This is a genomic window from Sphingomonas sp. SP1 (assembly GCF_058313395.1).
Genome location: NZ_JBZFLC010000001.1, coordinates 1,763,127 through 1,873,811, shown reverse-complemented (window position 1 = coordinate 1,873,811; position 110,685 = coordinate 1,763,127). Strand labels below are relative to the sequence as shown.

Sequence of the window (110,685 nt, the reverse complement as noted above, 5' to 3'; positions counted from 1 at the left end):
GCCCGGAAGAAGGCGAAGCGATCCCGGTCGTTGACATTGATTCCGTAGGACCAGCGTCCGACGTCTCGACGCGCCTCGAAACCCCATTCCCAATCCGGATAGAAATCGCTGAAGTTTCGAACGAGTCCCGAGATCGGATCGAGGACCCGGGTCCGCTGCAACTGGCCGTTGAGCTTCACCCGCACCCCCTTCAGGCCCAATCGGTCCAACGGCGCGTCGATTTGCAGCGAGACGAAGCGCCGTTTGCCGGTGCCGATATTCCCCGGGGCGCTGAAGCCTTCTTCGGTCAGTATGATGTCCTGCAGGTCGGAGATACGATCGAGTCCGGCGTCGAGCTTGATCAAGCCGTCGCCGAGAATCGGTTTCTCGATCGTGCCTCGAACTTCCCAAGCCCGTTGCGGCAGGAGGTTGGCATTACCACCGGTAACACGGTCGTTGGACAATTCGGCGACGCTGATGAAATCGAAGAAGTCGAGTTGGGCAACCGTGCGCCGGATGGAAATCTGCCCGCGCCAGTTGCCGCCCGGTTTCCAGTCGAGAGTGATGCTGGGCTTCAGAAACCTGAGCGAGCGCTCCGCCTGCGTGTCACCGGTGACAACCAGGTTCGAGAATTCATAATTGAGGCCGGCATCCACCCGCAGCCTGGGTGACAGGTTGCGGCCAAGATTCACGTAAACCTCGCCGCGCTTTTCCTTCACGCGCGCATCGTCGAGCGGAAGGTCCACGCGGATCTTGTCGCCGAATTCGTCAATCTCGAATAGCAGCAGCTTGTAATCGAGCGTATTCACAACCGCCTCGCCGCCGGCCTCGAACGAGAAGCCCAGAAGATCCGATCGTGACCAGCTAATCCGCCCGAGCGTTTCGTTCAGCTTGGCACGCTGCGTTTGTTCAAAGCCGCCGACGACATTCGGATCGTTGCGGAGCAAGCCGTCGCGTTGAACGGCCGCATCGAAATTGTCCCGTTTGCGCCGGTTGGCGAGTGCCACGAACTTGAGCGCTCCGCCGGCAAGGGGGCGGGTAATGTCGCCGCCCACCTCGATCACCGGCGTCCGATATTTCTGGAAAAGGCTGTCGTCGCGATTGGGACCGATCGCTGCGGGAGCGACACGATTCTCCTGCTCCAGATCGAAGCGGCTGGGCTGCCATCGCCCGTTCACCCGAACGGCGTTGTCCTGTGCCCGCTCCAGCGCCCAGCTCGCGGAAATATAGGGATCGTGGTTGAAGTAGATATTCGTCTTGCGGCGATATTCCTTGAGGTCGCCGGAGGGCAGGAAGGTCACCCGGTCGAACCCTTCCTCCACCTGCCGATTGCGGCCGGTCCCCGCCGACAGGTTGATGGTCGACGCGCCATGCTTGATCAGCGCGGAGCCGGAAAGGTCGGTATTGATGTAGCCCGTCCAGATGCGGCGCGCGGCGGCAGTGACATTGCCATCGATTCCGCCATCGGCCGACAGCACGACGTTCAACACCTGGCTCTTGCCGGTATATTCGGCGCCGTAGAGGTCACCCGGGCCAAGCTCGACCCGGACGACTCGGCTGGCGGGTATGCGGGCGAGGGTGGTTTCAAGCGATTCGGATTTCGAGCTGGGCCGTGCGCCGTTGATGACGACGTTTCCCGCGGCAGCCGCGAACCCGCGCACATCGCTGTTGCCGAGATCGAGGCTGAACCCGGGCACGCGGCGGGCCACATCCAGTGCGGACCGCGGAGCGAATCCGGAGAAGAAGGCTGCCTCATAGGTAGTGGTGCGGCTGGCCTGCGTCTGCGCGACGGCCGCGGTCGGTAGCAACGCCAACGCTGCTGCTCCCGACAAAAAGCGAGTGATGATGCCCTGCATGAGGGCAATCCTTTAGTCGGCGCTACAATTGTGGCGAGCGCTGCTCGACCAACCGACGAACGGTCCGATCGAACAGCGGACTATGTCGTTCAACGGCGGCGGTGAGCTCATTGCCCTGGCGGATGGGGTGGGATTCGAACCCACGGTACGGTTCCCCGCACGGCGGTTTTCAAGACCGCTGCCTTAAACCACTCGGCCACCCATCCTCTGGCAGGCTCCATTCAGCTTCCCCCGCCTAGTCGTTAGCGGGTGCCTCGTGCAAGGCGCGGGAGTGAACGCTGCGCATCGTGACGCGTTGTCGAGAGATGGATTGGGAGGGCGTGCGTAAGGTGGGGACCAAGTTGATGATCGGCGGCGCTTGTCTCGTGGCGCTTGCACTGACGCCTGCGAGCGCACAGCAAAATGATCCATTGGCCCCGCTGCCCGAGCGTCGAGTCGCTCCGTCGCAGCCGCAATACCAGCCGCCGGTCACCATTCGCTACGGCACGCCGCCGACTGCAGTCATCCAACGGGCCCCGCTGTCGGGTTTTGATGCATACAAGCTGCGGCTGGCGGCGTTGGCCCGAGCCGGTGGCGTTCGCGAAGCAACGGTTCAGTCGGTCATTCCCGCGCTCACCCTGAATAGCCGCGTTATCCAGCTCGATCGCTCACAACCGGGCGGGCTGCCCTCGGCCACGCCGACGCCGCCCCCTGCCTTCGAGCCCTATCGCCGCAAGCATGTCAGTGCGGACCTGATCAATCGCGGTGCGGCCCGTTTTTCGCGGTTGTGGCCCTACCTCTACCAGATCGAGCGGCGGTGGGGGGTCGAGCCGCAGATCATGATGGCGATCTATGGCCATGAGACGAGCTATGGACGGGTCGTCGGCACGTTCGACCTTGTGCAGGCACTGGGAACGCTGGCCTATGAAGGGCGGCGGCGACAATTTTTCGAAGACGAATTCGTGGCCTCGCTCAAACTGCTGGACCGTGGAACGCCGCGCTGGAAGCTGAAAGGAAGTTGGGCTGGGGCGACCGGCTACCCCCAATTCATGCCGTCCAACGTGTTGCGGCTGGCAACGGACGGGGATGGCAACGGAACAGCGGACATCTGGGCGAGCGAAATCGACGCGCTCGCCTCCATTGCCGCCTACCTGCGCGACGCCGGGTGGAAGCCCAATGTCCACTGGGGGGTACCGGCGCAGGTGCCGGCCGGTTTCAATCGACTGGCCGTGAGCAATCCGACGGTGGCCCCGCGCTGCCCCCAGGTCTATCGCCGGCATAGCCGGTGGCTCACGCTTCGTGAGTGGCGAGCGCTCGGTGTGCGCCCGCTTCGCGGCGGCATTCCCGATGGCGAGATGGCGAGCCTGCTGGAACCCGATGGGCCGGGCCAGACTGCCTATCTGCTGACGCAGAACTACCGGGCCATTCTCGATTACAATTGTTCGAACCTGTACGCCTTGTCGGTGGGGCTGCTCGGGGATGCGATCGCACGCCGATGAGCGGCACCAAATCGCTCGCCTGTCGGAAGGTGCGGCGCTAGGAAGGCGGCCTTACCCTCACGGAGCTGTCCACCACGCCATGACCCGCCGCCTGTTGCTTGCCGCATCCGCCCTCGGCCTGATCGCCTCCGCTGCGTCGGCGGCCGCCCCGCCATTCGAAACGCCGGCCCGCGTCGCCTATCTGCTCGATCTTTCGTCGGGGGCCGAACTGCTGGCGAAAGATGCGGAACGACGCATGCCGCCGGCGTCGATGGCCAAGATGATGACGACCGAGGTCGCGTTCGAACTCATCAAGGCGAACAAGCTGCCATTGAACAAGATGTGCACGGTTCAGCCCGCGACCTGGCAGAAGTGGCATGGTCCCCAGGCCGGATCGACCATGTTCCTCAGCCCGAATGAGCAGGTCAGCGTGGAAAACCTTCTGCACGGCATCGTGACCTTGTCGGGCAACGACGCGTCCGTGGTGCTCGCCGAATGCATCGCCGGAACCGAGCAAGCTTTCGCGGCGCAGATGAACACGCTCGCCCAGCGCCTCGGCATGCGCAACAGCCGGTTCTGCAACTCCACCGGATGGCCGGACGAGGGCTGCACCTACACCACCGCTCGCGACCTCGCGACCCTTGCCCGGGCGTCCATCGAAAACCATCCCAAGCTGTACAAGCAATTCTATGGCCAGCCGAGTTTCACCTGGGGCAAGACGCTGGGCTCCGGGCAGGCGATCACCCAGGGCAATCGCAATCCGATCCTGGGCAAGATCCCGGGTGCGGACGGCTTGAAGACCGGTCACACGGAGGAGGCGGGTTACGGCTTCACCGGTTCGGCCGAACAAAATGGGCGACGGCTGATCATGGTCGTGGCTGGATTGGACAGTTTCAACCAGCGTATCGACGAATCGACCAAGCTGATGAACTGGGGCTTCAACGCCTGGCAGACGCGGCCGCTTTATGCAGCGGGGGCACGGGTCGGGGAAGCGCAGGTGCAGCTGGGCTCGAAGACCGCCGTGCCGCTGGTCGCTCCCAAGGCGATCGCGCTCACCTTTCCGGCGGGTCTGACGGTCGGCGATCCGCGGGTGAAGATCGCATACAACGGTCCGCTCAAGGCCCCGATCAAGCAGGGGGCAGAGGTCGCTCAACTGGTTGTCACCATGCCCGACGGCACGGTGCAGCGCATGCCGCTCGCCGCCGGGGAAGCGGTCGAGGAGGCAGGTTTCTTCGGCCGCTTCTGGGTCGGGTTGAAGCAGCTGGTCGGCCTGGCCTGACGCCTTGAAGCGGGGCAGGTTCATCAGCCTGGAAGGCGGGGAGGGCGTCGGTAAATCGACGCAGGTCCGTGCACTGGCGACGGCATTGCGGTCACGGGGACTGGATGTCGTCGAAACCCGCGAGCCTGGCGGAAGTGAAGGCGGCGAGGCAATCCGCGGGCTGCTGCTTGGCGGCGAGGAAGATCGGTGGAGCGGTCCCGCCGAGGCGCTGTTGTTCGCGGCCGCGCGGACCGACCACGTCGACAAGGTGGTGCGTCCGGCGCTTCTTGCTGGCAGCTGGGTGCTGTCGGATCGCTTCATCGACAGCTCGCTTGCCTATCAGGGCGGTGCCGGCGGCCTTGGGATCGAAGATGTTCGTCGGATCAATGCTTTCGGGATCGGAGAATGGTTTCCGGATCGAACCCTCATCCTGCTCCACCCGGAAGGTGCCGAGCGGGCGCTCGCCCGGGACGTGGGCGTCGCGGACCGGATCGGAAGCCGGCCCGCCTCCTACCATAAGCAGGTGGAAGAGGCATTTCACCAGATTGCCGGGCTTGAACCCGGACGAGTGCGGTTGATCGACGCCTCGGGACCGCCGGAGGTCGTGACCGCAAGGCTGCTGGCCGCGATCGAGGATTTGTTGTGACATTGGTCGGTCAGGACAAGGCTGTGCACGCGTTTCGGCGCGCAATGGAGTCCGGCACGCTGCATCATGCATGGTTGCTCGCCGGCCCGCGCGGCGTGGGGAAGGCTACCTTCGCCCGGATGGCGGCGACCCGCCTGCTGGCGAACTCGGCAGGGCCAGCCGTTTGCCTCCCGGGACTGGAAACGCCCGCCGACCATCCAATCGCAAGGCTGATGGCGGCAGGCAGCCATCCCGACTTTCGCCTTGTCGAGCGGCAGCTGAACGACAAGGGGGATGCCTTGCGGCGGAGCATCACCGTCGATCAGGTCCGCAAGCTATCGGAGCTGTTCGCGGTCTCCCCGGCCATGTCGGACTGGCGAGCCGTCATCATCGACAGCATCGACGACCTGGAGCGAGGCGCGGCCAATGCGCTGCTGAAGATGCTGGAAGAGCCGCCAGGCCAATCGGTGTTCTTCCTCGTCAGCCATGCGCCTGGTCGACTGTTGCCAACAATCCGCTCACGCTGCCGGCGTTTGGCGTTCGATACATTGGACGATGACGCCATGACGTCCGCACTGGCTGAAGCGTTGCCGGACACTCCTTTACGGGAGCGCACGCGCCTCATTCAGCTTGCGGGGGGCAGCGTCGGGCAGGCGGCGAATTTCGCGGAACTCGACCTGGCGCCGCTGGAAGAGGAGGCTGTGGCGATCATGCGAGAGGGCGATCCGACCAACGCCCGCCGGATGAAACTCGCCTCCAGCCTGGCGCTCAAGGCGGCCGCGCCACGTTACCAAGCCTTTTTGCAATTGGCCCCCAGCCTGATTGCCCGCGAAGCGCTGTCGCTGTCAGGCAGTCGGCGGGAACGGGCCGTGTCCGCCTATGAACGCGCCAGGGAAACCGCGACGCTGGCGCCTCGACTGTCGCTTGATCCCTCGGCGACCATGTTTCAGATCGGCACCATCCTCGCCTCCGTTGCCGGAGAGCAAGCGCGCGGGTAGGGCGGGACCGATGTCCAAGCCATTCTACCTTACCACTGCCATCAGCTATCCCAACGGCCGTCCCCACATCGGTCATGCCTATGAAGCGATCGCTGCAGACGTCATCGCTCGCTTCCACCGCGCACAAGGGCGCGACGTACGGCTTGTGACCGGCACGGACGAGCATGGCCTGAAGATGGTCCAGACCGCGCGCAGCCAAAACCGGGACACGCTGGAATTCGCCAACGAAATGTCGGGCTATTTCCAACAGATGTGCGGCGATCTTAACATTAGTGTCGATGAGTTCGTCCGGACCACTGAGCCTCGGCACCATCGTGCGAGCATCGCCTTGTGGCAGGCGATGGAGGCCAGTGGCGACCTTTACCTCGACCGTTATGAAGGTTGGTACTCCGTTCGCGACGAAGCCTTTTACGATGAAAAGGAACTCGTAGCCGACGAGGCCGGCGGGAAAGTGTCGCCGCAGGGCACTCCGGTCGAATGGACCGTCGAGGAAACCTGGTTTTTCCGCCTGTCGCGCTATGCCGAACCATTGCTGAAGCTCTACGCCGAACAGCCCGGTTTCATCGCTCCCGAAAGCCGCCGGAACGAAGTGGTGCGCTTCGTCGAAGGTGGGCTGAAGGACCTCAGCGTATCGCGAACCAGTTTCGACTGGGGCGTTCCGGTGCCAGGCTCCGACGGGCACGTCATGTATGTTTGGGTCGACGCGCTGACTGCCTACATGACTGGGGTCGGCTTCCCCGATCGGGACGGTGATTATAAGCGATATTGGCCAGCCGACCTGCACCTGATCGGCAAGGACATCGTGCGCTTCCATGCGGTGTATTGGCCCGCCTTTTTGATGAGCGCGGGACTGCCCCTTCCAAAGAAGGTTTTCGGCCACGGCTTCCTGCTCGCGCGCGGCGAAAAAATGTCCAAGAGCATCGGCAACGTGGTCGATCCGATGGAATTGGCCAATCGCTTCGGGGTCGACGCGCTGCGCTATTTTCTGATGCGGGAGATCAGCTTCGGCCAGGACGGGAGCTATTCCGACGAGGCGATCGTCACCCGCACGAACGCGGAGCTGGCAAACAGCTTCGGCAATCTCGCCCAGCGAACTTTCTCGATGATCTTCAAGAATTTGGACGGGGTTGTTCCGGCCATCGGAGCAGCCAGCGATGATCGGCTGCTGCTCCAGCAAGTGACCGCGGCAATCGACATCATGACCAGCGAATTTGGCGAGCTGAACTTCTCTGCCGGGCTCGAGGCCTGGATGGGCGCGGTGTTTGCGTGCAATGCCTATGTCGACGCGCAGGCGCCCTGGGCACTGCGCAAGACGGACCCCGACCGCATGAGCGAGGTGCTGGGGACCTTGGCAGCCGCGGTGAAGCAACTGACAGCAGCCGTCGAACCTGTCGTGCCCGCTTCGGCACATAAGCTGCTGAGCTACATCGCGGAGGGAGAAAGACAGGGGAGGGTGGCTCAGCCGACGCCCGTCTTTCCGCGGCTGGAGCTGGCAGAAGCGAAATGAGGCTGATCGATAGCCATTGCCATCTGAATTACCCCGGCCTCAACGAGGATGAGGCTGGGGTGCTGGATCGCGCACGGCGGCGAGGCGTTGCCGGCTTTCTCAATATTTCGACCCGTCAGCGAGAGTGGGACGACGTCGTGGCGGCGGCGGAGCGAAATCCGGACGTTTGGGCATCCATCGGCGTTCACCCGCACGAGGCTGATCAGCATGCGGACCTTGGCGCGGATGCTCTGGTTGCCGCGGCGGCGCACCCCAGGGTGATCGGGATCGGTGAATGCGGGCTTGATTATTACTATGACAAATCGGACCGGGCGGCGCAGCGCGACCGCTTTCGCGCTCATATCGAAGCGGCCCAGAAAACCGGTCTGCCGCTGATCATTCATACGCGTGACGCCGAGGAGGACACGGCCGAGATCCTTCGGTCCGAACCGGGCGTCACGGGGGTACTCCATTGCTTCACAGGATCGCGATGGCTGGCGGAGCAAGGGCTAGAACTCGGATTCTATATTTCGCTGTCCGGTATCGTCACGTTCAAGAACGCGCGGGATTTGCAGGAAACCGCGAAAGTCGTTCCGGACGACAAATTGCTGGTGGAAACGGACGCGCCGTTCCTGGCCCCCGTGCCAAATCGCGGAAAAACCTGTGAGCCCGCCTTCGTCACGGATACGGCGGCGTTCTTGGCCGACCTGCGTGACGTCACGCCCGATGCGCTCGCGGCGCAAACCACAGCCAATTTCTTTCGTTTGTTTTCCAAGGCGAACGCGTGAAGTTACGCATTCTGGGTTGCGGTACCTCGTCGGGGGTACCGCGGATCGGCAATGATTGGGGTGCCTGCAATCCGGCCGACCCCCGCAACAAGCGCAGCCGTGCGGCCGCGCTGGTTGACATCGCCGGCATTCGCATTCTCATCGACTGCGGGCCCGACATGCGGGAGCAACTGAACGCCGCGAGCGCGGGGACCGTGGACCGGGTGATCATCACCCACGATCATGCGGACCATTGTCATGGCTTGGACGACCTGCGTCAGCTCGCCCATAACCGCCGCGACCAAATTCCAGTGTACGGGCGGGCTGATCTGTTGGAGCGGCTCGAAGGGCGCTTCCGCTATCTTTTCCATGGTACGGCGCTTTACCCCGCCGTCGCCCGCACCGAAGTGATCAACGGTGACTGGAGCTTCGACGAAGGGACCGCGCGCTTCTGCGATCAGCCCCATGGACAGATGACCTCCCTCGGGATGCGCTTCGATGAGGACGGCCGAAGCATCGCCTACGCAATCGACTTCCATGAGGTGAATGACGCCATGGCGGCGCTTTATGCGGGCGTTGACGTATGGATCGCCGATTGCCTCCGGCGCCGGCCGCATCCGACCCACGCGCATCTCGATGCCGTCCTGGGCTGGGCCAAGGAGCTACAAGTCGGGCAGTTGGTCCTCAGTCATCTTGATAATTCAATGGACTATGCCGACCTTGCCCATGAACTACCGGACTGGGCCGCGCCCGGGGTCGATGGTCAGGAGATTGCTTTTTAGTGACCGATACGGGCGTCGACGTTCTCTACCTTCTGCTTTGCCTCATATTGGTCGGCAGTGCGCTGATCGGCATGCGCTTGTCGCTCGGCAAGGCTTTGAAAATGGTTCTCGGCTGGGTTGCAGTCTTTGGGCTCGCCTTTGCGATCTTCGCCTTTCGTGGAGAATGGAGCGTCCTGGGGGCCCGGCTGAAAGAAGCCGCGATCGGCGCGCCGGCTGCTCCCGTTGAGGTGGCTGGCGGGGAACTGCGGATTCCGATGCGGGAGGATGGGCATTTCTGGGTCGAGGCGGAGGTGAATGGCGTCAGGACTCCGTTCCTGGTCGACAGCGGTGCATCCTATACCGTGATCAGCGCTGAAATCGCCCGGCGGGCCAACGTCGAGCCGGAGATACGCGTCGCCCAGGTGGCGACGGCCAACGGCACGATGACGATGCGCAGGGGTAGCGTGAGCAATCTCATCGTCGGCTCAGTCGCGCGAGACGACTTTCCGGTATTGATCGCCGAACAGCGCGGTCTGAATGTGATCGGTATGAATTTTCTGTCGTCGCTGAAAGGCTGGCGGGCGGAGGGGCGAACGTTGGTGTTGCAACCGTGACGCCAGTGCCCAAGTTTCGTCGGTGACGAACGATCTGCACCTTGGAAGCCTGTATCTCCTGATGGCCATGATGTTGGTCGCCGGCAGCCTGATTGGCCGGCGCGGCAAGATCGGCAATGCGCTGGCCATGGCCGTTGCGTGGCTAGCGATCTTCGGCGCAGGGTTCGTCGTCTTCACCTTTCGCGACGACCTTGGTTACGTCGCCCAGAGATTGCGCTCGGAAGCCACCGGTGCGCCGGTTTCGGTCGGACGGCAGATTCGCGTTCCGATGGCGATCGACGGGCATTTCTGGGTCGAAGGGCTGGTCAACGATGTGCCGGTCCGCTTCTTGATAGACAGCGGCGCGACGATGACCACGGTTGGGGCCACGACCGCCGCGCAAACCGGTCTGCGTGTCGATCCGAACCGTGGGCAGTTGGTTCGTACCGGCAACGGCTTGATAAAGGTCGCGATGGGGCGGGCCGATAACCTGGACGTCGAGGGCATCAGGCGCGACGACCTGACGATCTATGTCACTGACAACGACGACATCAACGTGTTGGGCATGAACTGGCTCTCATCGTTGACCCGTTGGGGTGTAGAAGGCCGTTGGCTGATTTTAGAGGTATGACCGCGATCCCGAGGGTCGAGAAGCCCGATCAAATACAATGCCATACTTTACATAATGCATATTATCATACTTGGGGGTTGATAGCGTGAGTGCGTCGGGAAATGATCGAGGTTCGGCGGCGGCGCCCTATGGCCAGTCTCCCCCGTCTGAAGGAGAGCGAGCGGATGCTGCGGCTGCCTTGAACCGGCTCGTCGCCATCATGGCGCGGCTTCGTGATCCGGTCCGTGGCTGTGAATGGGACAGCGCCCAGACCTTTGCCACAATCGCCCCTTACACGATCGAGGAAGCCTATGAGGTGGCCGACGCGATCGAGCGCAACGACATATCCGGTATTCGCGATGAGTTGGGCGACCTTGCGTTGCAGGTCGTCTTCCATTCGCAAATCGCGGCTGAAGCCGGTCTGTTTGACCTGCAGCAGGTGTTCGACGGTATCAGCGACAAGCTCGAGCGCAGGCATCCCCATATCTTTGGCGACGCCTCGGAAGGTGGTCATCATTTGTGGGAGCAGATCAAGGCCGTGGAGCGCGCGGAGGCCGACGACAAAAGTGCTCTCGCGGGGGTCGCACTGGCGCTGCCGGCACTCGAACGCGCAGCAAAGCTGCAGAAACGCGCGGCACGCACGGGATTCGATTGGCCGGACGCGGACGGCCCTCGCGCTAAGATCGCAGAGGAATTGCGTGAGCTCGATCAGGCTGGGACGCCGGAAGAGCAGGAAGAAGAGCTCGGTGACCTGCTATTCGCCGTGGTGAACCTCGCACGGTTCCTGAAGGTCGAGCCGGAACAAGCTTTGCGTAAAGCGAACTTGAAGTTCGAACGGCGGTTTCGGTCGATCGAGCATGCGCCAGGATTTGCGGAACTCGACCTTGATGGAAAAGAGGCGCTCTGGACGGCTGCGAAGCGTCAGATTGTTTGAAAGCGGGTCCAGTTTTCGGAGCTGATGCGCACGTCGATGTCGATGTTCTCCCCGTCCATCCGGGTGTCGAGAACTTCGCCACGGCTGTGCAGCCAAGCGAGCTTCGAGCCTTCCGACGCGGTCAAGCGGACGTGGTGAATCAAGGCACCCTCCTGCAAGCGGCCCGCGATCGCCTCCCGCAGCCGGTCGAGACCTTCGCCAGTCACGGCCGAGATGGGAATGACGTCAGAGCGACGTTCGGCCTCGGCGATCACCGCAGCGCGCTCGGCCGGATCGAGAAGGTCGACCTTGTTCCACAGTTCGAGGCGCGGCGGCCCCTCACCCTCCCCTAGCCCAAGCGCTGTCAGCACGGCTTCGACATCGGCCTTTTGCGCATCGCTGTCCGGATGAGCGATGTCGCGGACATGGAGGATGAGGTCTGCGGAGGACACCTCTTCCAGCGTCGCGCGGAACGCAGCCACGAGTTCGGTGGGCAGGTTGGAAACGAAACCGACGGTGTCTGACAAAATGGCCTTGTCGAAGCCTGGAATACGCACGTCCCGCATCGTGGGATCAAGCGTCGCAAACAGCAGGTCTTCGGCGAAGACCGTGGCGCGGGTCAGCCGATTGAACAAGGTCGACTTGCCCGCATTGGTATAGCCGACCAGCGCGATCACCGGCCAGGGAGCACGCTGCCGGCGGTCACGATGCAACCCGCGCGTACGGCGGACCTGCTCCAGTTCGCGGCGGATCTTGGCCATGCGATCACGGATAAGGCGGCGATCGGCTTCGATCTGCGTTTCACCCGGACCTCCGAGAAAGCCGAAACCACCGCGCTGCCGTTCCAGGTGGGTCCAGCTGCGGACCAGCCGTCCGGCCTGGTAATCGAGGTGTGCGAGCTCGACCTGCAGCCGACCTTCGGCTGTCGCCGCCCGCTCTCCGAATATCTCGAGGATCAGACCGGTGCGGTCGATCACCTTCGCTTTCGCACCATCCTCCAGATTCTTTTGCTGGGCGGGCGACAGGGCAGCGTCCACCACCAGCAGCGCGGCGTCGTGCTCGGCTGTCATTGCCGCGATTTCTTCGACCTGTCCCTTGCCGAACAGAGTGGACGGGCGGGGTTGTCGGATGCGGAAGGCCCGGCGTGCAGCGATGTCGATCCCGATCGCTTCCGCCAGGCCCTCGGCCTCGTCGAGCCGGGCGTCGGTAGTGCGGGCATTGGCGTCATTGCTTCGGTCGGGCAGCACCAGCACGGCGCGGGTGCCGCGCGTGATCCCCTCCTCTTCCGAGCGGTTGAACGTGCTCACTTGCCACCGCCCTCTTCGCCCTCACCCAACGGCAGAGACTTGCCGGGCTGCATGGTCGAAACGGCATGCTTGTAGACCAGCTGCACCTGACCGCGACGGCCAAGCAGCATGGAGAAGCGGTTGAACGCCATAACCTCGCCTTGCAGCATGACCCCATTCACCAGGAATACGGTCATGGGCTCGTTCTCGCGGATGGCTGCGGCCAGGAAACGGTCCTGCAGGGTCGCCCTGCCCGCCTGTACGGCAGCCCCTTGGAACAGTGCGAGGTCGAGATCGGCCGGCGCGTCGGCCGGCATGATCGTCGACATGGCATGTTTGTAGATCAACTGGCTTACCCCTTCGCGCCGAAGCAGCAGCGAAAAGGCATCGAACCATGTGATCACGCCCTGAAGCTTCACGCCCTTGACCAGAAAAATGGTCACCGGAGTGCGAGAGCGACGGAGGCTGTTTAAGAAATGATCCTGCAAACTCAGTGTTTTATCGGGCAATCTTGTCGTGCCTTCTTTTTATCATTCGTCGCCGGCCGGACCCTTTTCCCCAAGGCCGAGCGCCTTGAGCTTCCGATGCAGCGCCGATCGTTCCATCCCGATAAACGAAGCGGTGCGCGAGATGTTGCCCGAGAAACGGCGGATCTGCACCCGAAGGTATTCGCGCTCGAAACTTTCCCGCGCTTCCCGCAACGGTGAGCCCATGATCGAAAGGGTCGTGTTGTTGATCCCGCTCGACCCGCCGCTGTCGAGCACCTCCGGCGGCAACAGATCGACCTCGATGCGGGCAAGCCGCTCGGTCGGAGCAAGGATCATCGTCCGTTCCATGATGTTGCGCAGTTGACGGACGTTCCCGGGCCAGTCGTGTGCCTGCAGCGCGGCCAGCGCCTCGTCGGACAGGCCGGGTGCGGGCACTCGCCGTTCCGCGGCAAAGCGGGCGAGGAAATGGTTGGCGATCTCCGGAATGTCCTCCCGCCGCTCCCGCAACGGCGGAATGCGGACCGGAACCACGTTCAGGCGGTAGAACAGGTCTTCGCGGAAGCGCCCGTTGGCAATTTCCTCGCTGAGGTTCCGAGCGGTGGCGGACAGGACCCGAACATCGACCTTGACCGGACGGGCGCCGCCGACCCGCGTGAAGCTCTGGTCGGTGAGCACCCGCAGGATCTTGCCCTGCGTCGTGAGCGGCATGTCCGCGATTTCATCGAGAAAGAGCGTACCTCCATGGGCTTGTTCCAGTAGGCCGGGCCGGGCGACCCCATCCGTCTCGCTGCCGAACAATTCTTCTTCGACCCGCTCCGGCTCCATCATGGCGGCAGAGACGACGATGAAGGGACCGGAAGCGCGGGTGCTCCAGCCATGGATGGTGCGGGCGGCAATCTCCTTGCCCACCCCCGCCGGCCCGGTGATCAGGACGCGACTCCCGGTCGGCGCGACCCGCTTAAGCGTGGCCCGCACCGTGTTGATGGCGACGGAAGACCCGTTCAGCTGTTCGTCGTGCCCTGCCCGCTCCCGCAGGGTTGCGTTTTCCCGACGCAGCCGATCGGTTTCGGTCGAGCGGCCGACGAGATGCAACAGCCGTTCGGCCTGAAACGGCTTTTCGATGAAGTCGATGGCGCCCTCGCGAATCGCCGCGACCGCAGTGTCGAGATTCCCATGGCCCGAGATCATGAGCACCGGCAGCGTCGGATCCCGCCGCTTGACCTCCTCCAGCAGTTGCAGACCGTCGAGGCGGGAGCCCTGCAGCCATACGTCGAGCAGGACCAGGCTAGGCCGCCGCTCCTCGATCGCTTCCAGCGCGTCGGTGCTGTTGCCGGCTGCGCGAACGGCATAGCCTTCATCCTCCAGCACGCCAGCGACCAGCTCGCGGATGTCGGCTTCGTCGTCGACGACCAGCACTTCCAATGCCATTCGATCAGGCTCCTTGTTTCATCAGGTCAGGCATGTTCGGAATCATCCGGGCGCTTCGGAAGCACGGTGAGTTCATCGCCGGCTCCCTCCTCCTGCTCCATGCTCGCCGCCAGGGTGGCGAGGCGGCTCTTGTCGAACGCGATCCGCACATGAGTGCCCCCACCGGACCGATCGAGAAAAGCGATCTCGCCGCCATGCTCCTCGACGATCTTCTTGACGATCGCGAGGCCCAGCCCAGTCCCCCGCACCCGGGTGGTCATATAAGGCTCGGTCAGCCGGTCCCGCTCCTCCGGCAGGCCAATGCCGGTGTCGGTGACGTCGATTACCAGCTGCGTCTCGCTATCGCGGAGGGCGAGCCCGACCCGGTCCCCTTCAAAATTATGCTCGCCGCGATTGCGCCGCGCCTCGATCGCTTCGACCGCGTTCTTGACCACGTTCGTCAGCGCCTGGGACAGCTGCCGCCGGTCGCAAATCATCCGGATGTCACCGGTCGGTGGATCGAGACTGAAGCTGACTCCCGGATGGGCCACCTCGTGCAGGAACAGGGAGGTCCTTGCGATGTCGTGCACATTCTCCTCGCGGAAGACCGGCTTGGGCATGCGTGCGAAGTTGGAGAATTCATCGACCATCCGGCGCAGGTCGCCAACCTGGCGGACAATGGTTTCGGTCAGGCGGCCGAAGGTCTCCGGATCGCTTTGCACTTCCTTGCCGTAGCGGCGCTGAAGTCGTTCGGCGGCGAGCTGAATGGGGGTCAGCGGGTTTTTGATCTCATGCGCGATGCGGCGCGCGATGTCCGACCAGGCTGCACGGCGCTGGTCGGCCAGCTGGTCCGTGATATCGTCGAAGGTCAGCACATAACCGTCCGAGTATCGCACTCGCTTGACCGCCAGGGTGCGCTGCCCATGTTCGGACTGCACCAGCACGTCGGCCTCGCGCTTTTCGCCGAGCAGGAACTCTTCGAGCTCCGGTGACAGGTCGAGCAAGCAGCGACCTTCGGCGCTTTCCCCATCGTGCTGCAGCAAGGTGCTGGCTGAACGATTGATCAGCAAGACCCGCCGGTCGAGGTCCAACGCCAGCACTCCGGCCGTGACGCTGCCCAGCACGGCCTCAATGAATGCGCGGCGGGTGTCGAGCTGCGTATTGGCTGCGCGCAAGGCCCCGGTCTGTTCCTCGAGCCGGCCCGTCATGCGGTTGAACGCGGCGGCGAGCACGCCGATCTCGTCGTCCGACTTTGTAATCGGCACCCGGGTGGTGAAGTCGCCCTCCTCCACGCGGCCAGCGGCATTCACCAGTTCGCCGACCGGACGGACGAGGCGGTCGGCCAGGCGCAGTGCGACGAAGATCGCCAGTCCGACGATGATCAGCGCGCCAAGGAGCAGGGCGGCATTGAAGCGAAGTTGGTTGAGCCGGCTGCGCTCGATCAGGTCCTGATAGTCGCTCAACACGTCTCCGGCGCGGGACATCTGCTGCCGGAATTCAGGATCAAACACGCGCGCAGCATAAATGTAGGTCGCGGGGCCATAATCCAGCCTGGTCAGCGCACCCACTCGATCGTTCGAGCTGACTTCGACCACCTGGTTGGATTGATTGAGCAGCTTGATTTTGTCTGGTGTGATTACGCGCGCAAGGTCCCGCTCGTAGGGATTGACCAGCACTTCGGTGAGGATGTTCCCGTCTTCGCCTACGCGAAAGATGATCGCTTCAGACAATTCCCGCTGATAGACCTGCACCCGGCCAAACGCATCGACGAACCGTGGATCGCTGATCGGGATCTGCTGCAGATATCCCGCGACGTCCTGGCTCATCGCCAATGTTTCACCTTGGACGCGTCGAGCTTCTTGCTGGTAAGTACTCTGCGCCAGCTGAACGCTGTTTTCCAGCATTCCCCGCGCCTTGTCCGAGAACCAGAAGCTGAGCGCCGACTGGAACAGGAAGGACGCAAAGATCGCGACCAGGACGGTCGGCACCGCCGCGATGACTGAGAATAGCGCCACCAGCCTGGTGTGCAGCATCCCCGTGCCAAGCCCGCCCTCCTCCGCCCGCTTCATCGCCAGCCGACGGCTGACCAGAACCATCAGCACGATGGCGGGAATGAGATTCGCAACCAGCAGCAGCGCAATCAGCGGCGGCGACAGCATCGAGCTGGGATCGCCGCCCTTGAGCACCGAGAAACTGCTGATCAGCATGACGATCAGGATGCCGGCGGTGACCAGCTCTGCGACCCGGTAAAACCGCCCGTTCGCCCGCTCCGCCGCAAGCCAGCGGCGCAGGCTGGGCGGCTGGTCAGGCAGGTTCGAACCGGAGGCGCGGGCGTCCATCAGGAAAAGCCGTAGCACGGCTCCGTTGCACGAAGAACACAGTTGTTGCGGCTAGTCTTAACTTTTTACGCCGCGACGGCGCTCAGCCACGGCGCGTAGAATTCCCGCAGCATGGCAGTGACCACCTTGGGATCGTCCTGCGTATTGACCCGATTGCGGAATTCGGCCGAGCCGGTCAGGCCCTTGGTGTACCAGCCGATGTGCTTGCGGGCGAGGTTCACGCCGGTCTGGGTGCCGTAGAGCGATTGCATGGCGTCATATTGCTCGAGGATCACGGACAATTGCTCGTCCATGCTGGGATCCGGCCTGGCGCCGCCGGCAAGATCGGCCATGATCTGGCCCAGCAGCCATGGCTTCCCATAGGCGCCGCGGCCGACCATCACGCCGTCCGCGCCCGATTGGCGAAGTGCTTCGCGCGCATCCTCCTGACTGCAGATGTCGCCGTTGACGATCACCGGCAGGCTGACGGCTTCCTTCACCCGGGCGACGAAGCTCCAGTCGGCCGAGCCCTTGTACATCTGGTTGCGGGTGCGGCCGTGGACGGTGATCATCCGAGCGCCCAGGTCCTCGGCGATGCGGGCAAGCTCGGGCGCGTTGAGGCTGGCGTGGTCCCAGCCCATCCGCATCTTCACGGTTACCGGGACCGACACCGCCTTTACCGTCGCCTCGATGATCGAGGCTGCCAGCGGGAGATCGCGCATAAGGGCCGACCCGGCATCTCCGTTGACGACCTTCTTCACGGGGCAGCCCATGTTGATGTCGATGATGGCGGCGCCGCGCTGCTCGTTCAGTTTGGCGGCTTCGGCCATTTCCAGCGGGGTGCAGCCGGCCAATTGCAGGCTCACCGGTTCCTCCGCCGGGTCCCACGCCGCCTTCTGAAGGCTTTGGCGCGTTTCCCGGATCATGGCCTGGCTGGCGATCATCTCGCTCACCGTCAGCCCGGCGCCGTAGCGCTTGACGACGCGCCGGAAGGGCAAGTCGGTGACGCCGGTCATCGGCGCCAGGATAACGGGCGCGTCGATGCGGACCGGACCGATCGTGATGGGCTTGTACGAGGTCATGGGAGTGCGCGTGCCTTTACAGAAGTGGGCGATCAGGGGCAAGGCGCGCGGCCATGACGGTCACCGCCCTTATTGTCGCCGCCGGCAGCGGCCAGCGCCTGGGCGGCGGCGTGCCCAAGCAATATCGCTCGCTCGGCGGCAAGCCGGTGCTGAGACGGGCCGTGGAGGCGTTGATCGGTCATCCGCGGATCGACGCGGTGCGCGTCGTGATCGGCGCCGGCCAGGAAGAACTCGCCCGCAGTGCGCTGATGGGCCTGGACGTGGGGCTGCCGATCACCGGCGGCGCCGAGCGGGCGGAAAGCGTTTGCAACGGGCTGGCGGCGGTACCAGAGGGCATCGTGCTCATCCACGATGCCGCCCGCCCCTTCTGCCCGCCGGTCGTGATCGATGCGTTGCTCGACGCCCTGGGAGATGCCGATGGCGCGGTGCCTGTGCTGCCGGTCGCGGACACTCTCGCCACTGGAGACCGCGAGCTGCGCGGGCTGGTGGACCGCGCCAACCTGCTGCGCGTGCAGACGCCACAGGCTTTTCATGTCGAAGACCTCTTATTCGCGCTGGACGAGGCCGGCAGCCGCCTGGCGACCGATGAATCGTCCGTGATGCAATCTGCCGGGCTGAAGGTCGCGACGGTTCCGGGATCTGAGCTATTGTCGAAGATCACCGGCGAAGACGATTGGAAACGAATGGAAATGTTGCTCGGATCGAAGCTTGTCAGTCGGACCGGCATGGGCTTCGACGTCCATGCTTTCGAGGGGCCCGGACCGCTCGTGATGGGCGGGATCAGCATCGATCATCCGCAGGGGCTCGCCGGCCACAGCGATGCGGACGTGGTGCTACACGCGATCACCGACGCGCTGCTGGGGGCGGCCGGCCTCGGCGATATCGGCCAGCACTTCCCGCCTTCCGACCCGCAGTGGAAAGGCGCCAATTCCGACATCTTCCTTACCCACGCCGCGCGCCTTATCCGTGAGTCAGGCGGCGTTATCGACCACGTCGACTGCACGGTGATCTGCGAAGCGCCGAAGGTCGGGCCGCACCGGACCGCGATGCAGGCGCGGGTTGCGGAGATCCTGGAACTCTCGCCTGGTCAGGTGAGCATCAAGGCGACCACCACCGAGCGTTTGGGGTTCACCGGTCGCGGGGAAGGCATTGCCGCGCAAGCGGTCGCAACGATCCGCATGGAGCAAGATTGATGGAAAATCTTCTGCCCGAAGTGCTTGTCGACAAAGCCCGCCAGGTAATTGAGGCCAATCGCGCTGCAGGGCGGACCGTGGCGGTGGCGGAAAGCTGTACGGGCGGCCTCGTCAGCGCCGCACTGACGGAGATTGCAGGTTCTTCCGACGTGTTTCTGGCCGGCTATGTCACCTATTCCAACGAGGCGAAGATGACCGCGTTGCGAGTGAACCAGGACGTCGTCGGGACCTTCGGCGCGGTCAGCGTCGCGACCGCATGGGCAATGGCCAAGGGCGCGCTGGAGGCGTCAGGCGCCGATGTTGCAGTAGCGATCACCGGCATCGCCGGCCCGGGCGGCGGATCGGCGACTAAACCGGTTGGAACGGTCGTTTTCGCGCGCGCCGAGCGAGACGAAGACCCCGACCAGGTCGTAGCCGACAGCAAGCAGTTCGATGCCGACGCGGGCCGCGCGGGCATCCGGCTGGAAGCGGCCCTGTGTGCGTTGGATCTGCTGCTGCCTCAAGCCGAAGCCGGCACTCCGTAGAGCTTTGCTGCCCTGGCCTCGAACGCGCCGATCATCTTGCGCAGGGCGCGATCAAACATCGCCCCGGCCAGCGTTTCGAAGATGCGCGACTTGAAGGCGAAGTCGACCGAGAAGTGCAGGTTCGTCCCTCCGTCCGGCGCGGGTTCGAACTGCCACTCGTTATGAAGATATTTCAATGGTCCTTCGATATAGTCGACGACGATTCGCCCCGGCCGCTCCTTGCTGACCCGGCTGGTGAACCGCTCCTTGAAGGCATTGAAGCCGACGATAAGGTCCGCCACCAGCATCTCCTCCGAAGAGGAACGGATCCGGACGGCCGTGACCCACGGCAGGAATTCGTCATAGCGCTTCACGTCCGCGACCAGCTCGAACAGCTGGTCGGGCGTATAGGGAAGATGCTTGGTTTCGGAGTGACGCGGCATGGATCGGATTAACGAGCCGCCTTCGCCAACTGCTCCGCGCGGGCCGTCTGCATCTTCTTGAAATCGTCCCCCGCGTGATAGCTCGACCGGGTCAGCGGAGACGCTGCGACGAGCAGGAAGCCCTTCGCTCGGGCGATCGCGGCATACGCCTTGAACGCATCGGGGGTGACGAACTCCTCAACCGTCGCATGGCGCGGGGTCGGCTGAAGGTACTGGCCCATGGTCAGAAAATCGATCCCGGCCGAGCGCATGTCGTCCATCACCTGGTGCACTTCCAGTCGCTGCTCACCCAGGCCGACCATGACGCCCGACTTGGTAAAGATATGCGGTGCCTGCCGCTTGACGCTCTCCAACAGGCGCAGCGAAGCATAATAGCGCGCACCCGGGCGGATCGTCGGATAGAGCCGCGGCACGGTCTCCAGATTGTGATTATAGACGTCCGGCCCGGCCTCGACGATGGCGCTTACGGCCGCTTCCGACTTGTTTCGAAAGTCGGGAGTGAGAATCTCGATCGTGGTCTTGGGGGTCAACCGGCGCAGCGCCTGGATCACCTTCACGAACTGAGACGCCCCGCCGTCCGGAAGATCGTCGCGGTCGACCGAAGTGACGACAATATGCTCCAGCCCCAGCTCGGCCGCAGCGGTGGCGACATGCTCTGGCTCCAGCACATCCACCGCGCGCGGCATGCCGGTCTTCACGTTGCAGAAGGCGCAGGCCCGGGTGCAGGTGTCACCCAGGATCATCACGGTCGCGTGTTTTTTGGTCCAGCACTCACCGATATTGGGACAGGCCGCCTCCTCGCAAACGGTGGCGAGGTTCAGGGAGCGCATCAGCTTGCGGGTTTCCGCGTAGCCGTGACTGGTCGGCGCCTTGACCCGAATCCAGTCGGGCTTGCGAGCGCGTGGCGGTTTGGGGACGCTGACGGGGGCGTTCATGCCCGCGCAGATAGCGAGTGGGGGCGGCCGATGCCACCCCCACCCTTATGCTGGACTAGCAGCGAACGTTATAGTCGTAGATCGGACGGCCGTTTCCATCGACGTAATAGCAATAGCCGCGTGTATCGCGATAATATTGGCGGTTGTTGATCACCGCGCCGAGGACCGCACCGGCGATGCCTCCGGCGATCGCGCCCGTGACCGGCGACACGCCCGGCACGATCGCGCCGACAGCTGCGCCGCCCAATGCGCCGACCGCCGCGCCCGTCGCTGCCCGGCCAGCCTGCGTCTGCCCGCCATTATAGTAAGGGTCGCCATAGCGACTGGTCGCGCAACCGCTGACCGACACGCCGGCCACGAGTGCCGCCGTAAGCAAAGCCTTATTCATTACCATCTCCTCCACTTGCCACCCTACTCCGTCTGGTCCGACGCGCGAACCGACGGATCGTTCCGTCAGCGCAATTTCGTTGTCTCCGGTTCAGCAAATCGGATTGCCAAGCCGGGAGCCGGGCTTTAGCCGGACTGGAACGGGGGCATGAATGATCGCAGACACGCTCACTTCGCCGATCATCCTATTTTTCGTGCTGGGCATGGCGGCCGGCTTTGCCCGCTCCGACCTTTCCATCCCGGAAGCCATCGCCAAGGGCATGGCGATTTACCTAATGGCTGCCATCGGCCTCAAAGGGGGCGTATCGGTTGCGGAGAGCGGTTACACCGCCGACCTGGGTCTCAGCGCGCTGGCCGGAGTGGTGCTGTCCTTTCTCCTCCCCCTCCCCGCCTTCTTCCTGCTCCGCAGCCTCGGCCGGCTCGACGGGACCAACGCGGGCGCGGTTGCGGCGCACTATGGCTCGGTCAGCCTGGTGACATTCGTGACTGCGGTAGAGTTGCTCAAGGGAGCGGGCCTCACCGTGCCGGGTTACATGGCGGCGGTCCTGGCGCTGATGGAGACCCCGGCCATCATCACCGGACTGATGCTCGCCCGTCGAACGTACAATCGCCAACCCGTCGCCGGTACGGGCAGCGGGCTGCTCCATGAAGTGTTCCTCAACGGGTCGGTCGTGTTGCTGGTGGGGAGCTTCATCATTGGGGCGATCGCCGGCCGTAGCGGCTTTGCACCCGTCGCACCGGTGTTCGAGGTCGGCTACCGCGGGATCCTGTGCCTGTTCCTGCTGGACATGGGCCTGATCGCGGCTCGCCGCCTGATCGGCACCAGGGCGTTGACCGCCCGCCTCGCGGGGCTTGCCCTGTTCCTGCCGTTGATCAACGGAGTGGTCGGAGTGACGGCAGCTACCCTGCTCGGATTAGACGTCGCGACGGCGGCCACGCTTGGAATTCTCGCCGCAAGTGCCTCCTACATCGCCGTTCCTGCGGCCATGCGGCTTGCCTTGCCGGAAGCCGATCCGGGCATCTATCTGTCGATGAGCCTTGGAATCACCTTCCCGTTCAACATCGTGGCGGGCATTCCTCTGTTCGCCGCACTCGCCAGGTTCATGGGGTGACCATCGATGCAGACCGTGACCCGCAAGAAGATCGAGATATTGGCGGATGGCCCGCTGGTGCCGCGCATCGTGGCGGCACTGACGCAGGCCGGCATCAGCGGCCACACGGTTCTGCCCGCCCTGTCGGGTAGCGGACGCACCGGGCAATGGACCGAAGAAGAATTGACCGGGGCCGCGACCAAGCAGCTCGTCATGGCGATCGCATCGGCCGAGCATTCGGCGGAACTGGTCGACGCCATCGCGCCTTTGCTGACCGACTACCGGTTGTTGCTGACCGTCACCGATGTCGAAGTCGTTCGTGGAGATCGTTTCTAGTGCCTGAATTCCGCGCCCTGCTTGAGGGTTACCACCGGTTTCGTTCCGACCGCTACGAGACCGAGCGTCGCCGCTGGGAAAAGCTCGCCACGGGCCAGGCCCCGCCGGTAATGATCATCGGCTGCTGCGACAGTCGGGTCGACCCAGCGACGATTTTCGACACCGAGCCGGGGCAGGCGTTCATCTTGCGCAATGTCGCCAACCTCGTGCCACCCTACGAGCAGGGCGGCGGGCTTCATGGCGTCAGTTCCGCCCTGGAATTCGCGGTCGCGAAATTGAATGTCCGACACATCGTGGTGATGGGGCACGGCTCCTGTGGCGGCGTCGCGGCCGCGCTCGGAGGCCATGGCGAGCCCGACCGTATCTTTATCGACCGCTGGATCGGCCTCCTCGATCCCGCGCTTGAGCGGGTGCGGGCCAGCAACAGCGCCGATCCGCAACACGCCCTGGAGCTGGAAGGCATCAAGACCAGCCTTGCCAACCTGCGCACCTTCCCGTTCGTCGCCGAGCGCGAGGCGGCGGGCCAGCTGAAGCTGCACGGCTGCCACTTTGCGATTGCCGGCGGCAAGTTGTGGGAGCTCGATGAAGCGGCCGGCACCTTCCACGAGATCGCCGAACCGGCGGAAGTCCTGTGAGCGCCGAGCCGAACATCGCCTTGCTGATCGATGCGGACAATGCGTCGCCCGATCATCTGGACGAAGTGCTGCTGGTGCTTGGGGAGCTTGGCACGATCAACATCCGGCGGGCGTACGGCAATTGGCAAAAACCGGCGCTGAAAGGCTGGGGAACGCTTAGCAACGCCCACTCGATCGTCCCAATGCAGCAATTCGACGTCGTGAAGGGCAAATCGGCGACCGACATGCGAATGACGATTGACGCCATGGACCTGCTGTTTCGTGGCCATGTCGACGGGTTCGGCATCATGTCGTCCGACAGCGACTTCCTGCCGCTGGCGCAACGCATTCGAGAAGACGGGCTGCCCGTTTATGGTTTCGGGACGTCCAAGACACCGATCAGCTTCCAGAACAGCTGCACCCGTTTCTATGACGTTGCCGCCCTTACCCGACCCGAGAATGGAGACACTCAGGCGACCGACGTCGACGAAGATCTGATCAAGGTGCTGGGCGACGCGTGGAAGGCCAGCAAGCGCGACGAGGACGGCTACGCCTCCATGTCCGAAATGGGGCAGCGGGCCAAGGCGGTCTCCTCATTTGCCGCCCGGAATTACGGCTTTTCGCGGCTTGGCGACCTCGTCCGGTCACTGCCAAATTTCGACGTCAAGGCGACCGCGGACGGCAAGCAGCTGGTACGTCGGCTGCGCTAGGGAACCTCGCCGCGCCTGTCCCGTTCGGTTGGCCAAACAACTGACTGGAGAATGTCATGGCCGACGCCGAACGCGCGCAGGAACTGAAGGAACTGTTCTGGAAGGAGCTGGCAAGCTCCCCCTTCGTGATGATCGGCCTGCAGGGCGTCGAGGACAGCCGCACCCGCCCCTGGACCGCGCAGATCGACTACGCCGACGGTGACGACAAGAAGGACGGCGGCACGATCTATTTCTTCGGCGCCAAGTCCGAGGCGCTTGTTCAGGGCCTGTCCGAAAGCAAGCGTGCGGTCGCCACTTATGCGTCCAAGGGCCACGACCTGTTCGCCCACATCCATGGCACGCTGGAGCCCGTCGACGACCGGGCCATGGTGGAGAAATTGTGGAATCCGATCATTGCCAGCTGGTACAAGGACGGAAAGGACGATCCCGACCTGCAGCTCGTGCGGTTCGACACCTCGCGCGCCGACATCTGGAAGGCGGAGGCCGGGGCCACCCTGTTCGCGGCTGCCCTGACGATGCTCGGTCGCGATCCGGGTAAGGATCACCAGCGCGAGAACCAGGCGGAAGTTGCGCTGTAAGCGAACTGTTGCCGCTGCGTCACAAGTTCCCGGCTCTTCACGCAGAGTCGGGAACCCGACACGTGAATATGCATTGGGTGTTTGACGTGGCGACCCATTATCCATCTCAGGACCAGCGCATGCCCAATCAGGAAATCAGTGCGCTATCCGGCAAGGCCGAGCAGTGTCGCCGGTTGGCGCGTGGCATCTCCGACAAGCAAGCGTCCGAGGTGTTGCGGAACATGGCCGATAACTACGACCGCCGGGTGAAATCGTTGCGCACCCACGGGGGCTGAGTACGCACGCTCGACATGCCGCCACCTGCTCGCTAGCCGGTCGGAATGGCTCGCCGCTCCTCCCCCGCCATTCCCCGCTACAAGCGTTCCAGTCGCCGGTCGCTTCCGGCGCGTATTTTCCTATTCCTCCTCAAGCTGATCGTCGCGCTGCTCCTGCTGTCGGTCCTTTGGGTGGTCGCCTATCGCTTCATCAACCCGCCGATCACCGCAACGATGGTAAGCGACTTGGTGGCTGGTCGGGGCGCCGAACGGGAGTGGATGGGTCTCGATCGGATTGACCGCGACATGGTGCGCGCATCGATCGCTGCGGAAGACAGCAAGTTCTGCCAGCATTCCGGCTTCGACTTCGAGGCGATCGAAGACGCGATGCAGCGCAATGCATCAGGCGGACGCATCCGCGGCGGATCGACGATCAGCCAGCAGACCGCCAAGAACGTCTTTCTGTGGCAGGGCGGTGGCTACGCCCGCAAGGGGGTCGAAGCCTGGTTCACCTTCCTGATCGAACAAATCTGGGGCAAGCGGCGGATCATGGAGGTCTACCTCAACGTCGCCGAGACCGGGATCGGCACCTATGGCGTGAACGCGGGTGCCCAGCGCTATTACGGTCATGACGCCAGCGCCTTGACCAGGCAGGAGGCGGCGCGGATCGCGGCGGTGCTCCCCTTGCCCAAGGAACGCGGAGCCATCGCGCCGCAGGGCTTCACCCGCCGTTACGGCAACACCATCGCTGCGCGGATCGGCGTGGTCGGGCGCGACGGGCTCGATGCTTGCGTGTATCGCGGCGCGGAAGCCCCCGCCGACCGGGCCCCGCCGCCAAGCCGCCGCCGAGCGACCGTGCCCGGCGAGGAATATGAAAGCGACCGGCCGCTTCCTCCGGTCGAGGAGGTCATCCGCGATCTGCCGCAGGAGCAGCCGGCCGGAGAGCTCGACCAGGCCCTCCCGGAGCGCGCGGTTGACGAGACGGCAACGCCTGAAGCGGATGCCGAGTCCGCCCCCGTCCCCGCCCCCGCTCCGGAAGAAACTCAGTCGCCGGTCGATCCCGAGCTCAACGCGGCGTAGCTGCAAACAACTCGCAAGAGGAACGCGCCCGCCGACCCGTCGGTTGAGCAGTCGAAGTTTCCTCAAGGAGAATTGGTATGGCTACGCGTAACGGAACCCGCGATCGGACCCACGCGTCCGACAATCGTCGTGACCGCAAAAGCGGCAATCGCTCAACCGATCGTAGCGCCTTCAATTTCGGCAATGGTAACAGCGGTGCCGCTCCACTGCTTGGTGCGCTCGCCGCCGGCGCGGTGATCGGGATCGGCGCAAATTGGGCTCGCAAGTTCCTGCAGCAGACGTCTGAGTCGATGATGGCGGGCAACGAGTGGGATGAAATCCTGAAGCTCGAACACAAGGCGACGTTGGCCAAGTTCGATCTGCTGCTGGAAACGGACGACGACGAAACGGCCAAGCGCGCCTCGCTGGTCAAGACCATCCACTACGCACTGAACAAGCATGCGCATCAGGAAGAGCAGGTCGTCTATCCGGCCTTGCGCCAGGCGAATGAGACGGTCGACGCCGACCACCTCGAACATGAGCATGGCTATGTGAAGACCTTCCTCTATGAACTTGAAAACATGCCCAAGGATTCCCCGGAATTCCTTGGCCGGGTTCGCGAATTCCGTGACCTTGTCGAGGAACACGCCCGGATGGAGGAAGAACAGGTCTTCCCGCGCTTCAAGCAGGCGCTGAGCGAGGAACAGGACAAGAAGATCACCGCGCTGATGAACAAGGAAGGCATGAAAATGCTGTAACCCTCTGAAAGGGTTATGCGTTTTCATAAGTTGAGGACGGGCGAAACGGGCGCTGCTCGTTTCGCCCTTCCTTATCCGACCAGCCGCAGCGGCTCGGCCGCACTGAGCGTAACGCTGCCTTCGCCGGTGATCCGCTCCAACCGGGCTACGAGTTCGGCGTCGAGCAGATAATTCTTGCCGAGCAACAGCATGGCTTCACGTCCGTCAGCCAGCAGCGCGATCAGCCGCACCATCCCTGTGCCGCCACCTTCCGCCCGAGCCAACTCCGCCCCGATCGCCGTGGCGCTGGCCGGGTCCGCACTTCGGATCAACAACTCGAGCCGGCTGCGCTTGGCGAGATCGTCGAGGGCCTGGAACTTGCGGATCGTCACCCGCGGCTGTTCCTCGCCGGGCTTGCGGTCGAGTTCGACCGTCAACAAGCCGCATTGACCCTGCTTTGCGGCAGCCTCGACCGCAGCCGCTGCATCGTCGTCGAATACGGTCGCGTCAAACTGACCGGATGCATCGGACAGGCGGGCCATCAGGAAGCGCCGTCCGCGCTGCGACGTGCGCCAGCGGGCTTCTTCGATCAGCCCGGCCATCGTTGCTCCGGCCCGCGCGCCGTCGGCAGGCAAGGGCACGGACCCAAGTTCGCTGAAGCATCGCACCTTATGGGCAGCAAGCAGGTGGCGATGGTGGTCCACCGGATGGGCCGAGAAGTAAAAGCCAAAGGCATCCCGCTCGGCCGCCATCCGTTCGGCCAGGGTCCAGCGCGCGTCCCTGGGCAGTCGAATGGGGGCAACCTCGCTTTCCCCCGCGCCGCCGAACAGGCCTCCCTGCCCGCTCGACCGCTGCTCATGGGCGGACGCGGCGTGCGCCAAGATCGTCTCGACCCCCGCGTGTACGGTCGCACGATCCGGATTGAGACGATCGAACGCCCCCGCTGCCGCAAGGCTTTCGAGTTGCCGGCGGTTGAGCAGACGTGGATCGATGCGCTCGGCAAAATCGTCCAAACTCTTGAACGGGCCAGTTCCCTCGCGCTCGGCCACCAGGTCGGCCATCGCCTTTTCGCCGACGCCCTTGAGAGCTCCAAGCGCATAGCGGACGGCCCCGCCCTCGACATTGAAGTCCGCTCGACTGGCGTTCACATCGGGCGGCAACAGTTCCAGGCCCAGCCGGCGGAGGTCGTCCACGAACAGGCAAAGCTTGTCCGTCTGGTGAATGTCGTAGCTCATCGAAGCGGCGAAGAATTCGGCCGGGTGATGCGCCTTCAACCAGGCGGTATGGTAAGCGACCAGCGCATAGGCGGCCGCGTGCGACTTATTGAAGCCATAGCCGGCAAACTTGTCGATCAAGTCGAACAATTCATTGCCCTTGGCCGGCGTGATGTCGTGCGCCCCGCAGCCTTCGACGAAGCGTGCACGCTGCGCGTCCATCTCGGCCTGGATCTTCTTACCCATTGCGCGGCGCAGAAGATCTGCTTCGCCCAGGCTGTAGCCGGCCAGCACCTGCGCGGCCTGCATGACCTGTTCCTGATAAACGAAGATGCCGTAAGTCTCGCTCAGCACGCCTTCGAGCAGCGGATGGGGATATTCGATCTTGGCTCGGCCATTCTTGCGGTCGCCGAACAAGGGGATGTTATCCATCGGACCCGGACGGTACAGCGAGACCAGCGCGATGATGTCACCGAAGCTGGTAGGTCTGACCGCCGCCAGCGTCCGCCGCATGCCTTCGGATTCCAGCTGGAACACGCCGACGGTGTCGCCCCGCTGGAGCAGCTTGTAGACTTCAGGATCGTCCCAGGTCAGCCGGTCGTACTCGACGTCGACCCCACGCTGGCGGAGTAGCCGCTGCCCTTCTTTCAGGACCGACAGCGTCTTCAGCCCGAGGAAGTCGAACTTCACCAGCCCCGCCGCTTCGACATGCTTCATGTCGAATTGCGTGACCGGCATGTCGGAGCGCGGGTCGCGGTGCAAAGGCACCAGCTCCTGCAGGGGGCGATCCCCGATCACCACGCCTGCCGCGTGCGTCGAGGCGTGCCGCGGCAAGCCCTCCAGCTTCATTGCCAATTCGAACAGCCGCTTCACCGTGGCGTCGTCCCGGATTTCCGTGACCAGCTCCGGAACCAGATCGTTCGGCTTGTCCTTGCGGCGACCAAGCGCGCGGTCGAGTGTCCACGGGTCGGTGGGGTGGCTGGGAACCAGCTTGGCCAGGCGATCGACATGGCCATAGCTCATCTGCAGCACGCGGCCGGTGTCCTTCAGAACCGCGCGCGCCTTCAACCGCCCGAACGTGATGATCTGCGCCACCCGATCGCGGCCATATTTGCGCTGGACGTAAGCGATGACCTTGTCCCGGTGCGTTTCGCAAAAGTCGATGTCGAAGTCGGGCATCGACACGCGTTCCGGATTGAGGAAGCGCTCGAACAGCAGGTTGAGCTCGATCGGGTCGAGATCGGTAATGGTCAGCGCCCAGGCGACTGCCGAACCCGCGCCGGAGCCGCGGCCCGGGCCGACCGGAATGTCGTTGGCCTTCGCCCATTTGATGAAGTCGGCGACGATCAGGAAGTATCCTGAAAAACCCATCCGCGCGATCACGTCGATCTCGAAATCGAGCCGCTCGCGATAGCGGGCCTGATCTTCCTCGCTCCGGCCTTCCAGCCGAACGGCGAGCCCGGCATGCGCGTCGCGCCGAAGCTGCTCGTCCTCGTCGTCGCTGAGGCGCGGCAGGATGGGCTTGCGCTTGGGCGCGGCGACCGCACACCGCTGGGCGATCACTGCCGTATTGGCGATCGCTTCTGGAAGGTCCGCGAACAATCGTTCCATCTCGGCGGCGGGCTTGAGCCAGGCGTCCTGGCTGGACGTCGGCCGATCCGCATTATCGACCTGCGAGCTGTTGGCGATACACAGCAGCGCGTCATGGGCGGCGTGGAACGAGGGTTCGGCATAAAGTGCCGGATTGGTTGCGACCAACGGCAGGTCGAGCGTATAGGCAAGATCGATCAAAGGCGCTTCCGCCGCCTCCTCGGCCGCATCGCCGCGTCGCGACACTTCGACATAGAGCCGATCGGAGAATATGGCCGCCAGCCGCGCCAGATAGTCGCGCGCAGCCGTCGCCTGACCATCGGCAAGCAGGCGGACCACGCCCCCTTCCCCACCCGCGGTCAACCCGATCAAGCCGTCGGACAACTCCTGCAACGCTGCGAGCGAGACATGGGGAAGCTGATCGTCGGGCCGATCCATATGCGCTGCCGAAACGAGCCGGCAGAGGTTCGCATAACCGGCCTCGTCCTTGGCCAGCAGGACAATCCAGTCCACGCCCGCGCCGGGAACGTCGGCTGGCCGCGCCAGACCAAGGGTGGCCCCGATGATCGGCTGCACCCCCTCGGCCGAGCAATATTCGGAGAAAGCCATCGCCGCATAAAGACCATTGCGGTCGGTCAGCCCGACCGCTGGAAGCCCCAGCTTTCGCGCATGCTTGGCGATATCCTTGGGCTCCATCGCTCCTTCCAGCATGGTGAAGGAGGAGAAAACCCGCAGCGGAACGAAGACCATGGCCGGACTATAGGAGCACGGTGCCTGAGTGGAAGCTGAAGCGCGCGACTTATCCCCAGCTAAGCGAGGTTATTGCTCCCGCCAGCGGCCATCCGCGATATCCCTGATCTCCGTGATCCGCCCACGATAAGCGTCCGCGATGCAGCGATCGGTGCTGCACCGGTCACGGAAAGCCAAGAAGCGGACCCGGGTCCGATCGAGCAAGGCACGGGTCTGCGGATCGGCGCTGCGGCGGGTCGTATTGAAAAAGTCGGCCATCTGCCGGTCCAGCGATGCCAAGCCGCTGTCGCTGCAGACCGCGATCTCGCCGCGGGTGCGGGCTCGCGCGCAATTAAAGCTGGGCCGGGCGCTGGATTGCTCGACCGGAGCGGGCGCGGTCGGACCCGGCTCTATCGCGCTTGCGGGTGGCGGGGCCGGATTGGACGCGCGCCCCGGGGTCGGCGGCACGATCGCTCCCGGCTGCACGGGCTCGGGCTGCGGCTGGCCCGGCTGCGGCTGGGCCTGCGGCAATCCAGGCTGGCTGCCGGTTCGGGCAAGCGTCGCCAATGGCACAATGATCGCATCAGCGCCGGTCAAGGTGACCACGTCGCCGCTACCGTCTGCCGCCGGCTGAAGCGAATAGTCGACATTAGCCTGCAGGGTGCGGCGCCCGCCGACCACCCCGACCCCCGGTGGCAGGTCGAGCGCGACGGTGCCACCGCACACGACCGTGCCCAATTCTGCGTCCTCGCGCCGCAGGACCGGCGATGTCACCCTTACCGCGGCATAGGCCGACAGCCGGTCGAACGCGGCCTGATCGGAACCGCGGATCTGGGCCGCCTGGCGGAAGAGCTGTTGCTTGACGAGGTCATAAGTCCGTTGACTGCCGCACCGCTCTTCTGCGGTGGAGGCGTCGGCGGCAGCCATTCCCGTCGCATTCTCATTGAGGCGGTCCTCGCCGGGTCCAGCCTGGGTCAGGCGATAGGCAAAGAAGCCGACCAGCAGCAGTGCAACCAGCCCAGCGAGGATCGCCCACAACGGGATGCGCGGTTTGCGCGCCGGCGGTGGGACCCGGCTATCGCCTCGCCGGTAACCGGGCGGAAGTTCGGAACGAGCGCCATTGGCATCGCGATAATCATATCGCGGATCCTGCCGCGGATCATAGTCGCGCTCGAAGCGGGGATCCTCGCGCGGATCGAAGCGCGGGTCGTACCGACGGTCGCGGGGATCGAGACGAGGATCATATGGCGGTTCGTTGAAACGATCAGGCATAAGACGCGCAACGCTCCGGCGCCGCTTTGGTCTCAATCAGCTGAGCAGGCCCTCGTGGAGCCGTACGACCCGGTCCATTTTGGCCGCCAGCCGCTCATTGTGGGTCGCCACCAGCGCCGCACTTCCCTCGCCTCGCACCAGGCCCAGGAACTCGGCAAGCACCACGTCGGCCGTCGCCTCGTCCAGATTGCCGGTCGGCTCGTCGGCCAGCACCAGTGGCGGGCGGTTGGCGAGCGCCCGCGCAACGGCCACCCGCTGCTGCTCGCCGCCCGACAGCTTGGCCGGGCGATGATCGAGCCGCGCGCCGAGGCCAAGGGTGGTCAGCAACTGCTCGGCACGCTTCCTCGCTTCATCCGGCTCGGCATTCCGGATCAGCTGCGGCAGCATGACGTTCTCGGTCGCGTTGAAGTCGGGCAACAGGTGATGGAACTGATAGACGAAGCCGAGTGCGTCCCGCCGAAGTTCGGTCCGCGCATCCGTATCCAGGTTCTCGGCCTGCGTGCCGGTGATCCGGATCGACCCTGAAAACCCGCCCTCCAGCAGACCCACCGCCTGCAAAAGCGTCGATTTGCCTGACCCTGAGGGACCAAGAAGCGCGACGATCTCGCCCGGCTGGACCGCCAGATCGATCCCGCGCAGCACCGCGATGGTGACGTCGCCCTGCGTGAAGCTGCGCTGCAGACCGCGCGTTTCAAGAACCGGCTCACTCATAACGCAATACCTGAACGGGATCGGTGCTCGCCGCCTTCCAGGCGGGGTAGAGCGTCGACAGGAAGGACAGCAGCAGCGCCAGGACGACGATCGCCCCGACTTCGACCGGATCGGTCTTGCTGGGCAATTCCGACAGGAAGCGGACCGACGGATCCCACAGGTTCTGGCCGGTCACCAGCTGGATGAAATTCACCACGCTCTGCCGGAAGAACAGGAAGATGGACCCCAGGATGGTGCCAAGGATGACCCCCAGCGAACCGATGGTGACGCCCACGGTCACGAAGATCTTCATCATCGCCCGGCGGCTGGCGCCCATGGTGCGCAGGATCGCGATGTCGCGGGTTTTTGCCCGCACCATCATGATCAGCGACGACAAGATGTTGAACACCGCCACCAGGATGATCAGCGACAGCACCACGAACATGGCGACGCGTTCCACTTCGAGCGTCTCGAACAGCGCCGCGTTCATTGACCTCCAGTCCGTCACTGCGCCTGCCCCCTGCACGATCCGTTGGAGCGCGGGCAGCTGCTCGGCAATCTTGTCCGGCTCGGTGACCTCGACTTCGATCATGCCGACGTCGTCCCCCAGCATGAGGAGGTTCTGGGCGTCCTCCATGGGCATGATCACGAACGCGTTGTCGTAGTCGTAGACGCCGACCTCGAACGTCGCGGCCACCGTATAGCTGACGATCCGCGGAACCGTTCCGACCGGGGTGGCCCGGCCTTCCGGACTGATCAGGCTGATCTCGCCGCCGGGATAGGTGCCGAGCGACTCCGCGAGGCGGGTTCCGATCGCCACCCGGTTGCTGCCCGGGGTCAGCGAGCGGATATCGCCCGACTTCACATTGTTGCTGATGACCGGGGTCGAGCGGATGTCCTGCACCCGCATTCCGCGCACCAGCACGCCTTCGACCCGCCCGTTGGCGCTCGCCATCAGCGGCTGCTCGATGAGCGGCAGCGCCGACGTTACCCCCGGCACCTTGCGCGCTTCGCCGGCGACCCGCTGCCAATCCGGCAGGCGCCCGTCGTAGCCCTGGACCACCGCGTGACCGTTCAGGCCGACGATCTTGTCGAACAGCTCCGCGCGGAAGCCGTTCATGACACTCATCACGATGATCAGGGCGGCCACGCCCAGCGCCACCGCGCCCAGGCTGATGGCGGCGACCAGAAAGATGAACCCCTCGCCCTTGCCGGGGAGGAGATATCGCTTGGCAATGGTGCGTTCGTAGCGATTGAGGATCACGCCGTGAGCCTCGCCAGCGCGCTGTCGATGCTGAGTTCCTGTTTCTCGCCCGAACGGCGGTTCTTGAGCTCCACCACACCGCTCGCAAGGCCTCGGGGCCCGATGATGACCTGCCAGGGCAGGCCCATTAGGTCCATGCCCGCCAGCTTGGCCCCGCCCCGCTCGTCCCGGTCGTCCAAAAGCGTGTCGACGCCGGCGTCGGTCAGGCGCCTGTAGAGGTCCTCGGAAGCCTCCTGTGAAGCCTGATCGTCGCCGCGCATGGTCACGATCCCGACCTTCCACGGCGCCACTTCTTCCGGCCAGACGATGCCGGCGTCGTCGTGGCTCGCCTCGATGATCGCACCGACCAGCCGCGATACGCCGACGCCGTAGCTACCCATGTGGGGCGTCACCATGCCGCCGTCGGAGCCCGACACCTTGAGGCCCATCGCCTCGCTGTATTTGGTGCCGAAGTAGAAGATGTGACCAACCTCGATGCCGCGGCCCGTCCGCTGCCGGTCGCCCGCAACCTGGGCCCAGCGGCCTTCGTCGTGGGTCTCGTCGGTCGCCGCATAGGTCGAGTTCACCCGGTCGAACAATTGTTGCAGGCCGGCTTCGTCCTCATAGTGGAGATCGGCCTGGCTCCAGTCGAAGCCATCGTAGGCGGCATCGTAGAACACCTCGCTCTCACCGGTCGGCGCAAGCACGATGAACTCGTGGCTGAGGTCGCCGCCGATCGGCCCGTTGGCAGCCCGCATCGGCACCGCCTGGATACCCATCCGCTGGAAGGTCCGCAGATAGGCCAGCATCTGCCGGTAATAGCTGAGCCGAGCGCCGGCCTCATCGAGGTCGAAGCTGTAGGCGTCCTTCATCAGGAATTCGCGGCCCCGCATCACGCCGAAGCGCGGCCGGACCTCGTCCCGGAATTTCCACTGGATGTGGTAAAGCGTCCGCGGCAAGTCGCGATAGGATCGGACCTCATCCCGGAACAGAACGGTGATCAGTTCTTCGTTGGTCGGACCATACAACATTTCGCGGTCGTGCCGGTCGCGGATGCGCAGCATCTCCGGGCCATAGGCGTCGTACCGGCCACTCTCGCGCCACAGGTCGGCGGACTGCAAGGTCGGCATCAGCAACTCGATCGCGCCGGCCCGATCCTGCTCCTCCCGTACGATCTGCTCGATCTTTCGGAGCACTCGGTAGCCCAGCGGCAACCACGCGTAGATTCCCGCGGCGGTCTGGCGAACCAGACCCGCGCGCAGCATCAGTTTGTGACTGACGATCTGGGCGTCGGACGGGCTTTCCTTGAGGACGGGAAGAAAGGCTTGGGAGAGGCGCATGGTGCGGCGCTCTAGGGCGGCCTGAATGAACAGGCAATGGAGCGTTGCTGTGGCGCGAACGTCACAGGAAGTGCTGATTTGTGGCTTCCCTGCCGTTTGAGCGTGACAACAGGGCGAGAGTGACCCTAGCCTTCCTTTCACCAAGCGACCATGGCCGGCTTCGAGGCCAGTCATGTTCGGGAGGGCTGCTTCGGGCGGGCTTCAGGGCCGCTTCAGGGGGCAGGCAACACTCCAAAGGGGGCTGACGAGCAATCGTCACGCGGACGCCCGGGTCGAAAGGCCCGGGCGTTTGCATGAGTGCAAGGAGCCGCATGTGCAGGATCGAAGATCCAGACCCGACCCCCGCTCGCCGGTGCAGCCGCCCCGTTCCTCGGCTGCCCTGCCGATCGCCGCAGCGCTGATCGGTGCAGTGGCCTTCTGGTCATGGCAGCAGGATTGGACCGAAGAGGTCGACGAACCCGTCGCCGAAACCTCCACCGCGCCCGTCCGGCCCCCGGTAACGACGCCGGTCGCCGACCTCCCGCAGCTGTTTCGCACGGAAGATTATCCCGTTCAGGCGATCCGCAACGACGAGCAGGGCACGGTGGCCTTTGCATTGACCATCAACGCCCGCGGTCGCGTCACGCGCTGCGTGATCCGGCGGAGCAGCGGATCTGCCACCCTGGATCGGCAAACCTGCCGGATCCTGGCCAAGCGCGTCAGGGCCTGGCCCGCGCTCGACCGTGACGGGCGTCCGACCCGAGGCGAATTGGCCGGGCGGATCCGCTGGGTACTGCCCGAGCAATAAGGTGGATGATGGTAGCGGAGGAGGGACTTGAACCCCCGACAAGCGGATTTTGATTCCGTGTGCGTAACGACCTAAGTATTAAAAATGTAGTTTTCTATAGGTCGAATATAGTCAGTGTAGCACTTATTTTTCGTACGTGCATGCGTGCCACCTGATACAACGCCTTATCCTATTAGAACCGTCATGCCCGGGACGGCGAAGGTGCCCTGCTTGCGCCCCGATGGCGGATACGGAACCGACAGCTCTCCATCGGTCTCAAGTTCCTTGAGAACCTTTTTATAATGAGAGGCTGTGAACGGCGTCTCCTCAATGACAAATCGTTCAACCTCGCTGATAGATATTCGCGAGCCTTTGAATTTTTGGACGATCAATCGACGCAGTAACCCGCGATCAGGCTCTGATGCGAACAGGGTGGTTTGATTGGGATTAGTCGCGTCCGAGAAGGACAGCCCTCCCTCTGGATCGACCTTCCACATAGCCTCCTTCATTTTCGCCAGACCCTTTGGGCCCTTCGTCGCGAAGAAAAGGAAATAATCGACCAGGCCGCGCGCGTTTCTCATCTCGAAGGATCTGACAAACCGCGCCCCGCCCACCGTATGAAGTTGGTCCCGGTAGTAATCATGGACAAAGCGCTTGCGAGGCAGTCCGGCCAGATCACAAGCTTTCCTCCAATCGCCACCGCCGAAGAGCTTATCGAAGTTCTGCGGCTGGTCTCGGTGAGCCAGAAAGCGATTAATTTCCTCGAACATGAAGTTCACGAGCACTTCGGTCACCGGCCTGTTGATGAGTTCGGCCACGACGCGCATTGGGATTCCGGTCCAGCCGAAGGGGTCAATGAGCGCGAACGCCGGCGCATTATGCGCCTTGGCCAGCCGTGATCGAATTTTGCTTTCGTATGCTTCCTCGAACGACACCCCTTCGTGAATGTGAATTTCGGCGCGTTCTGGCACGCCGCCAGCTCCCCGCAATGATTCAATGTTGGCCTTCAGAGTGGCGGCTCGATTGGGATCCAACTCCACAAAATGGAACTCGAAGTCCGAGTTTAGCGTGAGCCGTTGAGAGGCGAGCGCCTTGAGTGCGAGGATGGGGGATCCGTCTTGGCCGCCATTGTAGCGACCAGGTCCATCGAACCCATCGATGTAGATGACGCGCTGGAACCCACCGAGGCTCAAGATTGGAAACCAAGCGCGCAAATACGCTGACAAGATTGCAAGCTTTGCCTCGGTATGAGGTTCAATGTCCCAACTGTGGGCGCTCAATGCATCCATATCACCACCTGTTACGCAACTGAGGCGGAGACCTCCTGTGGGAAGGAGTTCCACTCGCGGCCGTCCAAAATGCGGCCTCCAGACTTTGGACGGTGACCGCCCCATTGCTTGAAGAAGAATGCGACCCCTTGTGAGACGCACTGGTCCCTCAACGATCTAACCCAAGCAGGATCAATTGGCCTGGCGCGAGGGCCTGATTCCCCGCCGCAAATGACCCAATCGATGCCTGACAAATTAACCGGCCCAATATCGCCTAGCATCGGCTCAACGGACAGGAATCGGATCATTGCCGTGGCTTCGCGAAGGTGGTCAATTCGGCTGCGGCTTTGTGCGTCCTCAACGGTCACTCCGCACCAAATGTGAGCCGGCGGTCTCCGTTCGCGATACCGCGTGCGCAGATAGTCGCGCATCAAAGAGCTTCGCTTAGTGAGCACCTGGAAGGTGTGCCAGGTGGCCTGCTCCATTGTATCGAACACTTCATCGACGAAACTCGTTGGGATCTCCTTGTGAAAGAGATCGCTCATCGAGTTCACGAAAATCATCCGTGGCCGTCGCCAACCTAACGGCTGACGTATCCGCTCGGGCCGCAGTGTAAGGTCGAAGCCGTGCTCGAAGGGATGCCCAACCACCCCGCGGAACCGCTCTGAAAAGCGTTCTGCGTAGCAATGGTCGCAGCCGCGAGAGATCTTCGTGCAACCCGTAACTGGATTCCACGTCGCGTCGGTCCATTCGATTTGAGTGTTCTCGGCCAAGCCCCCTCCCCTCGCGAGTATTCAATCGTAACTCAGCTTGAACGAAATAGGAACAGGTAAGTGGATCGATAGCGGTATAACATCCGACATGCGGACTTTTATTCTGCGTGTCGGACAGTGACTTGCGGAATCCTATTCCGCGTGTCGATCGAGTATCCCGCGGGTGCCTATTCCGCGTGTCGTATCAGCCGTCATTTAGTCCATTTTCGGGGTCGCGAATGTAGCACTCAGTGTAGCACTTCCAGTCCCAAAACGCCCCTCCAGTCCGATCGTTTTGTCAGATTTTGAGCAAGAAAAACCCCAGAAAAAACCGCGTTTTTCTGAGGGTTTTGAGAATGGTAGCGGAGGAGGGACTTGAACCCCCGACACGCGGATTATGATTCCGCTGCTCTAACCAGCTGAGCTACTCCGCCCCAAGAAGGCCGACGACCTTTCGGCCGACCGCGCTGTACAAGGGCGACCCCATCGGGGTGCGGGCGGGCATATAGGCGGGGGTTTTGGGCCGGTCAACGCAGCGGAACGCTTCGCCTTCCTTCGTGTTACGATTCACGAACAGGAGGAATGAATGGACCCGCTGACCTCGCTCGATACCCTTTGCCGCATCATCTTGCGGGCGCGGGAGTATGAAGCCCAGACGCCGACCGATTATGACGGCGGTGAGGCCGCCGACAATGTCGACGACGAAGAGGAAGGCGCGCTGTCGGTCCTCGACGACGACATCAACGACGGCGTGGAGGAAGAACTGCGCGCCGCGCTCGATGATCTGGGCGAGGATCAGCTGGCCGAAATCCTGGCCTTCTGCTGGGTCGGCCAAGGCACTTACGATGCCGGCGACTGGGACGAAGCGATCAGTGAGGCCAACGATGAGATCCGCGCCGGCGGGGCGGTCGACCAGCTGCTCGACATGCCGATGCTCGCTTCGGTTCTTGAGGCCGGCATGGCAGCCTTCGAGCTGACCTGCGAGGGTGTCGGGGACTTGAGCTAGCCGCGGAAGCTCCAGCTGCCGAGTTTGTCCCACGGGCCGCCAAGGTAACGGTGCAATGCCAGCCCCGCGATGATGAGGGGCCTTGGCCGGAATGACGGGCTTAGCTCGTCAAGCAATGCCTTGGCCTCGCGTGGGGCGGCCTTGTTCATGACCGTGACGTGCGGTCGCCAGCCCTGCGCGTCCTGCGCGGTCAGGCTGCCGCGGAAATGTTCGGCGATCTCGGCCCGGATGGAATCGAGCTCGGTCGACACCACGCGATAGGCCACGCCCCGCCCCAGGTTCATCAGCCCCGCGATCTCCGCTTGCGGTCGCGGCTGCGCCGCCAGCCTGGCCAGCACACCCCGGGCCTCGGTTTCAGCCGATGGCGGGAGTGCGTGAAACATTGTCAGATGGGCGCTCAGCTGATTGCGCTCAGGCGGAAAATAACGGCGACGCTGACCATCGAGCCAGGCGAAATCTTCTGGCCCGAGCTCGGCCGTGACGATCAATGCGCTCATCGGCCGGGCCAATTATCCTTTTCCAGCTGCGGCAGGCGCGACAAATCCAGATCCCCGGTCAACTTCACCGCACCATCGTGAACGCGCACCTTGGACCAGTCGAGGCGTCGGAACGTCTCCCCCACCCCGGCCAGTCCACCGCGCGCGATGACGAGATAGCTAACCCGTCCGCTGCCGCAGCCGAGCATTGCATCGACCGTCCGCCCGAGCTCCTGTCCCTCCGCAGTCAGCAGCTTCGCGGACGTGAGGGACGACGCCGGAAAAAGGGTTTCGGTCGGCATCGCCTCGCTTTTCTCCGACGCCTTGGCCGCACCGTCCTCGACCCGCGCCTGCCGTCCCAGCCAGCGCCAGACGCCGAACAGGTTCAGGAACGTCATGACGATATTGGTCCAGACAAGCGCCGGCTGGCCGGTCAGCGCGCCAGTCGCCAGCCAAGCGAGCGATCCGACCGTGAAGACGATGAAGCCGTAGCCGGTGATCCGTGATCCAAGGTTGGACGCGGTCATGCACGCGGCAATGATGGTGGCGGCGGTTGCGATCCATGAGGCAAGCTGATCCATGCGCCCCCAACCAGCCGGAGGGCTCGAGGTTCAGCTTTAAATTTCGACCTGGCTGCCCAATTCGACGACCCGGTTGGTCGGCAGCTTGAAAAACTCCATCGCGCTTTCGGCATTGCGAAGCATCCAGGCGAACAACCGTTCACGCCACAGCGCCATTCCGGGGCGCGAGGAGGCAATCAACGTCTGGCGCGCGAGGAAGAAGCTGGTGTCCATCATCTTCGCTTTCGGGCCGCAGCGTTCCAGCTTCTGCAACTCCGCAGGCACGTCGATCTCTTCCATGAAGCCATAGCGGAGCATGACCCGGAAGAAGCCCGAACCATAATCCTCGGTCTGGAGGCGCTTTTCCGCCGCGACGAATGGCACGTCCTCGATCCGCACGGTCAGCAGCATCACGCGTTCGTGCAGCACCTTGTTGTGCTTAAGGTTGTGGAGAAGTGCGTGCGGCACGCCCTTGGCCGAACTGGTCATGAAAACGGCGGTGCCCGGCACGCGGGTGGCGCTTGCGGCAGCCGACTTGATGAAGACCTCCATCGGCAGGCTGGCTTCCGCCATACGGTCGAGCATCAGTTTGCGACCCTTCGCCCAGGTCGTCAGCATGGTGAAGGCGATGGCGCCGATCAGCAGCGGGAACCAGCCTCCGTCGGGGACCTTGAGCAGGTTGGCGCCGAAGTAAGTGACGTCCACCAGCAGGAACAGGCCAATCAACGGCCAGGCCTTCCAGGCCGGCCACTTCCACAGCGCGCTGAGCACAACGGCCAGCAGCAGGGTGTCGATGAACATCGCGCCGGTGACCGCGATGCCATAGGCGGCGGCAAGGTTGGACGAACTCTGGAACGTCACGACCAACAGGATGACCATGATCATCAGCGCCCAGTTGATGACCGGGATGTAGATCTGGCCGGCAGCAGTCTCGCTGGTGTGCGTGATGCGCAGACGCGGAATGAAGCCGAGCTGGATCGCCTGCTGCGTGACGGAGAACGCCCCGCTGATGACCGCCTGGCTGGCGATGATGGTCGCACAGGTGGCAAGCAGCACCAGCGGGAGCCGAAGCGAATCCGGGGCAAGGAAGAAGAACGGGTTCTTGACCCGCTCCGCCGCCTCGGCCGGGCTGAGCGAGAGCAGCATCGCGCCCTGCCCGAGATAGTTGAGCAGGAGGCACACCACCACGCCCATCCAGGCGTATCGGATCGGGCGGCGACCGAAATGCCCCATGTCCGCGTACAGCGCTTCTGCTCCGGTCACTGCGAGCACCACGGAACCCATGGCAATGAAAGCGGGCAGCGGCTCGGCGACGTAAAAGGCAAGCGCGTTCCCGGGATTCAGCATCTCCAGCAGCAGGCTGGGATAAGCGCTGACATGGGCGATGCCCAGAACGCCGAGCGTCGCGAAGTAGATCAGCATGATCGGACTGAACAGGTTTCCGACCTTCGCCGTCCCCCTCCGTTGAATGGCGAACAGGCAGATCAGGATCCCGATCGCCAGCGGAAGGACGAAAGGCTCGAACGCCGGATTGACGGTCGTCAGCCCCTCCACCGCCGACAGCACCGAAATGGCCGGCGTGATCATGCTGTCGCCGTAAAACAGCGCGGTGGCGAACACGCCGAGCATGACGATCCCCGCCGTCCACCGTCGCTTATCGCTGGTCGACCGGTTGATCAGGGCAAGCAGGGCAAGGCTGCCCCCCTCGCCCTTGTTGTCGGCCCGCATGATGATCGTGACATACTTCAGGCTGACGATGATCATCATCGACCAGAAAATCAGGCTCAAGACGCCGTAGATATGCAGCTGATCCGGCGCGAGCTGATGGTGACCGGCGAAGGTTTCCCGGAATGCGTAGATCGGGGACGTCCCGATATCACCGAACACGATGCCCACCGCGCCGAGCGCCAGCTTGGCCAGCGACCCCTGCGGCGCATGCCCGGCGGCGTGCTCGGTGGCCGTTACCTCCTCGTTGGGAGGCACGGCAGCTCCTTGTGCGGTGATGTTCATGAGCGGCGGCGCGCCCTAGCAGGAGCGTCAGCTTCCCGCAATCGGCTGGAAATGCCGCATGAAGCCGGTCTATAGGCGCGCCCGATCCTCACAATATCTTTCACGAAGAAAGCGAACGAACGATGCGCGTCGGTGTGCCCAAGGAGATCAAGAACCACGAATACCGTGTCGGCCTGACCCCGGCGTCCGTCAAGGAGCTGGTCGCCGCCGGTCACGAGCTGTTCGTGGAAACCGGCGCCGGTAACGGCATCGATTGTCCGGATGGGGCCTATCAAAGGGCCGGCGCGACGATCTTGCCGACCGCTGCCGAGGTGTTCGGCGCGGCCGAGATGATCGTCAAGGTGAAGGAACCGCAACCGTCGGAGATCGCGCTGCTCGAACCGCGGCACCTGTTGTTCACCTATCTCCACCTCGCCGCGGACAAGCCGCAGGCGGAGGGTCTGATGAGTTCCGGCGCGACCTGCATCGCCTATGAAACGGTGACTTCCCGCTCGGGCGCCCTGCCCCTCCTCAAGCCGATGAGCGAGGTCGCCGGCCGAATGAGCGTTCAGGTCGGCGCCCATTATCTCGAAAAGGAACAGGGTGGCCGCGGCGTCCTGCTCGGCGGCGTGCCCGGCGTGTCCCCCGCCAAGGTCGCGATCCTCGGCGGCGGCGTGTCGGGCGTCAACGCAGCGCAGATGGCGGTCGGCATGCGCGCCGATGTCACCATCTACGACATCAACAACGACCGGCTGGCCGAGCTGGACATGTTCTTCAGCTCGCAGATCAAGACCGCCTATGCCTCGCGCGCTGCGATCGCCAAGGCTGTCGAGGAGGCCGAGCTGGTGATCGGCGCGGTGCTGGTCCCCGGTGCAGCCGCTCCAAAGCTTGTCACGCGCGACATGCTCAAGACCATGAAGCGCGGCAGCGTGCTCGTCGACATCGCCATCGATCAGGGCGGCTGCTTCGAAACCTCGCACGCGACCACGCACGATGATCCGGTGTTCGAGGTGGACGGCATCATTCATTATTGCGTCGCCAACATGCCCGGGGCGGTTTCGCGGACGTCGGCGTTCGCGCTCAATAATGCGACTCTCCCCTTCGCGCTGAAGCTGGCGTCGTTGGGCGCGGCCGAGGCGATGCGGCAGGATCCGCACCTTGCCAACGGCCTGAACGTGTCCGACGGCAAAATCCGGCACGAGGCCGTGGCGGAAGCCCTCGACCTGCCATTCTCCGCCGCCGCCTGAAGCGGAACGGAACAGGAACACTGGCGTTGGTGCACCAACTCAAATCATGGAAAAGGTGCACCAATGACCGATCAGCCGGACGATAATCCCAAGGCCCATCCGACCGGCAACGCCGTCAAAGATCCTGACAATTGGACCACCGGCGGTGAGCCGATGACCGGCGCGCAGGCGTCCTATCTGCAAACCCTCTCGGAAGAGGCGGGCGAGGAATTCGACCCCGACCTTTCCAAGGCCGATGCGTCCAAGAGGATCGACGAACTTCAGGACAAAACCGGACGCGGCGAATAGCCGAGCGCGGAGAAAGTCAGCGTCGCGGCGTGGCAGGACCCTGCTGCGGCTGCGGCTGCTGGCTGAGCATCCGCACCCCACCTTCGATCATCGGCCGGTAGCTGGTTCCCGGCGGAGTCAGCGCCAACGCCCGTTCCCACAGGGCGCGTGCCTCTTCCTGCTTGCCCGAGCGCGCAAGTGCCAGCCCTTCGAAGAACAGGGGGGCCGGCAATTGCGGCGCAAGCTCTCGTGCGCGGGCGTAGGCGAGCGTGGCGGCCGGGGTGATCATGTTGGCATGATCCACCAGCGCATTGCCAAGGCCAACGTAGAGCGCCGCATCCTCCGGGTTGGCGCGCAGCCCCGCACGAACGATCCCGACCGCACCCAGCGTGTCGCCGCGGCTCGCGAAACCCTCCGATATGGTCAGCCAGCTATCGGCTCGGTTGAATCGCCCCAACATGGCCTGCCGAGCTTCCGTCAGGGGCATCGGCGGTGCCCGCCGTGTGGTCGCTTTCGGCGCGCCTACCAGTGATGGCCGACCCTGAAGCGCATAGCCGGCCGCGCCGATCATCAGCGCCGCCAGAGCAAGCTGCAACGTCGCGCCGCGCAGTCGCCCGAACCACCACAGTCCGGCCCCGGTCGCGGCGATCAAGGCAAATAGCAACAGCAAGCCCATCAGCCGCGCCGCCGCCGTAGCCGCTTGGCCGCCAGGAACCCCCCTACCAACAGCAATAGCACCGGCGCCACATACAGCAGCAAGGTGTCGGCCCCGAAGACGGGCTGGTAGCTCACCCAACTGCCGTAACGATCAACCAGCCAGCGGCGGACCTCGGCCGGACTCTCGCCAGCTTCGATCCGGGTGCGGACGAGATGACGCATGTCGCCTGCCATTTCGGCGTCGCTATCCGCGATCGACTGTCCCTGGCAAACGAGGCACCGCAACTTCTCCATCAATGCCTTCGCCCGCGCTTCCTGGCGCGCATCGGGCAGCTGCCGGTAGGCATAGGGCGCGGGGGGACGAGCACTGTCGGCACTTGCCGGCCCGGCGAGTGCCAAGGAAACAGCAGCGATGAACATCCTCACCGCGCCTTCCTCCATTCCGCAAGGATAGTGCTCACGTCCTGGGGCATGATCGGCCCCACATGCTGGTAGCGGATGACGCCCTGCCCATCGACGATGAAGCTTTCCGGCACACCCGCCGACCCGAGCGCGAGCTGCAGCTGGCTCTGCGGATCGCTGCCGATCCGCTGGAACGGATCGCCGTGATCGGCAAGGAACTCGGCAACGTCCTCAGGCTTGTCGCGGATGGCGATCCCATCGATCGGCACGCCCTGGCGCTGCAATTCCATCAAGACGGGCGCTTCGGCGATGCATGGCAGGCACCAGCTTGCGAACAGGTTCACGAGCCGCGGCTGCCCACCGGCCAGGTCCGCCGACGAGAGCGCGGGCTTGCCGGGTGCGATCGCTGCGAGCTGGAATGCCGGCATCGGCTGCCCGATCATGCGCGACCGGACGGTTGGATCGGGCGGACTCGACAGGCGCCAAGCGACCGCCACCAGGAACAGGGCGAAGACCAGCAAGGGCAGCGCCAGCCACAGCTTGCGCCCGCTCATGCGTAAGCGTCCTCGGCGCGCAGGCGCTGCCGCCGTTCGCGCCGGACCCGCCCGATCAGTGCGATCAGTCCGCCCAACGCGATCAGACCGCCGCCCAGCCACAGCAGCGTCACCATCGGTTTCCACCACAGCCGCAGCTGCCATCGGCCATCAGGCTCCTGCCTGCCGATCACCGTGTAGAGCTGCCCGTCCCACAAGGTATCGATCGCGGCTTCGTTCGTCTCGGTCGGTGGATCGGAGAAGAACCGGCTCTGCGGATCGAGGCGGAGCGATGTGTTTCCGCGAACCGCTGTCAGATGCCCCTCGATCGCGGTCCAGTTCGGCCCAGCCACGGGATCGACTCCAATGAAGCGGACCCGCCACGGCCCGACCGCCAGCTGATCCCCAGGGCGAGCAGCGGCCAGCGTCTCCCTCGTGAAGGCCGTGTCGGCCGCCGCGCCCGCGATCGCCACTGCGACACCCAGATGGCTGATGACCATGCCCCAGGTCGCGAGCGGGGTCCGGCGCAGGCTCCGCCCGACCAGTGGAAGCACGCTCGCCACTGCCAGCCCGGCCGCCACGGCCAGACCGAGCCGAGCGAGGATGCTCATGGAGGGCTGGATGAGGAACGTCGCTGCAAGCGCCGCCAGCGTCACGACAAGGGGCGCCGCGGCCCGGCGCAGCAAAGGTCGCGAATCTCGCCGCCAGTTCAGCAACGGGCCGACGAACAACAGGATCGCCAGCGCCAGCGTGAGCGGTCCGGTAACCGCATTGAAATAGGGCGGTCCGACTGAAATCTTCTCCCCCGACACCGCTTCCACGAACAGCGGGTAGAGCGTGCCGACGAACACGGTGCCGAGGATCACGCTCAAGAGGAGATTGTTGGCGACCAGCGCGCCCTCGCGGCTGACAAGGTCGAAGCGCGCGCCTTCACGCACCGTACCGACGCGCAGTGCAAACAATGCCAGGGCACCGCCGATATAGATCGCCAGCAAGGCCAGGATGAAGGTACCCCGCTGCGGATCGACCGCGAAGCTGTGGACCGATGTCAGGATGCCCGACCGGACCAGGAAGGTGCCGACCATCGACATGCTGAACGCCACCACCGCCAGCATCAGCGTCCAGGCGCGGAGGCCACCGCGCGCCGCCAGTACGTTTACCGAATGCAACAGGGCGGTCGCTGCCAACCATGGCATCAGGGAGGCATTCTCGACCGGGTCCCAGAACCACCAGCCGCCCCAGCCCAGCTCGTAATAAGCCCAATAGCTTCCGGCGGTAATGCCCAGCGTCAGCAGCACCCAGGCACCCAGCACCCACGGACGCATCGCCCGGGCCAGCGCCGGCCCCACATCGCGCGTGATCAGGGCACCCACGGCCAGGCTGAACGCGACCGACAGGCCGACATAGCCCAGGTACAAGGTCGGCGGATGGAAGGCGAGGCCGGGATCCTGCAACAGCGGATTGAGCCCCTGCCCTTCCCGCGGCGCCGGATACAACCGCGCGAACGGATTGGAAGCGAGTAGCAGAAACGCGAAGAACCCGAGCGCCAGTGCGGCCTGCGCCCCGAGCGTCGCCTGCATCGCCTTGGACGGCAACCGCCGCTCGAACAGCGCCAGCGCCGCACCGGCGACCGCAAGCACGGTCACCCACAGCAGCATGGAGCCCTCGTGGTTTCCCCACGTTCCCGCAAACCGGTAGATGAAGGGCTTCATCGAATGGCTGTTCGCCGCCACCAGTGCGACCGACAGATCGGTGCGGAGGAATAGCCAGACCAGCATGGCGAAGGCGAACAGGGTCAGCAGGCCTTGGGCCACCGCGACCGGGACCACGGCGGTGCGAACATCTCCCAGCCGCTCCCCGCCGATCGCCGCCAGCAATTGCAGCAAGGCCAGGCCCGCGGCCAACCACAGCGCGGCAAGGCCGGCTTCGGCGATCATCGCTCCACCGTGTCCTTGGTCTTTACCTCTGCCGCCTGGTTGCCGAGCTGCGGGGGCATGTAACGCTCGTCATGCTTGGCGAGGATCGTGTCCGCGACGAACAGACCGCCGTCGTTCAGCCGACCTTCAGCGACCACACCGCTGTTTTCCTTGAAGAGATCGGGCACGATTCCGCGATACAGCACGGGAACGCTGGCCGGTCCGTCGGTGACCACGAAACGCACGCTGACCCCATCCGGCTGGCGCGCGATCGACCCCGCCTGCACCATTCCGCCCAGTCGGATCGATTCACCGGCGCCCGCCCGGCCGGCCGCGATATCCTGCGGAGTACGGAAATAAGCGGCCCGGTCGGCCAAGCCCCACATGGCCAGCAGCACCGCCCCGACCAGCGCGGCGACCCCCAGCAGAACGAGCACCAGGCGCTGGTGCTTCGGCGCTGCCCTCATCGCCGCTCGCTCAAGGCATCCGCGCGGCTCTCCGCCCGGCGCAAGGCCGAGATCGCCCAGACCAGCATCGCTGCCACGCCGATCAGCACGACCGCATAGGCCGCGATCACGAACGCCCACTGGTTCATCGGGCGGGCTCCGGCGAGCCGGCCAGGCGCTTCAGCCGTGCTTCGACCTTGGCGTCCGCCAGTTCCGTTCGCATCCGCATCAAGACCAGCGCTCCGAATAAAGCCGAAAAGCCCAGCAGCGTCAGCGGCAGCGGCCACAGCAGTTCGGGCGCGATGCTGGACCCCGTCAGTTCGATGCTCTCGCCCTGGTGAAGAGTCCGCCACCACTGCACGGAAAAGTGGATGATCGGCAGGTTTACGGCGCCGACCAATCCGAAAATCGCCGCGATGCGCCCTTCGGGTCCCCGCTCCTTCTCGGCCGCGGCCAGCGCGATGTAGCCAAGGTACAGGAAAAACAGCATCAGCATGGACGTCAGGCGTCCGTCCCATTCCCACCAGGTGCCCCAGGTGGGCCGGCCCCAGATCGACCCGGTGGCCAGGCAGAGAAAGGCGAACAGCGCGCCAACCGGGGCGATCGCTCGCGCGGCAACGCCGGCCAGCGGATGCCGCCACACAATCGTCAGCAGGCTCGCCACCGCAATCCCGCTCCACCCGCCCATCCCCAACCAGGCCGTGGGAACGTGAATGTAGAGAATGCGGACCGTCTCGCCCTGCAAGTAATCGGGCGGAGTCACGAACAATCCGCCCAGTACGCCGGCAAGGGTCAATACCGCGCCCAACGCCATCAGCCAGCCGGTGGCCGGCCGGGCGATGCGCAGGAACCTGACGGGATTGGCAAAGCGGTGCATGGAGCCCCGCTCCTCTAATGATTTCCTCGGCTGATGGAAACCTACCCGCGGCCGATCAGCCGCTGTGCCATCGCGTCCGCTACCGCTGCCGGATTACGGCCGCTTTGTGCGCTCTCGGCCCAGATCGCCTCGAGGCGCTCGGGAATTGCCTGGATGCGGCTGCGCACCACCTGCGCATCGCCGTCACCGAGATATTCGGTGGACACGTTGATGATGCCGCCGGCGTTGATGACGTAATCGGGGGCGTAAAGAATACCGCGCTCCATCAGGCGCTGACCGTCTTCGAGGGTGGCGAGCTGGTTGTTCGCGCCACCCGCCACCACCGGCACCCGCAAGGCGGCGATCGACTCTGCGGTCAGGATCGCACCCAGCGCATTCGGGCTGAAAACATCGGCCTCGAGGGTCATGATGTCGGCTGGATCGACGATTGCCGCACCGGTCTCCCCCGCCAGCTTCGCGACCCGCTCGCTGTTCACATCGGCAATCGACAGCCGTGCCCCTTCCGCAGCGGCGTGCATCGCGACGCCGCTGGCGACGCTGCCTGCTCCCTGCATCGCGAGGTGGAGGCCGTCGAGGTTGTCCTTGCCCAGCGCGCGCCGGACGGCCGCCTTGATACCCAGGAACACGCCGAGCGAGGTGTGCGGCCCCGGATCGCCGCCGACGGCGCCTTCGCCGACCGGGAGTCCGGCGACGTGCCGGGTCTGGCGCCGAACCTCGGTCATGTCGGCGACGCCGATCCCAACGTCTTCCGCCGTGACATACCGACCGCCAAGGCCCTCCACGGCGCGGCCGAACGCAGCCAGCATCTGCGGAGTCTTCGTCTTGTCGGCCGACGCCAGGATCACGGCTTTGCCGCCGCCCAGCGGAAGCCCGGCCATCGCATTCTTGTAGCTCATGCCCCGCGACAGGCGCAGCGCGTCCGTCACCGCCTCTTCATCTTCGGCATAATGCCAGAAGCGCGAACCGCCCGCTGCCGGCCCCAGATGGGTCGAGTGCATGGCGATGATCGCGCGCAGCCCGCTTTGCCGGTCGGTAATGAAATGGACTTCTTCGTGCGCGTCGAAGTCGGGCAAGCCCCAAAGCGTGGTCATCAGCGATCCTGGACTGTGCGAGGAAAAACACGAAAGGTGGGGCGACCGACGGGACTTGAACCCGCGACCCTCGGTACCACAAACCGATGCTCTAACCAGCTGAGCTACGATCGCCATTAGCCCTTGTGGGGGCGCGCCGGTCCCTTAAGGTCGGCGTTTGAGATAAGCAAGGCATCCGATGGCGCACGAGACCCTGTTGAAGTTCGGCTACCCGTCAAACCTCGTCCACGAAGGAGAGCATTGGGCGCTGCTCGTGCGCCCCATGCAGCCGACCCTCGGCTCGCTGGTCCTCTGCTCAACGTCGGACGCCACCTCCTATGCAGAACTCCCCCTGGCCGCGTTCGCCGAGCAGCGGGAAATGATTGCAATGGCGGAGCGGTTGCTCGCGGACCTGACGCACTATCAGCGGATCAATTACCTCATGCTCATGATGGTCGATCCGCATGTCCATTTCCATGTGATCCCCCGATACGAAGGCGAACGCGAATTCGACGGCGTCGGCTTTCGCGACTCGGGTTGGCCGGCACTCCCGGATCTTGCCAACGCTCGACCCGCCCCCCCGGCGCTGGTCGACAGGCTTCGCGCCGCCACGCTTTGATTGTCATGTTTATCTGCGGTTTACCGGTTCATTCATAACGCTTGCGTAAATTCTTAACGAAGCGGATACTTCGCCGTCGTCCGAGGAGAGAGGCGAATGGCTATGAGCGCGCGCGTTCGCGCCGCCAACGACAGCGGGGCGTCCTTGGGAGAAGCGTTGGTCAAGGCCGGCCTGTCTCCCAAGCTCGCTGCAAAGCTGGAGGCCATGCCCCATCGAATCATGCACGTGGAACCGCGCCGGCCGTTCCGCGAACCCGGCGCTTCGCGCGACGAGGTCATGTTCGTGCGCTCGGGCATTCTTTCGAAATTCAAGACCGATGGCTCAGGTCGCCGCCAAATCATCGCGCTCCGCTTCGCCGGCGACGGGATCCTGCCGCGCGATACCCCGGCCGACTATGGCATTCAGGCGATCGTCAGATCAGAAGTGATGATCGGCGCCGCCCACGACTTCGACGCCCTCGTCGACCAGAACCCCGAACTTGCGCGTTTCTTCTGGAAGTTGACCCAGCGCCACGCCTCCATCGGCTATGAGTGGCTGGTCAACTGCGGGCGTCGCGACAGTGTCGCACGGGTCGCGCATCTGCTGTGCGAAACGGCAGAGCGCAGTGGTGTCGGCATGGGCGATCCGCGGATGGCGAACCCGTTCACGCAGCAGCAGATCGCCGACATCACGGGACAGACCTCCGTCAACGTCAACCGCGTGCTCGCCGATCTCGAGCGCCAGGGCCTGATCAGCCGCGACGGGCGGGACATCGTCTTCAACGACTGGAACGAACTCCGCCGCCTAGCCAGCTTCCAACCGGACTATCTGATTTGAGGCTGCAGAGGGGCCGGAAGCATGGTGGGCGCGGCAGGGATTGAACCTGCGACCCCACCCGTGTGAAGGGTGTGCTCTACCACTGAGCTACGCGCCCATGCTCCGGATCAGCGGGCGGATAGAGACAAGCGCCGAAGCTGTCCACCCTTCCGCCACAACCGCGAACTTCCTTATTGAACGGCGTCCTTCAACACCTTGCCGGCGCGGAACTTTGGGTTCGCGCTGGACGCGATCTGCAGCGGCTCACCCGTACGTGGATTCCGCCCGACCGACGCCTTGCGGCGGGTCACCGAAAAATTGCCGAAGCCGACCAGCCGCACTTCATCGCCGCGCTTCAGCGTGGAGGTGATGACCTCCAGCATGGTTTCCACCGCGCGCGCGGCATCGTTGCGGTTCAACCCGGCGCGGTCGGCAACCTGGCTAATCAATTCCTGCTTATTCATCCCCGTAAGCTCCACTCGGCGGGACGGCCCCTAGCCTGCCGCCCGAATCCAGCCCTGCTCTTTAGTGCCGCAGCGCGGGTTGACCAGCACCTGTGTGCGGCGGCGGCGGCTCGGCCGCATGTTCGTCGGCCTCCGTCCACTCGATGGGCTGCAACGTCCCGGCCAAGGCCTCGCGCAGCACCTCATCGACATGGCTCACCGGGATGATCCGGAGCGCTTCCTTCAAATTGGCAGGCAGCTCCGCCAGGTCCTTCTCGTTCTCACCTGGGATCAGCACCGTGGTGATTCCTCCGCGCAGCGCCGCCAACAGCTTTTCCTTGAGGCCACCGATCGGCAACACCCGGCCGCGCAACGTCACCTCGCCGGTCATCGCCACATCCCGGCGCACCGGAACCCCGGAAAGCGTCGAGATCATCGCCGTCACCATCCCGATACCGGCGCTTGGCCCGTCCTTGGGAACAGCACCTTCGGGCAAATGCACGTGGATGTCCTTGCGGGCGAAGATCGACGGCTTGACACCATAGGCCGGTGCCCGTGCCTTGACGAAGCTCATCGCTGCCTGAATCGATTCCTGCATGACGTCGCCAAGCTTGCCGGTAGTCTTGATCTGGCCCTTGCCCGGCACCGTCACCGCTTCGATCGTCAGCAATTCTCCGCCAACTTCCGTCCAGGCGAGACCGGTCACAGCACCGATCTGGTCTTCCTCCTCGCCCACGCCGTAGCGGAAGCGTCGGACGCCAAGGAAATCCTGCAGATTGTCCTCGGTAACCGTGACACCCTGATAGGTGCCTTCCAGGATCTTGCGGAGGGCCTTGCGCGCGACCTTCGCCAATTCGCGCTCCAGCGTGCGAACCCCGGCCTCCCGCGTGTAGAAGCGCAGCACGGACCGCAGCCCTTCGTCGGTGAACGAAAGCTCGCCTTCCTTCAGGCCGTGCGCCTCCATCTGCTTGGGAATGAGATGGCGACGCGCGATCTCGACCTTTTCGTCCTCGGTGTAGCCTTCCAGCCGAATGATCTCCATCCGGTCCAGCAGCGGCTGCGGCATGTCGAGCGAGTTCGCCGTCGTCACGAACATGACGTCGGACAGGTCGTAATCCAGTTCCAGATAATGGTCCTGGAACTTGCTGTTCTGCTCAGGATCGAGCACCTCGAGCAATGCCGACGCGGGGTCGCCCCGGAAATCCTGGCCAAGCTTGTCGATCTCATCGAGCAGGAACAGCGGGTTGCTGGTGCCGGCCTTTTTCAGGTTGGCCATGATCTTGCCGGGCAACGACCCAATGTAGGTCCGCCGGTGACCGCGAATTTCCGCCTCATCGCGTACGCCGCCGAGCGACTGACGTGCGAATTCACGACCGGTCGCCTTGGCGATCGAACGACCAAGCGAGGTCTTGCCGACGCCCGGCGGCCCCACGAGGCAAAGGATCGGACCCTTGAGCTTGTTGGTCCGGGCCTGAACGGCGAGATATTCGACGATCCGGTCCTTGACCTTCTCCAGGCCATAATGATCCTCGTCGAGCACGCGCTGCGCCTCGGTGATGTCCTTCTTGACCTTGCTTTTCTTGCCCCACGGTAGGCCGAGCAGGACGTCGAGATAGTTGCGCGCAACCGTTGCCTCGGCGCTCATGGGTGCCATTGCGCGCAATTTCTTCAACTCGGCGGTCGCGCGATTGCGCGCTTCCTTGCTGAGGCGCGTCTTCCGGATCTTGGCCGCCAGCTCGTTAAGCTCGTCGCCGCCATCCTCGCTCTCGTTGCCAAGCTCCCGCTGGATCGCCTTCAACTGTTCGTTGAGATAATATTCCCGCTGCGTCTTCTCCATCTGCCGCTTCACGCGGCTGCGGATCTTCTTCTCGACCTGCAGGACGCCAAGCTCGCCCTCCATGAAGGCGAACACCATTTCCAGCCGACGGGCGGGATTGAGTTCTGACAACACCGCCTGCTTGTCGGCAACCTTGATCGACAGGTTCGACGCGACCGCGTCCGCCAGCGCCGACGGATCCTCGATCTCGCCGAGCTGAATGCTCGTTTCCGCCGGAAGCCGCTTATTCAGCTTGGCGTAGTTTTCGAACTGGTCGATCACGGAACGCATCAAGGCCTGTGCTTCTGTGGTGTCGGCGTCCTCCTCCGGAACCTCCTCGATGTCCGCCGTCAGATATCCATCGGCCTCGTTCAGCCCGACCAGCTTTGCCCGATGCGCACCCTCAACCAACACGCGAACGGTGCCGTCGGGCAGCTTGAGAAGCTGCATGGCGGTTGCGACCACTCCCAGGTCGTAGAGCGCGTCGCGATCGGGATCGTCTTCGGCCGGATCGAGCTGAGCGACGAGAAAGATCTGCTTGTCGGCCGCCATGGCCGCTTCCAGCGCGGCGACAGACTTCTCACGGCCGACGAACAGGGGAACGATCCGCTGCGGAAAGACCACGATGTCGCGCAGCGGGAGAATCGGAAGGGTGGACGTCAAGAACAGCTCCTCATGCGGGTCGAACAGCCCGCTTCATGAACTTAGCATATGGTGCGGTCCCCCTTGCTAATCAATCAACCCGTCGAGCGCACGGAACAGCTTGCTTGCCCGGCGATTGGAGGACCGATCCCAAGCGCAGCACGAAGGAGCAATCCATGGTCGACGATCGCGAAAAGAGCAGCACTGGGCCCAATGAGGAAGCGGTGAACGCGCCGATTGCCGGCAGTGCGCCTGGCCTCCCGGACGATGCGCTCAGCCCCGGGCAGATCGAACTGCCGCCGGCCCCGAGCGATGAGGAAGTTGCGCGAATCGCCCGCAAGTTGGGCGCGCCGATCTCGGCCTGACAAAAAAGGGCGCGGAGCCGGTCCGCGCCCTTTTTTTGGCCTCGATACCGTTCGGTCTTAGCCGCGCTCGCCGGCGGGGCGGGACTGAGGCGGCTGATTGACGCTGTTCGCCAGCCAGCGCGATGTGGCGCCGCAGCTGCTGGTCGCAGTCACCGGCTGTCCGGCCTGGAATGCCTGCGCATAGGGAAAACATTCCTGCGCGCCAGAAGCGTTGAGGCAGAGTTGCCCGCCCGTGGCGGACCAGTTTGCGGGGATCATGCGACCGCCCGGGGTCATGATGCTGGCGGTGCCGTCGGGATTGAAAGTCACCGTGTTGACGACCCCGTTGGTTTCGATCTGAACCGACTGGCCAACGATCTCCGAGCCGGGGGTCCAGCTTTGCGCGGCAGCGGCACCGCTTCCCAGCAGCAAACCGACCCCAAAGGCGACACGAATGCTCTTCATAGCGGTAACTCCCCACTGACGCCTGACGGCGGCTGTCAAACTTGATCCAGTTTGGCGGTAACGATTGTTGGAAGGGAGAGTTGCACGCATCGGGTACGGCATCAAGCACTTGCTCCGCTTTGGAAGCCAGTTAGAACCCCCGCTTCTCCCCGTTCATCGCAGGACGCACCCCTTTGTCCCATCCCAGGATTGCCGTGATCGGTCTCGGCTATGTCGGTCTCCCGCTCGCGATCGCTCTTGCCCGCCACTACCCGGTGGTCGGCCTCGACATCGATGGCCAGCGCATCACCGAACTGACCGCCGGGCGCGACCGGACCCGAGAGGTTTCGGCGGAAGAGCTTGCAGGGACCAGCCTCGAGCTGACCAGCGACCCTCAAGCCATCCGTGGATCGGATATCTACATCATCACCGTGCCGACGCCGGTTGATGGCGCCAATCGCCCGGACCTTTCGCCGGTCTTGGCGGCGACCCGGACAGTCGCCAAGGCGCTCGAAGAACAGCGCCCGGCCGTCGTGGTCTATGAAAGCACTGTCTACCCGGGGGTCACCGACGACATCTGCGCGCGGGAACTGGAGCGTGCATCCGGTTTGAAGCGTGGCACCCACTTTCGTCTCGGCTACAGCCCGGAGCGGATCAATCCCGGCGACAAGGTGCACCGCCTGGAAACCATCACCAAGGTCGTGTCGGCGGAGGACGACGAAACGTTGGACCGGCTTGCCGAGGTTTACGGTTCGGTCAACGGCGGCAATATCTTTCGGGCGGCCTCCATCAAGGCTGCCGAAGCCGCCAAGGTGATCGAGAACGCTCAGCGCGACATCAATATCGCCTTCATGAACGAGTTGGCGCAGATCTTCGCTTTGCTCGACCTGTCGATCTGGGATGTTTTGGCCGCGGCCCGGACCAAGTGGAACTTCCTCCCCTTCGAGCCCGGCCTGGTCGGCGGTCACTGCATCGGCGTCGATCCCTATTACCTCGCACATCGCGCCCAGGAGCTCGGCCATTGGCCGCGGATCGTGCTGTCGGGCCGCGAGACGAACGACGGCATGGGCGCGTGGATCGCGGACCGCTTGCACGAGCAGCTCAAGGCCAGGTCGAGCGACGTTCTGATCCTGGGGCTGACTTTCAAGGAAAATGTGCCGGATCTTCGCAATAGCCGGGTGATCGACATTGTCCGGCGTTTGGAATGGCTTGGACACCGGGTCGAGGTCGCTGACCCGATGGCCGACCCGGAGGAAGCAAGCCAGGAATACGGGCTGAATCTGGTGAAGCCCGGCCTTGCCCGGCACGACATGGTGGTCGGAGCAGTCCCGCACGAACGCTACAAGGCATTGGGGTCGAACGAACTTGCGGCCATGCTGAAACCCGGTGGGGTTGTCGCGGACGTGAAACGTGTGTGGTCTATGAAAGCCGCCGGGCACGCTTTCACCTATTGGTCGCTTTAATCGTTCCTCGCTCGTCATGATGCTGCAATTGACACCCCGGGGCAGTCAGGCCCGTGGCCGGGGCGGACTTCTGATCCGCCGCCGGGTGCAGCTTGTCGTCGCCATGTTCCTGGCCGCGATGGTTCCGCTTGCGGTCCGCGTGCTCGTGACCCCCGAGGCCGTGGACCTTGCCACCTGGAACGCTTTCCTCGCCAATCTGATGGCGGTGGCAATTGCCTTCTACCTGCGTTTATCGATCGAGCCTTATCCCGGCATTCGGTCCAGTTACGTCATCTTGCCAACTGCGGCCGCGGCGCACGGCGTGGTGCTGGCCTTCTTCTTCTTCTCCCGCCTCCCCTACGATCGGCTCGGCTTCCTCGCGGGCTTCGTGCTTCATGTGTACTGGTTCTACCTCGTCTATTTTCTTGTCCAACGGCAGCAGATCCTGCGCATCGGCGTCGTTCCGTTCGGCAGCACCCGCAAACTCACCCAGATGGATGGGGTTAACTGGATCGCATTGCCTCGCCCGCAACACGAGCTGCTGGCCCGCTGCGACGCGTTGGTCGCGGACTTCAATTCCGACATGCCGCCGGAATGGGAAGGATTCCTGGCCGACGCAGCCTTGGCAGGCATCATCGTCTACCAGGTCAAGCCGCTTCAGGAATCGCTGACAGGTCGCGTGGAGATCGATCACCTTTCGGAAAACAGCTTCGGCTCACTCGTGCCGGCTCGCGGATATTTTCATCTGAAGACCCTCATCGACTGGCTGTTCGCCGCGGCCGTTCTGCCCTTCGCGCTATTGGTCATGGCTGGTGCTGCGTTGGCGATCCTGCTCGACGACGGCGGTCCTGTGCTTTTCCGCCAGAACCGGGTCGGCCATCGCGGTCATCGCTTCAAGGTGGTCAAGTTCCGAACGATGCGGGTCGGCCCGAACCACGCAGGGGATGCGCGGGCCGCCGCCATGACCGGCGACCTCGATCCCCGGATCACCCGCGTCGGACGCATCCTTCGCCCCAGCCGGATCGACGAGCTGCCGCAAATCTTCAACATCCTTGCCGGGCAGATGAGCTGGATTGGACCGCGGCCGGAGGCGGAGGTGTTGTCATTCTGGTACGTCGGCGAGCTGCCCTTCTATCGGTATCGCCATGTCGTGAAGCCGGGCATCTCGGGCTGGGCGCAGGTCAGCCAAGGGCATGTGGCGGAGGTCGACGAGGTTCACCGCAAGCTTCAATATGATTTCTACTACATCAAATATTTTTCGCCCTGGCTGGACGTCCTGATCCTCTTCAAAACTCTGAAGACCATGCTGAGCGGCTTTGGCGCGCGCTGATCCTGGGTGTAAGGCGCGCACGATGACGCATGACATACAGATTATTGGCGGCGGCCTCGCCGGGTCCGAAGCTGCGTGGCAGCTGGCGAATGCCGGGCTTCAGGTTCGGCTGAGCGAGATGCGTGGCGGCGGCTACACCACGCCGGCGCATGAAACCGATCGGCTGGCCGAAATGGTCTGCTCCAACAGTTTTCGATCGGACGATGCGGAGAACAACGCCGTTGGCTTGCTGCACCAGGAGATGCGGCGGCTCGACTCATTGGTGATGCGGGCGGCCGACAAGCACCGTGTGCCCGCCGGCTCCGCCCTTGCGGTCGACCGCGAAGCTTTCGCGGACGAGGTGACCCTTGCGATCGACAATCACCCCAAGATCACGGTGGTGCGTGAGCGGGTCGACGCGTTGCCCGGTGGCCCGACCATTATCGCCACCGGTCCGCTGACCGGATCGGCCCTGGCCGATGCGATCGCGCGCGAGACTGGGTCGGACGCCCTAGCCTTCTTCGATGCGATCGCGCCGATCGTGCACCGGGACAGCATCGACATGGACGTGTGCTGGATGGCTGCCCGCTGGGACAAGGGAGGCAAGGACTACATCAACTGTCCTCTCGACAAGGAGCAGTATGAGGCGTTCGTCGCCGCGCTCAACGCCGGGGAGAAGACGGAATTCAAGGAATGGGAGAAAGACACGCCCTACTTCGAAGGCTGCATGCCGATCGAGGTCATGGCCGAGCGGGGACCCGAGACTCTGCGTTATGGGCCAATGAAGGGGGTCGGCCTCGATAACCCCCGCACCGGCCGCTGGCCCTATGCCGCCGTCCAGCTACGGCAAGACAACGCGCTTGGCACCTTGTGGAACATGGTGGGGTTCCAGACCAAGCTGAAACACGGCGAGCAAATCCGGATTTTTCGCACCATTCCTGGCCTGGAGAACGCCGAGTTCGCGCGCCTGGGCGGTATTCATCGCAACAGCTTCATTCGCTCGCCCCAGCTGCTCGACCGGCACTTGCGGCTAAAGAGCAAACCCAACATTCGCTTCGCTGGGCAAATCACCGGCTGCGAAGGCTATGTCGAGAGCGCTGCGATCGGACTTCTCGCCGCCCGCTTCGCAATCGCGGAGCAAGCGGGACACGATTTACTTCCCCCGCCGGTGGAGACTGCGATGGGCGCGCTCCTCAATCACATCACGGGCGGGGCAGATGCCGAGCACTTTCAGCCGATGAATGTCAATTTCGGTCTGATGCCACCGATTCCGGGCCGCACGAAGAAGGCCGACCGCAAGAAAATGTACACGGACCGGGCCCGCGCCGCCTTCGGTGATTGGGTTGATCGTTGCGAACTGACGGGAATGTCAGTCGAGCTGCACGTCGTTTGAAATCGAAGAGGTCATCGCCACCAGCCGGTCGCTCACCTTGCTCGGCAAGCTTGCCGGCAAGGCGGTCCGCAGCTCCGATTGCGCCTCGGCATTGCGAGACTTCACCCGGACCAACTCCATCGTCCAGTCTGGAAAGAAGCGCTCCTCGATCATGCGCTCGTCCCGTATTTCCAGCCCAGAATGCCGCCGGTCCCGGCGCAAACGATCGACGAGGTCATCGATCGCGTGGGGAGCGCCTTCAATGACCTGCATGAAATGCGTGCCGTTGAAGACGAGCAGGCCAGTGATACCGTCCAGTGCGTTGGATGCGCGTGCCGTCCGAAGAATGCCGTCGACGTCATCGCCCGAAAGATCGAGGCTTGCCAAACTGGTGTAGGTCAGGGTTTTCAGGTTCACGCGATACTCCTCGCAGCGCCCGCCGGGGCAGGCTGATGCAGCTTGTCCTTAGCACAGCTGCACCCGAAAACCGAAATCTGTCTTTTCTTATCGACCTTTAGCAGCTGCACGAGGCCTTGCGTTTCACCGGCTTGGGAGCCGTCGTGGCAAACTCTGCCGGGGTTAGCCATCCGCTCCGATCGCGATCCGCGGTGCCGAACTTGTCGACCGTTTTCACTGCCCATTCGTCGAAGCTCAGCGCCCCGTTGCCGTTCTTGTCCAGCTTTGCGAAAGCCTTTCGCCGCGGCGCGAACAGCTCGTCCGCCTCGATCCGGCCATTCTTGTTCTTGTCGTTTCGACTGAACCGCTTCTGCTCACGTGACTTGGGGGTCGCTTCGGGCGCCCGCGCAAGGGATTGGGGTGCTGCCAGCAGCGGGGGCGCGGTCGCTCCAGCTGGAGCCGGCGGTGGAGCGCTCGGCAGCGCGGGCTCCTGCGCGTGGCCCTGCCACAACAAAAAGGCGCCGGTAAGCATGACGAAGGCGGAGGCCGCTCCGGCAAGGAATCGTCCCATTAGAGAGAACTTTCACTTGAACTGGATTCGGCGAGCGCCTGATTGCCCTTGGCCGCGACCAAGTCAACGCCCGGTCAGGCGGTGACGAAGGATTGTCCAGGACCGTGCCGGCGTGGCCTCAGCTTCAGCTGTTCGGAGGTCACGCAGGGCCAGCGCAGAAAGGATGGTCAGGGGGCGCAACGGCCGGGACATTCGCGAAAGTCCCGTTGGTATGGTACCGGCCGACACGGTAAATCCACGACGCTTGAGACTGCCCGCCGCGAACACACGGCCTGCTTCCGCCAACTGCGCGTCCATCGATTCCCCGAGCAGTCGCGCGCCGAGCGCAAATAGTCGCTCGCCGCGCTCCAAAGCTCTAGCGGCATCGGGCGTCTCTTCGAGCATCGCGGCCCAACCATCTTCCAGTGTAGCGATGTCGCTGCCGGCCAGTCCGCGCGAAAGAAGCTCGCTCGCAGCGGACTGAAGCCTTGGCTCAGCCGGGACTAGCCCCTGATCCAGCCGTTCCAACGCTTCGCGCCACCACGCCAGCTTGATTGCCGCCAACGCCGGCTGCGTTGCCGTTGCGACGACGTCGGCCAAGGCATCGTCGATTGCGAACAAGGCGTCGAAGCCATTGCGCAAGTTGGCCGGCCAGTGGAGCCGGACAAGGTCCCGATCGGTGATCGGAATGCCCTTCGTCATTCAGGACGACCGCCCGGTCGGAGCGATAAGCAGGCTAGCGGTAGCAAACGGCCTTGGCGGCCGTCACCACGTCGGCCGCCTTGATCAGTGCCAGCTTTTCGAGGTTGGCTGCGTAAGGCAGCGGGACATCCTCGTTCGTCACCCGCATCACGGGCGCGTCCAGGTCGTCGAAGCCCTCCAGCATGCAGACTGCCATGATTTCCGACGAGATGGAGCAGGTCGGCCATCCTTCTTCGACCACTACAAGCCGATTGGTCTTGGCCAACGAGGTCAAAACCGTCTGCTTGTCGAGCGGACGGAGCGTGCGAAGGTCGATCACCTCGGCCTCGATCCCTTCGCCGGCCAGCGTCTGCGCGGCCTCCAGCGCTACGCCGACGCCGATCGAATAGCTGACCAGCGTGACATCCTTGCCGTCCCGCATGATCCGGGCCTTGCCGATCGGCAATACCCAGTCATCCACCTGCGGCACGTCGAACTGATGGCCGTAGAGCAGCTCATTCTCGAGGAAGACGACCGGGTCTTCCGATCGGATCGCCGCCTTGAGCAGGCCTTTGGCGTCCGCGCTGTCGTACGGAGCAATGACGACCAGGCCGGGCACGCTGGCATACCAGGGCCCATAATTCTGGCTGTGCTGCGCCGCGACCCGGCTTGCCGCCCCGTTCGGGCCGCGAAAAACGATCGGGCAGCGCATCTGGCCGCCGGACATGTAATTGGTCTTTGCGGCCGAGTTGATGATGTGGTCGATCGCCTGCATGGCGAAATTGAACGTCATGAACTCGATAATCGGCTTGAGGCCGCCCATCGCGGCGCCAGAGCCGAGGCCCGCGAAGCCATATTCGGTGATTGGAGTATCCACGACGCGCCGCGGGCCGAATTCGTCCAGCAAGCCTTGCGTAACCTTATAGGCGCCCTGATACTGAGCAACCTCCTCGCCCATGACGAACACGCGTTCGTCGCGGCGCATCTCCTCGGCCATGGCATCGCGCAGCGCTTCGCGCACCGAGGTCGGCTTCATCTCGGTGCCTGTTGGCACTTCGGGATCAATCGCGACCTTTGGGGCAAGCTGGGCAGTACCGGTGTCGGCTTTCTGCGTCGGGGCGTCGGTTTCGGTTTTCTGATCGGAAGGAGTAGGAGAAGCATCCCGCTGCCCTGAGCTTGTCGAAGGGCTACCCTTCCGCTCACCCGAGGTGGCGGTCGAGGACACGGCTTCGACAGGCTCGGCCTGGGCGGAGGAGGAAGAAGCACTCTCCCCCTCGCCTCCCATCATGGCGATTGCCGTGCCGACTTTCACGCCGTCCGTCCCTTCGGGCACCAGGATCTTGGCGATCACGCCTTCATCGACCGCCTCGAACTCCATGGTCGCCTTGTCGGTCTCGATCTCGGCAAGGATGTCGCCCGACTTTACCTCATCGCCTTCCTTGACCAGCCACTTGGCAAGAGTTCCCTCCTCCATGGTCGGAGACAGCGCCGGCATCTTGAGCTCGACCCCCATCAGTAGCTCTCCACCAGCACATCGGTGTGCAGTTCGGCGGCGTCCGGCTCGGGCGCTTCCTCGGCGAACTTTGCGGCTTGGACCACGATGTCCTTGATCTCCTTGTCGATGGCTTTCAGCTCATCCTCAGCCACACCCAGCTTCGCAAGTTCGGCCGCCGCGCGGGTGATCGGATCGCGATTTTCGCGATAATCCTGAACCTCCTCACGAGTACGATACTTTGCCGGATCGCTCATCGAGTGGCCGCGATAACGGTAGGTCTTGAGTTCCAGGATGATCGGTCCCTTGCCGCTGCGGGTCCATTCCAGTGCGACTTCGGCCGCACCGCGAACCGCCAGCACGTCCATTCCGTCGACCTGGATGCCCGGAATCTGGAAGCTCTCGCCCCGCTTGTAGAAATCGGGTTCGGACGCGGACCGCTCTACGCTCGTGCCCATGGCGTAATGGTTGTTCTCGATCGCATAGATGACCGGCAGCTTCCATAGCTCCGCCATGTTGAAGCTTTCGTAGACCTGTCCCTGGTTGGCCGCGCCGTCGCCGAAGTAGCTGAGGCATACGCCGCCATCACCCGAATATTGGTGCTTGAAGGCCAGACCCGTGCCCAGGCTGACCTGCGCCCCGACGATGCCGTGACCGCCGTAGAACCCATGCTCGACCGAGAACATGTGCATCGAGCCGCCCTTGCCTTTGCTGATCCCGGCCGCCCGACCCGTCAGCTCGGCCATGATCACCTTGGGATCGATGCCGTAAGCCAGCATGTGGCCATGATCGCGATAGCCGGTAATGACGCTGTCCTTGCCGACCGTCATCGCGCTCTGAAGCCCGACCGCCACCGCTTCCTGACCGATGTACAGGTGGCAGAACCCGCCGATCAGTCCCAGGCCGTATAATTGCCCGGCCCGCTCCTCGAAGCGGCGGATCAACATCATCTGCTTATAAAAGTCGAGCAACTCTTCCTTGCCGGCCTGGAACCGCTCCGGCTCACGCGGACGTTCGCGGTTGCTCAGCAGCGGCGCTGCCGGCGTGGCATGGGTGGAAGTCAGCTGAGCCGCTTCGAAAGCGGCCTTAGGCTTGGCGGAACGCGCCACGGCAAAACCTCGTTTCTTCAGGATCGGCGCTCCTATAGGACCGCCGGGCGAGACCGGCAATCAGGCTCGATCGATCATGAAGCCGCTTAGTCTTCCAGCGGGATGATGACCTCGTCCGGACGAACCAGGCCAAGGTCGCGACGAACAAGCTCGTCGGCCATGTCGGGATCGGCCTTGCGCGGATCGAGCAGGGCCGACCGGTGCTTCAACTGATCGCGTTCGGTCTCGAGCTTGGTCAGCTCGACCTTTCGTTCGGCGAGATCGCGATGGTAGCCGCCAAGAGCCAACAAGCCATTGGGCCCGGCGACCGCATGACCGGCGAACGTTCCAATGATCGCGAGCGCGAGCGCCGGAAGCGCTGCGCGTCGCATCAATTCCAGGCTCTTTTGTGCGCCCCTGCCCATGTTGGGACAGAATCAGAATTTGGGCGGGCGCGCAAGCGGTTGATCACGCCCACGCAACAAAAACCTCGCGCATTCGTCATCGTGGCAAGAAAAAGACCCCGGCAGCGCAAACCGCCGGGGTCAGTACATCCAAAGGGGTGTCCACCCTCGGAATTGGAAATTCTTTGCGTGCTCCGCCAGGATCTCGTCCGCGGGTGGACGGCCTTGATCTAGCCCCTGCCAGCTCTGGGAAACAGGGCCCTCGACAAATAACAATGTGCGTGCGACGCATCTGCCTCACCAAGCAAGATTATTCCAATATGGAGTTCTGGGACGAATGGATGCGACCGATCGCAAGATCCTGGCCATTCTGCAGCAGAATGCCGATCTGCCGGTGGCGGAGGTGGCGAGCGCTGTCGGACTGTCGCCTACGCCTTGCTGGCGCCGCATCCAGAAATTGCGGGCCGCCGGTGTGATCCAGCGAACCGTCGCGCTGCTGGATCCCAAGGCGATCGGCCTGGATCTGGACGTCGTCGTCGAGATCGAGGCGCGCGACCATAGTCCCGGGTGGCTCGAGCGCTTCACCACCATCGTTGCTGAGATGCCGGAGGTAATGGCCATCTACCGGATGGCAGGCGACATCGACTATCTACTCCGCGTCGCGGTCCGCGACATGGCCCATTTCGACGACTTCTATCGCCGGTTGATCGGTGCGGTTCCACTGAAGAACGTGACCAGTCATTTCGCCATGGAGCGCGTGAAGTTCACCACCGCATACCCCCTCGTCTAACGGCGTACACGCCCAACATTGCAATGGTTAACAACTGCTTGACCACAGCCGAACTATGTCCTTTCCTTCCCTCAGTCGATTCGTTGTGAGGGCACCTGTGCGCCTCCGCGTCGCGAGGAGGATGCCATATGAAGCCCGTCAAGCTGGACCTGCACGTCGAAGGCGATCTGCCGACTTACCAGGACGTGCGCTACCTCTCGCCAACGCAGACCGGAACGCTCGGTGGCAAGCCGATCGCAACGTTGGACGAGGCCGCGGCCAACCTCAATCGCACCGGCGCGATCTGGAAGGTCGGTCCACAGAACACGATCACGTACACATTCCTCGAAAAGGCGCCGACCGGCCAATACAACAATCCCAAGAATTATGACTTTCTTGGCGGCTATGTCGAAGGCTTCACGCCCTTTACTGCCGAGCAGCGCGCCACCGCCCGCGACTCTATTCAGCTGTGGGATGACTTGATCGCGCCCAAGTTCGTCGAAAAGAACGGCAAGGGCGCCGCGGATATCGTCTTCCTTAACACCAACACCGGCCCGGCGCAGGCATCCGCCTTCACGCCGTTCTACAATGGCGAGGGCAACGGCAAATTCTCCAAGATCCAGGGCGATGTGTTCGTCAACGGGGACGAAGGCAGCAACTTCGACCTGTCATACGGCGGCTATGGCCAGACGGCGCTGACCCACGAGATCGGCCACGCGATCGGCCTCAGCCATATCGGCGACTATAATTTCAGCGATGACGATGACGGCGACGGCCAGCCGGATCCGATTACCTACGCTGGCGACGCCTTCATCTTCCAGGACAGCTATCAATATTCCATCATGTCGTACTTCTCGCACGCCAACACCGGCGCGCGGGGCTATGTGAACTGGGCGACGGGCGGCTATTACCAGACGCCGCAGACCCCGATGATCCATGACATCGCCGCCGTTCAGAAGATGTATGGCGCCGACCTCACCACCCGCACCGGCGACACGGTCTATGGCTTCAATTCGACCGCCGACCGGGCAGTCTACGACTTCAAGGTCAACAAGAACCCGTTCCTGTCGATCTACGATGCGGGCGGCAACGACACGTTGGACCTCAGCGGGTTCACCGGCGGATCCGCGCTGCTCGACCTGCGGCCCGGTGCGTTCAGCACTGGCTACAACTATGGCAATGCGGCCGAGCTCAACAAGGTCTGGGGCGTCAATCTATCCCAAGCCACCTGGAACCTTATCTACGACGGCCGCACCGGCAACCCGGGGTTCCTGACCGAAAATATCGGCATCGCCTACAATACGGTCATTGAGAACGGTAAGACCGGGGCCGGCAATGACACGCTGCTCGGCAATGATGTCGGCAACCGCCTCGACGCGGGCGCCGGCAGCGACGTGCTGAATGGTGGCAAGGGCGACGATTTCCTGACCGGCGGTCTTGGCGCCGACCGCTTCGTCATCGCCGACACCGGCGGCCGCGACACCATCGTCGACTTCGCGGCTGGCGTCGACAAGCTGGACGTCAGCCTGTTCGATCCTAATGCCGCCGTCGGGGACCAGGCGATGCAATTCATCGGCAACGCGGCATTCAGCAACGTCGCCGGTCAGCTGCGCAGCTATGCCGAAAATGGCGTCAACTATGTTGCCGGCGACATCGACGGCGATGGCCGCGCCGACTTCACGGTCATCACCGGCAACGTGCTGCTTGGTTCCGGCGACTTCATCCTGTAACTGCAAGTTTGCGGGAGGGGCCCTCAGGCCCTTCCCGTCACTTCCAAAGCTGGAACGAGCGCAACAGGGCCGGCACATCCTTGCTTTGCTCGGGCCGCGACAAATGGCGCTCCGCCAGTTGCCAGCGGCTCCGCAGCCGGGCCTTTTGCCAGACGTCCGTCAGCCATAGTTCGCCAGACCAAGGTTCCCCGTCCAGCTCCGCCTGCATTTCCAGCTGGGTTCCGAAGACGATGGCAGCACCAAGCTGACGCGAATAAATGTCGCCGAAGCGGTATCCGCTGCAGCGGAACCGGCCCTTCGCAGCCTCCAGCCAGCTTTTCGCGTCCAGCAGCACGCTGGGCTTGGACCCCACGACCAAACGGAAGTTGCTCGACGTGAGCGCCTTCAAGGCCTTCGCATCTCCGGAAATCCAAGCCCGCATGAAGCGATTTTCGTTGGCTTCCACGAGTGACAGGTGATCGGCCATGACGCTTAGCCTGCGTAGGCTTTGAGCGCGCCTCGACCGGCGTAGATTGCCGCGTCGCCCAACTCTTCCTCGATCCGCAGCAACTGGTTGTACTTGGCCGTGCGATCGCTCCTCGCCAGGCTGCCCGTCTTGATCTGCCCGCAGGACAGAGCCACCGCCAGGTCGGCGATCGTCGAATCCTCCGTTTCTCCCGAGCGGTGGCTCATGACCGCGGTGTAGCCATTGGTCTGCGCAAGGCGGACCGCATTGATGGTTTCCGTCAGGCTTCCGATCTGATTGACCTTGACCAGGATGGAATTGGCGACCCCGTCGCGAATGCCGGCGCCAAGCCGCTTCTCGTTGGTCACAAACAGGTCGTCGCCAACCAGCTGAACCTTTTGGCCGAGGCGCTCGGTCAACGCTTTCCAACCCGTCATGTCGTCCTCGCCCATCCCGTCCTCGATCGACGCGATGGGGTAGTCGCGGGCCAGATCCTGGAGAAACCCAGCCATTTCCTCGGGCGACAGGCTCCGCCCCTCGCCGGTCATTTCGTAGCGACCGTCCCGGAAAAATTCGGTCGCGGCGCAGTCCAGCGCGATCAGGACATCGTCGCCCAGCCTGTATCCGGCCGCGTCCACAGCCTCGCCGATGTAGTCGAGGGCTGCTCGCGCCGATGCGATATTCGGCGCGAATCCCCCCTCGTCGCCGACCGCTGTCGACAGCCCGGCCCCGTGCAGCTTGCTTTTAAGCGCATGGAAGATTTCCGCGCCGCAACGCAGGGCTTCAGAAAAACTGTCCGCTCCCACCGGCATGACCATGAATTCCTGGAAGTCGATCGGATTATCCGCATGGGCTCCCCCATTCAGGATATTCATCATCGGCACCGGCAGCAGGTGGGCGCTGACCCCGCCGACGTAGCGGTACAATGGCAGGCCACGCGCATCCGCTGCGGCCTTCGCCACGGCCAAGGACACGCCCAGGATCGCATTGGCGCCAAGCTTGCCCTTGTTTTCGGTCCCGTCGAGAGCAATCAGCTCGGCATCGATATCGGCCTGGTCCTCGGCCTCGAAGCCAAGGATCGCCTCGGCGATCGGGCCGTTGACTGCCTCGACCGCTTTGCCGACGCCCTTGCCGCCCCAGCGCGTCTTGTCGCCGTCGCGAAGCTCGACGGCCTCATGGGCGCCTGTCGATGCGCCGGAAGGCACTGCGGCGCGGCCCATGCTGCCATCCTCCAGCGTGACGTCCACCTCCACCGTCGGATTTCCGCGGCTGTCGAGGATCTGGCGAGCGTGGACGTCGAGGATGGCGGTCATTGGGCGTGGCACCTTCAGGCGATTATCGTTACGCTGCTGCCCTGTATCGACGGGCTGCAGCGTGGGCAACATATGCGGCGAACAGTCGGAACGGGCGTGCGGCTCCCGGGTTCTATGGAGCAATCAGTAACCATGTAGGGAGAGTGCCACTATGGCCGACACCAAATTGCCTGAAGGCACAGACACCGTGATCGAAGGCGCCGGCAGCGGCGGAACGGGCGACCGCACCAGCGTCGCGGCGCGCAGCGGCACTGGCAACCAGGGCGGCGCGTCTTCGACCGCAACCAATGCCACCGGCGGGCGAACCAGCGTGACCGCGGGCGACAAGACCACCGACTCGCTCATCACCACCGGTAGCGACAGCGCTTCGGCAGCAACCTCTGCCGGGTCTGACGGCGCGGACGACGGTGAGAACAAATCCGGCATTCGCGGCCTGGTTTCCAACGCGACCACCAAGGCGCGGGACGAGGCCGCGACGCGCGCCCGCGGGTTCGTCGGTCAGGGCCTGACGTCCGGCTCGGCGACCCTCGGCAACATCGCCAACATCATCGAGGACACGGTCGAGCAGATCGGTGAGCGGCTCGGGCCGCAGTATGCCGACTACGCCCGGTCGGCGAGCCAGACGGTCAGCCGCTATGCCTCGACCCTTGAAAACAAGGATCCGGACGAGCTGGTGGACGACGCCCGCGACCTCATTCGGAAAAGCCCGGGCGTGGCACTTGCTGGTGCCGCCATTGTCGGCTTCGGCCTGGTACGCCTGATCAGGGCCGGAATCGAGGAGGGCCAGAATGGCGCCAGTAACCGTAAGGGCCGTCGGGCCAGCTAAGCCCGGCGACCCGGTTTTGAACGAGACCGAGACCATTCATGGCGAACCGGAGGGGGTCGGTGACCTGATCCATCGCCTGATCGAGGACGGCAAGGCCTATGCCCGGGCCGAGGTCAATTACTACAAGACCTTCGGCACGGAAAAGGCCAACGCGCTCAAGACCCCCGCCATCCTGGGGATCGTGGCGCTGTTGTTCGCCCACGCGGCGTTTCTGGCCCTGATCGCGACGTTGTTCGTGGGATTGGCCTCGCTGATGAGCGACACGCTCGCCGGCCTGTTGACGGTGGTAATCTGTCTCGGGGTCGCAGGCTTGCTCGGCTACCTCGCCTATTCGAAGCTGCAGGCCGCGACGGGAGCAAGGAAATGACGGACGCATCGGAAGTCCGGCTTTCGCGCGCCCGCGGTGAGGCCGACGCAGCAAAGGCGAGGCTGATGAGCACGGTCGAGGAAGCCAAAGCCCGGCTGGCGCCAGGCAAGCTTGCTTCCGACGCCGTGCAATCGGCCAAAAACAAGGGTATCGTCGCCGCCGATGGGGCGGTCGAAGCGGTCAAGGAACGACCCGGACTAGTTGCCGGAGTGACGACCGCCGCCGCCCTGTTCCTTGCTCGTCGGCCCCTATGGTCGGCAGTCTCAAAACTGTGGAGCAGCGATGGGCAGGACGATCTCGCAACCAGAACGACACGGCGCTCGCGCCCGCGCGAACGCGCATTGGAGAACAACGATGGCTAAGAATCAGAACAGCAACGATTATGACTATGAGACCCGGGGCGAGACTTCCGGCCGGTTCTCGAACCTCGGCGACACCGCATCGCAGCAGATCGACAACTCGCCGTTGATCGCACTTGGCGCCGGTGCGGCGCTCGGAGCGCTGATCGGTGCGGTCCTCCCGGCCAGCCGCAAGGAGCGTGAGCTGCTTGCTCCGTTGGGCGCCAAGCTCAATGAAGCTGGTAGCGGCGCGGTCGACCGGGCGCGCGACCTCGGCAAGCAGAAATTCGACGAGATGGCGGGCGATAAGGTCCGCGAATTCTTCGGATCGAGTTCGTCGTCGTCGGGTACGTCGAACACCTAAACCGCTTGTCCTGAGCGGAGCGCAGCGAAGTCGAAGGGCGTTGGCCGTTCCGCGATGCCCTTCGACTGCAACCCTGCGGACTTTCGCTCAGGACAATCGCTGTTCCGGTTTCCCCTCCCTCGACCCTATGCTAGGGGCGCCGCCCATGAGCAGACTTCACCTCGTGTTCGGCGGCCGCGTGCAAGACCCGCAGGGCCTAGAATTCACCGATCTCAAGAACATCGACATCGTTGGCTTGTTCGACAATTACGCCGACGCAGAAGACGCGTGGCGTGCCAGTGCGCAGCGCACGGTCGACGATGCCGAGATGAAGTATGTCGTGGTGCATCTCCACCGACTGCTCGAGCCGGACGTGAAGGCGCAGTAAGGTCGTCCAGGCGGTTACCGGGAGGTCAGTCGTCCCGAAGCGTCCAGTCCGCCAGCCTCACGCCCGACGATAACGCCACAGCAGCAATGGCCGCTGCAGCAGCAGTCCTGCAACAAAGCCACCGACATGGGCCGGGGTTGCCAACAAGACGCCCTGGGCGCCGGCTGCCCAACCGACCGCGATCTGCAGCACTGTCCAGGCTGCGGCGAGCCACAGGATGTGCACAAGGCGATTGAGCCGCGGATTCGCGCTGACCATCTTGGGCCGGCCAAAGCTGAGCGCATAAGCCCCGATGACGCCACTGATCGCTCCACTTGCGCCAATGACCGGCGCTAATCCCGCGGGATCGACCGACCATTGTGCAAGCGCGGAAACGACCGCGCTCACCAGATAAATGACAATCAGATTGACCGTTCCGAGTACGCGCTCGACCGCTACCCCACAAAGCAGCAGCATGATGATGTTGAAGAAAAGGTGCAGCAGGCCGCCGTGCACCAGGGTGCAGCTAAACGGCGTCAGCACGGCCGGTACCGCACCCTGAATCTCCAGCAGGCCGGAAAGCCGCGCCGGGATGAACCCCATCGCTCCAGCCGCCTGCCCCTCCAGGCCACCCAGCGTTATCAACAGGGTGACGAGGCTCGTCGCGGCAGCGATGACGAAGGTTGCGGACCGGAAGTTCACGTCAAACAAACTCCCGTCCGCCGCGAATGACTTCTACAGCCCGCGAACCTTCACCCAAAGGAGACTTCAGGCTCAAACGAACTCGATCGCCTCGATTTCGTAATAACGATCACCCGACGGCGTGGTCACTTCGACCTCCTCGCCGACCTGGCGGCCGATCAGCGCCCGGCCCAGCGGCGAATTGTAGCTGATCCGGCCGACCTTGGCGTCCGCTTCCTGCTGCCCGACCAGTTGATAGCGCACCTTCTTGTCATCCTGGTCGACCAGGTTGACCGTCGCGCCGAAGACCACCTTGTCGCCCGACAGGGTCGTGGGATCGATCACCAACGCGCGGCTCAGCCGGTCCTCGATGTCGGCGATACTCGCCTCGATCTGGCCCTGGCGCTCCTTGGCGGCATGATATTCGGCGTTCTCGGACAGATCGCCGTGCGCGCGAGCCTCCTCGATCGCCTCCACGATCTCCGGCCGCTCGGTCTTCAGCCGCTTCAGCTCGTCCTCAAGCTGACGATAGCCTTCGGCCAGCATCGGCACCTTTTCGCTCGCCATGTCCGCACGCGTCCTTTTTCAAATCGTTCAAACCCGCTCCACGCGCCGCCCTGCCGGGTCGGCGCTCAGTGGCGCAGGTTCATGGGAGGTTTATCTTTCGAGGGCGGAATAATAGGACTGCAGCGACCGGACTTCAAGCGAGCGGCCCTCGGTGGCGGCAATCGCCTTCGCCACCGCCAGGCTAGCGGCAACCGTCGTGAAGTACGGCACCTTGCGATTGAGCGCGGTCGCCCGGATCGACTGGCTGTCCTTCAGCGACTGCCAGCCTTCCGTGGTGTTGAAGATCAGGTCGACATCGCCATCCACGATCCGGTCCACGATGTGCGGCCGCCCCTGCGCGACCTTGTTGACCCGCTCGACCTCCAGCCCCTGGGCGAGCAGATGATCGCAGGTGCCGCCCGTCGCGATCAACCGGAAGCCCTGGTCGACCATGATCTTCACCGCGGGAATGATCGAATCCTTGTCGCTGTTCTTGACCGACACGAACAGCGTCCCGCTGGTCGGCAACACGACACCCGCACCGATCTGGGACTTGGCGAACGCCATCTCGAAATCGTCCGCGATTCCCATGACTTCGCCGGTGCTCTTCATTTCCGGTCCGAGCACCGGGTCGGTCCCGGGGAAGCGCGCAAAGGGGAACACCGATTCCTTGACGGCCGTGTAGTTGAGATCGCGGCGGATCGGGGGGAGGTCGGCCAGCTTCTCGCCAGCCATGACCCGCGCGGCGATCTTGGCCACCGGCAGTCCGATCGACTTGGCGGTGAACGGCACCGTCCGGCTGGCGCGCGGATTGACCTCGATCAGATAGACCTGCCCGTCCTTCACCGCATATTGCACGTTCATCAGCCCGCGAACCTTGAGCTCGAGCGCAAGCGCTTCCGTCTGGCGTTCGATCTCGGCCACGATTTCAGGCGGCAGGCTGTACGGCGGAATGGAGCAGGCGCTGTCGCCCGAGTGGACCCCGGCCTCTTCAATATGCTCGAGCACCCCAGCGACGACCACCTCGGTTCCGTCGCAGATGGCATCCACGTCCACCTCGACCGCATCGCGCAGATAACGGTCGATCAGGACCGGCGAGTTGCCCGACACCTCCACCGCCGTCGCGATATAGTTGTCGAGCTGGGCCGGGCCGTCCACCACCTCCATCGCCCGTCCGCCGAGCACATAAGATGGCCGCAGCAGCACCGGATAGCCGATCCGCTCTGCGACTATCAGCGCCTCGTCCCGACTGCGCGCAAGGCCATTCTCCGGCTGCTGCAGCTTCAATCGCGTGACCAGCGCCGCGAACCGTTCCCGGTCTTCGGCCAGGTCGATGCTGTCGGGCGAGGTGCCCAGGATCGGCACCCCCGCCGCCTGCAGCTCCGCCGCCAGCTTGAGCGGCGTCTGCCCGCCCAGCTGGACGATCACGCCAAGCAGCTCGCCCTTCTCCTGCTCGCGCCGGACGATCTCCAGCACGTCCTCGGCGGTCAGCGGTTCGAAATAGAGGCGGTCGGACGTGTCCGGGTCGGTCGAGACCGTCTCCGGGTTGCAGTTGACCATGATGACCTCATGCCCAACCCCATCGCGGCCCAACGCGAAGGCCGCGTGGCAGCAGCAATAGTCGAACTCGATCCCCTGCCCGATCCGGTTCGGTCCGCCGCCGAGGATCATCACCTTCTTGCGATCTGAAACCTCCGCCTCATCCTCCGGAACGTCGAACAACGGCGCTTCATAAGTCGAGTAAAGATAGGGCGTGGACGCGTCGAACTCGGCCGCGCAACTGTCGATCCGCTTGTAGACCGGGAACACGCCCAGCTTCTGCCGCAACTTGCGCACTTCGGACGCGGTGACCCCGCCGGTCATCGCCCGCATCGCCTCATGGACGATCCCGCCGCCGCTTGCCGCCACCGCCTCGCTCATGCCCCTGGGTGCGCCGATCGAGCGCAGCGACAATTGGCCAAGCCGAGCGTCGGAAAAGCCCATGCCTTTCAGCCGCCTCAGGCCCGCCGCGTCGTTCGGCAGCCCCAGCGCCCGCACCTGACCCTCGGCCCGAACGATCTCCGCCAGCCGCTCCAGGAACCAGGGGTCGAACCCGGCCAGCTGGTGGATCCGCTCGACCGTGAAGCCGTGCCGCAGCGCCTCCGCCGCGACCAGCAGCCGGTCGGGCGTCGGCGAGGACAGCGCCGCCTCGATCTGTTCGGCCGACGCATGTTCCAGGTGCCGCACCCGGTCGAGCCCGCACAGTCCGATCTCCAGCCCGCGCAACGCCTTCTGCAGGCTCTCCGCGAAAGACCGCCCGATCGCCATCACCTCGCCCACCGACTTCATCGCGGTGGTCAGCGTGCCGCTCGCGCCCTTGAACTTCTCGAAGGTGAAGCGCGGGATCTTGGTGACCACATAATCGATCGTCGGCTCGAAGCTGGCCGGCGTCGCACCGCCGGTGATATCGTTGGCGATCTCGTCCAGCGTGTAGCCGACCGCCAGCTTGGCCGCGACCTTGGCGATGGGGAAGCCGGTTGCCTTGCTCGCCAGCGCCGACGAGCGCGAGACACGCGGGTTCATTTCGATCACCAGCATCCGCCCGGTCTTGGGATCGACTGCGAACTGGACGTTGGAACCGCCTGTTTCAACACCGATTTCCCGCAGCACTGCGATGCTGGCGGAGCGCATCCGTTGATATTCCTTGTCGGTCAGCGTCAGCGCCGGGGCGACGGTGATCGAGTCCCCGGTGTGCACCCCCATCGGGTCCACATTCTCGATCGAGCAGATGATGATGGCATTGTCCGCCCGGTCGCGGACCACCTCCATCTCATACTCCTTCCAGCCGACGACGCTCTCGTCGATCAACACCTCGGTCGTGGGCGAGGCTTCGAGGCCGGAGCGGACGATGGCGACATATTCGTCGCGGTTGTAGGCAATGCCGCCGCCCGTCCCGCCCAGTGTGAAGCTCGGCCGGATGACCGCCGGCAGCCCGACCGTGTCGAGCGCCGCCATCGCTTCCTCGACCGAGTGGACCACGGCGGACTTGGGGCTCTCCAGCCCGATCGCGTCCATCGCGTCGCGGAACTTCTGCCGGTCCTCCGCCTTCTCGATCGCCGCCGCATTGGCCCCGATCAACTCCACCCCGAGCCGGTCGAGCGTCCCGTCCTTGAAGAGCGACAGCGCCGTGTTCAGCGCCGTCTGCCCGCCCATCGTCGGCAGCAGCGCATCCGGCCGCTCCGCATCGATGATCTTGGCCACGATTTCCGGCGTGATCGGCTCGATATAAGTCGCATGCGCAAGCTCCGGATCGGTCATGATCGTCGCCGGGTTGGAGTTGACCACGATCACGCGATAGCCCTCGGCCTTCAGCGCCTTCACCGCCTGGCTGCCCGAATAATCGAACTCCGCCGCCTGGCCGATGACGATCGGGCCGGCGCCGATGATGAGGATGGAGGAGATGTCGGTGCGGCGGGGCATCTAGATTGGCTGCTTGAAATAGTATTCAGTGAGAGTGTCTTCGCCTTTCGGAGCAGCTTCGGAAAGCGCTAGCACTAACTCCCAACCTTGACCCCCGAGATCGTTCAAACCCTCCTCAAGCGTTCGGGCCTGCATGCCAGGCCTGTCCCATCCTTCAATGCTCCAGTACTGGGCAACCAGGTATTTGAACTTCATCGATTTTCGCCCTCCTTAATGATCCGCAAACTAAACCTGAGAGCAACTGAACCCAGACGAACCCGACTTAGGTGCGAATTAGAAGTGGCTCTCTCCAAGCCGCTTCAGCTGTTCGAAGGCTTCTCCGGTAAGTCGCAGTGACTGAGAGAGTTTGTCGGGCATCTCCCGATTGCTTGACCCATAGGTGTCGATCTGAATGAACTTTTCACCATTCAACTCGACTGCGCGAATTACGCCAGAGCACTCCGTGTGACCCACTCGTGAGTTCTGGTTTTCGATCGAAAAGCGCTTCACGACTGCCATCTCTTAGCCTTTCATCATCCCCACAAACCGCTCGAACACATAGAAGCTGTCCTGTGGCCCCGGGCTGGCCTCCGGGTGATACTGAACGCTGAACGCAGGTCGGTCGACCAGCTCGATCCCGCAGTTCGAGCCATCGAACAGCGACACATGCGTTTCGCGGACGCTGTTCGGCAGGCCATCGCGCTCGACCGCGAAGCCGTGGTTCATGGCTGTGATCTCGACCGCGCCGTCGGCCATCCTTTTGACCGGGTGGTTCGCCCCGCGATGCCCCTGGAACATCTTGCTCGTCTTTCCGCCGACCGCCAGCGCCAGTAACTGATGGCCAAGACAGATGCCGAACAGCGGCTTGCCCGTATCCAGCATCGCCCTAATCACCGGAATGGCATACTCCCCCGTCGCCGCCGGATCGCCGGGGCCGTTCGACAGGAAGAAGCCGTCCGGATCGTGGCTCATCACCTCCTCGAACGAGGCGGTCGCGGGCAGGATCGTCACCCGCGCGCCGGCCTCGACCAAATTGCGGAAGATGTTGCGCTTGGAGCCATAATCGATCGCGACGACGTGCGGCCGCTGCGGCTCGCCCAGCGCGTGAGGCAGGGGAGAGTCGCCATAGCCGATCTCCAGGTCCCACTTGCCGCCTGACCAATGCTCGACCTGCTCGCGGCTGACGTCACGGGCAAGGTCCATGCCCTCCAGCCCCGGCCACTCCGCCGCCATCTTCTGCAAGGCCGAAACATCGAACTGACCGTCCGCCCGGTGCGCGATGACCACATGCGGCGGGCCCTCCTTGCGGACCAGCCGGGTCAGCGCGCGCGTGTCGAGCCCGGCGATCCCGATCCGCTCATGCCTCTTCATCCATTCGGGAAAGTCGACCTGGCTGCGAAAGTTGGACGGCGAGGTCACCGCCTCCCGGACGATGCACCCCAGCGCGTGCGGGTCGTCCGCCTCCACGTCCTCGTCGTTCGCGCCGACGTTGCCGATGTGGGGAAAGGTGAACGCCACCACCTGCCGCGCATAGCTGGGGTCGGTCATCACCTCCTGATAACCGGTCATGGCCGTGTTGAAGCACAGCTCCCCCACCGCCTCGCCCTCGGCCCCGAACCCCTGCCCCCAGGCGATGCGCCCGTCGGCGAACACCAACGCCCCCGTCGCACCTGGAGGAGGCGCAGGCGTGGGCGAAGGACTGGCCATCGGGTGGAGGCTCCTGACAAGCGTGTTGCGGCGATGTCGCTAAGAGCCCCGGCTAGGCCCATCTTCCGCCTCGGTCAACGGCTGGTCAGGCTCGCGTCTTGGCATTAGGGCTGGCCGTTTCCGCTTCGAGACGAGTGTGATGATCCGAGACGATATCAAGACCGCGCTGGTGACCGCCATGAAGGGCGGGGACAAGGCCTCCACCGGCACCATCCGCCTGATCCAGAGCGCCATCAAGAACCGCGATATCGAAGCTCGCACCGGCAAGGCGCCGGACGACGACGACATGCTGGTCACCGAAGTGCTGCAGAAGATGATCAAGCAGCGCCGCGAATCGGTCGACCTTTACCGCAAGGGCGGCCGCGAGGAGCTGGCCGCCACCGAGGAGGCCGAGATCGCCGTCATCGAACGCTTCCTGCCGCAGCAGTTGAGCGAAGACGAGGCGAGAGCCGCGATCCAGGCGATCATCGCGGAGACGGGCGCGTCGAGCATGAAGGACATGGGCCGGGTCATGGCGCTGGTGAAGGAACGCCATGCCACCAGCATTGAGCCGGCCCGGGCCAGCGGGCTGGTGCGGGGATTGCTGGGCTAGACTCCGCGGACGAGAACGAGAAAGCTGAGATACGGAAACGCTCGTCCTGAGCGGAGCGAAGCGAAGTCGAAGGGCGCCGGCAAAAGGCTATGCAGTTCTGGGTGTATCTGCTGCGCTGCTCGGACGGGTCATACTACGCTGGGCACACGGACAGGATCGAGCAAAGGGTCGGCGAGCACAATGCGGGCTTTGGCAGCGACTGGACGAGCCGACGGCGTCCCGTAATTCTTGTCTGGTGCGAAGCGCTTCCGACCCGCGATGAAGCGTTCATGTTCGAGCGCCGCCTTAAAGGTTGGACCCGGGCAAAAAAGGAGGCATTGATCGAGCGAGATTGGGCGCGCGTCAGCGAACTAGCTTGTTCCAGCGAAAAGCGCGAACGACTCGCTCCCCCTGAGCGGAGCGAAGCGAAGTCGAAGGGCGACTCTCCGCAGGAAGAGTGTAGCGCCCTTCGACTACGCGCTTCGCGCTCCGCTCAGGACGAGCGTGAAGATTTTTCAGGTGGGTACAGATGACCCTCTCTCCCGCCTTCCTCGACGAACTCCGCGCCCGCACTTTGCTCTCGTCCGTCATCGCGCCGCACGCCAAACTCACCAAGGCGGGCCGCGAATGGAAGGCCTGTTGCCCGTTCCACAACGAAAAGACGCCGTCCTTCTACGTCAATGACGAGAAGGGATTTTACCACTGCTTCGGCTGCCAGGCGCACGGCGACGCCATTCGCTTCCTGACCGACAATCGCGGCCTGCCGTTCATGGATGCGGTGAAGGAGCTTGCCGCCAAGGCCGGGATGGAGGTGCCCGCCTCCGACCCGCGAACTCGTGAAAAGGCCGAGCGCGCCTCCACCCTCCACGACGTCATGGCCGCCGCGCAAGCCTGGTTCACCGAACAACTCAATGGCCTCGATGGGGCGGGCGCCCGCGATTACCTGCAGCAGCGCGGAATCGGCGCCGCCACCGCTCAGCGCTTCGGTCTCGGCCTCGCACCTCAGGGGCGAACGCGCCTCAAGGAAGCGCTCAAGGACCAGGGCGGGGACAAGCTGCTCGACTGCGGTCTGTTGATCAAACCGGACGAGGGCGAGACCTATGACCGATTCCGCGGCCGGCTGATGATCCCGATCCGTGACCGCCGAGGCCGTGTGATCGGCTTCGGGGGCCGGATCCTCGGCGGGGGCGAACCGAAGTATCTGAACTCCCCGGAGACGGTTCTGTTCGACAAGGGCCGGACGCTTTACAACATCGACCGCGCCTCCCCCGCCAGCCGCCAGACCAACCGGGTGATCGTGGTCGAGGGCTACATGGACGTGATCGCCCTCGACCGTGCCGGGATTGCAGAAGCGGTCGCCCCCAACGGGACCGCTCTGACGGAAGCACAGCTCGAATTGCTGTGGCGCATGACGCCTGCGCCGATCCTTTGCTTCGACGGCGACGGCGCCGGCCAGCGCGCCGCCATTCGCGCCGCCCTGCGCGCCCTGCCCCATCTCGGTCCGGAGCGAACGCTTCGCTTCGTCTCGCTTCCCGAAGGTCAGGATCCCGACGACCTTGTCCGCGCCGGCGGTCCTCAGGCACTCGAAGCCGTCCTCCAGACCGCAGAACCGATGGTGGACAAGCTATGGGGCTACGAACGCGACGTTTCCCCACTCGCGACGCCCGAGGAACGCGCCGGGCTCAAACAGCGCCTGCTCCAGCACGCCGCCGCCATCGGTGACCGTTCGCTGTCTAAACTCTATCGCGACGAATGGCTGACCCGCTTCGACGCGCTCACCTCTCGCCAGCGACCGGCATTCCAACAAGGCAAGCAACGGCGCGGCCAGTGGATCAAGGGCAAGGGCTTCGTGCCCCCCGAACCACCCGCCAGCGGCGCCGCCCGGGCCATTGGATCGACGGGCATCGAACGCCCGCTCGCCCGCGCCGTGCTGACCGGCCTGGCCTTGTATCCGCAGGCGATCGCCGGCCACGCCGAGCAGCTGGCCTCCCTGCGTTTTCCCGATGGCGAGGCAGCCGCTTTGCGTGACCGGTTGCTGGATGCGGCCTACTCGGGCCAGGAACTTGATCGCGAGGGCGTTGCCACCATATTGCGAAATGCCGGGGCCGCATCTCTCCTTCAATCGGGGCGGCGCGGCAACGGCATGAGCTTCACCTTCACACGGCCCGACAGCGAACCAGAACGCGCACAGCGCGATCTGGAGGTCGCGATCGAGACCTTGAGTGCCCAGGCAGAGATCGCCGCGGCGCTCCGGGCGGCCACCGAACGGCTGAAGCTTGGCGACGAGAGCGCGTTCGACGAGCAACACCGGCTGCACGCCGCGCGCATGGAAACAAACGAACGTCTGGCGCAACTTGCCGCCAGCGACTAGACGGCGCGACGATGGCGAAGACTGAAGCAACCGAAACCGAAATGCCCGAGGGCGGTGACGAGCCGCTGCTCGATCTCAACGACGCTTCGATCAAGAAGATGATGGCGCGCGCCGAAAAGCGCGGCACCATCACGATCGATGAGATCAACGCGGCAATCCCGGCCGACCAGAACGAGATGATCGAGGACATCATGTCGCGCCTGTCCGAGCGCGGCGTGACGGTGGTCGAAAATCCCGAGGACTCCGACGACGAGGACCAGCAGGACGAGCCGGAGGCCGAAGAGGTCGATCCCCTCGACGACGGCGGTCCGCGCCCGGCGGCTGCCGTCAAGAAGGAAGCGGTCGACCGCACCGACGACCCCGTCCGCATGTACTTGCGGGAGATGGGGGCCGTGGAGCTCCTCTCTCGCGAGGGCGAAATCGCAATCGCCAAGCGGATCGAAGCCGGCCGCGACACCATGATCTGGGGCTTGTGTGAAAGCCCGATCACCTTCAACGCCATCATCGATTGGTCGACCGCCCTCAACGAAGGCCGCATGCAGCTGCGTGAGATCCTGGATCTCGAAGCCATGCTGTCCAAGGGGCCGACCGCTGAGCAGATCAACGCCTCGGAAGAAGAAGGCGACGGCGATGGCGAGATCAGCGCTGCCGCCGCCGGCCCGACCATCAAGGAAGAGGAAGAGCCGGAGGAGGAACCCGCCGCGTCCGACGAGGACGACGACATGGTCGACCGCCGCACGCCCAAGCCGGCGGAGGAAGAGGAAGAGGACAACACCCTCAGCCTCGCCCAGATGGAGGAACAGCTCAAGCCGATGGCGCTTGAGAAGTTTGCCGGCATCACCGCGCTCTACAAGAAATTCGCCAAGCTTCAGCAGGCGCGGCTCGACGCCATGGGCTCAGGCGCAGGCTATCCTCCGGCCGAAGAGAAGAAATACCAGAAGCTCTCCGAACAGCTCACCGCCGAGGTGGAGAGCGTCCAGTTCCACGGCTCAAAGATCGAATATCTCGTCGAGCAGCTCTACAGCTACAACCGCCGCTTGACCGCGTTGGGCGGCCAGATGCTGCGCCTCGCCGAGCGCCACCGCGTCCCCCGCAAGGCGTTCCTCGACAGCTACATGGGGCGTGAGCTCGACGACGGCTGGCTCGACAGCGTCTCCGGCACCGACAAGAAATGGGCCGCCTTCGCCACCTCAGAGCGCGACACGATCGACCGTATCCGCGGCGAAATGGCCGAGATCGCGCAGGCCACCGGCATGAACCTGGCCGAGTTCCGCAAAATCGTGAACCAGGTCCAGAAGGCCGAGCGCGAAGCCCGCATCGCCAAGAAGGAAATGGTCGAGGCCAATTTGCGCCTCGTCATCTCCATCGCCAAGAAATACACCAACCGCGGCCTGCAGTTCCTGGACCTCATCCAGGAAGGCAACATCGGTCTGATGAAGGCGGTCGACAAGTTTGAGTATCGCCGCGGCTACAAATTCTCGACCTACGCCACCTGGTGGATCCGCCAAGCGATCACCCGCTCGATCGCCGACCAGGCCCGCACCATCCGCATTCCGGTGCACATGATCGAGACCATCAACAAGCTGGTCCGCACCTCCCGCCAGTTTCTCCACGAAACCGGCCGCGAGCCAACGCCCGAGGAACTTGCCGAGCGCCTTTCCATGCCCTTGGAAAAGGTCCGCAAGGTGATGAAGATCGCCAAGGAGCCGATCAGCCTCGAAACCCCGATCGGCGACGAGGAAGACAGCCACCTGGGCGACTTTATCGAGGACAAGAACGCGGTCATCCCGGTTGACGCCGCGATCCAGGCCAACCTCAAGGAAACCGTCACCCGGGTCCTCGCGAGCCTCACCCCGCGCGAGGAACGCGTGCTGCGCATGCGCTTCGGCATCGGCATGAACACCGATCACACGCTGGAAGAGGTCGGCCAGCAGTTCAGCGTCACCCGCGAACGCATCCGCCAGATCGAGGCCAAGGCCCTGCGGAAGCTGAAGCATCCCAGCCGCTCGCGAAAGATGCGGAGTTTCCTGGATCAGTAATCGCGCGCAGCTAGGCTGGGGAACCGGGGCTTACAGACGAAAAAAGGGCCGACCCGAAGGCCGGCCCTTCCCCTCGCTCAGAGAGCTTGGGTGATTAATCGCAGCGCAGGTTGCCGCGGGTGATCGCCTGGCCCAGCGCCGCGCCGATCGCGCCGCCGGCGATGGTGCGAAGGGTGGTCGAACCGCCGATGTTCAGCTGATTGCCCAGCAGCGCACCGACACCCGCACCGACGATCAGGCCGGTCGTGCCGTCACCGCGACGACAGTAATAGCGACCGTTCTGACCGCGATAGATGCGGTCGTTGTAGCTCAGGCGACGGTCGGGGTAGTAGCTGCCGCTGCGATAGTAACGGTCCGCATAGTAGCGGCGCTGGCCCGGCTCATAACGATTGTAGTCGTAGCGGTTGTACTGGCGATAATCCCGCGCCTGCGCCCGGCGGAGCTCACGGCGGCATTCGCGCAGTTCCTGGCGGTACTCCTTGCGGCTGTCCGCCCGGCGCAGTTCGCGATTACACTCGCGGACCTCGCGGTTGTAATTGCGCGACTGAGCCTCCGCCGGGGTGGCGACCGCCATCGGGACTGCAAGCACGGCCGCTCCGGCGGCAAGAATGATCGGCTTCATGCATATTCTCCTGCAAATGACCCCATAAAGAGACCATGTGCCGGATTAACCCGCGCTGGCAGCGCTGGGTTGCGTGAACGCAAAACAACGTTCGGTTGCCGACTGTTCAGCTAATCATGAGAGCGTCGCGATCACCGGTGTTGAATGACCTCCTCCCCGCGAGAGACGTAAGCAGAAGCCGCGCACGCGCTACTTGGCGCTGATCAGATCGCCACGTTCCTGGTGCGGCTCCCCCGGAACGGCCTCGGCCGGATCGCTGCCGACTTCGATCAGCTGGTTCTCCGAATTGACGTGCACGACCTTCGGCTTGACAGTGCGCGCTTCCTCGTCCGTCATCAGGCCATAAGCGATCAGGATAACCAGGTCGCCAGGGTGCACCAGGCGAGCGGCAGCGCCGTTGATGCCGATGACACCGCTGCCGCGCTGCCCCGGGATGACATAGGTTTCCAGCCGGGCGCCATTGCTGATGTCGACAATCGCCACCCGCTCGCCCGGCAACAGGTCCGCCGCGTCCAGCAGGTCTTCATCGACCGTGACCGAGCCCACATAATGAAGGTCGGCCTGCGTGACCGTCGCCCGGTGAATCTTGGACTTCAGCATGGTGCGCATCATGCGCTCGCCTTTACTCCTTTTCGCACTCGCAGCAAATCATCGGGGCATACGTCCCAATACGGCACGGATCGTAATCTGTCCGAACGACTCCTTACCGGCGCATCAACCCCCTCTTTACGCCGACCGCTTACGTCTCTCCGCCAACTACTGTCGGGATCAGGACAGAGCAGGTGAAGGAGCAGGCATGGCGGGATCTCAAATGGCGGAACGGATGGCGAGCCCCAGCGCGGCAAGCGCGCATGCGGCGCGGATGTCCGCCGCCGGGAGCGCAGGCCATCCCTACGTCCAGGATCTCGCCGTTCTTCACGATGCCAGCACGGGCCGCGATCTCGACGATTTGGTGCATCTGATCGGCCATCTGTACGCCGGACTGCCGTCGCTGCTTGACCTGGCGCTTGGCCAATGCCCCGCCGGACCCGTGCGAGAGTGGCTTGCGGAAGCTGCCGCCGCTTTCGATCGCGAGCGGCAATTGCTGGTCCGTCTCGTCTCGGCCGTTGGTCCCGCGCCGTCCACTCCGGGTCATGCGGAGACCGAGGCCGCGATCATGGCCCAGCGTCATGCACTGGAAACTCTCGCCCGGTCCGAACGGGCCGGCTGCCCGCTTGGCGCCGCTACCGCCCTTCTCAGTGACTGGCGCGACATCCGTCCCCTGCTGGAACGCGCTGCAGCCCGCGTCGGCGTGTCCGTTCCCCCTGCCGAGCTTCCGGGCGAATCCGAAATCGCCGAGGTGCTGGCACTCGCCGCGGAGGGGATCGGACCCGACCGCGCGATCCGATTCGGCGCGGAACAGCTTCTGCTCCAGCACCGGGCATTGTTCGACCTGCTCGAAGCGCGCTCCGAAGCCCGCGAGGACTATTAAACGGCGCGCCGCCGCGATAACTGCGGGGGATGCGCTTCGAAGGCACCTCCGATTACGTCGCAACGCCCGACCTGAAGGTCGCGGTCAATGCCGCCGTCACCCTCCGCCGCCCCCTGCTGGTGAAGGGTGAGCCCGGGACTGGAAAGACCGTCCTCGCCCACGAGATCGCCGCCGCTCTCGGCGCGCCGCTGATCGAATGGCATGTGAAATCCACCACCAAAGCCCACCAGGGCCTCTACGAATATGATGCGGTGGCGCGGCTCCGCGACGGCCAACTCGGCGACGAGCGGGTCCACGATATCCGCAACTACATCAAGCGCGGCAAGCTATGGGACGCCTTTACCTCGCCCAAGCTCCCCGTCCTGCTGATCGACGAGATCGACAAGGCTGATATCGAATTCCCGAACGATCTTCTCCAGGAGCTCGATCGGATGGAATTCCACGTCTACGAGACCGGCGAAACGGTCAAGGCGGCCGAGCGCCCGGTGGTCGTGATCACTTCCAATAACGAAAAGGAGCTTCCCGACGCCTTCCTGCGCCGCTGCTTCTTCCACTACATCGCCTTTCCCGACCGGACGACGATGGAGAGGATCGTGGACGTTCACTTCCCCGGCATCCAGAAAATCCTGGTCGGGAAGGCGCTCGACATCTTCTACGACGTGCGCGAAGTGCCCGGCCTCAAGAAAAAGCCGTCTACCAGTGAGTTGCTGGACTGGCTGAAGCTGCTGCTGCACGAGGACTTGCCGCTGGACGTGCTGCAGGATCGCGATCCGACCAAGGCGATTCCGCCTTTGCACGGCGCGCTGATCAAGAACGAAGCCGACGTGATGCTGTTCGAACGCCTCGCCTTCATGGCCCGCCGCAAGGGCTAGGCTTACTCGTCGCGGTAGGCGAGTTCGAAATTACCCCAGCGCCGGCCGTTCACGTAAAGCGGCACGAAGACGTTCTTCACCGGGATGCTCTTGTCGCCAAGCTCCATCCGATAGGTCATCAGCATGGCTGGCTTGTCGCTTTCGATGGCGGCCCGGGTCTGTTCGTCCATGAATATGCGGCGATTGCGGCAGTTTGCATCGTTCCATACCGGATCGTCACCGGGGGTCTGACACCGCTCGGATAGATGGGTAGGCAGATAGCCGTCGACGTTGGTGATGGCCGAACCGATGACCCGCGCGTCCTTCAGCTTGAACCGATCCAGAATCGGCCGGATGTGCTCGTCCGAAAAGTCGCAGAAGCGATTGTCGTACTGGACGGGATTGCGACCCGGGATCGGTACGTAAGCCCGGTCGAACACGTCATCCATCGTGATCTCGCCGGCCAGGATCCCGCGCTCGGTAGCCTCGGCGATGGCCCGCATCGCGTCTTGAGCAATCACGATCATCGGCGTGTCGTCGATCTCTGCGCCCGAGTTTGCCAGCGTGTCGAGCATGGTATTCGACATCATCTCCAGCTTGGTCAGCCGCTTCTGCGCCTTGACCAACGCGCCGCCGTTTTCCCGGGCGTCGGCCGCGAAGTCGGTCAGGCTCGCCTTTACCCGGTCGACGCTGGTCTGGATCATGCTGGTCGAGTGGGCGATGCCCTCGGTCTGGCGATCGACCATCCCGACGATTTCCGACACCTCGCGGACGGTGTCGCCGATCTGGCCGAAGCCGACTTGCGCGGCCCGGCTCCGTTCGACGCCGGTCCGGATTTCGGTCGTGACCGCACCCGCCTCTCGGGTCAGTTCACCAATGGTGAGCGCGATCTGGCTGGTGGCCGAGCGCGTGTCGTGCGCCAGCTTCTTCACCTCGGCCGCGACCACCGCGAAACTGCGCCCCGCATCGCCGGCCCGAGCCGCCTCGATCGTTGCGTTCAGCGCCAGCATGTTGGTCTTGCGGGCGATCGCTTCGATGGTGGAGCTGACGGTCTGGACCTGGTTCATGGCAGTCGCGAAACCGGCCATGCGCTCGCCCAACTGGACTACGAGTTCGGTCAGGCCCTTGAAGCCTGCGATGGTGTCCTCGATCGCGGCCCGGCCGGCATCGAGCTTGGCGCGGGCCTGCTCGGAAAGAAGACGGGCCTCGTCGGTCGAATCGGCAACCCGCGCCTGGTCGCCCAGAAGCCGGGTAGTGACCTCCTCCAGCAGGTCGAGCGTTTTCAGGTTGTCCGAAATTCGTTCGGACACATCCTGCACATAACCGGCGACGTCCGAGCATTCGATCGACAGCGATCCACAGTCTCGGGCCACCGCACGGACCGCGTTCTCCGTGACTTCCTCGATACCTGCCGTAGCCATCGGTGCGATTAACTCCCCACTTCGATTGCGTCCGATGTGGCAGCAAGCTCCTACTCTTTCGTTAACCAGCCACCCCCGCTAAGCCTTCGCCCATGTTCATCTCCTTCGTCGAAGCGCTCCGCCGCGGCGGCATTCCGGCCTCGCTGAAAGAGCATTTGCTGCTTCTCGAAGCGATGGACGCGGAGGTGATCGGCCGATCGCCGGAGGAGTTCTATTACCTCGCCCGCTCGGTCTTTGTTCATGACGAAACCCAGCTCGATCGCTTCGATCGGATTTTCGGCGAGGTCTTCAAAGGAGTAATCGGCGAAGGCGCGGACCTCACCGCCCAGATCCCCGAAGAGTGGCTGAAGCTGGTTGCCGAAATATATCTCAGTCCGGAGGAGATGGAACAGATCAAGTCCCTCGGCTCGTGGGAGGAGATCATGGAGACGCTCAGAAAGCGGCTTGAGGAACAGGACGAACGTCACGCCGGCGGGAGTAAATGGATCGGTACTGGCGGCACCTCACCGTTCGGACATGGTGGTTACAATCCTGAGGGCGTCCGTATCGGTGGTCCCGGCCGTCACGGACGGGCGTTGAAGATATGGGAAAAGCGCGAGTTCAAGGACCTCGACGACACCCGCGAGCTCGGCACCCGCAACATCAAGGTCGCACTCCGCCGCCTGCGCCGCTTCGCCCGCGAAGGCGCCGCGGACGAACTGGACCTGGACGCCACCATCGACGGAACGGCACGACGGGGATGGCTCGACATTCAGATGCGGCCGGAACGGCACAACGCGGTCAAGCTTTTGCTGTTTCTCGACATCGGCGGATCGATGGACGGGCACGTCAAGCAAGCGGAGGAGCTTTTCAGCGCCTGCCGCACTGAGTTCAAGCACCTGGAACATTTCTATTTCCATAACTGCATCTACGAAGGCGTGTGGAAGGAGAACCGCCGTCGCTTCACCGACCGGACGCCGACCTGGGACATTCTCCATAAATTCGGGCACGACCATAAGCTGGTGATCGTTGGCGACGCCGCCATGAGCCCGTACGAGGTCACCCACGCCGGCGGCTCGATCGAGCATATGAACGAGGAATCCGGCGCCATATGGCTCAAGCGCCTGACCGACACCTATCCGTCCGCCGCCTGGATCAATCCGACGCCGGAGGCCTATTGGGGCCACTCCGCGTCGACCAGCATCCTGCGCAAGCTCATGAACGACCGGATGTACGCCCTCACTCTTGAAGGGTTGGACGAGGCCATGCGGGAACTCAGCCGCAAGAGATAGCCGCCGGCCCATCGTTTGCGCACTGGCGTGTTCCTGATAGTCTCCGCCCTCGTCTGGGGGGACAAGCTATGCAGAACGAGCGGTGGATGCCGTGGGGGGCGGGTTTGACGATCTTGCTGGCGGCGGTGCCGCTGGCAACCTCTGCCAGCTATTCCACGTTGCTTGGGGCGTTGACGCTACTGCCGCTGTGGTTGTTCGCCGCCTTTGCCTTGTCGATGGCGGTCACAATCCCCGCCATCCTCCGCATGATGTTGCAAGGCGTGCCGCACCCGATCGCAGTCTGCCGCGACTGGCTGGTGAAGGAACGTTCACGCCTGCTGACCCTCGTGATCGGAATCAGTTTGTGCGGGCTTAATATGATCACGTTCATGTGGGCCAAGCCGGTTCTCAATTATCTGGTGCCATTCTGGGCCGACCCGCTGCTGGCGGACATCGACCGCGCCCTATTCGGTTTCGATCCAGCTTTTTCCCCGGCCTTTCTCAACACGGACGGCTTTGCGCTTTTCTATCATCGGGGCTGATTTGCGATGATGATCGCCGTGTTGGTTCTGGTGCTGTTCCAGCCGCCATCCACCCGAAAGAACGCACTTCTCGCCACATACTTCCTGCTTTGGTCGATCGTCGGTCCGCTGGTGCATAGCCTGCTACCGGCGGGGGGCCCGATCTTCTACGAGCGACTTGGCTATGGTTCCCGTTTCGGCGGAGCGTCGGCCCCGCAGACGACAGAACTGGCCGACTATCTATGGCGGATCTACGACTCGACGACCTTCGGGCCGGGAGCCGGCATTTCGGCCATGCCCTCGCTTCACATCGCAACGACGGCGTGGGTCGTGTTGGCGGTCTGGCTATTCGCGCGCCGATGGGTCCTGCCGGCGGCGCTCGGGGGGCTGCTCATCTTCGTGCTCTCCGTGTCGCTCGGGTGGCACTACGCCGTCGACGGGTTGGTCGGCGGCGGTCTCATGCTAGGCTGCTATGCTCTTTGCCGGCGATGGTTTGGGAAAAGGGCGGTGGAAACAACCGGCGCCGCATCCTCGACCCAGCTGCCGCCGGTTTCTCTGAAAACTCAGTAGAGCTTCACTGCCTCGACCTTCTCGGCCCAGGCTGCCTCATCCCGCTTGGCCAACGCTTCGAGATCCGCTGCGGTCGAAGCCGCATCGTCGACCCATTCGCGCAGGCTCGTGCCGCCATTGATGACATCGATCGCCAACTTGTCGAACTCGTACTCATACGGGAAATCGCGCCACAACTCGTATTCTGGGTAAAGCCGGCGGATCGCCTTGAACGCCAGCGCCTGCAGTCGCCATGGACGAAACGCCTGGTGGTCGTAGAAACGGCCCTCGGCGTGGATCATGACGCCACTGCACAGTTGATGCACATGCTTGTGGAAGGTCGGCTCGAAGAACACCTCGCGCAATTTTGACCCTGCCAGCCACTCGGGCGCGATCCGCTCCATCTCGGCCAACACCGCCCGGGCATCCACGTCGGGGGCGCCGAACAGCACCTCCAGCGGGCGGGTGGTGCCCCTCCCCTCGCTTAGTGTCGCACCTTCCAGCATCACCGTTCCGGCATAGGTCCGGGCCATGTTGAGGTTGGCAGCGTTGGGACTGGGGTTGATCCAAACGCGATCCTGCGGCCAGCCGAAGCCCGGCGCTTCATCCGGCCGCCATCCCTGCATCTCGATCACGCGATAGTCGACGTGCAGGTTGAAGTGGCGGATGAACCAATGTCCCATCTCACCCATGGTCAGGCCGTGACGCATCACCATCGGCCCGGCACCGACGAAACTTTCCCAGCCGGGCTGGAGAAGCGTGCCCTCGACCGGGCGGCCCCCCGGGTTGGGGCGATCGAGCACCCAGACGGTCTTGCCATGTTCCGCCGCGGCCTCGAGCAGATAAAGCAGGGTCGTCACGAAGGTGTAGATGCGGCAGCCGAGGTCCTGCAGGTCGAACAGGAACACATCGGCCGTGCTCATCATTTGGCCGGTCGGACGGCGTACCTCACCGTACAGGCTGAACACCGGAATTCCGAGACGAGGATCAGTCTCGTCCGGCGTCTCCATCATATTGTCCTGCTTGTCGCCCTTCAGCCCGTGCTGGGGTCCAAAGGCGGCAGTGACGTTCACCCCGGCGGCGATGAGCGCATCGATGCTGTGGGTGAGGTCGGCAGTGACGCTTGCCGGATGGGCGAGCAGCGCGACCCGCTTGCCTTCCAGCGGGCGGCGCAGGTCAGGGTCTGCAAGCAGGCGATCGATACCGAAGAGGGTCATGCACGCTCGATTGGCGGCAGGGTCGCTGCGAAGCAAGCCCGATGGTGGAAGTCCGGCTTGCCGGGTGCATGTGCGAGTGCCCAATAGCTCTTGGTGCCGGAACGTTCCTCGACCACCGCGGAAAGACCGAACCGCCTTTGGCCTTCCAGATCGATGACCGCATCCAGAGCGAACCCCTCACCCGTCTCGTCAGCCTGAATTTCCGGATCAAGATCGAGATCTGCCGGCCGCATTCCCTCACGGTAGCTGGCGAAATCATAGGCGGCCCAGGCGCCGGAGGGCGAGAAATTATACTCGCGGTAGCCCTGCTCCGTTTCGACGAAAAATTCGAAGCAAGTGGAGCGCCAAAGACCGTCGGCGCGACCCTTTGGAAGTTCGGGCAACACGAGGTCCGAGGGGTCGGCATGCAGGTGATAGCTCAGCTCCGCACGGCCATCCTCCCACCGGTCTAGCCAGACTTCGATAGAGATCTCGGGGGTACCGGGTGGTGTGTCGGGGTGAGGAGTGAGAGCGACGCGCATCAGTCCGCGGCCCTGAGCTTGTCGAAGGTCTGCTCTCCATCTTGGACCGGTGCAGAGGAAGGGCAGTCCTTCGACAGGCTCAGGACGTCGGGCCCCTTAGTCTTGGCGAGGCGAGAGATGGCTTCGAAGTCGCCGCGGATCAGGGCCATCTTCGCCCGGCTCCACGCCTTAATCCTGTTCTCCATCCCTTTCGCGTCATCACGGGTCTGGAAGGACTCACTCCAAATCAGCTCCATAGGCTGATGATCAGCAGAGAAGCCCGGCATCAGTCCAGACCGATGTTCCGCAATTCTCCGGTCAAAATCCTCCGCATGTCCGGTGTAAAAATATCCACCTCGGCAATGAAGCATATCGGTCCAGAACATATTCGGTGTCTGACGGAAGGGCAGCCCTTCGACAAGCTCAGGGTAGCGGGTTAGAGGGTTGGGCATGAGCTCTTCCACGTTCAAATCCACCCTTCTCCGCACGCTCGAGGACCGCGGCTATCTCCATCAGCTGACCGATCCGAAGGCGCTGGACGCGCTGGCGGAAAGGGAAATCGTCATCGGCTACATCGGCTTCGACGCGACCGCGCCGAGCCTCCACGTCGGCAGCCTGGTCCAGATCATGCTCCTGCGCCGGCTGCAACAGGCCGGGCACAAGCCGATCGTGCTGATGGGTGGCGGGACCTCCAAGATCGGCGACCCCAGCTTCAAGGACGAGGCGCGCAAGCTGCTGACCGACGAACAGATCGCCGCCAACGTCGCCGGCATCAAACGCGTGTTCGAACGCTTCCTGACCTTCGGCGACGGTCCGACCGACGCAATGCTGGTCGACAATAGCGAATGGCTCGACCGCCTCGAATATATTCCCTTCCTGCGGGAGATCGGACAGCATTTCTCGGTCAATCGGATGCTGAGTTTCGATAGCGTCAAGCTGCGGCTGGACCGGGAGCAATCGCTCTCGTTTCTCGAGTTCAACTATATGATCCTTCAGGGCTACGACTTCCTGGAACTGTATCGCCGCACCGGCTGCCGGCTTCAGCTGGGCGGATCGGACCAATGGGGCAACATCGTCAACGGCGTCGACCTCACGCGCAGGGTTGCCGGCGTCGAGGTGTTCGGACTGACGACGCCCCTCGTCACCACCGCGGACGGCAGAAAGATGGGCAAGACGGAAAGCGGCGCCGTCTGGCTCAACTCGGACGGCCCTGAAGGGTATCGGCTAAGCGCCTACGATTATTGGCAATTCTGGCGCAACACGGCGGACGCGGATGTCGGCAAGTTCCTGCGCCGCTTCACCGACGTGCCGCTGGCCGACATCGCCCGGCTCGAAGCTGAGGAGGGTTCCGGCATCAACGCGGCGAAGATCGTGCTTGCGACGGAGGCGACCGCCCTGCTCCACGGCCGCGATGCCGCCGAGGCCGCTGCGGCAACCGCACGTGAAACTTTCGCAGGTGGCGGTGCGGGTGAGGATTTGCCGCGCCTGACAGTCCCGGCGGAAGGCCTCACCATCGTGCATGCGCTCACCGAACTGGGCTTCACCCCGTCCAACAAGGAAGCCCGCCGCAAGATCGCCGAAGGCTCGGTCAGGATCGACGACCAAGTGGTGAATGATCCTGGGCTGCTCGTGACCGTGGATGGTCAAGCGAAGCTGAGCCTGGGCAAGAAGAAGCACGGCCTGCTCATTTCAGCCTGAACGGAGCAGGTCCACCGCCTGGTCGCGTTCGAACAGGTACAGGCACAGGCGCGCCGCCTCGCCGCGCGGGCCTTTCAAACCGCCATCGCGATCAAGCAACAGGCGCGCATCATCGGTCGCAGCCGGTGCCAGTTCCGCCACCTGTTCTGGCGTCGCCAGCCGGAACGCGGCCTCACCGCTTTGCCGCGTGCCAAGGATCTCGCCCGGCCCCCGCAGCCTCAAATCCTCTTCGGCGATGCGGAAGCCGTCGCTGGTTTCCCGCATTAACGCCAGCCGTGCTCGCCCCGTCTCGCTAAGGGTCTGCCCACGGACCAGCAGGCAGGTGCTCTTGCCTTCGCCGCGCCCGACCCGTCCGCGCAATTGATGAAGCTGCGCGAGACCGAACCGCTCCGCACCCTCGATGATCATCAGCGTCGCGTTGGGAACGTCCACGCCCACCTCGATCACCGTCGTCGCGACAAGTATTGCCAGCTCGCCGCCGGCGAATGCCGCCATGACGGCATCCTTGTCCGCCCCCTTCATCCGCCCATGCACCAGCCCGACCTGGCCCGGGAAGCGCTGGCCCAGAATGGCCGCCCGCTCTTCCGCCGCGGCGGCGTCGCTGTTCTCGCTTTCCTCCACCAATGGGCAGACCCAATAGGCCTGGCCGTTCGCCCCGACATGCCGCGCTAGCCCCTCGATCACCTCTTCGAGCCGCTCGTCGGAGATGACCCGGGTCTCGACCGGGGTCCGGCCCGGGGGCATCTCGTCGATCCTGCTGACGTCCATCTCGCCATATTGGGTAAGCGTCAGGGTGCGGGGGATGGGGGTCGCGGTCATCACCAGCAGGTGCGGTGGCCGCTCGGCCTTGGCGCTCAGCAGCAACCGCTGCGACACGCCAAAGCGATGCTGCTCGTCGATCACAGCCAGCCCAAGGTTCCGATATCCGACCTTCTCCTGGAAGATGGCATGGGTGCCGATCAGGATATCGACGCTCCCGTCGGCCAGCCCCATCAAAACGCTGTCTCGCGGCCGTCCCTTCTCGCGCCCCGTCAGGATCGCCACGCGGACGCCGATGGGATCGAGCTGCCGGAGCAAGGTCGCATGGTGCTGCCGGGCAAGGATCTCCGTTGGCGCGAGCAAGGCGGCCTGCGCCCCCGCCTCCACCGCCTCCAGCATCGCCAGCAGCGCCACCAGCGTCTTGCCCGAGCCGACATCGCCCTGCAGCAGCCGCAACATGGGCGCCGCCTGCGCCATGTCGCCGCGGATCTCCTCCACCACCCGCCGCTGGGCGCCCGTCAGGTCGTAAGGTAGCTTGAGCCGCTCCCGAAGCCGGCCATCGCCTTGCAGCGGAACACCACGCTTGCGCCGGTTAACCTCTCGCAACAGCTGCAACGCCAGCTGGTTCGCGAAGATCTCGTCATAAGCGAGACGTGCCTTGGACCCATCCTCCGCCGGTTCCGTATGCGCTTTGTTGAGGCTCACCCGCCAAGGCAGCCAGTGTCGCTGCTCGATCACCGACGGCTCGATCCACTCCGGCAATTCCGGCGCGCGCTCCAGCGCCGCCGTAACCAACTCCCGCACCCGCTTGCTGGTCAGTCCCTCCGTCAACGGATACACCGCCTCGCGCAGCGAAAGCTCCGCATCTCTGGCGACCTCCAGAACCTCGGGATGAACCATCTGCCACTGATCGCCATAACGATCGAGGCGGCCGGACACGATTTTCTGCTCGCCCAGCGGCAACTGCTTCTTCGCCCAGCCCCCATGATTGAAGAAGGCGAGCGTGATGACGTTTCCGGCCTCGTCCGAAGAGAAGATGCGCGTCGGCCCTCGCCCTGCGGACGAACGCATTTCGAATGGGGTCACCCGCAAGATGACGTTCGATCCAAGCACCGCTTCGCTTGCGCCACCGACCCGGACCCGCTCGATGGTGCCGGTCGGCAAGTGGAACAGCAGGTCGATCAGCCTGGCGAGGCCCAAGCGGTGGAGCAAACGCGCGACCTGCGGTCCCACACCTTTCAGCGCCTCGACCTCGGTGAATAGCGGATTGAGCAACTCTGGACGCATCGTAGCCTGGATTGCCCCGTTGGTTCGCTCCTCGCAATGACGAAGAAACTTCACTATCTGCGCCGAATGCATCCAGAGGACGAACTGAAGCGCCTGCACTGGCGCGCCCACCACCGCGGAACCCGCGAGGCGGACATGATGATCGGTGGCTTCTTCGACCGTTATTCCGCATCCTGGAATTCCGAAGAGCGCTGCCTTTATGCCGAATTGCTCAATGAGCAGGACGTGGACATCATGGCTTGGGCGATCGGAACCCAGCCGGTCCCGGCGCGCTTCCAGGGCAAGCTGATGCAGGCCATGCAGCAACTCGACTACCTGCCAATTGCCCGGTGATGAGTGCTTGACCTTCAACGCATCCTGAATGCTGGCGAGCCGTTGACGCTCGCCGGCGTGCCGATCGGCTTCACGCCGTGGCTGTCGGCCGACTTGGCACGCGCGGCGCATGGCACCGGCAAAGGTGGCCGGGCGGTCATGATCGTGCCCGACGAAGCGGCGATGCGCTCACTGGCCGACACCGCCCTGGTGTTCGCGCCCGAGCTGCAGGTCATCACCTTTCCGGCGTGGGATTGCCTGCCTTATGACCGCGCCTCGCCCTCGCTGCGGGTGATGGCGGAACGCTTGGCCGGTCTGGAGGCGCTGCAGGGCAAGCGCGACGGCCCGCAGCTTCTGATAGCCACCGCCAACGCCGCGACGCAGCGTACGCTGACGCCCTTTCGTATTCGCCAGCTGACCCGCCGGCTGGCTCCGGGCGAGCGGGTCGATCGGGACCAGCTGATCACCTTGCTGAGCGCCAATGGCTACCAACGAACGGACGCCGTCGCCGATGCGGGCGACTTCGCGGTTCGCGGCAGCCTGATCGACCTGTTCCCGGCCGGCCAGAAACACGCCATCCGCCTCGACTTCTTCGGCGACGAGATCGAGACCATGCGCGCCTTCGATCCCGCCGATCAGCGGACCAGCGGCGCGGCCGAGGCCTTCACCCTCATGCCGGCGTCCGAGGCGCTCCTCGACGAAGACAGCATCAAGCGTTTCCGCACCCGCTACCGCGAGAAATTCGGCGGCAACGCTACCGGCGATCCCATCTATCAGGCGATCAGCGACGGCCGGCGCCTGGCAGGCATGGAGCATTGGCTTCCCTTGCTCGAGGACCGGCTCGGCACCCTGTTCGATCACCTTGGCGAGCATGACCTGATTGTCCGCGATGCAGGTGTCGATGGCGCGGTGGACGCTCGGTACGATTCAATTCACGACTATTTCGACAATCGCGAACGGGCGATGGTCGCTGAGCCGGGCAGCTACCGCCCGCTTGAGCCCAAGGCACTCTACTTGGGTCGCAAGGAATGGGACGAACAGCTTGCCGATCGGCCCATTCACCTCACCTCACATTTCCCGGAGCCGGAGAGCGAGCGCCTGATCGATTTCGGCGTTGCCCCCGCACGTGATTTCGCGCCGGAGCGGGCCAAGAACGAGAATATCTACGAAGCTGTCGTAGCCCATATCGGCAAGCTACGGAAAAGCGGACACAAGGTTGTGCTCGCTAGCTACACCGGCGGAGCGCGCGAACGGCTCGCCGGCTTGCTCAAGGACCACGGTCTTAGCAGCTTCAAGGGAGCGAGCAGCTGGCAAGAGGCGCTCGGGACCACCAGTCACGCCTCGCTGATCGTCCTCCCGCTGGATCACGGCTTCACTACGCTTGATGTCGCGGTGCTGACCGAGCAGGACATGCTGGGCGACCGGCTGGTCCGCCGCCGCAAGCGCAAGAAGAGTACCGACGCCTTCCTGTCCGAACTGGCGACGCTCACTCCCGGCGATTTGGTCGTGCACATGGAGCACGGCATCGGCCGCTACGAAGGCCTCACGCAGGTGCAGGTCGGCAAGGCCCCGCACGACTGCGTGGCGCTGGAATATGCCGGCGGTAATAAGCTCTACGTCCCGGTCGAGAACATCGACGTCCTGTCGCGCTACGGCTCGGGCGAGGAAGGCGTGACACTCGACCGGCTGGGCGGCGAGGCGTGGCAGCGGCGTAAGTCGCGGATGAAGGAGCGCATCCGCGAAATCGCGGGTGAGCTCATCAAGACTGCCGCCATTCGCGCGACCCGGGCTGGCGTGGTGGCCGAGCCCGACAGCGCCTACCCGGCCATGGTCGACCGCTTTCCTTATGAGGAAACGGACGATCAGCAGCGCGCAATCGGCGACGTGCTGGAAGATTTGGGCGCTGGCAAGCCGATGGACCGGCTGGTCTGCGGCGATGTGGGCTTCGGCAAGACGGAGGTCGCTCTGCGGGCGGCATTCGTAGCGGCGATGGCCGGCTATCAGGTTGCGCTGATCTGCCCGACCACTCTTCTTGCCCGTCAGCATTTCACCAACTTTCAAGAGCGCTTGAAGGGTTTCCCCATCGAGGTCGGCCGCCTGTCGCGGTTGGTATCCGCAGCTGAAGCCAAAAAGACTCGCGACGGGCTGGAGGCCGGACAGGTCGATATCGTCGTTGGCACCCACGCGCTGCTGTCGAAGTCGGTCAAGTTCAAGAAGCTCGGCCTCGTCATCGTTGATGAGGAGCAGCGCTTCGGCGTCACGCACAAGGAGCGGCTGAAGGCGTTGCGCACAGACGTCCACGTGCTGACACTGACCGCGACACCCATCCCGCGCACGCTGCAGATGGCCATGTCGGGACTGCGCGAGCTCTCGGTCATCCAGACCCCTCCGGTCGATCGTCTGGCGGTCCGAACCTATGTCACGCCGTGGGACCCGGTGGTGATCCGCGAAGCACTGCTGCGCGAGCATTTCCGCGGAGGGCAGACCTACTTCGTCGTGCCACGCGTGGCCGACTTGCCGGACATCGAGGAATGGCTGCGCGAGGAAGTGCCGGAGGTCAAAGCCGTCACCGCGCACGGGCAGATGAGCCCGACTGAGGTCGAGGAGCGGATGAGCGCCTTCTACGATCGCAAATATGACGTGTTGCTGTCCACGACCATTGTGGAGAGTGGCCTGGATATTCCCAGCGCCAACACCCTCATCATTCACCGCGCCGATCGTTTCGGGCTTGCCCAGCTATACCAGCTGCGCGGGCGGGTTGGCCGGTCGAAGACCCGCGCCTATGCGTACATGACGACGACCCCCGATCGGCAGATCACCGAAACGGCAGAAAAGCGGTTGCAGGTCCTTGCCAATCTCGACAGCCTCGGCGCGGGCTTTCAGCTCGCCAGCCACGACCTCGACATCCGCGGCGCTGGCAATCTGCTGGGCGACGAGCAATCGGGGCACATCAAGGAAGTCGGTTTCGAACTCTACCAGTCGATGCTGGAAGAGGCGATCATGGAGGTGAAGACCGGCAAATCCGACCGAGATGCGGAGTTCAATCCGCAAATCAATGTCGAGGCCGCGATCATGATTCCCGAGGATTATGTGCCCGACCTCGACCTTCGAATGGGCCTTTACCGCCGCCTGGGCGAACTGGACGAGAGCCGTCAGGTCGAGGAGTTCGCGGCCGAGATGATCGATCGCTTCGGGCCGTTGCCCGACGAAACGCAGAACCTGCTGCTGGTCGTCGAAACCAAGATCAATTGCCGTAGGGCTCGAGTGGCGAAAATGGATGTGGGCGCTCGCGGCGCCGTGGTGACCTTTGCCGACGGCGGCTTCCCGGACCTGGCCGGCCTGCTGAGCTATGTCGAACGGTTGAAGGGCACCGGCAAGTTGCGGCCCGACAGCAAGTTCGTGATCAGTCGCGACTGGCCAAGCCCGTCGGCGCGCCTGAATGGCGCACTGCAACTATCACGCGGCTTGGCCCGGGTGGTCATTGCAGGGGAGAAGAGCAAGACTCCCCAGGAGAAAGTGCCCGCCTAGAGGCGGGCGCACCGCGTCAGCATCGGCATCACGACAGGGCGCCGCTCATCGTTCGGCCAGAGTGCTGCCAGTTCGGCAAAGGCGGGCCGGGTCGTGTCTTCACCAAGCCGCTGAACGGCCGACCAGCTGCCCACGTACGCCTCGAGTTGCTCACGGGTCCAGCGAAGATGGATGGCGGAGGGGGTCAGTCGAACTTCTTCACCTGGAAATTCCAAGGTCCGGTAGGCGTCGATCAGCAGCCAATTCTGGGCGGCCCAATAGGGCGCAAGTGGCTTCAGCAAGCGAGCGCCAATCAGCGCGTCAACCTGCGGATCGACGTAAAACCAGTCGTACCCGATGGCCGCGAGCAAGCCGCCCGGACGGAGTACCCGCTTGGCCTCCGCGAAAAAACGGGGATGATCGAACCAGTGCAACGCCGTGGCGGCGAGGACGAGATCGCATGACGCATCAGAAAGAGAACAGCTTTCGGCCGGCTCCACCGCAAAGTTGATCCGCTCATGCGGCGCGGCCTCGCCAATTTGGCCGGCGCTGGGATCGGTGGCGTGGACGCGAGCGAAATGCTGGGCGAGCATCGCCGCAGCCTGCCCGTTTCCGCAACCAACGTCCCAAGCCAGCTCGCGCGAAGGCGCGAGCGTGGCGAGCTCGGCGATCAGGCTCTCCGGATAAGTCGGGCGGGCAGCAGCGTAGAGCTTCGCATGACCGGAAAAATGGTCAGGGAAGCTTGCGCTCAAGGCTAGGCCGCGTCGCCTTTCTTGGCTTTTTCAGCATAGACCCGGACCGGCTCCTTGCGGCCTTCGACGACATCCTTGTCGACGTGGACCTCGTCGACCCCATCCATGCTGGGAAGATCGAACATGGTGTCGAGCAGGATCGCCTCGAGAATCGAGCGGAGACCGCGGGCACCGGTCCTGCGCTCGATCGCCTTGCGAGCTACGGCCGAAAGGGCGTCCTCGGTGAAGTCGAGCTCGACATCCTCCATGTCAAAGAGCTTGGCATACTGCTTCACCAACGCGTTCTTCGGCTCGACCAGGATCTTGACCAACGCGGCCTCGTCCAGATCTTCCAGGGTGGCAATGACCGGCAGACGACCGATGAATTCGGGGATGAGGCCGAACTTCAGCAGATCCTCTGGCTCGCAATTCTTGAGCACCTGTCCGGTCTTGCGCTCATCCGGGCCGGCGACGTGCGCGCCGAAGCCGATCGACTTACCCTGCAGGCGATCGCCGATGATCTTCTCGAGACCTGCGAACGCGCCGCCGCAGATGAACAGGATGTTGGTCGTGTCGACCTGCAGGAATTCCTGCTGCGGATGCTTGCGCCCACCCTGCGGCGGAACGGAGGCGGTCGTGCCTTCCATCAGCTTCAGCAGCGCCTGTTGCACGCCCTCGCCGGATACGTCGCGCGTGATGGACGGATTGTCGGACTTCCGGCTGATCTTGTCGATCTCGTCGATGTAGACGATCCCGCGCTGCGCCTTTTCGACATTGTAGTCGGACGCCTGGAGCAGCTTCAGGATGATGTTCTCGACATCCTCACCGACGTAACCGGCCTCCGTCAGCGTGGTCGCATCGGCCATGGTGAACGGCACGTCGAGAATGCGCGCAAGGGTTTGCGCCAGCAGCGTCTTGCCACAGCCGGTCGGGCCGATCAGCAGGATGTTCGACTTGGCGAGCTCGACTTCGGTGCCGGTCTTGGCGCCGTGGTTGAGGCGCTTGTAATGGTTGTGAACCGCGACCGAGAGCACACGCTTGGCGCGGTTCTGGCCGATCACATAATCGTCCAGCACCTTGCAGATTTCGGCCGGCGTCGGAACGCCGTCGCGAGTCTTCACCAGCGCCGACTTCGATTCCTCGCGGATGATGTCGTTACACAGCTCGACGCATTCGTCGCAGATGAACACGGTCGGGCCGGCGATCAGCTTCCTGACCTCGTGCTGCGACTTGCCGCAGAAGCTGCAGTAAAGCGTGCTTTTACTGTCGCCGCCGGAAAGCTTGGTCATATTCGTCCTTGTCCGCGGGGCCGCTCAAAGCCCCTGTAGCGAGCCGATGCTAGCCCGCTTTCTGTCATTATCAAACTCTCATCAGGGTTAACGCGTTGCCGCCCCCTGAAAACTTCTCCGCGAATATGGAGGCTCGACGAGGCCCTCACAAGGCCAAGCTGTTGACCTTACGAGCCTTAACGAAGAGTCGGGCAGGCGATCTTATCGCGTTCAACTTGGACAAGTTGGACGCTACGTCCCCTTCCTGCTTCCCTCCCCGCCGAGCAACCAGGGGTATGCTGATACGAAGGGAGGGGCAATTCTATCGTCATGGTCATCGGCTTACCCCGCATGCGGCCATGTAGGCCAGTTATTTGCCAACCGTTCGCCTATCGCGTCCTGACGGTTGGCGGCGTTGCCGGATCAAGCTTCCCCAACAAGTCCGCCAAATCCGGGTCCCCGACCATCCGGACGGCATCGACGAGGCTCACCCACAAGCGTTGCCGTTGGCCCCGTTCCTTCCAGCGGCGGAGTTCCTTTCGCACGTGCAACGGATAAACGGCCGCTTCCATCGGACGCTCGCCGCCAGGTACCCGCTTCACGTACCGAAACGAGCCCACACAGATGCGCCCGATTTGCCCACGAACGCCCGACTCCTCCTCGGCTTCGATTTCCGCCGCGCGGTGATCCGTCAGTCCGATCATCCGGCTGCCCTTCGGAATCAGCCAGCGGCCGGTTTCCCGCGAGGTAATGAGGAGCACCTCGATTTGACCATGCGGACCCCAGCGCCAGGGCAGAGCGGCAACCTGGCGTTTGAGCGACGACTCGCCCGGCTCGTAACGCTGACGTTCGGCGCGGCGGAGCAGGCCAGCCTTTTTGGTGCCGCCCTGCTCCTTCACCCGATCAAGCCGGGGTCGAGTCGCTGGTCTGTCCGCTGAGGCCTTCGAAATCGCTGGCTTCAGGCCGCTTTTCAAATACCTCGTCGATCAGGCCGAACTCCTTGGCCTCGTCTGCCTCGAGGAATTTGTCGCGGTCCATCGCCTTCTCGATCTCCTCGATCGGCTGGCCGGTGTACTTGGCGTACAGCGAGTTGAGCCGCGTGCGCATGCGCAGGATTTCACGCGCCTGGATCTCGATATCCGACGCCATGCCCTGTGCGCCGCCCGACGGCTGGTGAACCATGATCCGGCTGTTGGTCAGCGCAACGCGCATGCCGGGCTCGCCCGCCGCCAGCAAAAAGCTTCCCATCGACGCCGCCTGGCCGATGCAGACCGTGCCGACCCGCGGCCGGATGTACTGCATGGTGTCATGGATCGCGAGACCCGCGGTGACCACGCCGCCGGGGGAATTGATGTACATGAAAATGTCCTTCTTCGGGTTCTCGGACTCGAGGAAGAGCAGCTGGGCGGTGATGAGCGAGGACATGTGGTCCTCGATCGGGCCGGTGATGAAGACGATTCGCTCCCGCAGCAGCCGCGAATAAATGTCGAAGCTGCGCTCGCCCCGGTTGGACTGCTCGATAACGATCGGAACGAGGGCGGAGACGATGTCCTGATGATCCATGGGATGCACTTAGGTCCTTTGGTTGGTGTGGCGCCTACATCGGGCGGTTCGCGCAAAGGTTCAAGCGCCGCCCGCTTGCATAAGAAAAGGGCGGCCCACCCCGGGACCGCCCCTTCCCCCTCACCCGCAAAGGTGACCGATTACATTTTCACCGTGGCCCGGGCGTACAGGTAACGTCCCGGAATATCGTAGGTCGTCGGGTCGAAGCCGTTGACGTCACAGGTGAAACAGGCCGGAGCCTTGGTTTTGAAGATATTGTTGGCGCCAAGCGCAAAGCCGAAACGGTCGTTGTCGATGTTTTGGAAGCGCAGCTGCACATCCGTGTAGAACTTGCTGCCGAGCTTGTTCAAGGCCGGGTCGTTCAATTCCCGAACGCTCTTGATGTAGCGTCCGGTAATCGAGGCGCCAAACATTCCGAGATCCCAATCGAGGATGCCGGTCGACTTCCACTTCGGATAAGCCTGCGAGGGACTCCCCACCTCGCCACCTTCACGGCTGAGCACTTGCACCCCGTCAGTGGTCGGAAGAATGAGGTCCCAGTTGCGCAGAAAGCTGTTGACCCAGGTCAAACCAAACCGACCGAGTTTGGTGGCGGGTGAGCGGTAGGTGGCGTTGAAATCGATGCCCTTGGTCTTGATCGCGGCGACGTTTTCCAGCGTCGCATCAATGCGGGCCACTTCACCGCCACCGCGGCTGACCCGGGCGCAGGCCTGCGGGTCGTTGTTGTAGACGCAGTTGTACAGAGTCGTCTGCGCCGGAAAGGCCTGGATCGCACCGTTGATCCGAATGCGATACCAATTCATCTCCAGCGACAGTCCGCGAAGATAGGCAGGGCTGTAGACCACACCGAGATTGAGGCTCTTGCTCTTCTCGGGTTTCAGGTTCTGATTACCCGCGGTGATGACCGGCAGCTGATCGTCCGGCTGCGAAGTCGATCCGGCGGGAGCGCCCTGCAAGGCGCAGTTTGCCGCCACCGTCGCATCGTTGGTGATGTTGCGGTCCAGCGCGCTGTTGATCGAGCAAGGATCGTCGATCGCCGCATCGAATCGGCTTTGTGTGCCGAACAGCTCGCCGATCGACGGCGCCCGCAAGCCCTGGGCCCACGAGGCGCGCAGCCGCAAATCGCGGATGGGCTTCCAGTTGATGCCCGCCTTGAACGTCGTGTCGGCGCCGGACGTCGAATAGTCCGACACCCGGGCCGCGCCGCTCAGCTCCAACAGCTCGGCCAAGGGCACGCCGCTGAGCAGTGGCGCACTGAGTTCCACATAGGCCTCCTTGACGTCGTATCCGCCTTTGGTCGGAAGCGCCGGAATGTCCGAGCTGAATCCGGCGGCAACCACCGGATCCGGATCGAAGCGGCCCTTGAGGTCCCGATATTCGACGCCGACCGCTACACCCAGCGGGCCGCCAGGCAGATCGAATAGGCTACCCGTGATGTTGCCGGTGACGTCCCATTGCTTCTGTTCGCTGCTGTCATTCTGTTCGAAGCCGACGAAGTTCAGCATTGCATCGGTGATCGTCCCGGCCCCACCGAAGATGTTGAATGGGACGCATTCGCCCGTGCACAGACCGACGGGGCCGAGGGCCTGCGCCAACCGCTGGGAATTGATATTGCCGAGCATGGTCTGCTTGGCCTTGTTGCGGCCGTAGCTGCCGTTGACGTCCCAGAACCAGTCGCGACCGCCCAGGTTGAAGCGGCCGTCGAGCGTCGCCACGCCGTACAGGGTCCGCACATCCTGGTTGTACCGGCGCGGCCCGAGTTCGAGGACGCGGCGGCGGATCACGATGTAATTGCTCTCGTCCAGCGTGACTCCGAAAGGATTGAACGGGTTGGTCGCGTCGATGTCGATGGTGTCGAGCAAATTATTGTTGCCCGCGCCCTGACCGATCAGCAGTGGCAGCGGCGCCGCCTGATTCTTCGATTCGCGGCGGTTCCAGACCAGCTTGCCCGAGAGGTTGATCGTGTCGTTGAGCTTGTGGTGAACGTTAACGAAGGCACCATAGCGGCGGACTGGTGTCTGGATGAAGTTGAATTGCGCGAAGTTGAAGGTATCGGCCAGTTCGAAATTACGAAAGTCGCTGGCGGGATCGTCGGGATCGAGCGGATTGAACACCGGCCGACCGGAGGGGTCGGTGATCGGGCCGCGGAGGGTCAGGTCCTCGCCGAACACCCGGAAGCGGCCGAGCGGGACCGTGCCGGAGCAACCCCCGTCGAGGCAGCTGTTCGAATATGGGCTCGGGAAGGCCGAGATCGCCCGGTCGCGCGACCGCACGCCTTTTTGGTCAACATAGTTGCCGCCGATCACGATCTTGGTCGGGCCATCACCGCCATTGCCCCAGCTGAGCTGATAGTTCTGTGTGAGGCCGTCGCCGGCCGTGTAGCTGCCGATCTGCGCCGCGCCCACGAAGCCTCGCTGACGCTGCTTGGTGATGATGTTCACCACGCCCCCGATCGCGTCGGATCCATAGATCGCGGAGGCGCCGTCCTGTAGTACCTCGATCCGCTCGATCATGCTGTCGGGAATGGAGTTGAGGTCGGTGGAGCCCGGGATGCCGGATGCCGATGCGCCATTTACGTAGCGCAGGCCGTCGACCAGCACGAGCACCCGCTTGGAACCGAGATAACGCAGGTCAATCTCAGCCGAGCCCGCGCCGACGCCGCCACCGTCCGGCGGGTTGCCGAGGTTGCCGCTGTTGTTGAATTTGCTGTTGTTGCCGCCACCGGCGCTCGGAAGGCGTTGCAACACGTCGTTGACGGAGTTGAGGCCGGTCCTGGCGATATCCTCACCATCGACGAAGACGATCGGCGCGTCCTGGCTGAGCGGATCGCGGCGGATGCGGGACCCGGTCACCACCACCTCGGTCGGGGTTCCCTCCTCTGCCGCTGGTCCGGCCGGCGATTGAGCGGCATCGTCGGGTGGCAGGGTGGACTGGGCAGCGGCAGGAGCGCTCCACCCGGCCGCCATGACCATCAAAGCTGCGGATGCTTGCAACGACGCGCGCGTAATCGCCATGATCGATTTCCCCCTGCAATAACCGTCGCGCAAGAGCGGCCGGCCAACAGGGAAGCTACGCTGCTATTTGCGTTAATCCACCCCCGTAACGATTATAATGGGTAATTAACGCGGGGTGTGTCTTTGCGGCGAATCACGGCGCCGGATGGGCGAGGTAAGCCAGCCGCCTCACCTCGCGGCGACCGCGCGTTACGGTATCGAGGATGAGGCCGGCGAAGAAGCACAGGGTGGCGATCACGACCAGGCCGGTCGCAAGGATCGCTGTCGGGAAACGCGGCACGAGACCGGTATCGAGATAAGTCAGGACCAGCGGAATGGACAGGAGAAGAGCCGCGATCAGCAATCCGGCTCCGATCGTGCCGAAGAACAGCACGGGTCGCTCGATCCGGTACAGGGTAACGATGGTCTTCAGGATCCGCCAGCCGTCACGATAAGTGGACAGCTTGGAGGTCGAACCCTTTGGCCGGGCGAAATAGGTGGTGAGCTGCTCGCCGACCGGCATCCTGAGTTCGAGCGCATGCACGCTCATCTCCGTTTCGATCTCGAACCCGGACGAGAGCACTGGGAAGCTCTTCACGAAGCGTCGCGAAAACACGCGGTAACCGCTGAAAATGTCGGTGAAGCTGCGCCCGAACAGGCCAGCGAGCAGGCCGGTGAACAGCTTGTTCCCGAGGACGTGGCCGCCGCGATAGGCTTCCTTGGCCTCGTGCTGCCGGGTGCCAACCACCATGTCGAGTTGCTCGGCAAGCAGGGCATCGACCATCGCGGGCGCCGACTTGGGGTCGTAGGTCAGGTCGCCGTCGGCCATGATGTAGACGTCTGCATCGATGTCCGCGAACATCCGGCGGACGACATGACCCTTGCCCTGCTGGCGCTCCGTCCGGACGATCGCGCCGGCTTCCCGCGCGATCGCGACGGTGCGGTCACGGCTGTTGTTGTCGTAGACGTAGACGGTTGCGGCGGGCAGCGCGGCGCGGAAGCCGGCCACCGTTTGCGCGATGGCGGCTTCCTCGTTGTAGCAGGGCAGCAGCACCGCGATGCGCGGTTGCGTGGTCGACATCTTCTAACCCCCGTCACCCCCGCGAAGGCGGGGGTCCATCTCCTAAAGTGTTGCCCGTTGCGAGGGCAAGAGATGGATGAAACCAATGGGGCACTTCGACCCCGCCTTCGGGAGTGACGGTGAAGCTTACGCGTCCGTTTTTTTTGCCTTCTTGGCGGCAGGCTTCTTGCCGGCGCCGTCCTTGACCGGCTCGGCCGGTTGCGGCGCGTCGGCTTCCGCGTCGACCGCGCCCTTAGCCGGCTTGGCTGCCTTCGCCTTCTTGGCCGCGGGCTTCACTTCCGCTGCGGTCTCGACAGCCTCTGCGGCAGGCGTTTCTTCAGCGGGATCGGCCTTCTTGCCCTTGCTCTTTTTGGCAGCGGGCTTTGCTTCGGCGGCATGATCATGTCCGCAGCCGGGACCGTGGACATGGCCTTCCTCGCTCTCGAGGTCGGCCTCAATCTCCGCGCGGGTCGCGGCGCGATCGGTAATCTCGGCCTTTTCGAACAGGAAGTCGACGACCTTGTCCTCGTACAACGGCGCGCGCAGCTGGGCTGCGGCCATCGGTTCGCGCTGGATGAACTGGACGAACTTTTCGCGGTCGGCCGGCTGATACTGCTGCGCGGCCTGCGCGATCAGCCGCTGCATCTCCTGCTGCGAAACCTCGACGCCGTTGGCCGCGCCGATTTCCGACAGGAGAAGGCCAAGGCGAACGCGGCGCTCGGCGATCTTGCGGTAGTCGTCGCTCTCGCTCTTGATTTCGGCCATCGCCGCCTCGGGATCGGCTTCGTGGCTCGCCTCATGCTCCAATTGCTGCATGATGTTGGCGAACTCGGCCTCGACCATCGACGGCGGCACTTCGAACTGATGCGCGTCGGCCAGCTGGTCGAGCAAGCGGCGCTTCATGTGCGTGCGCGTCAGACCGTTGAGTTCCTGGCTCTGCTGGTCGCGGAGCAAACCCTTCAATTGCTCCAGATCCTGCAGGCCGAGCGACTTTGCGAACTCGTCGTCCAGACTGACCTCGCCGGCCGTCTTCACCGACTTCACCTTGATGTCGAAAGTGGCGTCCTTGCCCTTGAGGTTCTCGGACGGATAATCGCCCGGGAACGTGACGTTAAGGGTCTTCTCATCGCCGACCTTCACGCCGATCATCTGATCCTCGAAACCGGGGATCAGCGTGCCGGAGCCGAGCTCGACCGCCATGTCGGTGCCGGTGCCGCCTTCGAACGCTTCGCCGTCGACCTTGCCGACGAAGTCGATCACGACCTGGTCGCCCTGAGCCGCGGCGCGTCCGTCCTCGGCATCACGCCAGCGCTTCTGGCTGCCGGAAAGCTGCTGCAACTGCTCGTCGACCTTGCTTTCGTCGACCTCGAGGGTGAGGCGCTCAAGCTTCAGCTTGTCGATCTGCGGGGTCGGCACGTCTGGCAGCGTTTCGAGGCTGACCGACACCTCGGCATCGCTGCCCGGCTTATAGTCGTCGGCCAGCGAAACTTCCGGCTGCATCGCCGGGCGCAGCCTGTTCTCGCCCAACAGCTTCTGCACGCTTTCCTGCACCGTCGCGTTGAGCGCGTCGGCGTGGAGTGATTCCCCGTGCATCTTGCGGATCAGGTTGGCCGGGACCTTTCCGGGACGGAAACCGGGCATGCGGACCTGGGGCGCGATGCGCTTCACTTCCTGGTCGACCCGGGCGTCGATGTCCTTGGCCGGAATGGTCAGCTTGTAAGCCCGCTTCAGGCCCTGGTTCTCAGTCTCGACGCTCTGCATTTTCTTGTCACAATCCCGTGGTCTGGTGGCCCGCAAGGCAAACGGATGGTGCGCGCGGAGGGACTCGAACCCCCACATCTTTCGACAACAGGACCTAAACCTGCCGCGTCTACCAATTCCGCCACGCGCGCGCGGACCGATGAAGGCTGCGCGCCTATAGCAAGGATGGGCGTTGGAGCAAGACGCGCCGGGCAGAGCAACCGGACGGTGCGATCAGTCGTTGGCGGTTTCAAAGGAGTACCCGACGATGCAGCAACTGCCACCCTTTCCCGACGATGCCCCCGGCTTCGAACCCGGCAACCCGGCGCCGGGCACCGAACCCGCCCAGCCGAGCCGGCCTGGACAGCCATCCGAGGCACCGTCGGAGGAACCGGTGACTCAGCCGGACATCGACGTGCCCGCGCCGGCAAGTCCGGGCAACGATCCCTCCCCCACGCCGATTTCTCCGGTGGCCTGATGGCGACCCGCCCTCCCGAACCCGAAGTGCCGCCGGCCGAGCCGGGCGAACCCGATCCGCCGCCGCCGGCCGATCCGGTCACAGTCTGACTACCAGCGTTCGGCGCGGCCGATCAGGCGGTCGATCGCCTCCGCGGCGATAAAGCCGATGGCCGCGCCGGCGATCACGTCCGTCACATAATGCTTGGAGCGCAGCACCTGCGCCGACGACGTTGCCGCCGCCAGCCCAAGCCAAAGATGATGGCTGCCGGGATAATGGCGTCCCAGCGCCCGCGCCACGGCAACCGCTCCGGCAGTGTGGCCGGAGGGAAAACTGTTGAAATCGCTTTCGAACCGTTCTCCCTTGCTCAGCTCATAGTGGCCGCGTTCGGCGGCGACGGTCGGCCGGGTACGGTCGACCATGCGCTTGACGATGCCGCGCAGGGCCGTCGCGAGCAGATGCGAGGCGAGGGTCCGAGTCCCGGCGCGAAAGGTGCGCTCGTCCCGGGCAAAAAGGCCCGTCGCGATGATCGCGGCCGAGGCAGCATAGATGGGTTCCTGATCGGTCAGGTCGCTGATGGCGCCAATGGCCCGCACCAGCCCATGCTCCGCGACCGGCAACAGCACATCCGCCACGGCGGCATCCGCATCTTCCAGCGGAGTCTTCGAGTCGACGGGCGGATGCGAGGCTTGAGTCATGCCGCCACAACCTGCGGCACGAGGCGCTGTTCCTGCGGCGGTCAGCGCCGGCGCTGGGCGGAGGTCACGATCGCCTCGAAATCAGGCAGCGCGCTGGGGTAATAATGCGAACGCGCGGCATCCAGCATGATCAGATACAACTTGCCGTCGATCACCGCGCCGACCGCGCGGCCCTTTCGCCACAGCTCGTCACCGTCGAGATGTTCGAAATCATACTGAAAGCCAGGCGCGCCGAGAAACGGGCGGGGCGTCAGCGACAAGGTGCGCCAGTCGACCGCCCCGCCCTCGACCCGATACAGCGTTTCCAGCATCGAGGCGACCTCCGGCGCGGTCATGTTCGCGCGGAACTTGGGCACCTGCCGATCGGCCTTGCGCTCCTGCCGGATGATCCGCTTGTCGTCGCGCAACCCCGAAATGAAGGTGATCCCGTCGAGGTAGGGACCGTTCAGCGTCCAGTCCTCGACCTCGCGAATGTCGAACAGGCCGCGATTGTTGGTGCGGTTCCACTCACGCGGCGCGACCACGCTCATTACGCCCCCGCCGACATTGATATTGCGCGCCGGTCGAACCAGCGAATAGGCCCCGAAGCCGCCATAACCACCGCCGACCGACGAACAGGCCGACAGGGCCAACATCGAGCCGGCAGTCATTGCAAGAACGAGACGCTTCACCCCTGGCCTCCCTAACCGACAAGCATCTGGCGCACGAAGGGCGCATCCGGTGCATTGGGCGCCAGACTAAGGTAGCGCTTCAAGGCCTGGCGACCTTCGGCGGGACGCCCGCCTTTCATCAGATAGATCCCATGCCAGCGCCAGGCATCGGGAGGCGCATCGGGAAAGCCAACCGCGGCCGCGTAGCTCAGAGCGGCGCGCTCATGGAACTGGGGGCTGTTGCGGAGACGCAGCGATTCGCCTTCATGAAAGCGCAGCAGACCGTTCCACCCGTCGCGGGCCAGGGTCTGGATCACATATTGCGTGGCGCCGGCGTCGTTCAGCTTCACCTGATCGTCGAGCAAGGTTGGTCGGATCGAGCCAATCGCCGCAAGATAGCGTTCGCGCCCGCGATCATAATATCGGCCCGGCAAGGTCAGCTCGGTGGCGGAGGCGCGAAGATCCGTCATTCGCGTGCGGGGGGCGGGGTGGGTCGAGAAGATCGAATAGCCGCGGTTCGGTCGCTTGCGCCGAACCTTGGCCGACAGCTCGATCTCGCCGATCAGCTGTTCCCAGGTTTCCGCCATCGACAGGGGCGGATAGCCAGCCTCGGCGATAAGCTTGACGCCCAGCGCGTCGGACTCCGCCTCGAGCTGGCGATTGTAGCGCAGCAGGGTGAGAATGGTGCCGAGCTGCGCCAGCTGCGCGAGATCACCGGTATAGACCCCGGCGGCGCCACCGGCGAGCCCACCGACCATTGCCGCAAGGCTGAGCACGTCCGTCCGCCGCCGCATGTCGCGATACTGGCGAATCTGATGCTTCAGCAGGAAGTGGGAGCTTTCATGCGCGACCACCCCGGCCAGCTGCGCTTCGTCGCGCATGCGCAGCAGCAGACCGGTGAAAATGACGGTGAAGCCGGTCGGAAACATCACTGCGTTGAATTCGGGGATCCGCGCCAGATAGATCCGCATGTCGGAGGCCGCCGGGCCGCCGACCTTGCCGATCAGACCCTTCAAATACTGGTTGAGGCTGTCGTCCTTGACCAGGAGGTTGGAGCCGGCGACCTCCTCTTCGACCCGCTCCATCTGCTGCCACAGGCCCAGCTCGTCCCGGTCGGTCGGTCGATAACCGCGTCCGATCAGCGGCTGCAGGGAGGACGGCGGAATGCGCGCCTCGGCGATGCCGGTGACCGATGCGGCGGCGACCGCTCCCCCGCCAACAAGGAGGCGCCGACGATCCAGCGGAGCGATCACGAGCGGGCTTTCTGCGCGCGGCGGATGTCCTTGCCCGGCTTCATCCGGCCGAGCAGGCGGTCCACCATCTGGGCTGCCCCTTCGGGCGTGCGGATGTCGCCCATCTTGATCCCGGCGATCTGGCTGCCGGCCTGCAGCACGTTAAACCAAACCACCTCACCGGTGCGCAGATCGACGAGGCTGGCGTAGGCAAACTGCCCTGCCCCGCCGATGTTGGGCGCGCAGAAGCCGACGAAGCATCCGGCGATGCCGAGCACCTGCAAGGCGACCCGCCCGCCGCTTGCGAAACTGTCCTCGGCATGCATGAAGAGCGCGTAGTCGTATCCGGTCCGGCGGCCGAACTCGATCGCGTCCCGGCCGAGCGTGTATTCCAGCTCGCGCCGGCGCTTGGTTGGCAGATTGTAACCGAGATATTTGTGCAGGGCGACCGATTGGCTGACCGCCGCATTCAGCCGCTCCAGTTCGGCGACCTGCTCGGCCGAAACACCGCTGATCGAGTTTCGCCGCTCCATGATCAGGGTCTGGCCGCCTCGCCCCGCCTGCTGCGCGCGAAGCGCGGTGACGACGTTTTCGCGGGCCTGCTCGGTCCAGTCGGCACGCGGCTCGGGCAGGCCGCCAGTGGTGATGGAACTGACCTGCACGTCGGGTCGCAGGACGAGCAGCTTGTAGTCGCCCTGCGGCGGAGCAAACTGGAGATCGGCAAACTGCCGGGTTTGAACACAACCGCTGGTCGCGACCGACGCGGCGACAGCGGCCAGGATAAGCGAACGACGCATGCCCCACGTCCTTGCATACAAAAGTGACCAGCCGCTCCCTCACGGGAACAAAAAGCCACAACACTTCAACAGCTTAGCTAGAATAAAGAGCTAAGGTTTGAAAGCTTGCCGGGAGATGAATGGATAGGCAAGCGTGGAATGAGGCTTGTCAGCGGCAGCGCGTTCCTGCCGCTCCATCGAGGCAGCGGCCGTCGACAGTGGCGCGATCGACCGGCAGCCCGATCATTGCCGCAAGGGTGGGAAGGATGTCGACCGTGTCGACCGGAGCGCTCGGTGCCGCAGCCGGCGCGCCCTTGCGCCAGAAGATCACGGGCACGCGGCGATCATAATCCCACGGGCTTCCATGTGTTGCGACATAGCCCGTGGATGGGCGCGCAATCGGGCTGACATATTCCTTCAACACGACATACAGGTCGCCCGATCGACGCGGGTCGAATGCCGCGCGGACCCGCTGGATGACGCTCCATCGGTCCGGGCGCCCGGCCGGTAACGGAGTACGGGCTAGCTGTTCCGCCGTGAAGACGTCGTGGACCTGGGGATGGGCCTTGTAGCGCGCCACCGCGGCGGCGAGGACGCGGGGCCGGTCGGCTGCGGGAAGGCTGCGATCCAGCCAGATGTCCGCGCCGATCCCCTCACCCAGAAGGACCGGCGTGGTGCGGCCGAATTGGGGCGCGAGCAGCTTGCCGACCTCGCCGGCCGCAAGCCCGGGGTCGGCTCGAACCGCTGACCCGACGCCCTGTTCGCGAAGCCGCTCGGGAATATCCATCGCGCCATGATCGGCCGACAGAACGACCGCATAATCGACCCCT

112 protein-coding genes, 5 tRNA genes and 1 pseudogene (2 of these 118 running past the window's edge) are annotated in these 110,685 nt (G+C 63.9%); 50 read left to right on the top strand and 68 right to left on the bottom strand.

What is annotated here, in order from left to right; all coding sequences use genetic code 11:
* Together AC4GYS_RS09490 and AC4GYS_RS09485 are read right to left on the bottom strand one after the other, a co-directional pair.
* Window positions 1-1,835, bottom strand: partial view of a TonB-dependent receptor gene (locus AC4GYS_RS09490; protein WP_491108838.1) — the 5' portion only. 289 nt of this gene lie to the left of the window's left edge; 1,835 of the gene's 2,124 nt are visible here — the first part of the coding sequence; it begins with the start codon at window positions 1,833-1,835; its stop codon lies off the left edge, out of view.
* A 116-nt stretch (window positions 1,836-1,951) separates the two neighbouring features.
* Window positions 1,952-2,041 (bottom strand) — tRNA-Ser (locus tag AC4GYS_RS09485).
* A 114-nt stretch (window positions 2,042-2,155) separates the two neighbouring features.
* On the opposite strand from AC4GYS_RS09485, the gene AC4GYS_RS09480 reads away from it, so the two are divergent.
* The 10 genes from AC4GYS_RS09480 (at window position 2,156) to mazG (ending at window position 11,324) form a co-directional block, all read left to right on the top strand.
* Entirely contained in the window at window positions 2,156-3,313 is a 1,158-nt protein-coding gene (locus tag AC4GYS_RS09480; protein ID WP_491108837.1) for a lytic murein transglycosylase, read from the top strand.
* Between the two features lie 79 nt (window positions 3,314-3,392).
* Window positions 3,393-4,571, top strand: coding sequence for a D-alanyl-D-alanine carboxypeptidase family protein (locus tag AC4GYS_RS09475; RefSeq protein ID WP_491108836.1), 1,179 nt, complete (start codon window positions 3,393-3,395; stop codon window positions 4,569-4,571).
* A gap of 4 nt (window positions 4,572-4,575) precedes the next feature.
* Window positions 4,576-5,196, top strand: a complete 621-nt coding sequence (tmk, locus tag AC4GYS_RS09470) for a dTMP kinase (RefSeq protein ID WP_491108835.1) — start codon at window positions 4,576-4,578, stop codon at window positions 5,194-5,196.
* Window positions 5,193-6,173 (top strand): DNA polymerase III subunit delta', encoded by a 981-nt coding sequence (locus AC4GYS_RS09465; protein WP_491108834.1) that lies wholly within the window; start codon window positions 5,193-5,195, stop codon window positions 6,171-6,173. Before tmk ends, AC4GYS_RS09465 begins: the two co-directional genes overlap by 4 nt.
* A 10-nt stretch (window positions 6,174-6,183) precedes the next feature.
* Window positions 6,184-7,680: a methionine--tRNA ligase gene (gene metG / locus AC4GYS_RS09460; protein ID WP_491108833.1), complete on the top strand. Its 1,497-nt coding sequence runs from the start codon at window positions 6,184-6,186 to the stop codon at window positions 7,678-7,680.
* On the top strand, window positions 7,677-8,447 hold the full coding sequence (locus tag AC4GYS_RS09455; RefSeq protein WP_491108832.1) for a TatD family hydrolase: 771 nt from the start codon (window positions 7,677-7,679) through the stop codon (window positions 8,445-8,447). The genes metG and AC4GYS_RS09455 overlap by 4 nt, the downstream gene beginning before the upstream one ends.
* Window positions 8,444-9,208, top strand: a complete 765-nt coding sequence (locus tag AC4GYS_RS09450; protein WP_491108831.1) for an MBL fold metallo-hydrolase — start codon at window positions 8,444-8,446, stop codon at window positions 9,206-9,208. Before AC4GYS_RS09455 ends, AC4GYS_RS09450 begins: the two co-directional genes overlap by 4 nt.
* Entirely contained in the window at window positions 9,208-9,801 is a 594-nt protein-coding gene (locus AC4GYS_RS09445; RefSeq protein ID WP_491108830.1) for a retropepsin-like aspartic protease family protein, read from the top strand. The genes AC4GYS_RS09450 and AC4GYS_RS09445 overlap by 1 nt, the downstream gene beginning before the upstream one ends.
* Before the next feature lie 22 nt (window positions 9,802-9,823).
* Window positions 9,824-10,411, top strand: a complete 588-nt coding sequence (locus AC4GYS_RS09440; RefSeq protein WP_491108829.1) for a retropepsin-like aspartic protease family protein — start codon at window positions 9,824-9,826, stop codon at window positions 10,409-10,411.
* A 199-nt stretch (window positions 10,412-10,610) separates the two neighbouring features.
* Window positions 10,611-11,324: a nucleoside triphosphate pyrophosphohydrolase gene (gene mazG / locus AC4GYS_RS09435; protein WP_491109394.1), complete on the top strand. Its 714-nt coding sequence runs from the start codon at window positions 10,611-10,613 to the stop codon at window positions 11,322-11,324.
* Here the strand turns inward: mazG and hflX are convergent.
* Genes hflX through dusB form a run of 5 tightly spaced genes read right to left on the bottom strand, consistent with a single transcriptional unit; the run spans window position 11,312 to window position 17,884 of the window.
* Window positions 11,312-12,610 (bottom strand): GTPase HflX, encoded by a 1,299-nt coding sequence (gene hflX / locus AC4GYS_RS09430; protein WP_491108828.1) that lies wholly within the window; start codon window positions 12,608-12,610, stop codon window positions 11,312-11,314. The genes mazG and hflX overlap by 13 nt on opposite strands.
* Window positions 12,607-13,098 carry an RNA chaperone Hfq gene (hfq, locus tag AC4GYS_RS09425; RefSeq protein WP_491108827.1) on the bottom strand — a complete coding sequence of 164 codons (492 nt, stop codon included), beginning with the start codon at window positions 13,096-13,098 and terminating at the stop codon, window positions 12,607-12,609. Before hfq ends, hflX begins: the two co-directional genes overlap by 4 nt.
* Before the next feature lie 21 nt (window positions 13,099-13,119).
* A complete protein-coding gene (gene ntrX / locus AC4GYS_RS09420) occupies window positions 13,120-14,505 on the bottom strand; it encodes a nitrogen assimilation response regulator NtrX (RefSeq protein ID WP_491108826.1) in 1,386 nt (461 codons plus the stop codon).
* Window positions 14,506-14,531: 26 nt separating this feature from the next.
* The gene (locus tag AC4GYS_RS09415) at window positions 14,532-16,841 is read right to left on the bottom strand and encodes a sensor histidine kinase (protein WP_491108825.1); all 2,310 of its coding nucleotides are present in this window, start codon (window positions 16,839-16,841) and stop codon (window positions 14,532-14,534) included.
* A gap of 47 nt (window positions 16,842-16,888) precedes the next feature.
* A complete protein-coding gene (dusB, locus tag AC4GYS_RS09410; protein ID WP_491108824.1) occupies window positions 16,889-17,884 on the bottom strand; it encodes a tRNA dihydrouridine synthase DusB in 996 nt (331 codons plus the stop codon).
* Window positions 17,885-17,937: 53 nt separating this feature from the next.
* On the opposite strand from dusB, the gene AC4GYS_RS09405 reads away from it, so the two are divergent.
* Window positions 17,938-19,077, top strand: a complete 1,140-nt coding sequence (locus AC4GYS_RS09405; RefSeq protein ID WP_491108823.1) for a bifunctional 2-C-methyl-D-erythritol 4-phosphate cytidylyltransferase/2-C-methyl-D-erythritol 2,4-cyclodiphosphate synthase — start codon at window positions 17,938-17,940, stop codon at window positions 19,075-19,077.
* Window positions 19,077-19,601: a CinA family protein gene (locus AC4GYS_RS09400; RefSeq protein ID WP_491108822.1), complete on the top strand. Its 525-nt coding sequence runs from the start codon at window positions 19,077-19,079 to the stop codon at window positions 19,599-19,601. Before AC4GYS_RS09405 ends, AC4GYS_RS09400 begins: the two co-directional genes overlap by 1 nt.
* Here AC4GYS_RS09400 and AC4GYS_RS09395 read toward each other — a convergent pair.
* The 3 genes from AC4GYS_RS09395 to AC4GYS_RS09385 are packed head-to-tail and all read right to left on the bottom strand — an operon-like array spanning window position 19,577 to window position 21,346.
* Complete coding sequence (locus AC4GYS_RS09395; RefSeq protein ID WP_491108821.1) at window positions 19,577-20,023, bottom strand: type II toxin-antitoxin system RatA family toxin; 447 nt, start codon at window positions 20,021-20,023, stop codon at window positions 19,577-19,579. The two genes, AC4GYS_RS09400 and AC4GYS_RS09395, sit on opposite strands and share 25 nt — an antisense overlap.
* A gap of 8 nt (window positions 20,024-20,031) precedes the next feature.
* On the bottom strand, window positions 20,032-20,958 hold the full coding sequence (gene lipA, locus AC4GYS_RS09390) for a lipoyl synthase (protein WP_491108820.1): 927 nt from the start codon (window positions 20,956-20,958) through the stop codon (window positions 20,032-20,034).
* A gap of 55 nt (window positions 20,959-21,013) precedes the next feature.
* On the bottom strand, window positions 21,014-21,346 hold the full coding sequence (locus tag AC4GYS_RS09385) for a YMGG-like glycine zipper-containing protein (protein ID WP_491108819.1): 333 nt from the start codon (window positions 21,344-21,346) through the stop codon (window positions 21,014-21,016).
* A 151-nt stretch (window positions 21,347-21,497) separates the two neighbouring features.
* Between AC4GYS_RS09385 and AC4GYS_RS09380 the strand changes: the two genes are divergently transcribed.
* The 8 genes and pseudogenes from AC4GYS_RS09380 to AC4GYS_RS09345 all read left to right on the top strand — a co-directional run bounded on the left by AC4GYS_RS09380 (window position 21,498) and on the right by AC4GYS_RS09345 (window position 26,745).
* Entirely contained in the window at window positions 21,498-22,457 is a 960-nt protein-coding gene (locus AC4GYS_RS09380) for a sodium-dependent bicarbonate transport family permease (protein WP_491108818.1), read from the top strand.
* Window positions 22,458-22,463: 6 nt separating this feature from the next.
* Window positions 22,464-22,772 carry a DUF190 domain-containing protein gene (locus tag AC4GYS_RS09375; protein ID WP_491108817.1) on the top strand — a complete coding sequence of 103 codons (309 nt, stop codon included), beginning with the start codon at window positions 22,464-22,466 and terminating at the stop codon, window positions 22,770-22,772.
* On the top strand, window positions 22,772-23,407 hold the full coding sequence (locus AC4GYS_RS09370) for a carbonic anhydrase (RefSeq protein ID WP_491108816.1): 636 nt from the start codon (window positions 22,772-22,774) through the stop codon (window positions 23,405-23,407). The genes AC4GYS_RS09375 and AC4GYS_RS09370 overlap by 1 nt, the downstream gene beginning before the upstream one ends.
* Window positions 23,404-24,096, top strand: coding sequence for an NYN domain-containing protein (locus tag AC4GYS_RS09365; RefSeq protein ID WP_491108815.1), 693 nt, complete (start codon window positions 23,404-23,406; stop codon window positions 24,094-24,096). The genes AC4GYS_RS09370 and AC4GYS_RS09365 overlap by 4 nt, the downstream gene beginning before the upstream one ends.
* 56 nt (window positions 24,097-24,152) lie before the next feature.
* Window positions 24,153-24,674 (top strand): pyridoxamine 5'-phosphate oxidase family protein, encoded by a 522-nt coding sequence (locus AC4GYS_RS09360; RefSeq protein ID WP_491108814.1) that lies wholly within the window; start codon window positions 24,153-24,155, stop codon window positions 24,672-24,674.
* A 62-nt stretch (window positions 24,675-24,736) separates the two neighbouring features.
* Window positions 24,737-24,949 (top strand): hypothetical protein, encoded by a 213-nt coding sequence (locus tag AC4GYS_RS09355; RefSeq protein ID WP_491108813.1) that lies wholly within the window; start codon window positions 24,737-24,739, stop codon window positions 24,947-24,949.
* A gap of 45 nt (window positions 24,950-24,994) precedes the next feature.
* Window positions 24,995-25,723, top strand: a pseudogene (gene mtgA, locus AC4GYS_RS09350) (monofunctional biosynthetic peptidoglycan transglycosylase); the annotation flags it as partial.
* Window positions 25,724-26,085: 362 nt separating this feature from the next.
* Window positions 26,086-26,745, top strand: a complete 660-nt coding sequence (locus AC4GYS_RS09345) for a hemerythrin domain-containing protein (RefSeq protein WP_491108812.1) — start codon at window positions 26,086-26,088, stop codon at window positions 26,743-26,745.
* Between the two features lie 71 nt (window positions 26,746-26,816).
* Here AC4GYS_RS09345 and dnaE read toward each other — a convergent pair whose 3' ends face one another.
* The 5 genes from dnaE to proS all read right to left on the bottom strand — a co-directional run bounded on the left by dnaE (window position 26,817) and on the right by proS (window position 34,802).
* Entirely contained in the window at window positions 26,817-30,278 is a 3,462-nt protein-coding gene (dnaE, locus tag AC4GYS_RS09340; RefSeq protein ID WP_491108811.1) for a DNA polymerase III subunit alpha, read from the bottom strand.
* 69 nt (window positions 30,279-30,347) lie between these two features.
* The gene (locus AC4GYS_RS09335; RefSeq protein WP_491108810.1) at window positions 30,348-31,529 is read right to left on the bottom strand and encodes a lysozyme inhibitor LprI family protein; all 1,182 of its coding nucleotides are present in this window, start codon (window positions 31,527-31,529) and stop codon (window positions 30,348-30,350) included.
* 36 nt (window positions 31,530-31,565) lie between these two features.
* Window positions 31,566-32,240, bottom strand: a complete 675-nt coding sequence (locus AC4GYS_RS09330) for an ABC transporter ATP-binding protein (protein WP_491108809.1) — start codon at window positions 32,238-32,240, stop codon at window positions 31,566-31,568.
* Window positions 32,233-33,483: a lipoprotein-releasing ABC transporter permease subunit gene (locus tag AC4GYS_RS09325; RefSeq protein WP_491108808.1), complete on the bottom strand. Its 1,251-nt coding sequence runs from the start codon at window positions 33,481-33,483 to the stop codon at window positions 32,233-32,235. Before AC4GYS_RS09325 ends, AC4GYS_RS09330 begins: the two co-directional genes overlap by 8 nt.
* The gene (proS, locus tag AC4GYS_RS09320) at window positions 33,480-34,802 is read right to left on the bottom strand and encodes a proline--tRNA ligase (protein WP_491108807.1); all 1,323 of its coding nucleotides are present in this window, start codon (window positions 34,800-34,802) and stop codon (window positions 33,480-33,482) included. The genes AC4GYS_RS09325 and proS overlap by 4 nt, the downstream gene beginning before the upstream one ends.
* Window positions 34,803-35,115: 313 nt before the next feature.
* On the opposite strand from proS, the gene AC4GYS_RS09315 reads away from it, so the two are divergent.
* Window positions 35,116-35,589: an energy transducer TonB gene (locus AC4GYS_RS09315; protein ID WP_491108806.1), complete on the top strand. Its 474-nt coding sequence runs from the start codon at window positions 35,116-35,118 to the stop codon at window positions 35,587-35,589.
* Window positions 35,590-35,753: 164 nt separating this feature from the next.
* Here AC4GYS_RS09315 and AC4GYS_RS09310 read toward each other — a convergent pair whose 3' ends face one another.
* The 4 genes from AC4GYS_RS09310 to AC4GYS_RS09295 form a co-directional block, all read right to left on the bottom strand.
* Window positions 35,754-36,857, bottom strand: a complete 1,104-nt coding sequence (locus tag AC4GYS_RS09310) for a three-Cys-motif partner protein TcmP (RefSeq protein WP_491108805.1) — start codon at window positions 36,855-36,857, stop codon at window positions 35,754-35,756.
* Window positions 36,858-36,868: 11 nt separating this feature from the next.
* On the bottom strand, window positions 36,869-37,609 hold the full coding sequence (locus AC4GYS_RS09305) for a DUF5131 family protein (RefSeq protein ID WP_491108804.1): 741 nt from the start codon (window positions 37,607-37,609) through the stop codon (window positions 36,869-36,871).
* 336 nt (window positions 37,610-37,945) lie between these two features.
* Window positions 37,946-38,022, bottom strand: a tRNA-Met gene (locus tag AC4GYS_RS09300).
* Window positions 38,013-38,159 (bottom strand): hypothetical protein, encoded by a 147-nt coding sequence (locus AC4GYS_RS09295; RefSeq protein ID WP_491108803.1) that lies wholly within the window; start codon window positions 38,157-38,159, stop codon window positions 38,013-38,015. The genes AC4GYS_RS09300 and AC4GYS_RS09295 overlap by 10 nt, the downstream gene beginning before the upstream one ends.
* Window positions 38,160-38,174: 15 nt before the next feature.
* Between AC4GYS_RS09295 and AC4GYS_RS09290 the strand changes: the two genes are divergently transcribed.
* Complete coding sequence (locus tag AC4GYS_RS09290; protein WP_491108802.1) at window positions 38,175-38,594, top strand: DUF3775 domain-containing protein; 420 nt, start codon at window positions 38,175-38,177, stop codon at window positions 38,592-38,594.
* Here AC4GYS_RS09290 and AC4GYS_RS09285 read toward each other — a convergent pair.
* Genes AC4GYS_RS09285 through AC4GYS_RS09275 form a run of 3 tightly spaced genes read right to left on the bottom strand, consistent with a single transcriptional unit; the run spans window position 38,591 to window position 41,640 of the window.
* Entirely contained in the window at window positions 38,591-39,091 is a 501-nt protein-coding gene (locus tag AC4GYS_RS09285; protein ID WP_491108801.1) for a 2'-5' RNA ligase family protein, read from the bottom strand. The genes AC4GYS_RS09290 and AC4GYS_RS09285 overlap by 4 nt on opposite strands.
* Window positions 39,088-39,651, bottom strand: a complete 564-nt coding sequence (locus AC4GYS_RS09280) for a PRC-barrel domain-containing protein (protein WP_491108800.1) — start codon at window positions 39,649-39,651, stop codon at window positions 39,088-39,090. Before AC4GYS_RS09280 ends, AC4GYS_RS09285 begins: the two co-directional genes overlap by 4 nt.
* Window positions 39,652-39,687: 36 nt before the next feature.
* Complete coding sequence (locus tag AC4GYS_RS09275; protein ID WP_491108799.1) at window positions 39,688-41,640, bottom strand: potassium transporter Kup; 1,953 nt, start codon at window positions 41,638-41,640, stop codon at window positions 39,688-39,690.
* A gap of 122 nt (window positions 41,641-41,762) precedes the next feature.
* Between AC4GYS_RS09275 and ald the strand changes: the two genes are divergently transcribed.
* Both ald and AC4GYS_RS09265 read left to right on the top strand, forming a co-directional pair.
* Window positions 41,763-42,866, top strand: coding sequence for an alanine dehydrogenase (ald, locus tag AC4GYS_RS09270; RefSeq protein ID WP_491108798.1), 1,104 nt, complete (start codon window positions 41,763-41,765; stop codon window positions 42,864-42,866).
* A gap of 63 nt (window positions 42,867-42,929) precedes the next feature.
* Window positions 42,930-43,154 carry a DUF3072 domain-containing protein gene (locus tag AC4GYS_RS09265; protein WP_491108797.1) on the top strand — a complete coding sequence of 75 codons (225 nt, stop codon included), beginning with the start codon at window positions 42,930-42,932 and terminating at the stop codon, window positions 43,152-43,154.
* Between the two features lie 16 nt (window positions 43,155-43,170).
* Here the strand turns inward: AC4GYS_RS09265 and AC4GYS_RS09260 are convergent, their stop codons facing one another.
* The 9 genes from AC4GYS_RS09260 to AC4GYS_RS09220 form a co-directional block, all read right to left on the bottom strand.
* Complete coding sequence (locus tag AC4GYS_RS09260; RefSeq protein WP_491108796.1) at window positions 43,171-43,809, bottom strand: tetratricopeptide repeat protein; 639 nt, start codon at window positions 43,807-43,809, stop codon at window positions 43,171-43,173.
* Entirely contained in the window at window positions 43,809-44,210 is a 402-nt protein-coding gene (locus tag AC4GYS_RS09255) for a cytochrome c-type biogenesis protein (protein ID WP_491108795.1), read from the bottom strand. The genes AC4GYS_RS09260 and AC4GYS_RS09255 overlap by 1 nt, the downstream gene beginning before the upstream one ends.
* A gap of 2 nt (window positions 44,211-44,212) precedes the next feature.
* Complete coding sequence (locus tag AC4GYS_RS09250; protein ID WP_491108794.1) at window positions 44,213-44,746, bottom strand: DsbE family thiol:disulfide interchange protein; 534 nt, start codon at window positions 44,744-44,746, stop codon at window positions 44,213-44,215.
* On the bottom strand, window positions 44,743-46,662 hold the full coding sequence (locus AC4GYS_RS09245; protein WP_491108793.1) for a heme lyase CcmF/NrfE family subunit: 1,920 nt from the start codon (window positions 46,660-46,662) through the stop codon (window positions 44,743-44,745). Before AC4GYS_RS09245 ends, AC4GYS_RS09250 begins: the two co-directional genes overlap by 4 nt.
* Window positions 46,659-47,108: a cytochrome c maturation protein CcmE gene (gene ccmE / locus AC4GYS_RS09240; RefSeq protein WP_491108792.1), complete on the bottom strand. Its 450-nt coding sequence runs from the start codon at window positions 47,106-47,108 to the stop codon at window positions 46,659-46,661. Before ccmE ends, AC4GYS_RS09245 begins: the two co-directional genes overlap by 4 nt.
* Window positions 47,105-47,236, bottom strand: a complete 132-nt coding sequence (locus tag AC4GYS_RS09235) for a hypothetical protein (RefSeq protein ID WP_491108791.1) — start codon at window positions 47,234-47,236, stop codon at window positions 47,105-47,107. Before AC4GYS_RS09235 ends, ccmE begins: the two co-directional genes overlap by 4 nt.
* A complete protein-coding gene (gene ccmC / locus AC4GYS_RS09230) occupies window positions 47,233-47,964 on the bottom strand; it encodes a heme ABC transporter permease CcmC (RefSeq protein ID WP_491108790.1) in 732 nt (243 codons plus the stop codon). The genes AC4GYS_RS09235 and ccmC overlap by 4 nt, the downstream gene beginning before the upstream one ends.
* A 41-nt stretch (window positions 47,965-48,005) precedes the next feature.
* A complete protein-coding gene (locus tag AC4GYS_RS09225) occupies window positions 48,006-49,055 on the bottom strand; it encodes a Glu/Leu/Phe/Val family dehydrogenase (RefSeq protein ID WP_491108789.1) in 1,050 nt (349 codons plus the stop codon).
* A gap of 37 nt (window positions 49,056-49,092) precedes the next feature.
* Window positions 49,093-49,169: transfer RNA gene (locus AC4GYS_RS09220), tRNA-His, on the bottom strand.
* A 64-nt stretch (window positions 49,170-49,233) separates the two neighbouring features.
* On the opposite strand from AC4GYS_RS09220, the gene AC4GYS_RS09215 reads away from it, so the two are divergent.
* Window positions 49,234-49,653: an HIT family protein gene (locus AC4GYS_RS09215; RefSeq protein WP_491108788.1), complete on the top strand. Its 420-nt coding sequence runs from the start codon at window positions 49,234-49,236 to the stop codon at window positions 49,651-49,653.
* A gap of 96 nt (window positions 49,654-49,749) precedes the next feature.
* Entirely contained in the window at window positions 49,750-50,469 is a 720-nt protein-coding gene (locus tag AC4GYS_RS09210; RefSeq protein WP_491108787.1) for a Crp/Fnr family transcriptional regulator, read from the top strand.
* A gap of 22 nt (window positions 50,470-50,491) precedes the next feature.
* Here the strand turns inward: AC4GYS_RS09210 and AC4GYS_RS09205 are convergent.
* From AC4GYS_RS09205 to lon, 3 genes are all read right to left on the bottom strand, one after another.
* Window positions 50,492-50,566: transfer RNA gene (locus AC4GYS_RS09205), tRNA-Val, on the bottom strand.
* A 73-nt stretch (window positions 50,567-50,639) separates the two neighbouring features.
* Window positions 50,640-50,912: an HU family DNA-binding protein gene (locus AC4GYS_RS09200; RefSeq protein ID WP_491108786.1), complete on the bottom strand. Its 273-nt coding sequence runs from the start codon at window positions 50,910-50,912 to the stop codon at window positions 50,640-50,642.
* 61 nt (window positions 50,913-50,973) lie between these two features.
* Entirely contained in the window at window positions 50,974-53,370 is a 2,397-nt protein-coding gene (gene lon, locus AC4GYS_RS09195) for an endopeptidase La (protein ID WP_491108784.1), read from the bottom strand.
* 155 nt (window positions 53,371-53,525) lie between these two features.
* Between lon and AC4GYS_RS09190 the strand changes: the two genes are divergently transcribed.
* Window positions 53,526-53,714, top strand: coding sequence for a hypothetical protein (locus AC4GYS_RS09190; protein ID WP_491108783.1), 189 nt, complete (start codon window positions 53,526-53,528; stop codon window positions 53,712-53,714).
* Between the two features lie 57 nt (window positions 53,715-53,771).
* Here the strand turns inward: AC4GYS_RS09190 and AC4GYS_RS09185 are convergent, their stop codons facing one another.
* Window positions 53,772-54,158: a hypothetical protein gene (locus AC4GYS_RS09185; protein WP_491108782.1), complete on the bottom strand. Its 387-nt coding sequence runs from the start codon at window positions 54,156-54,158 to the stop codon at window positions 53,772-53,774.
* Between the two features lie 173 nt (window positions 54,159-54,331).
* Between AC4GYS_RS09185 and AC4GYS_RS09180 the strand changes: the two genes are divergently transcribed.
* The 3 genes from AC4GYS_RS09180 to trmFO are packed head-to-tail and all read left to right on the top strand — an operon-like array spanning window position 54,332 to window position 58,281.
* Window positions 54,332-55,600 carry a nucleotide sugar dehydrogenase gene (locus AC4GYS_RS09180; protein ID WP_491108781.1) on the top strand — a complete coding sequence of 423 codons (1,269 nt, stop codon included), beginning with the start codon at window positions 54,332-54,334 and terminating at the stop codon, window positions 55,598-55,600.
* A gap of 16 nt (window positions 55,601-55,616) precedes the next feature.
* Window positions 55,617-56,909: a sugar transferase gene (locus AC4GYS_RS09175; RefSeq protein ID WP_491108780.1), complete on the top strand. Its 1,293-nt coding sequence runs from the start codon at window positions 55,617-55,619 to the stop codon at window positions 56,907-56,909.
* A 22-nt stretch (window positions 56,910-56,931) separates the two neighbouring features.
* A complete protein-coding gene (gene trmFO, locus AC4GYS_RS09170; RefSeq protein ID WP_491108779.1) occupies window positions 56,932-58,281 on the top strand; it encodes a methylenetetrahydrofolate--tRNA-(uracil(54)-C(5))-methyltransferase (FADH(2)-oxidizing) TrmFO in 1,350 nt (449 codons plus the stop codon).
* Here the strand turns inward: trmFO and AC4GYS_RS09165 are convergent.
* The 6 genes from AC4GYS_RS09165 to AC4GYS_RS09140 all read right to left on the bottom strand — a co-directional run bounded on the left by AC4GYS_RS09165 (window position 58,258) and on the right by AC4GYS_RS09140 (window position 62,892).
* A complete protein-coding gene (locus AC4GYS_RS09165) occupies window positions 58,258-58,677 on the bottom strand; it encodes a BLUF domain-containing protein (RefSeq protein ID WP_491108778.1) in 420 nt (139 codons plus the stop codon). The two genes, trmFO and AC4GYS_RS09165, sit on opposite strands and share 24 nt — an antisense overlap.
* Window positions 58,678-58,774: 97 nt before the next feature.
* A complete protein-coding gene (locus tag AC4GYS_RS09160) occupies window positions 58,775-59,227 on the bottom strand; it encodes an EF-hand domain-containing protein (RefSeq protein ID WP_491108777.1) in 453 nt (150 codons plus the stop codon).
* A 63-nt stretch (window positions 59,228-59,290) separates the two neighbouring features.
* On the bottom strand, window positions 59,291-59,908 hold the full coding sequence (locus AC4GYS_RS09155; protein ID WP_491108776.1) for a hypothetical protein: 618 nt from the start codon (window positions 59,906-59,908) through the stop codon (window positions 59,291-59,293).
* Window positions 59,909-59,942: 34 nt separating this feature from the next.
* Window positions 59,943-61,400 carry a pyruvate dehydrogenase complex E1 component subunit beta gene (locus AC4GYS_RS09150; protein WP_491108775.1) on the bottom strand — a complete coding sequence of 486 codons (1,458 nt, stop codon included), beginning with the start codon at window positions 61,398-61,400 and terminating at the stop codon, window positions 59,943-59,945.
* Entirely contained in the window at window positions 61,400-62,443 is a 1,044-nt protein-coding gene (gene pdhA / locus AC4GYS_RS09145; RefSeq protein WP_491109393.1) for a pyruvate dehydrogenase (acetyl-transferring) E1 component subunit alpha, read from the bottom strand. Before pdhA ends, AC4GYS_RS09150 begins: the two co-directional genes overlap by 1 nt.
* A gap of 131 nt (window positions 62,444-62,574) precedes the next feature.
* Window positions 62,575-62,892: an FtsB family cell division protein gene (locus tag AC4GYS_RS09140; protein ID WP_491108774.1), complete on the bottom strand. Its 318-nt coding sequence runs from the start codon at window positions 62,890-62,892 to the stop codon at window positions 62,575-62,577.
* A gap of 316 nt (window positions 62,893-63,208) precedes the next feature.
* Here AC4GYS_RS09140 and AC4GYS_RS09135 point away from each other — a divergent pair, with 316 nt between their 5' ends.
* The gene (locus AC4GYS_RS09135; RefSeq protein WP_491108773.1) at window positions 63,209-63,661 is read left to right on the top strand and encodes an Lrp/AsnC family transcriptional regulator; all 453 of its coding nucleotides are present in this window, start codon (window positions 63,209-63,211) and stop codon (window positions 63,659-63,661) included.
* A 128-nt stretch (window positions 63,662-63,789) separates the two neighbouring features.
* Window positions 63,790-65,370 (top strand): M10 family metallopeptidase C-terminal domain-containing protein, encoded by a 1,581-nt coding sequence (locus tag AC4GYS_RS09130; RefSeq protein WP_491108772.1) that lies wholly within the window; start codon window positions 63,790-63,792, stop codon window positions 65,368-65,370.
* Between the two features lie 37 nt (window positions 65,371-65,407).
* Here AC4GYS_RS09130 and AC4GYS_RS09125 read toward each other — a convergent pair whose 3' ends face one another.
* Window positions 65,408-65,836 carry a nuclear transport factor 2 family protein gene (locus AC4GYS_RS09125; RefSeq protein ID WP_491108771.1) on the bottom strand — a complete coding sequence of 143 codons (429 nt, stop codon included), beginning with the start codon at window positions 65,834-65,836 and terminating at the stop codon, window positions 65,408-65,410.
* A gap of 5 nt (window positions 65,837-65,841) precedes the next feature.
* Window positions 65,842-67,128 (bottom strand): phosphopyruvate hydratase, encoded by a 1,287-nt coding sequence (gene eno, locus AC4GYS_RS09120; RefSeq protein WP_491108770.1) that lies wholly within the window; start codon window positions 67,126-67,128, stop codon window positions 65,842-65,844.
* A gap of 151 nt (window positions 67,129-67,279) precedes the next feature.
* Here eno and AC4GYS_RS09115 point away from each other — a divergent pair, with 151 nt between their 5' ends.
* The 5 genes from AC4GYS_RS09115 (at window position 67,280) to AC4GYS_RS09095 (ending at window position 69,390) form a co-directional block, all read left to right on the top strand.
* Window positions 67,280-67,954, top strand: coding sequence for a hypothetical protein (locus tag AC4GYS_RS09115; protein ID WP_491108769.1), 675 nt, complete (start codon window positions 67,280-67,282; stop codon window positions 67,952-67,954).
* Entirely contained in the window at window positions 67,917-68,321 is a 405-nt protein-coding gene (locus AC4GYS_RS09110; RefSeq protein ID WP_491108768.1) for a phage holin family protein, read from the top strand. The genes AC4GYS_RS09115 and AC4GYS_RS09110 overlap by 38 nt, the downstream gene beginning before the upstream one ends.
* On the top strand, window positions 68,318-68,683 hold the full coding sequence (locus AC4GYS_RS09105) for a DUF3618 domain-containing protein (RefSeq protein ID WP_491108767.1): 366 nt from the start codon (window positions 68,318-68,320) through the stop codon (window positions 68,681-68,683). Before AC4GYS_RS09110 ends, AC4GYS_RS09105 begins: the two co-directional genes overlap by 4 nt.
* The gene (locus AC4GYS_RS09100) at window positions 68,676-69,023 is read left to right on the top strand and encodes a hypothetical protein (RefSeq protein ID WP_491108766.1); all 348 of its coding nucleotides are present in this window, start codon (window positions 68,676-68,678) and stop codon (window positions 69,021-69,023) included. Before AC4GYS_RS09105 ends, AC4GYS_RS09100 begins: the two co-directional genes overlap by 8 nt.
* 145 nt (window positions 69,024-69,168) lie before the next feature.
* The gene (locus AC4GYS_RS09095) at window positions 69,169-69,390 is read left to right on the top strand and encodes a DUF4170 domain-containing protein (RefSeq protein WP_491108765.1); all 222 of its coding nucleotides are present in this window, start codon (window positions 69,169-69,171) and stop codon (window positions 69,388-69,390) included.
* Window positions 69,391-69,447: 57 nt separating this feature from the next.
* Here the strand turns inward: AC4GYS_RS09095 and AC4GYS_RS09090 are convergent, their stop codons facing one another.
* The 5 genes from AC4GYS_RS09090 to carA form a co-directional block, all read right to left on the bottom strand.
* On the bottom strand, window positions 69,448-70,071 hold the full coding sequence (locus AC4GYS_RS09090) for a rhomboid family intramembrane serine protease (RefSeq protein WP_491108764.1): 624 nt from the start codon (window positions 70,069-70,071) through the stop codon (window positions 69,448-69,450).
* A gap of 72 nt (window positions 70,072-70,143) precedes the next feature.
* Window positions 70,144-70,617, bottom strand: a complete 474-nt coding sequence (gene greA / locus AC4GYS_RS09085; protein WP_491108763.1) for a transcription elongation factor GreA — start codon at window positions 70,615-70,617, stop codon at window positions 70,144-70,146.
* 90 nt (window positions 70,618-70,707) lie between these two features.
* Window positions 70,708-74,055: a carbamoyl-phosphate synthase large subunit gene (gene carB / locus AC4GYS_RS09080; protein WP_491108762.1), complete on the bottom strand. Its 3,348-nt coding sequence runs from the start codon at window positions 74,053-74,055 to the stop codon at window positions 70,708-70,710.
* Complete coding sequence (locus tag AC4GYS_RS09075; protein ID WP_491108760.1) at window positions 74,056-74,250, bottom strand: hypothetical protein; 195 nt, start codon at window positions 74,248-74,250, stop codon at window positions 74,056-74,058.
* Between the two features lie 306 nt (window positions 74,251-74,556).
* A complete protein-coding gene (gene carA / locus AC4GYS_RS09070) occupies window positions 74,557-75,741 on the bottom strand; it encodes a glutamine-hydrolyzing carbamoyl-phosphate synthase small subunit (RefSeq protein ID WP_491108759.1) in 1,185 nt (394 codons plus the stop codon).
* Window positions 75,742-75,880: 139 nt separating this feature from the next.
* Here carA and AC4GYS_RS09065 point away from each other — a divergent pair, with 139 nt between their 5' ends.
* The 4 genes from AC4GYS_RS09065 (at window position 75,881) to rpoD (ending at window position 80,722) form a co-directional block, all read left to right on the top strand.
* Window positions 75,881-76,333: a GatB/YqeY domain-containing protein gene (locus AC4GYS_RS09065; protein WP_491108758.1), complete on the top strand. Its 453-nt coding sequence runs from the start codon at window positions 75,881-75,883 to the stop codon at window positions 76,331-76,333.
* Between the two features lie 89 nt (window positions 76,334-76,422).
* Window positions 76,423-76,845 (top strand): GIY-YIG nuclease family protein, encoded by a 423-nt coding sequence (locus AC4GYS_RS09060; protein ID WP_491108757.1) that lies wholly within the window; start codon window positions 76,423-76,425, stop codon window positions 76,843-76,845.
* A complete protein-coding gene (dnaG, locus tag AC4GYS_RS09055; protein ID WP_491108756.1) occupies window positions 76,842-78,683 on the top strand; it encodes a DNA primase in 1,842 nt (613 codons plus the stop codon). The genes AC4GYS_RS09060 and dnaG overlap by 4 nt, the downstream gene beginning before the upstream one ends.
* 11 nt (window positions 78,684-78,694) lie before the next feature.
* Window positions 78,695-80,722 carry an RNA polymerase sigma factor RpoD gene (gene rpoD, locus AC4GYS_RS09050; RefSeq protein ID WP_491108755.1) on the top strand — a complete coding sequence of 676 codons (2,028 nt, stop codon included), beginning with the start codon at window positions 78,695-78,697 and terminating at the stop codon, window positions 80,720-80,722.
* A gap of 94 nt (window positions 80,723-80,816) precedes the next feature.
* Here the strand turns inward: rpoD and AC4GYS_RS09045 are convergent, their stop codons facing one another.
* Together AC4GYS_RS09045 and panD are read right to left on the bottom strand one after the other, a co-directional pair.
* Complete coding sequence (locus tag AC4GYS_RS09045) at window positions 80,817-81,344, bottom strand: glycine zipper 2TM domain-containing protein (RefSeq protein WP_491108754.1); 528 nt, start codon at window positions 81,342-81,344, stop codon at window positions 80,817-80,819.
* Between the two features lie 189 nt (window positions 81,345-81,533).
* Complete coding sequence (panD, locus tag AC4GYS_RS09040; RefSeq protein WP_491108753.1) at window positions 81,534-81,956, bottom strand: aspartate 1-decarboxylase; 423 nt, start codon at window positions 81,954-81,956, stop codon at window positions 81,534-81,536.
* 184 nt (window positions 81,957-82,140) lie between these two features.
* On the opposite strand from panD, the gene AC4GYS_RS09035 reads away from it, so the two are divergent.
* Window positions 82,141-82,815 (top strand): DUF6975 family protein, encoded by a 675-nt coding sequence (locus AC4GYS_RS09035; RefSeq protein ID WP_491108752.1) that lies wholly within the window; start codon window positions 82,141-82,143, stop codon window positions 82,813-82,815.
* 29 nt (window positions 82,816-82,844) lie between these two features.
* Window positions 82,845-83,687, top strand: coding sequence for an AAA family ATPase (locus AC4GYS_RS09030; RefSeq protein ID WP_491108751.1), 843 nt, complete (start codon window positions 82,845-82,847; stop codon window positions 83,685-83,687).
* 2 nt (window positions 83,688-83,689) lie between these two features.
* Here AC4GYS_RS09030 and AC4GYS_RS09025 read toward each other — a convergent pair whose 3' ends face one another.
* The gene (locus AC4GYS_RS09025) at window positions 83,690-85,087 is read right to left on the bottom strand and encodes a methyl-accepting chemotaxis protein (RefSeq protein ID WP_491108750.1); all 1,398 of its coding nucleotides are present in this window, start codon (window positions 85,085-85,087) and stop codon (window positions 83,690-83,692) included.
* A gap of 92 nt (window positions 85,088-85,179) precedes the next feature.
* Here AC4GYS_RS09025 and AC4GYS_RS09020 point away from each other — a divergent pair, with 92 nt between their 5' ends.
* From AC4GYS_RS09020 to AC4GYS_RS09010, 3 genes are all read left to right on the top strand, one after another.
* Window positions 85,180-86,358, top strand: coding sequence for a vWA domain-containing protein (locus tag AC4GYS_RS09020; RefSeq protein WP_491108749.1), 1,179 nt, complete (start codon window positions 85,180-85,182; stop codon window positions 86,356-86,358).
* A gap of 86 nt (window positions 86,359-86,444) precedes the next feature.
* A complete protein-coding gene (locus AC4GYS_RS09015; RefSeq protein WP_491108748.1) occupies window positions 86,445-86,879 on the top strand; it encodes a hypothetical protein in 435 nt (144 codons plus the stop codon).
* Window positions 86,880-86,888: 9 nt separating this feature from the next.
* A complete protein-coding gene (locus AC4GYS_RS09010; RefSeq protein WP_491108747.1) occupies window positions 86,889-87,428 on the top strand; it encodes a phosphatase PAP2 family protein in 540 nt (179 codons plus the stop codon).
* Here the strand turns inward: AC4GYS_RS09010 and AC4GYS_RS09005 are convergent.
* Genes AC4GYS_RS09005 through AC4GYS_RS08995 form a run of 3 tightly spaced genes read right to left on the bottom strand, consistent with a single transcriptional unit; the run spans window position 87,422 to window position 89,510 of the window.
* On the bottom strand, window positions 87,422-88,624 hold the full coding sequence (locus tag AC4GYS_RS09005) for an exo-beta-N-acetylmuramidase NamZ family protein (RefSeq protein WP_491108746.1): 1,203 nt from the start codon (window positions 88,622-88,624) through the stop codon (window positions 87,422-87,424). The genes AC4GYS_RS09010 and AC4GYS_RS09005 overlap by 7 nt on opposite strands.
* Window positions 88,621-89,145, bottom strand: coding sequence for a DOMON-like domain-containing protein (locus AC4GYS_RS09000; protein ID WP_491108745.1), 525 nt, complete (start codon window positions 89,143-89,145; stop codon window positions 88,621-88,623). The genes AC4GYS_RS09005 and AC4GYS_RS09000 overlap by 4 nt, the downstream gene beginning before the upstream one ends.
* Window positions 89,145-89,510: a GIY-YIG nuclease family protein gene (locus tag AC4GYS_RS08995; protein WP_491108744.1), complete on the bottom strand. Its 366-nt coding sequence runs from the start codon at window positions 89,508-89,510 to the stop codon at window positions 89,145-89,147. The genes AC4GYS_RS09000 and AC4GYS_RS08995 overlap by 1 nt, the downstream gene beginning before the upstream one ends.
* 64 nt (window positions 89,511-89,574) lie before the next feature.
* On the opposite strand from AC4GYS_RS08995, the gene tyrS reads away from it, so the two are divergent.
* Window positions 89,575-90,822, top strand: coding sequence for a tyrosine--tRNA ligase (gene tyrS, locus AC4GYS_RS08990; RefSeq protein ID WP_491108743.1), 1,248 nt, complete (start codon window positions 89,575-89,577; stop codon window positions 90,820-90,822).
* On the opposite strand, the gene recG is transcribed toward tyrS, so the two are convergent.
* Window positions 90,814-92,868, bottom strand: coding sequence for an ATP-dependent DNA helicase RecG (gene recG / locus AC4GYS_RS08985; RefSeq protein ID WP_491108742.1), 2,055 nt, complete (start codon window positions 92,866-92,868; stop codon window positions 90,814-90,816). The genes tyrS and recG overlap by 9 nt on opposite strands.
* 66 nt (window positions 92,869-92,934) lie before the next feature.
* Between recG and AC4GYS_RS08980 the strand changes: the two genes are divergently transcribed.
* Both AC4GYS_RS08980 and mfd read left to right on the top strand, forming a co-directional pair.
* On the top strand, window positions 92,935-93,201 hold the full coding sequence (locus AC4GYS_RS08980) for an FAD assembly factor SdhE (RefSeq protein WP_491109392.1): 267 nt from the start codon (window positions 92,935-92,937) through the stop codon (window positions 93,199-93,201).
* A 3-nt stretch (window positions 93,202-93,204) separates the two neighbouring features.
* Entirely contained in the window at window positions 93,205-96,708 is a 3,504-nt protein-coding gene (gene mfd / locus AC4GYS_RS08975; RefSeq protein WP_491108741.1) for a transcription-repair coupling factor, read from the top strand.
* Here the strand turns inward: mfd and AC4GYS_RS08970 are convergent.
* The 8 genes from AC4GYS_RS08970 to AC4GYS_RS08935 all read right to left on the bottom strand — a co-directional run bounded on the left by AC4GYS_RS08970 (window position 96,705) and on the right by AC4GYS_RS08935 (window position 106,194).
* Window positions 96,705-97,439 (bottom strand): class I SAM-dependent methyltransferase, encoded by a 735-nt coding sequence (locus tag AC4GYS_RS08970; RefSeq protein ID WP_491108740.1) that lies wholly within the window; start codon window positions 97,437-97,439, stop codon window positions 96,705-96,707. The genes mfd and AC4GYS_RS08970 overlap by 4 nt on opposite strands.
* 2 nt (window positions 97,440-97,441) lie before the next feature.
* Window positions 97,442-98,707, bottom strand: coding sequence for an ATP-dependent Clp protease ATP-binding subunit ClpX (gene clpX / locus AC4GYS_RS08965; RefSeq protein ID WP_491108739.1), 1,266 nt, complete (start codon window positions 98,705-98,707; stop codon window positions 97,442-97,444).
* A 368-nt stretch (window positions 98,708-99,075) separates the two neighbouring features.
* The gene (locus AC4GYS_RS08960; protein ID WP_491108738.1) at window positions 99,076-99,585 is read right to left on the bottom strand and encodes an NUDIX hydrolase; all 510 of its coding nucleotides are present in this window, start codon (window positions 99,583-99,585) and stop codon (window positions 99,076-99,078) included.
* Window positions 99,586-99,589: 4 nt separating this feature from the next.
* Window positions 99,590-100,249, bottom strand: a complete 660-nt coding sequence (gene clpP, locus AC4GYS_RS08955; protein ID WP_491108737.1) for an ATP-dependent Clp endopeptidase proteolytic subunit ClpP — start codon at window positions 100,247-100,249, stop codon at window positions 99,590-99,592.
* Between the two features lie 140 nt (window positions 100,250-100,389).
* Window positions 100,390-103,263: a TonB-dependent receptor gene (locus AC4GYS_RS08950; RefSeq protein ID WP_491108736.1), complete on the bottom strand. Its 2,874-nt coding sequence runs from the start codon at window positions 103,261-103,263 to the stop codon at window positions 100,390-100,392.
* 133 nt (window positions 103,264-103,396) lie between these two features.
* Window positions 103,397-104,323 (bottom strand): glycosyltransferase family 2 protein, encoded by a 927-nt coding sequence (locus tag AC4GYS_RS08945; protein WP_491108735.1) that lies wholly within the window; start codon window positions 104,321-104,323, stop codon window positions 103,397-103,399.
* A gap of 126 nt (window positions 104,324-104,449) precedes the next feature.
* The gene (tig, locus tag AC4GYS_RS08940; RefSeq protein WP_491108734.1) at window positions 104,450-106,063 is read right to left on the bottom strand and encodes a trigger factor; all 1,614 of its coding nucleotides are present in this window, start codon (window positions 106,061-106,063) and stop codon (window positions 104,450-104,452) included.
* 46 nt (window positions 106,064-106,109) lie between these two features.
* A tRNA-Leu gene (locus tag AC4GYS_RS08935) sits at window positions 106,110-106,194 on the bottom strand.
* Window positions 106,195-106,310: 116 nt separating this feature from the next.
* Here AC4GYS_RS08935 and AC4GYS_RS08930 point away from each other — a divergent pair.
* A complete protein-coding gene (locus tag AC4GYS_RS08930) occupies window positions 106,311-106,520 on the top strand; it encodes a hypothetical protein (RefSeq protein ID WP_491108733.1) in 210 nt (69 codons plus the stop codon).
* Window positions 106,521-106,609: 89 nt separating this feature from the next.
* Here AC4GYS_RS08930 and AC4GYS_RS08925 read toward each other — a convergent pair whose 3' ends face one another.
* The 5 genes from AC4GYS_RS08925 to AC4GYS_RS08905 form a co-directional block, all read right to left on the bottom strand.
* The gene (locus AC4GYS_RS08925; RefSeq protein ID WP_491108732.1) at window positions 106,610-107,197 is read right to left on the bottom strand and encodes a phosphatase PAP2 family protein; all 588 of its coding nucleotides are present in this window, start codon (window positions 107,195-107,197) and stop codon (window positions 106,610-106,612) included.
* A 41-nt stretch (window positions 107,198-107,238) separates the two neighbouring features.
* Window positions 107,239-107,868 (bottom strand): hypothetical protein, encoded by a 630-nt coding sequence (locus tag AC4GYS_RS08920; protein ID WP_491108731.1) that lies wholly within the window; start codon window positions 107,866-107,868, stop codon window positions 107,239-107,241.
* A gap of 11 nt (window positions 107,869-107,879) precedes the next feature.
* Window positions 107,880-109,100, bottom strand: a complete 1,221-nt coding sequence (locus AC4GYS_RS08915) for a M48 family metallopeptidase (protein WP_491108730.1) — start codon at window positions 109,098-109,100, stop codon at window positions 107,880-107,882.
* Complete coding sequence (locus AC4GYS_RS08910; protein WP_491108729.1) at window positions 109,097-109,876, bottom strand: hypothetical protein; 780 nt, start codon at window positions 109,874-109,876, stop codon at window positions 109,097-109,099. Before AC4GYS_RS08910 ends, AC4GYS_RS08915 begins: the two co-directional genes overlap by 4 nt.
* 148 nt (window positions 109,877-110,024) lie before the next feature.
* On the bottom strand, window positions 110,025-110,685 hold the 3' end of the coding sequence (locus AC4GYS_RS08905; RefSeq protein WP_491108728.1) for an alkaline phosphatase family protein. It continues 956 nt past the right edge of the window; 661 of the gene's 1,617 nt are visible here — the last part of the coding sequence; the start codon falls outside the window, past its right edge; the stop codon is at window positions 110,025-110,027.

What these genes read in the sequence shown, in the direction of transcription:
- AC4GYS_RS09475 (WP_491108836.1), top strand. Translation starts at nt 3,393, where the DNA reads ATGACCCGCCGCCTGTTGCTTGCCGCATCCGCCCTCGGCCTGATCGCC.
- metG (WP_491108833.1), top strand. Translation starts at nt 6,184, where the DNA reads ATGTCCAAGCCATTCTACCTTACCACTGCCATCAGCTATCCCAACGGC.
- AC4GYS_RS09455 (WP_491108832.1), top strand. Translation starts at nt 7,677, where the DNA reads ATGAGGCTGATCGATAGCCATTGCCATCTGAATTACCCCGGCCTCAAC.
- mazG (WP_491109394.1), top strand. Translation starts at nt 10,611, where the DNA reads ATGGCGCGGCTTCGTGATCCGGTCCGTGGCTGTGAATGGGACAGCGCC.
- ntrX (WP_491108826.1), bottom strand. Translation starts at nt 14,505, where the DNA reads ATGGCATTGGAAGTGCTGGTCGTCGACGACGAAGCCGACATCCGCGAG.
- dusB (WP_491108824.1), bottom strand. Translation starts at nt 17,884, where the DNA reads ATGACCTCGTACAAGCCCATCACGATCGGTCCGGTCCGCATCGACGCG.
- AC4GYS_RS09405 (WP_491108823.1), top strand. Translation starts at nt 17,938, where the DNA reads ATGACGGTCACCGCCCTTATTGTCGCCGCCGGCAGCGGCCAGCGCCTG.
- AC4GYS_RS09400 (WP_491108822.1), top strand. Translation starts at nt 19,077, where the DNA reads ATGGAAAATCTTCTGCCCGAAGTGCTTGTCGACAAAGCCCGCCAGGTA.
- AC4GYS_RS09395 (WP_491108821.1), bottom strand. Translation starts at nt 20,023, where the DNA reads ATGCCGCGTCACTCCGAAACCAAGCATCTTCCCTATACGCCCGACCAG.
- lipA (WP_491108820.1), bottom strand. Translation starts at nt 20,958, where the DNA reads ATGAACGCCCCCGTCAGCGTCCCCAAACCGCCACGCGCTCGCAAGCCC.
- AC4GYS_RS09385 (WP_491108819.1), bottom strand. Translation starts at nt 21,346, where the DNA reads ATGAATAAGGCTTTGCTTACGGCGGCACTCGTGGCCGGCGTGTCGGTC.
- AC4GYS_RS09380 (WP_491108818.1), top strand. Translation starts at nt 21,498, where the DNA reads ATGATCGCAGACACGCTCACTTCGCCGATCATCCTATTTTTCGTGCTG.
- AC4GYS_RS09375 (WP_491108817.1), top strand. Translation starts at nt 22,464, where the DNA reads ATGCAGACCGTGACCCGCAAGAAGATCGAGATATTGGCGGATGGCCCG.
- AC4GYS_RS09360 (WP_491108814.1), top strand. Translation starts at nt 24,153, where the DNA reads ATGGCCGACGCCGAACGCGCGCAGGAACTGAAGGAACTGTTCTGGAAG.
- AC4GYS_RS09345 (WP_491108812.1), top strand. Translation starts at nt 26,086, where the DNA reads ATGGCTACGCGTAACGGAACCCGCGATCGGACCCACGCGTCCGACAAT.
- dnaE (WP_491108811.1), bottom strand. Translation starts at nt 30,278, where the DNA reads ATGGTCTTCGTTCCGCTGCGGGTTTTCTCCTCCTTCACCATGCTGGAA.
- AC4GYS_RS09335 (WP_491108810.1), bottom strand. Translation starts at nt 31,529, where the DNA reads ATGCCTGATCGTTTCAACGAACCGCCATATGATCCTCGTCTCGATCCC.
- AC4GYS_RS09330 (WP_491108809.1), bottom strand. Translation starts at nt 32,240, where the DNA reads ATGAGTGAGCCGGTTCTTGAAACGCGCGGTCTGCAGCGCAGCTTCACG.
- proS (WP_491108807.1), bottom strand. Translation starts at nt 34,802, where the DNA reads ATGCGCCTCTCCCAAGCCTTTCTTCCCGTCCTCAAGGAAAGCCCGTCC.
- AC4GYS_RS09310 (WP_491108805.1), bottom strand. Translation starts at nt 36,857, where the DNA reads ATGGATGCATTGAGCGCCCACAGTTGGGACATTGAACCTCATACCGAG.
- AC4GYS_RS09290 (WP_491108802.1), top strand. Translation starts at nt 38,175, where the DNA reads ATGGACCCGCTGACCTCGCTCGATACCCTTTGCCGCATCATCTTGCGG.
- AC4GYS_RS09285 (WP_491108801.1), bottom strand. Translation starts at nt 39,091, where the DNA reads ATGAGCGCATTGATCGTCACGGCCGAGCTCGGGCCAGAAGATTTCGCC.
- AC4GYS_RS09280 (WP_491108800.1), bottom strand. Translation starts at nt 39,651, where the DNA reads ATGGATCAGCTTGCCTCATGGATCGCAACCGCCGCCACCATCATTGCC.
- AC4GYS_RS09275 (WP_491108799.1), bottom strand. Translation starts at nt 41,640, where the DNA reads ATGAACATCACCGCACAAGGAGCTGCCGTGCCTCCCAACGAGGAGGTA.
- ald (WP_491108798.1), top strand. Translation starts at nt 41,763, where the DNA reads ATGCGCGTCGGTGTGCCCAAGGAGATCAAGAACCACGAATACCGTGTC.
- AC4GYS_RS09265 (WP_491108797.1), top strand. Translation starts at nt 42,930, where the DNA reads ATGACCGATCAGCCGGACGATAATCCCAAGGCCCATCCGACCGGCAAC.
- AC4GYS_RS09260 (WP_491108796.1), bottom strand. Translation starts at nt 43,809, where the DNA reads ATGGGCTTGCTGTTGCTATTTGCCTTGATCGCCGCGACCGGGGCCGGA.
- AC4GYS_RS09255 (WP_491108795.1), bottom strand. Translation starts at nt 44,210, where the DNA reads ATGTTCATCGCTGCTGTTTCCTTGGCACTCGCCGGGCCGGCAAGTGCC.
- AC4GYS_RS09250 (WP_491108794.1), bottom strand. Translation starts at nt 44,746, where the DNA reads ATGAGCGGGCGCAAGCTGTGGCTGGCGCTGCCCTTGCTGGTCTTCGCC.
- AC4GYS_RS09245 (WP_491108793.1), bottom strand. Translation starts at nt 46,662, where the DNA reads ATGATCGCCGAAGCCGGCCTTGCCGCGCTGTGGTTGGCCGCGGGCCTG.
- ccmE (WP_491108792.1), bottom strand. Translation starts at nt 47,108, where the DNA reads ATGAGGGCAGCGCCGAAGCACCAGCGCCTGGTGCTCGTTCTGCTGGGG.
- AC4GYS_RS09235 (WP_491108791.1), bottom strand. Translation starts at nt 47,236, where the DNA reads ATGAACCAGTGGGCGTTCGTGATCGCGGCCTATGCGGTCGTGCTGATC.
- ccmC (WP_491108790.1), bottom strand. Translation starts at nt 47,964, where the DNA reads ATGCACCGCTTTGCCAATCCCGTCAGGTTCCTGCGCATCGCCCGGCCG.
- AC4GYS_RS09225 (WP_491108789.1), bottom strand. Translation starts at nt 49,055, where the DNA reads ATGACCACGCTTTGGGGCTTGCCCGACTTCGACGCGCACGAAGAAGTC.
- AC4GYS_RS09215 (WP_491108788.1), top strand. Translation starts at nt 49,234, where the DNA reads ATGGCGCACGAGACCCTGTTGAAGTTCGGCTACCCGTCAAACCTCGTC.
- AC4GYS_RS09210 (WP_491108787.1), top strand. Translation starts at nt 49,750, where the DNA reads ATGGCTATGAGCGCGCGCGTTCGCGCCGCCAACGACAGCGGGGCGTCC.
- AC4GYS_RS09200 (WP_491108786.1), bottom strand. Translation starts at nt 50,912, where the DNA reads ATGAATAAGCAGGAATTGATTAGCCAGGTTGCCGACCGCGCCGGGTTG.
- AC4GYS_RS09190 (WP_491108783.1), top strand. Translation starts at nt 53,526, where the DNA reads ATGGTCGACGATCGCGAAAAGAGCAGCACTGGGCCCAATGAGGAAGCG.
- AC4GYS_RS09185 (WP_491108782.1), bottom strand. Translation starts at nt 54,158, where the DNA reads ATGAAGAGCATTCGTGTCGCCTTTGGGGTCGGTTTGCTGCTGGGAAGC.
- AC4GYS_RS09175 (WP_491108780.1), top strand. Translation starts at nt 55,617, where the DNA reads ATGATGCTGCAATTGACACCCCGGGGCAGTCAGGCCCGTGGCCGGGGC.
- trmFO (WP_491108779.1), top strand. Translation starts at nt 56,932, where the DNA reads ATGACGCATGACATACAGATTATTGGCGGCGGCCTCGCCGGGTCCGAA.
- AC4GYS_RS09160 (WP_491108777.1), bottom strand. Translation starts at nt 59,227, where the DNA reads ATGGGACGATTCCTTGCCGGAGCGGCCTCCGCCTTCGTCATGCTTACC.
- AC4GYS_RS09155 (WP_491108776.1), bottom strand. Translation starts at nt 59,908, where the DNA reads ATGACGAAGGGCATTCCGATCACCGATCGGGACCTTGTCCGGCTCCAC.
- AC4GYS_RS09150 (WP_491108775.1), bottom strand. Translation starts at nt 61,400, where the DNA reads ATGGGGGTCGAGCTCAAGATGCCGGCGCTGTCTCCGACCATGGAGGAG.
- AC4GYS_RS09140 (WP_491108774.1), bottom strand. Translation starts at nt 62,892, where the DNA reads ATGGGCAGGGGCGCACAAAAGAGCCTGGAATTGATGCGACGCGCAGCG.
- AC4GYS_RS09135 (WP_491108773.1), top strand. Translation starts at nt 63,209, where the DNA reads ATGGATGCGACCGATCGCAAGATCCTGGCCATTCTGCAGCAGAATGCC.
- AC4GYS_RS09130 (WP_491108772.1), top strand. Translation starts at nt 63,790, where the DNA reads ATGAAGCCCGTCAAGCTGGACCTGCACGTCGAAGGCGATCTGCCGACT.
- AC4GYS_RS09125 (WP_491108771.1), bottom strand. Translation starts at nt 65,836, where the DNA reads ATGGCCGATCACCTGTCACTCGTGGAAGCCAACGAAAATCGCTTCATG.
- eno (WP_491108770.1), bottom strand. Translation starts at nt 67,128, where the DNA reads ATGACCGCCATCCTCGACGTCCACGCTCGCCAGATCCTCGACAGCCGC.
- AC4GYS_RS09115 (WP_491108769.1), top strand. Translation starts at nt 67,280, where the DNA reads ATGGCCGACACCAAATTGCCTGAAGGCACAGACACCGTGATCGAAGGC.
- AC4GYS_RS09110 (WP_491108768.1), top strand. Translation starts at nt 67,917, where the DNA reads ATGGCGCCAGTAACCGTAAGGGCCGTCGGGCCAGCTAAGCCCGGCGAC.
- AC4GYS_RS09105 (WP_491108767.1), top strand. Translation starts at nt 68,318, where the DNA reads ATGACGGACGCATCGGAAGTCCGGCTTTCGCGCGCCCGCGGTGAGGCC.
- AC4GYS_RS09100 (WP_491108766.1), top strand. Translation starts at nt 68,676, where the DNA reads ATGGCTAAGAATCAGAACAGCAACGATTATGACTATGAGACCCGGGGC.
- AC4GYS_RS09095 (WP_491108765.1), top strand. Translation starts at nt 69,169, where the DNA reads ATGAGCAGACTTCACCTCGTGTTCGGCGGCCGCGTGCAAGACCCGCAG.
- greA (WP_491108763.1), bottom strand. Translation starts at nt 70,617, where the DNA reads ATGGCGAGCGAAAAGGTGCCGATGCTGGCCGAAGGCTATCGTCAGCTT.
- carB (WP_491108762.1), bottom strand. Translation starts at nt 74,055, where the DNA reads ATGCCCCGCCGCACCGACATCTCCTCCATCCTCATCATCGGCGCCGGC.
- AC4GYS_RS09075 (WP_491108760.1), bottom strand. Translation starts at nt 74,250, where the DNA reads ATGAAGTTCAAATACCTGGTTGCCCAGTACTGGAGCATTGAAGGATGG.
- carA (WP_491108759.1), bottom strand. Translation starts at nt 75,741, where the DNA reads ATGGCCAGTCCTTCGCCCACGCCTGCGCCTCCTCCAGGTGCGACGGGG.
- AC4GYS_RS09065 (WP_491108758.1), top strand. Translation starts at nt 75,881, where the DNA reads ATGATCCGAGACGATATCAAGACCGCGCTGGTGACCGCCATGAAGGGC.
- AC4GYS_RS09060 (WP_491108757.1), top strand. Translation starts at nt 76,423, where the DNA reads ATGCAGTTCTGGGTGTATCTGCTGCGCTGCTCGGACGGGTCATACTAC.
- dnaG (WP_491108756.1), top strand. Translation starts at nt 76,842, where the DNA reads ATGACCCTCTCTCCCGCCTTCCTCGACGAACTCCGCGCCCGCACTTTG.
- rpoD (WP_491108755.1), top strand. Translation starts at nt 78,695, where the DNA reads ATGGCGAAGACTGAAGCAACCGAAACCGAAATGCCCGAGGGCGGTGAC.
- AC4GYS_RS09045 (WP_491108754.1), bottom strand. Translation starts at nt 81,344, where the DNA reads ATGAAGCCGATCATTCTTGCCGCCGGAGCGGCCGTGCTTGCAGTCCCG.
- panD (WP_491108753.1), bottom strand. Translation starts at nt 81,956, where the DNA reads ATGATGCGCACCATGCTGAAGTCCAAGATTCACCGGGCGACGGTCACG.
- AC4GYS_RS09035 (WP_491108752.1), top strand. Translation starts at nt 82,141, where the DNA reads ATGGCGGGATCTCAAATGGCGGAACGGATGGCGAGCCCCAGCGCGGCA.
- AC4GYS_RS09030 (WP_491108751.1), top strand. Translation starts at nt 82,845, where the DNA reads ATGCGCTTCGAAGGCACCTCCGATTACGTCGCAACGCCCGACCTGAAG.
- AC4GYS_RS09025 (WP_491108750.1), bottom strand. Translation starts at nt 85,087, where the DNA reads ATGGCTACGGCAGGTATCGAGGAAGTCACGGAGAACGCGGTCCGTGCG.
- AC4GYS_RS09020 (WP_491108749.1), top strand. Translation starts at nt 85,180, where the DNA reads ATGTTCATCTCCTTCGTCGAAGCGCTCCGCCGCGGCGGCATTCCGGCC.
- AC4GYS_RS09015 (WP_491108748.1), top strand. Translation starts at nt 86,445, where the DNA reads ATGCCGTGGGGGGCGGGTTTGACGATCTTGCTGGCGGCGGTGCCGCTG.
- AC4GYS_RS09010 (WP_491108747.1), top strand. Translation starts at nt 86,889, where the DNA reads ATGATCGCCGTGTTGGTTCTGGTGCTGTTCCAGCCGCCATCCACCCGA.
- AC4GYS_RS09005 (WP_491108746.1), bottom strand. Translation starts at nt 88,624, where the DNA reads ATGACCCTCTTCGGTATCGATCGCCTGCTTGCAGACCCTGACCTGCGC.
- AC4GYS_RS09000 (WP_491108745.1), bottom strand. Translation starts at nt 89,145, where the DNA reads ATGCGCGTCGCTCTCACTCCTCACCCCGACACACCACCCGGTACCCCC.
- AC4GYS_RS08995 (WP_491108744.1), bottom strand. Translation starts at nt 89,510, where the DNA reads ATGTTCTGGACCGATATGCTTCATTGCCGAGGTGGATATTTTTACACC.
- tyrS (WP_491108743.1), top strand. Translation starts at nt 89,575, where the DNA reads ATGAGCTCTTCCACGTTCAAATCCACCCTTCTCCGCACGCTCGAGGAC.
- recG (WP_491108742.1), bottom strand. Translation starts at nt 92,868, where the DNA reads ATGCGTCCAGAGTTGCTCAATCCGCTATTCACCGAGGTCGAGGCGCTG.
- AC4GYS_RS08980 (WP_491109392.1), top strand. Translation starts at nt 92,935, where the DNA reads ATGCATCCAGAGGACGAACTGAAGCGCCTGCACTGGCGCGCCCACCAC.
- clpX (WP_491108739.1), bottom strand. Translation starts at nt 98,707, where the DNA reads ATGACCAAGCTTTCCGGCGGCGACAGTAAAAGCACGCTTTACTGCAGC.
- clpP (WP_491108737.1), bottom strand. Translation starts at nt 100,249, where the DNA reads ATGGATCATCAGGACATCGTCTCCGCCCTCGTTCCGATCGTTATCGAG.
- AC4GYS_RS08950 (WP_491108736.1), bottom strand. Translation starts at nt 103,263, where the DNA reads ATGGCGATTACGCGCGCGTCGTTGCAAGCATCCGCAGCTTTGATGGTC.
- AC4GYS_RS08945 (WP_491108735.1), bottom strand. Translation starts at nt 104,323, where the DNA reads ATGTCGACCACGCAACCGCGCATCGCGGTGCTGCTGCCCTGCTACAAC.
- tig (WP_491108734.1), bottom strand. Translation starts at nt 106,063, where the DNA reads ATGCAGAGCGTCGAGACTGAGAACCAGGGCCTGAAGCGGGCTTACAAG.
- AC4GYS_RS08930 (WP_491108733.1), top strand. Translation starts at nt 106,311, where the DNA reads ATGCAGCAACTGCCACCCTTTCCCGACGATGCCCCCGGCTTCGAACCC.
- AC4GYS_RS08925 (WP_491108732.1), bottom strand. Translation starts at nt 107,197, where the DNA reads ATGACTCAAGCCTCGCATCCGCCCGTCGACTCGAAGACTCCGCTGGAA.
- AC4GYS_RS08910 (WP_491108729.1), bottom strand. Translation starts at nt 109,876, where the DNA reads ATGCGTCGTTCGCTTATCCTGGCCGCTGTCGCCGCGTCGGTCGCGACC.